This window comes from Psychrobacter sp. TAE2020 (genome assembly GCF_018919485.1).
Lineage (GTDB): Bacteria > Pseudomonadota > Gammaproteobacteria > Pseudomonadales > Moraxellaceae > Psychrobacter.
This window is the reverse complement of record NZ_JAHLMU010000001.1, coordinates 3,088,480-3,203,822: the sequence shown is the minus strand read 5'-3', so window position 1 is coordinate 3,203,822 and position 115,343 is coordinate 3,088,480. Positions and strand designations below refer to the sequence as shown.

Annotated in this window: 96 protein-coding genes and 1 pseudogene (2 of these 97 only partly in view); 48 read left to right on the top strand and 49 right to left on the bottom strand. The window is 42.0% G+C overall.

Annotated features, from left to right (window positions below; translation table 11 throughout):
• From nhaC to hppD, 4 genes are all read right to left on the bottom strand, one after another.
• Positions 1–532: the 5' portion of a Na+/H+ antiporter NhaC gene (gene nhaC / locus KPY62_RS13195; protein WP_216582949.1), read on the bottom strand. It extends 875 nt beyond the left edge of the window; only the first 532 of its 1,407 coding nucleotides appear in the window; it begins with the start codon at positions 530–532; its stop codon lies beyond the left edge, outside the window.
• A 58-nt stretch (positions 533–590) separates the two neighbouring features.
• Positions 591–932, bottom strand: coding sequence for a 4a-hydroxytetrahydrobiopterin dehydratase (locus tag KPY62_RS13190; RefSeq protein WP_216582947.1), 342 nt, complete (start codon positions 930–932; stop codon positions 591–593).
• Between the two features lie 93 nt (positions 933–1,025).
• A complete protein-coding gene (gene phhA, locus KPY62_RS13185; protein WP_216582945.1) occupies positions 1,026–1,925 on the bottom strand; it encodes a phenylalanine 4-monooxygenase in 900 nt (299 codons plus the stop codon).
• A 300-nt stretch (positions 1,926–2,225) separates the two neighbouring features.
• Positions 2,226–3,329 carry a 4-hydroxyphenylpyruvate dioxygenase gene (gene hppD, locus KPY62_RS13180; RefSeq protein WP_216582943.1) on the bottom strand — a complete coding sequence of 368 codons (1,104 nt, stop codon included), beginning with the start codon at positions 3,327–3,329 and terminating at the stop codon, positions 2,226–2,228.
• A 159-nt stretch (positions 3,330–3,488) separates the two neighbouring features.
• Here hppD and KPY62_RS13175 point away from each other — a divergent pair, with 159 nt between their 5' ends.
• The 4 genes from KPY62_RS13175 to KPY62_RS13160 all read left to right on the top strand — a co-directional run bounded on the left by KPY62_RS13175 (position 3,489) and on the right by KPY62_RS13160 (position 8,027).
• Entirely contained in the window at positions 3,489–4,418 is a 930-nt protein-coding gene (locus tag KPY62_RS13175) for a LysR family transcriptional regulator (protein ID WP_216582941.1), read from the top strand.
• Between the two features lie 145 nt (positions 4,419–4,563).
• Positions 4,564–5,760, top strand: a complete 1,197-nt coding sequence (locus tag KPY62_RS13170) for an aromatic amino acid transaminase (protein WP_216582939.1) — start codon at positions 4,564–4,566, stop codon at positions 5,758–5,760.
• 231 nt (positions 5,761–5,991) lie between these two features.
• Positions 5,992–7,281, top strand: coding sequence for a fumarylacetoacetase (gene fahA, locus KPY62_RS13165; RefSeq protein WP_216582937.1), 1,290 nt, complete (start codon positions 5,992–5,994; stop codon positions 7,279–7,281).
• Between the two features lie 170 nt (positions 7,282–7,451).
• On the top strand, positions 7,452–8,027 hold the full coding sequence (locus tag KPY62_RS13160) for a VOC family protein (RefSeq protein WP_216582935.1): 576 nt from the start codon (positions 7,452–7,454) through the stop codon (positions 8,025–8,027).
• A 58-nt stretch (positions 8,028–8,085) separates the two neighbouring features.
• On the opposite strand, the gene KPY62_RS13155 is transcribed toward KPY62_RS13160, so the two are convergent.
• Entirely contained in the window at positions 8,086–8,928 is an 843-nt protein-coding gene (locus tag KPY62_RS13155; RefSeq protein ID WP_216582933.1) for an IclR family transcriptional regulator, read from the bottom strand.
• A 253-nt stretch (positions 8,929–9,181) separates the two neighbouring features.
• Between KPY62_RS13155 and maiA the strand changes: the two genes are divergently transcribed.
• Positions 9,182–9,826 carry a maleylacetoacetate isomerase gene (gene maiA / locus KPY62_RS13150; protein WP_216583409.1) on the top strand — a complete coding sequence of 215 codons (645 nt, stop codon included), beginning with the start codon at positions 9,182–9,184 and terminating at the stop codon, positions 9,824–9,826.
• A 518-nt stretch (positions 9,827–10,344) separates the two neighbouring features.
• On the opposite strand, the gene KPY62_RS13145 is transcribed toward maiA, so the two are convergent.
• The 7 genes from KPY62_RS13145 to KPY62_RS13115 form a co-directional block, all read right to left on the bottom strand.
• Positions 10,345–11,268, bottom strand: a complete 924-nt coding sequence (locus tag KPY62_RS13145) for a LysR family transcriptional regulator (protein ID WP_216582931.1) — start codon at positions 11,266–11,268, stop codon at positions 10,345–10,347.
• A gap of 285 nt (positions 11,269–11,553) precedes the next feature.
• On the bottom strand, positions 11,554–13,221 hold the full coding sequence (locus KPY62_RS13140; RefSeq protein WP_216582929.1) for a thiamine pyrophosphate-dependent enzyme: 1,668 nt from the start codon (positions 13,219–13,221) through the stop codon (positions 11,554–11,556).
• 82 nt (positions 13,222–13,303) lie between these two features.
• A complete protein-coding gene (locus KPY62_RS13135; RefSeq protein ID WP_216582927.1) occupies positions 13,304–13,642 on the bottom strand; it encodes a RidA family protein in 339 nt (112 codons plus the stop codon).
• A 105-nt stretch (positions 13,643–13,747) separates the two neighbouring features.
• On the bottom strand, positions 13,748–14,998 hold the full coding sequence (locus KPY62_RS13130) for an NAD(P)/FAD-dependent oxidoreductase (protein WP_216582925.1): 1,251 nt from the start codon (positions 14,996–14,998) through the stop codon (positions 13,748–13,750).
• 32 nt (positions 14,999–15,030) lie between these two features.
• On the bottom strand, positions 15,031–16,122 hold the full coding sequence (locus KPY62_RS13125) for a beta-carotene 15,15'-monooxygenase (RefSeq protein WP_216582923.1): 1,092 nt from the start codon (positions 16,120–16,122) through the stop codon (positions 15,031–15,033).
• 101 nt (positions 16,123–16,223) lie between these two features.
• On the bottom strand, positions 16,224–17,255 hold the full coding sequence (locus KPY62_RS13120; protein WP_216582921.1) for a histone deacetylase family protein: 1,032 nt from the start codon (positions 17,253–17,255) through the stop codon (positions 16,224–16,226).
• 743 nt (positions 17,256–17,998) lie between these two features.
• Positions 17,999–18,169, bottom strand: a complete 171-nt coding sequence (locus KPY62_RS13115; protein WP_216582919.1) for a hypothetical protein — start codon at positions 18,167–18,169, stop codon at positions 17,999–18,001.
• A 616-nt stretch (positions 18,170–18,785) separates the two neighbouring features.
• Here KPY62_RS13115 and kdpF point away from each other — a divergent pair.
• The 10 genes from kdpF to KPY62_RS13065 all read left to right on the top strand — a co-directional run bounded on the left by kdpF (position 18,786) and on the right by KPY62_RS13065 (position 30,739).
• Positions 18,786–18,866, top strand: coding sequence for a K(+)-transporting ATPase subunit F (kdpF, locus tag KPY62_RS14055; RefSeq protein ID WP_193032053.1), 81 nt, complete (start codon positions 18,786–18,788; stop codon positions 18,864–18,866).
• Positions 18,866–20,578 (top strand): potassium-transporting ATPase subunit KdpA, encoded by a 1,713-nt coding sequence (kdpA, locus tag KPY62_RS13105; RefSeq protein WP_216582917.1) that lies wholly within the window; start codon positions 18,866–18,868, stop codon positions 20,576–20,578. The genes kdpF and kdpA overlap by 1 nt, the downstream gene beginning before the upstream one ends.
• Positions 20,579–20,677: 99 nt before the next feature.
• Entirely contained in the window at positions 20,678–22,816 is a 2,139-nt protein-coding gene (kdpB, locus tag KPY62_RS13100) for a potassium-transporting ATPase subunit KdpB (RefSeq protein ID WP_228730697.1), read from the top strand.
• 21 nt (positions 22,817–22,837) lie between these two features.
• On the top strand, positions 22,838–23,500 hold the full coding sequence (gene kdpC, locus KPY62_RS13095) for a potassium-transporting ATPase subunit KdpC (protein WP_216582915.1): 663 nt from the start codon (positions 22,838–22,840) through the stop codon (positions 23,498–23,500).
• A 216-nt stretch (positions 23,501–23,716) separates the two neighbouring features.
• A complete protein-coding gene (locus KPY62_RS13090) occupies positions 23,717–26,428 on the top strand; it encodes a DUF4118 domain-containing protein (RefSeq protein ID WP_216582913.1) in 2,712 nt (903 codons plus the stop codon).
• Positions 26,429–26,537: 109 nt separating this feature from the next.
• On the top strand, positions 26,538–27,224 hold the full coding sequence (locus tag KPY62_RS13085; protein WP_216582911.1) for a response regulator: 687 nt from the start codon (positions 26,538–26,540) through the stop codon (positions 27,222–27,224).
• 80 nt (positions 27,225–27,304) lie between these two features.
• Positions 27,305–28,561 (top strand): tetratricopeptide repeat protein, encoded by a 1,257-nt coding sequence (locus KPY62_RS13080; RefSeq protein ID WP_216582909.1) that lies wholly within the window; start codon positions 27,305–27,307, stop codon positions 28,559–28,561.
• A 143-nt stretch (positions 28,562–28,704) separates the two neighbouring features.
• The gene (locus KPY62_RS13075) at positions 28,705–29,334 is read left to right on the top strand and encodes a DedA family protein (protein WP_216582907.1); all 630 of its coding nucleotides are present in this window, start codon (positions 28,705–28,707) and stop codon (positions 29,332–29,334) included.
• 236 nt (positions 29,335–29,570) lie between these two features.
• Positions 29,571–29,720: a hypothetical protein gene (locus KPY62_RS13070; protein ID WP_216582905.1), complete on the top strand. Its 150-nt coding sequence runs from the start codon at positions 29,571–29,573 to the stop codon at positions 29,718–29,720.
• Between the two features lie 320 nt (positions 29,721–30,040).
• Positions 30,041–30,739 (top strand): VIT1/CCC1 transporter family protein, encoded by a 699-nt coding sequence (locus KPY62_RS13065; RefSeq protein ID WP_216582903.1) that lies wholly within the window; start codon positions 30,041–30,043, stop codon positions 30,737–30,739.
• 201 nt (positions 30,740–30,940) lie between these two features.
• Here KPY62_RS13065 and KPY62_RS13060 read toward each other — a convergent pair whose 3' ends face one another.
• From KPY62_RS13060 to KPY62_RS13050, 3 genes are all read right to left on the bottom strand, one after another.
• Positions 30,941–31,870 (bottom strand): bestrophin family protein, encoded by a 930-nt coding sequence (locus tag KPY62_RS13060; protein ID WP_216582901.1) that lies wholly within the window; start codon positions 31,868–31,870, stop codon positions 30,941–30,943.
• A 211-nt stretch (positions 31,871–32,081) separates the two neighbouring features.
• Complete coding sequence (locus KPY62_RS13055) at positions 32,082–33,617, bottom strand: phospholipase D family protein (protein ID WP_216582899.1); 1,536 nt, start codon at positions 33,615–33,617, stop codon at positions 32,082–32,084.
• Positions 33,618–34,135: 518 nt separating this feature from the next.
• The gene (locus tag KPY62_RS13050; RefSeq protein WP_216582897.1) at positions 34,136–34,672 is read right to left on the bottom strand and encodes a Spy/CpxP family protein refolding chaperone; all 537 of its coding nucleotides are present in this window, start codon (positions 34,670–34,672) and stop codon (positions 34,136–34,138) included.
• Positions 34,673–35,336: 664 nt separating this feature from the next.
• Between KPY62_RS13050 and KPY62_RS13045 the strand changes: the two genes are divergently transcribed.
• Positions 35,337–36,020, top strand: coding sequence for a response regulator transcription factor (locus KPY62_RS13045; protein WP_216582895.1), 684 nt, complete (start codon positions 35,337–35,339; stop codon positions 36,018–36,020).
• On the top strand, positions 36,020–37,597 hold the full coding sequence (locus tag KPY62_RS13040; protein WP_216582893.1) for a sensor histidine kinase: 1,578 nt from the start codon (positions 36,020–36,022) through the stop codon (positions 37,595–37,597). Before KPY62_RS13045 ends, KPY62_RS13040 begins: the two co-directional genes overlap by 1 nt.
• 12 nt (positions 37,598–37,609) lie before the next feature.
• Here the strand turns inward: KPY62_RS13040 and KPY62_RS13035 are convergent, their stop codons facing one another.
• From KPY62_RS13035 to KPY62_RS13000, 8 genes and pseudogenes are all read right to left on the bottom strand, one after another.
• The gene (locus KPY62_RS13035) at positions 37,610–38,344 is read right to left on the bottom strand and encodes a DarT1-associated NADAR antitoxin family protein (protein WP_216582891.1); all 735 of its coding nucleotides are present in this window, start codon (positions 38,342–38,344) and stop codon (positions 37,610–37,612) included.
• A gap of 647 nt (positions 38,345–38,991) precedes the next feature.
• Positions 38,992–39,417: a ribonuclease toxin immunity protein CdiI gene (gene cdiI, locus KPY62_RS13030; protein ID WP_216582889.1), complete on the bottom strand. Its 426-nt coding sequence runs from the start codon at positions 39,415–39,417 to the stop codon at positions 38,992–38,994.
• Positions 39,417–39,863 (bottom strand): hypothetical protein, encoded by a 447-nt coding sequence (locus KPY62_RS13025; RefSeq protein ID WP_216582887.1) that lies wholly within the window; start codon positions 39,861–39,863, stop codon positions 39,417–39,419. Before KPY62_RS13025 ends, cdiI begins: the two co-directional genes overlap by 1 nt.
• Before the next feature lies 1 nt (position 39,864).
• A pseudogene (locus tag KPY62_RS13020) lies at positions 39,865–40,167 on the bottom strand (HNH/ENDO VII family nuclease); the annotation flags it as partial.
• A gap of 154 nt (positions 40,168–40,321) precedes the next feature.
• Entirely contained in the window at positions 40,322–40,879 is a 558-nt protein-coding gene (locus tag KPY62_RS13015; protein WP_201624411.1) for a DUF6990 domain-containing protein, read from the bottom strand.
• Complete coding sequence (locus tag KPY62_RS13010; protein WP_216582884.1) at positions 40,872–45,134, bottom strand: hemagglutinin repeat-containing protein; 4,263 nt, start codon at positions 45,132–45,134, stop codon at positions 40,872–40,874. The genes KPY62_RS13015 and KPY62_RS13010 overlap by 8 nt, the downstream gene beginning before the upstream one ends.
• A 278-nt stretch (positions 45,135–45,412) precedes the next feature.
• The gene (locus KPY62_RS13005; RefSeq protein ID WP_216582882.1) at positions 45,413–45,835 is read right to left on the bottom strand and encodes a DUF677 domain-containing protein; all 423 of its coding nucleotides are present in this window, start codon (positions 45,833–45,835) and stop codon (positions 45,413–45,415) included.
• A gap of 14 nt (positions 45,836–45,849) precedes the next feature.
• Positions 45,850–46,137, bottom strand: a complete 288-nt coding sequence (locus KPY62_RS13000; protein ID WP_216582880.1) for a hypothetical protein — start codon at positions 46,135–46,137, stop codon at positions 45,850–45,852.
• Positions 46,138–46,366: 229 nt separating this feature from the next.
• Between KPY62_RS13000 and KPY62_RS12995 the strand changes: the two genes are divergently transcribed.
• The 3 genes from KPY62_RS12995 (at position 46,367) to infA (ending at position 48,792) form a co-directional block, all read left to right on the top strand.
• Complete coding sequence (locus KPY62_RS12995; protein WP_216582878.1) at positions 46,367–47,470, top strand: asparaginase; 1,104 nt, start codon at positions 46,367–46,369, stop codon at positions 47,468–47,470.
• Positions 47,471–47,581: 111 nt separating this feature from the next.
• On the top strand, positions 47,582–48,436 hold the full coding sequence (gene truA / locus KPY62_RS12990) for a tRNA pseudouridine(38-40) synthase TruA (protein WP_216582876.1): 855 nt from the start codon (positions 47,582–47,584) through the stop codon (positions 48,434–48,436).
• 131 nt (positions 48,437–48,567) lie between these two features.
• The gene (gene infA / locus KPY62_RS12985) at positions 48,568–48,792 is read left to right on the top strand and encodes a translation initiation factor IF-1 (RefSeq protein ID WP_007395612.1); all 225 of its coding nucleotides are present in this window, start codon (positions 48,568–48,570) and stop codon (positions 48,790–48,792) included.
• A gap of 361 nt (positions 48,793–49,153) precedes the next feature.
• Here infA and KPY62_RS12980 read toward each other — a convergent pair whose 3' ends face one another.
• From KPY62_RS12980 to leuC, 5 genes are all read right to left on the bottom strand, one after another.
• On the bottom strand, positions 49,154–50,242 hold the full coding sequence (locus KPY62_RS12980; protein ID WP_216582872.1) for a L,D-transpeptidase family protein: 1,089 nt from the start codon (positions 50,240–50,242) through the stop codon (positions 49,154–49,156).
• Between the two features lie 363 nt (positions 50,243–50,605).
• Positions 50,606–51,709, bottom strand: coding sequence for a 3-isopropylmalate dehydrogenase (gene leuB / locus KPY62_RS12975; protein WP_201622492.1), 1,104 nt, complete (start codon positions 51,707–51,709; stop codon positions 50,606–50,608).
• Between the two features lie 80 nt (positions 51,710–51,789).
• Complete coding sequence (locus KPY62_RS12970; protein ID WP_216582870.1) at positions 51,790–52,545, bottom strand: hypothetical protein; 756 nt, start codon at positions 52,543–52,545, stop codon at positions 51,790–51,792.
• Between the two features lie 121 nt (positions 52,546–52,666).
• Entirely contained in the window at positions 52,667–53,317 is a 651-nt protein-coding gene (gene leuD / locus KPY62_RS12965) for a 3-isopropylmalate dehydratase small subunit (protein ID WP_216582868.1), read from the bottom strand.
• A 371-nt stretch (positions 53,318–53,688) separates the two neighbouring features.
• Positions 53,689–55,107: a 3-isopropylmalate dehydratase large subunit gene (gene leuC, locus KPY62_RS12960; protein WP_216582866.1), complete on the bottom strand. Its 1,419-nt coding sequence runs from the start codon at positions 55,105–55,107 to the stop codon at positions 53,689–53,691.
• A 364-nt stretch (positions 55,108–55,471) separates the two neighbouring features.
• Here leuC and KPY62_RS12955 point away from each other — a divergent pair, with 364 nt between their 5' ends.
• Both KPY62_RS12955 and putP read left to right on the top strand, forming a co-directional pair.
• On the top strand, positions 55,472–56,344 hold the full coding sequence (locus KPY62_RS12955; RefSeq protein WP_201622487.1) for a LysR family transcriptional regulator: 873 nt from the start codon (positions 55,472–55,474) through the stop codon (positions 56,342–56,344).
• 1,203 nt (positions 56,345–57,547) lie between these two features.
• Complete coding sequence (putP, locus tag KPY62_RS12950) at positions 57,548–59,059, top strand: sodium/proline symporter PutP (RefSeq protein ID WP_216582864.1); 1,512 nt, start codon at positions 57,548–57,550, stop codon at positions 59,057–59,059.
• Positions 59,060–59,411: 352 nt separating this feature from the next.
• Here putP and KPY62_RS12945 read toward each other — a convergent pair whose 3' ends face one another.
• The 3 genes from KPY62_RS12945 to KPY62_RS12935 form a co-directional block, all read right to left on the bottom strand.
• Entirely contained in the window at positions 59,412–60,854 is a 1,443-nt protein-coding gene (locus tag KPY62_RS12945; RefSeq protein ID WP_216582862.1) for an OmpP1/FadL family transporter, read from the bottom strand.
• A 338-nt stretch (positions 60,855–61,192) separates the two neighbouring features.
• Positions 61,193–62,434 carry an OmpP1/FadL family transporter gene (locus tag KPY62_RS12940; RefSeq protein ID WP_216582860.1) on the bottom strand — a complete coding sequence of 414 codons (1,242 nt, stop codon included), beginning with the start codon at positions 62,432–62,434 and terminating at the stop codon, positions 61,193–61,195.
• A 190-nt stretch (positions 62,435–62,624) separates the two neighbouring features.
• Positions 62,625–62,879, bottom strand: coding sequence for a SlyX family protein (locus tag KPY62_RS12935; RefSeq protein ID WP_216582858.1), 255 nt, complete (start codon positions 62,877–62,879; stop codon positions 62,625–62,627).
• A gap of 211 nt (positions 62,880–63,090) precedes the next feature.
• On the opposite strand from KPY62_RS12935, the gene KPY62_RS12930 reads away from it, so the two are divergent.
• The 6 genes from KPY62_RS12930 (at position 63,091) to KPY62_RS12905 (ending at position 69,558) form a co-directional block, all read left to right on the top strand.
• The gene (locus KPY62_RS12930; protein ID WP_216582856.1) at positions 63,091–65,028 is read left to right on the top strand and encodes an ATP-binding cassette domain-containing protein; all 1,938 of its coding nucleotides are present in this window, start codon (positions 63,091–63,093) and stop codon (positions 65,026–65,028) included.
• A 584-nt stretch (positions 65,029–65,612) separates the two neighbouring features.
• Positions 65,613–66,197: a ubiquinol-cytochrome c reductase iron-sulfur subunit gene (gene petA, locus KPY62_RS12925; protein WP_216582854.1), complete on the top strand. Its 585-nt coding sequence runs from the start codon at positions 65,613–65,615 to the stop codon at positions 66,195–66,197.
• 22 nt (positions 66,198–66,219) lie between these two features.
• A complete protein-coding gene (locus KPY62_RS12920; RefSeq protein ID WP_216583405.1) occupies positions 66,220–67,425 on the top strand; it encodes a cytochrome b in 1,206 nt (401 codons plus the stop codon).
• Entirely contained in the window at positions 67,425–68,141 is a 717-nt protein-coding gene (locus tag KPY62_RS12915; protein WP_216582852.1) for a cytochrome c1, read from the top strand. Before KPY62_RS12920 ends, KPY62_RS12915 begins: the two co-directional genes overlap by 1 nt.
• Positions 68,142–68,449: 308 nt before the next feature.
• Complete coding sequence (locus KPY62_RS12910; protein WP_216582850.1) at positions 68,450–69,064, top strand: glutathione S-transferase N-terminal domain-containing protein; 615 nt, start codon at positions 68,450–68,452, stop codon at positions 69,062–69,064.
• A 59-nt stretch (positions 69,065–69,123) separates the two neighbouring features.
• Complete coding sequence (locus tag KPY62_RS12905; protein WP_216582849.1) at positions 69,124–69,558, top strand: ClpXP protease specificity-enhancing factor; 435 nt, start codon at positions 69,124–69,126, stop codon at positions 69,556–69,558.
• A gap of 103 nt (positions 69,559–69,661) precedes the next feature.
• Here the strand turns inward: KPY62_RS12905 and dcd are convergent, their stop codons facing one another.
• The 4 genes from dcd to KPY62_RS12885 form a co-directional block, all read right to left on the bottom strand.
• Positions 69,662–70,237 (bottom strand): dCTP deaminase, encoded by a 576-nt coding sequence (dcd, locus tag KPY62_RS12900; protein WP_216582847.1) that lies wholly within the window; start codon positions 70,235–70,237, stop codon positions 69,662–69,664.
• Positions 70,238–70,481: 244 nt separating this feature from the next.
• Positions 70,482–71,720, bottom strand: coding sequence for an iron-sulfur cluster carrier protein ApbC (gene apbC / locus KPY62_RS12895; protein ID WP_216582845.1), 1,239 nt, complete (start codon positions 71,718–71,720; stop codon positions 70,482–70,484).
• 230 nt (positions 71,721–71,950) lie between these two features.
• Complete coding sequence (gene mgtE, locus KPY62_RS12890; RefSeq protein WP_216582843.1) at positions 71,951–73,288, bottom strand: magnesium transporter; 1,338 nt, start codon at positions 73,286–73,288, stop codon at positions 71,951–71,953.
• Positions 73,289–73,496: 208 nt separating this feature from the next.
• Positions 73,497–74,297 (bottom strand): 3-hydroxybutyrate dehydrogenase, encoded by an 801-nt coding sequence (locus tag KPY62_RS12885; protein WP_216582842.1) that lies wholly within the window; start codon positions 74,295–74,297, stop codon positions 73,497–73,499.
• A gap of 797 nt (positions 74,298–75,094) precedes the next feature.
• Here KPY62_RS12885 and metG point away from each other — a divergent pair.
• The 5 genes from metG (at position 75,095) to KPY62_RS12860 (ending at position 81,924) form a co-directional block, all read left to right on the top strand.
• Positions 75,095–77,191 carry a methionine--tRNA ligase gene (gene metG, locus KPY62_RS12880; protein WP_216582840.1) on the top strand — a complete coding sequence of 699 codons (2,097 nt, stop codon included), beginning with the start codon at positions 75,095–75,097 and terminating at the stop codon, positions 77,189–77,191.
• 333 nt (positions 77,192–77,524) lie between these two features.
• The gene (locus tag KPY62_RS12875; RefSeq protein ID WP_216582830.1) at positions 77,525–78,589 is read left to right on the top strand and encodes an ABC transporter substrate-binding protein; all 1,065 of its coding nucleotides are present in this window, start codon (positions 77,525–77,527) and stop codon (positions 78,587–78,589) included.
• An 87-nt stretch (positions 78,590–78,676) separates the two neighbouring features.
• Positions 78,677–79,705 (top strand): ABC transporter substrate-binding protein, encoded by a 1,029-nt coding sequence (locus KPY62_RS12870; RefSeq protein WP_216582828.1) that lies wholly within the window; start codon positions 78,677–78,679, stop codon positions 79,703–79,705.
• A gap of 465 nt (positions 79,706–80,170) precedes the next feature.
• The gene (locus KPY62_RS12865) at positions 80,171–81,070 is read left to right on the top strand and encodes an ABC transporter permease (protein WP_216582826.1); all 900 of its coding nucleotides are present in this window, start codon (positions 80,171–80,173) and stop codon (positions 81,068–81,070) included.
• A 59-nt stretch (positions 81,071–81,129) separates the two neighbouring features.
• Positions 81,130–81,924: an ABC transporter ATP-binding protein gene (locus KPY62_RS12860; protein ID WP_216582824.1), complete on the top strand. Its 795-nt coding sequence runs from the start codon at positions 81,130–81,132 to the stop codon at positions 81,922–81,924.
• A gap of 148 nt (positions 81,925–82,072) precedes the next feature.
• Here KPY62_RS12860 and KPY62_RS12855 read toward each other — a convergent pair whose 3' ends face one another.
• Positions 82,073–82,729 (bottom strand): response regulator transcription factor, encoded by a 657-nt coding sequence (locus tag KPY62_RS12855; RefSeq protein WP_216582822.1) that lies wholly within the window; start codon positions 82,727–82,729, stop codon positions 82,073–82,075.
• A 94-nt stretch (positions 82,730–82,823) separates the two neighbouring features.
• The gene (locus KPY62_RS12850) at positions 82,824–84,947 is read right to left on the bottom strand and encodes a sensor histidine kinase (protein ID WP_216582820.1); all 2,124 of its coding nucleotides are present in this window, start codon (positions 84,945–84,947) and stop codon (positions 82,824–82,826) included.
• 597 nt (positions 84,948–85,544) lie between these two features.
• On the opposite strand from KPY62_RS12850, the gene KPY62_RS12845 reads away from it, so the two are divergent.
• The 3 genes from KPY62_RS12845 to KPY62_RS12835 all read left to right on the top strand — a co-directional run bounded on the left by KPY62_RS12845 (position 85,545) and on the right by KPY62_RS12835 (position 89,479).
• On the top strand, positions 85,545–86,936 hold the full coding sequence (locus tag KPY62_RS12845; protein WP_216582818.1) for a cytochrome c: 1,392 nt from the start codon (positions 85,545–85,547) through the stop codon (positions 86,934–86,936).
• Positions 86,936–87,898, top strand: a complete 963-nt coding sequence (locus tag KPY62_RS12840) for a c-type cytochrome (RefSeq protein WP_216582815.1) — start codon at positions 86,936–86,938, stop codon at positions 87,896–87,898. Before KPY62_RS12845 ends, KPY62_RS12840 begins: the two co-directional genes overlap by 1 nt.
• Positions 87,899–88,171: 273 nt before the next feature.
• Positions 88,172–89,479, top strand: coding sequence for a lytic murein transglycosylase (locus tag KPY62_RS12835; protein ID WP_216582813.1), 1,308 nt, complete (start codon positions 88,172–88,174; stop codon positions 89,477–89,479).
• A 264-nt stretch (positions 89,480–89,743) separates the two neighbouring features.
• On the opposite strand, the gene KPY62_RS12830 is transcribed toward KPY62_RS12835, so the two are convergent.
• The gene (locus KPY62_RS12830; RefSeq protein WP_228730696.1) at positions 89,744–90,526 is read right to left on the bottom strand and encodes a hypothetical protein; all 783 of its coding nucleotides are present in this window, start codon (positions 90,524–90,526) and stop codon (positions 89,744–89,746) included.
• A 240-nt stretch (positions 90,527–90,766) separates the two neighbouring features.
• Between KPY62_RS12830 and KPY62_RS12825 the strand changes: the two genes are divergently transcribed.
• The 3 genes from KPY62_RS12825 (at position 90,767) to mtnP (ending at position 92,653) form a co-directional block, all read left to right on the top strand.
• The gene (locus tag KPY62_RS12825; protein ID WP_216582811.1) at positions 90,767–91,207 is read left to right on the top strand and encodes a CopD family protein; all 441 of its coding nucleotides are present in this window, start codon (positions 90,767–90,769) and stop codon (positions 91,205–91,207) included.
• A 210-nt stretch (positions 91,208–91,417) separates the two neighbouring features.
• Complete coding sequence (locus KPY62_RS12820; RefSeq protein ID WP_216582809.1) at positions 91,418–91,687, top strand: DUF4031 domain-containing protein; 270 nt, start codon at positions 91,418–91,420, stop codon at positions 91,685–91,687.
• 69 nt (positions 91,688–91,756) lie between these two features.
• A complete protein-coding gene (gene mtnP, locus KPY62_RS12815) occupies positions 91,757–92,653 on the top strand; it encodes an S-methyl-5'-thioadenosine phosphorylase (RefSeq protein WP_216582807.1) in 897 nt (298 codons plus the stop codon).
• 146 nt (positions 92,654–92,799) lie between these two features.
• Here the strand turns inward: mtnP and KPY62_RS12810 are convergent, their stop codons facing one another.
• The 8 genes from KPY62_RS12810 to KPY62_RS12775 all read right to left on the bottom strand — a co-directional run bounded on the left by KPY62_RS12810 (position 92,800) and on the right by KPY62_RS12775 (position 101,806).
• Positions 92,800–93,885 (bottom strand): methyltransferase domain-containing protein, encoded by a 1,086-nt coding sequence (locus tag KPY62_RS12810; protein WP_216582805.1) that lies wholly within the window; start codon positions 93,883–93,885, stop codon positions 92,800–92,802.
• Positions 93,886–93,972: 87 nt separating this feature from the next.
• Entirely contained in the window at positions 93,973–94,680 is a 708-nt protein-coding gene (locus tag KPY62_RS12805; RefSeq protein WP_216582803.1) for a TIGR04282 family arsenosugar biosynthesis glycosyltransferase, read from the bottom strand.
• A 97-nt stretch (positions 94,681–94,777) separates the two neighbouring features.
• Positions 94,778–95,644, bottom strand: coding sequence for a TIGR04283 family arsenosugar biosynthesis glycosyltransferase (locus KPY62_RS12800; protein ID WP_216582801.1), 867 nt, complete (start codon positions 95,642–95,644; stop codon positions 94,778–94,780).
• Positions 95,645–95,716: 72 nt separating this feature from the next.
• Complete coding sequence (locus KPY62_RS12795) at positions 95,717–96,301, bottom strand: HAD-IB family hydrolase (RefSeq protein ID WP_216582800.1); 585 nt, start codon at positions 96,299–96,301, stop codon at positions 95,717–95,719.
• Between the two features lie 20 nt (positions 96,302–96,321).
• Positions 96,322–97,167 (bottom strand): DUF547 domain-containing protein, encoded by an 846-nt coding sequence (locus KPY62_RS12790; protein ID WP_216582798.1) that lies wholly within the window; start codon positions 97,165–97,167, stop codon positions 96,322–96,324.
• Between the two features lie 4 nt (positions 97,168–97,171).
• Positions 97,172–99,349: an FAD-dependent oxidoreductase gene (locus KPY62_RS12785; RefSeq protein WP_216582796.1), complete on the bottom strand. Its 2,178-nt coding sequence runs from the start codon at positions 99,347–99,349 to the stop codon at positions 97,172–97,174.
• 59 nt (positions 99,350–99,408) lie between these two features.
• Entirely contained in the window at positions 99,409–100,389 is a 981-nt protein-coding gene (arsS, locus tag KPY62_RS12780) for an arsenosugar biosynthesis radical SAM (seleno)protein ArsS (RefSeq protein ID WP_216582794.1), read from the bottom strand.
• A 247-nt stretch (positions 100,390–100,636) separates the two neighbouring features.
• Positions 100,637–101,806, bottom strand: coding sequence for an FAD-dependent oxidoreductase (locus KPY62_RS12775; RefSeq protein ID WP_216582792.1), 1,170 nt, complete (start codon positions 101,804–101,806; stop codon positions 100,637–100,639).
• Positions 101,807–102,136: 330 nt separating this feature from the next.
• Here KPY62_RS12775 and KPY62_RS12770 point away from each other — a divergent pair, with 330 nt between their 5' ends.
• The 7 genes from KPY62_RS12770 (at position 102,137) to KPY62_RS12740 (ending at position 110,090) form a co-directional block, all read left to right on the top strand.
• Complete coding sequence (locus KPY62_RS12770; RefSeq protein ID WP_228730695.1) at positions 102,137–103,924, top strand: amidohydrolase; 1,788 nt, start codon at positions 102,137–102,139, stop codon at positions 103,922–103,924.
• A gap of 198 nt (positions 103,925–104,122) precedes the next feature.
• Positions 104,123–105,076, top strand: a complete 954-nt coding sequence (locus tag KPY62_RS12765) for an alpha/beta fold hydrolase (RefSeq protein ID WP_216582790.1) — start codon at positions 104,123–104,125, stop codon at positions 105,074–105,076.
• Positions 105,077–105,274: 198 nt separating this feature from the next.
• Complete coding sequence (gene dapD / locus KPY62_RS12760) at positions 105,275–106,096, top strand: 2,3,4,5-tetrahydropyridine-2,6-dicarboxylate N-succinyltransferase (RefSeq protein WP_216582788.1); 822 nt, start codon at positions 105,275–105,277, stop codon at positions 106,094–106,096.
• 533 nt (positions 106,097–106,629) lie between these two features.
• The gene (gene queE / locus KPY62_RS12755; RefSeq protein ID WP_216583399.1) at positions 106,630–107,352 is read left to right on the top strand and encodes a 7-carboxy-7-deazaguanine synthase QueE; all 723 of its coding nucleotides are present in this window, start codon (positions 106,630–106,632) and stop codon (positions 107,350–107,352) included.
• A 95-nt stretch (positions 107,353–107,447) separates the two neighbouring features.
• Complete coding sequence (locus tag KPY62_RS12750; RefSeq protein ID WP_216582787.1) at positions 107,448–108,554, top strand: multidrug resistance efflux transporter family protein; 1,107 nt, start codon at positions 107,448–107,450, stop codon at positions 108,552–108,554.
• Positions 108,555–108,655: 101 nt separating this feature from the next.
• Complete coding sequence (locus tag KPY62_RS12745) at positions 108,656–109,243, top strand: trimeric intracellular cation channel family protein (RefSeq protein WP_201622522.1); 588 nt, start codon at positions 108,656–108,658, stop codon at positions 109,241–109,243.
• A 43-nt stretch (positions 109,244–109,286) separates the two neighbouring features.
• Positions 109,287–110,090, top strand: a complete 804-nt coding sequence (locus KPY62_RS12740; RefSeq protein WP_228730694.1) for a trimeric intracellular cation channel family protein — start codon at positions 109,287–109,289, stop codon at positions 110,088–110,090.
• Between the two features lie 166 nt (positions 110,091–110,256).
• Here the strand turns inward: KPY62_RS12740 and recJ are convergent, their stop codons facing one another.
• Complete coding sequence (gene recJ, locus KPY62_RS12735) at positions 110,257–112,107, bottom strand: single-stranded-DNA-specific exonuclease RecJ (RefSeq protein WP_216582785.1); 1,851 nt, start codon at positions 112,105–112,107, stop codon at positions 110,257–110,259.
• 394 nt (positions 112,108–112,501) lie between these two features.
• Between recJ and KPY62_RS12730 the strand changes: the two genes are divergently transcribed.
• On the top strand, positions 112,502–113,017 hold the full coding sequence (locus KPY62_RS12730) for a hypothetical protein (protein WP_201622448.1): 516 nt from the start codon (positions 112,502–112,504) through the stop codon (positions 113,015–113,017).
• 163 nt (positions 113,018–113,180) lie between these two features.
• Here the strand turns inward: KPY62_RS12730 and KPY62_RS12725 are convergent, their stop codons facing one another.
• A complete protein-coding gene (locus KPY62_RS12725) occupies positions 113,181–114,164 on the bottom strand; it encodes a hypothetical protein (RefSeq protein ID WP_216582783.1) in 984 nt (327 codons plus the stop codon).
• Positions 114,165–114,478: 314 nt separating this feature from the next.
• Here KPY62_RS12725 and KPY62_RS12720 point away from each other — a divergent pair, with 314 nt between their 5' ends.
• On the top strand, positions 114,479–114,865 hold the full coding sequence (locus KPY62_RS12720) for a hypothetical protein (RefSeq protein ID WP_216582781.1): 387 nt from the start codon (positions 114,479–114,481) through the stop codon (positions 114,863–114,865).
• A gap of 138 nt (positions 114,866–115,003) precedes the next feature.
• Here KPY62_RS12720 and KPY62_RS12715 read toward each other — a convergent pair whose 3' ends face one another.
• Positions 115,004–115,343: the 3' portion of a hypothetical protein gene (locus tag KPY62_RS12715; RefSeq protein WP_228730693.1), read on the bottom strand. Its footprint extends 41 nt past the window's final position; only the last 340 of its 381 coding nucleotides appear in the window; its start codon lies off the right edge, out of view; its stop codon occupies positions 115,004–115,006.

Below are 115,343 nucleotides of genomic sequence, written 5' to 3'. Positions count from 1 at the left end.
CAAGGGTACAAGTATCTGATAGTGGGGACATTTTATCAGCAAAGAATGCGCCTGAGACGATAGCACCTGCAGCAATAGCGACGTTGGCATCAAAGGCATTACTCATCCCAATAAAAGCCACACCTATCGTCGCTGCCGTGGTCAAACTACTGCCCAGCGCCACCCCAATAATCGAGGTCAAGACAAAGGCAGAGATATAATAATACTGCGGAGATATTAGCTCAAAACCATAGTACATAATGGTGGGAATAGCGCCCGACATCATAAGAGCGGCGACCAGCAAGCCAATAAAGAACAATAGATAAATCGCACCGATACCACTGGAGACGCCTGAGGACATCTGCTCCTGCATCTTCTCAAAGCTCAATCCCTTAAACATACCTAGGGCCAGCAAGACAGCAATAGCGAGCATCAATGATAGATGCGGCACCCAGCCAAAGCCGATCATGGTAACCCCCATAATCGCGATGACAACGCTAGCAACGATAAAGGCTACCTTAGGAGATAGCTCGGTAAGTACTTGTGGAGGCATAACACATCCTTATGTTGCCAATTTGATTTAGATTTTTAAAAGTTTTATTGAGTTGTTGTTATTTATCGAGCAACTTGTCGGTTTTTGCTGCCATGATAAAGTCATTACTATGTAGGCCTTTGATACTGTGCGACCACCAAGTAACGGTGACCTTGCCCCATTCCACCAAAATTCCAGGGTGATGCCCTTGCGCTTCGGCAACCTCTGCCAGTTGATTGGCAAATGCCATAGCCTTTACGAAGTTTTTAAACTTATATTCACGCTGCAATTGATTGATGCCATCAACATTGATCAATGACCAATCAGGAATCTGTTTTAACAGCTCGCTTGCCTCTGCAGCGCTGACTGTTGGTGCACCGATACGGCAGACTTCACAGCTAGATTGTGATAACTCGGTCATGGTATTCTCCTATTATTATTTTGGATTGTGCTAGATTGTTTTAATTTAACCTGATCTAATTTATTAAATGGTTTAATCCATCCAATAAACTATCTAGGCATTCTTTGTTGGGTAGGTGGGCTCAAACAGACCTAGTGATAAGGCTTTTTTGACCATACTCATGATGTCACTATCGACGATGTCAAATAAAGTGTCTAGATGATCAATAGCATAGTAAATAGGCTGAATTTGATCTATACGATAAGGGGTGCGTAAGACATCGAGCAAATCAAACTCTCGGCACTCTGGTTGATGTTGGGGCTCATCGCTTAGCGCATATATGGTCTCAGAGGGTGAGCTTAATATACCGCCGCCATAAATCCTACGCGACGCCTTACGTTGGTCACCGCTCTGCCCGACCAAGCCAAACTCAATGGTAAACCAGTACAACCGCGCCAGACACATCCGCTCTTCTTTACTAGCATTCAACCCCAGCTTGCCATAAGTCTCGTTAAAGGCAGCAAAAGCAGGATGAGTAAGCAGCGGACAGTGGCCTACAATTTCATGGAAAATATCAGGCTCTTCAATATAATTAATATCCTCAGAGCGACGGATAAAGGTGGCTACCGGAAAGCGTTTATTTGCTAAGAGTTTAAAAAACTTACCGAAGCTAATCAATGCAGGCACAGCGGCAGTCTGCCAACCTGTGGCGTCTTGTAGTACCGCGTCGATATCATAAAGTTGTGGGATTTGGGTGGTAGGGAGGTTTAGTTTGTCCAGCCCTATTAGATACTCTGAGCAGGCGCGATTGGGTATTTGCTTGGCTTGACCCTCAAGCAGTGTTTGCCATATGGCGTGCTCGTCGTCACTATAATCAATGTGACCATTGACATCAATTTGATGTGATATATAGGGTTGCTTTTCATTATTAATTTGGTCGCTGCTAGTCTTGGTGCTGTTAGTCTTGCCGCTATTAGTATTGCGGATTTGAATATTAGAAGCCGTGCATTCCATGTCTACTGTCCTTCTGAAGTCAGTTCACTATAGTTGGTACCGTGTTATTCTTGCTAGAGGTATTGATGCCAATGTCTTCACTAAAGTTATTGGTGGTAGTTTTATATTGAACTCATTATTATTTTAAATTTTTACAGTTATTTATGACTGGTTCTTTATTGGCAACACTTTATGGATGCTGTCTTATTATTGATGTTTGATTGCTGGAATATTAGTAAAGATACCTTGCTATTCATACTGGCAGGACAAAACCCTTGCTGTCCTGCTAGTTACTGACTGATCTATTTACTGTATTACTGTTTAGACCTCTGTAGTGCTTTCAACTTCACCAATAACTCCGCGGCTAATTTGATCACGTTCTATCGATTCAAATAGCGCCTTAAAGTTACCTTCACCGAAGCCGTCTTCATAATCACCTTTACGCTGAATGAATTCAAAGAATACGGGGCTACCCAAAATAGTCTCAGAGAAAATTTGTAGTAGCAGACGCGGTGTACCACCTTCTGTTGTGCCATCTAGCAAGATACCACGCATCTGTAGGTCAGAGATATTCTCACCATGACCCGGTAAACGCTCATCAAGCATTTTATAATAAGTATCCATTGGCGCAGTCATTAACGGAATACCTGCCGCTTTAAGTTTATCGATACTGGCAAATAAATCATCACTTGCTAAGGCAATATGCTGAATACCTTCACCATTAAAGTGCATTAAATACTCTTCGATTTGTCCGCCGCCTTGCTTAGATTCTTCATTTAGTGGAATACGAATCTTACCATCAGGAGCAGTCATTGCTTTACTAGTCAAGCCGGTATGTTCACCTTTGATATCAAAAAAGCGAATTTCGCGGAAATTAAATATGCGCTCATAAAAGCTTGCCCAGTAAGCCATGCGACCACGGTAAACGTTGTGCGTGAGATGATCGATAACTTTAAAACCATGACCCACGGGGTACTTGTCTACTTCTGGAAGAAACTCAAAATCGACGTCATAAATAGATTTACCGTCTTCAAAACGATCAATCAAATAGATAAGTGAGCCGCCGATACCTTTGATAGCTGGTAGTCTAAGCTCCATTACCCCAGTTGGTACGTCTACTGGCTGGGCACCGTTCTCAATCGCTAACTCATAAGCTTTCTTGGCATCTTTGACGCGAAATCCCATGCTAGTCGCCCCTGCTCCATGCTCTTCAACAAAATAGCTGGCTGGGCTCTTGGGTTCACGGTTTAGTATGAGGTTAATGTCACCTTGACGGTATAGAGCGACATCTTTAGATCTATGATTGGCAACATGAGTAAAGCCCAGCTGCTCAAAAAGGGCGGATACCGCTTCAGGTTTAGGTGAGGCGAATTCAACAAAATCAAACCCGTTTAGTCCCATTGGGTTTTCAAATAAATCTGCCATTGTCATTATCCTTAATTTCAATTGGTGGTATAAAAACGATAAAAATATAATGCTAAAAAATAGCGGTAATCAATAATTCTTATTGACGATGCATTTATATTAGATTAGCTTGATTTATAAGACTAATTGTATTTAATGATTTATTTATCAGGTTTCCTTATGAATGTGAGTATTCGTCAGTTAGATGCATTTATCAAAGTCGCTGACAACGGCAGCTTCACTCGTGCCAGTGAGCAGATGCATTTGACCCAGTCTGCGGTCAGCGGATTGATTAAAGAGTTAGAGAGCAACCTTGAAATCGTATTGTTTGATCGCACTACTCGGCAGCTGTCGTTATCTACGGTGGGGCGAAATCTGCTGCCACAAGCTCGTAGAGTCCTCAACGAAATGCACTTGTTTGTCAATGAAGCGAGCAGCTTGACCAGCCTCGCACAAGGTCAAGTACGCTTGGCGGTATCACAATTTGCGGCCTCATCCATGCCTGCAGTGGTGGCACAGTTCGCCAAACAGTATCCTGAAATTAGTGTGTCATTGTTAGATTGCTCAGCAGAGAATGTGCTGGAGTACATTCAGAACATTGAGGTAGATTTGGGCGTAGGCGTAGAGCTAAGTTATATGGAGGCGGACGATGACATCAGAGCCGACTTGTTATATCAGTTGCCTTTTTGTGTGGTGATGCCTGATGATCATGAACTGGCTAAGCAAAGCGAGATCACTTGGCAGCAGCTATTAGGTACTCCACTGATTACTCTAAATGGTCCCATTAACGAGCAAGTAACCGCTGAACTGGATGAAGCCGTTGCTAATCACATACAGCAAGCGCGCTATAAAGTGAACTTTATGTCAACGGCCCTTGAGATGACTCGCCAAGGCTTTGGCATAACCTTATGTCTACCCTATATGCCTGAAGTTATTGATTGGGTGAGCGCCAATGGGTTACAAATGCGGCCGCTATCACAACCTGTTAAAATGCGACGATTTTTTATCTATCAGCGCTCATCTCGAGGGCTATCGCCTGCTAGCATTGTTTTTAAACAGTTTTTACAAACCTATTTTGATAGCTATTTCAATACCTTACAAAGTTTTTGAGAGCGATTTAAAGCATGTTTTAAGAGCTAAGTGAACGAATTAACGGGTTATAGGGAAATCTAACGTTGAGTTAATAATCAAACTGGTCTATGCTTTTTGGCGGCTCAATTCATATTTTGTTGTATAAGAAAATAAGGGAAATAACATGTTTGAACGTATCGACTATTACGCTGGCGACCCGATTTTAGGGCTTATGGAAAAGTTTTTGGCAGATATCAATCCTAAAAAAGTAAACTTAGGGATTGGTATTTATTATGATGAAGCCGGCGAACTACCAGTACTTGACTGTGTAAAAACGGCCGAACAGCGCATTGCTGATCCTATTTCCTCTAGACCTTATCTGCCAATGGCCGGACTGCCTGGGCATCGCAAAGCCTGTCAGGAGTTATTATTTGGTAAAGACGCTCTAGTGTTGCAAGAAAATCGGGTCGCTACTATTGCAACTATTGGCGGCTCTGGGGCATTAAAAGTAGGCGCTGAGTTTATCCATCAGTGGTTCCCACAGTCCAAATGCTATGTGAGCGATCCTACTTGGGGTAATCACATCGCTATTTTTGAAGGCGCTGATGTCGAAGTAGGCATTTACCCTTACTATGACAAAGCCACGAGTAGTGTCAGATTCGATGACATGGTCAGCTTTCTTGAAAAGCTAAATAAAAATGATGTAGTGTTATTACACCCTTGCTGTCATAACCCAACTGGCATAGATTTAACCCAAACGCAATGGAATACAGTGTTAGAGGTCATTCAACAGCGTGAACTAATCCCATTTATGGACATTGCTTATCAAGGTTTTGGCAAAGATATAGACAGCGATGCTTATGCTATTCGTAAAGCCGTTGATATGGGTTTGCCAGTATTTGTCAGTAACTCATTTTCTAAAAACTTATCGCTATATGGCGAGCGTGTCGGTGGACTTTCAGTCGTTTGTCCTACCGCAGACGAAGCCGAGCGTGTCTTTGGTCAGCTCAACTTTGTAGTCCGTTGTATCTACTCAAGCCCGCCATCACATGGTGGACGTGTGGTCGATATCGTTATGAATGACGAGCAATTGTACCAGCAATGGGTTGGCGAAGTTTATGGTATGCGTGACCGTATCAAAGCCATGCGTATTAAACTCAAGTCAGTGCTAGAAGCCAAACTTCCTGAGCGCAATTTTGACTATATAACTCTTCAAAACGGCATGTTTAGCTTTACAGGACTGACCCCTGAGCAAGTCGAACGCCTACAAATAGATTTTGGTATCTACATGGTATCTAACTCACGCATGTGTGTGGCCGGCCTCAATGTCAGTAATATTGACTATGTTGCCAATGCGATGGTAAAAGTCTTAAAAGACTAATGCTCAATTGATTTAAATAAATAAGCCAAAGAAAAAACTGATTTATACGAGCCAGATAGCAAACCACACAGCAATAAGTTACCAAAACTCCTTGCAATATGGTTGGTTATAAATTACATTATTCGTAAGTAGTTAACCATATCGTAATTTATTGGGCTAATTCTCATAATACTAACTAAGCAAATATTATATTAATTAAACCACTTATACACATTTAGCAAGGAGCATTTCATGTCAACGATTGACAAAAACCTCACTTCATTTATCGATATCGCTAGCGATTCTGATTTCTCAATTCATAACCTTCCTTACGGCATCTTTAGTGAAACTGAAGACGGCAAACGCCGTGCCAGTGTGGCCATTGGCGATCAAGTATTGGACTTATCAGTTCTTGAAACTGAAGGTCTATTGACGCTAGAAGGTGGCCCCTATTTTGATCAGCCTACGCTAAACCCCTTTATTGAATCTGGTCGCGACAACTGGACGAAAGCTCGTAAAACTATCCAAACCCTACTCTGTGCCGACAGCAAAACCTTAAGTAACAATCAAGACTTAATGAGTAAGGCTCTGTTCAAGCAAGCAGACGTTACCATGCATTTGCCAGTACGCGTACCTGGCTATACTGACTTTTATTCTTCTAAAGAACACGCCACTAATGTTGGCACCATGTTCCGTGATCCTGACAATGCCTTATTGCCAAACTGGAAAGAGATGCCTGTTGCTTATAACGGTCGTGCCAGCACCGTCATCGTTAGTGGTACCGATATTGTCCGTCCGTCAGGTCAGCTAAAACTCAGTCCTGATGAGCGTCCTATCTTCTCACCTTGTAAGCGCCTTGATTTCGAACTTGAGACCGCCTTTATCGTTGGTAAGCCTAACAAAATTGGTCAACCTATCGCGATTGAAAATGCCTGGGATCATATCTTTGGCATGGTGTTATTTAACGATTGGTCAGCTCGTGACATTCAAAAATGGGAATACGTACCCTTAGGTCCGTTTAATGCCAAAACCTTTGCTTCTGAGATTTCACCTTGGATTGTCACTTTAGACGCTCTACAACCTTTTAAAACTTCAATCCCTACTCAAGATCCACAGCCGTTAGCCTATTTACGTGAGAAAGTTAGCGATAACAGCTTTGATATTAACTTATCAGTAGAGCTATTAACTGCAAACGCTGATACCGCAACCGTTATCTGTAAGAGCAACTTTAAATATATGTACTGGTCGATGACTCAACAGCTGACGCATCACACCATCTCTGGTTGTAAAGTAGAAGTTGGTGATATGATGGGTTCCGGTACGATTTCAGGGCCAACGCCAGATACTTTCGGCTCAATGCTAGAGCTGGCTTGGAACGCCACTAAACCAGTTAAGCTTAATAATGATGAGACACGTAGCTTTATCGAAGATGGCGACACCGTGATTATGAAAGGTTATGCTGAGAAAGATGGTATTCGTGTGGGCTTCGGTGAGGTGCGCGGTACTGTATTACCCGCTTTAGAGTTTAATTTTTTAGACTAAGCATGGCACTAATATAAACTTAAAGCCCTGCGCTACTTTATAAATAAATTTTTATAAATTGCAGTTCAATTCAAGCAAGTAAAGCAAAGCAGCAATTGTATTTTTATTACTATAAATCTATTGTTGCTGTAATTGCACTCTGTTAATTATTTATCAAAAGGATATTGATAATGACCTTTAAAATACAACAAATCCATCACGTTGCTTATCGTTGCAAAGACGCCAAAGAAACCGTCGAATGGTATAAAAAGCACCTAAATATGGACTTTATCTTGGCATTCGCTGAAGACCATGTGCCTTCAACCAAAGCCTTTGATCCCTATATGCATGTGTTTTTAGATGCCGGTAATGGCAATGTATTAGCATTTTTTGAAGTGCCTAATCAACCTGAGATGGGCTTTGATCCTAACACCCCAGACTGGGTGCAACATTTAGCAATGAAAGTAAAAGACCGTGATACTTTAATGACTGCTAAGAAGCACTTAGAGGACGGCGGTATTGACGTTATCGGGGTTACCAATCATGGTATCTTCCATTCTATTTATTTCTTCGATCCTAATGGTCATCGTATGGAACTGACCTACGATGATATTACTTCAGAAGAAAAAGTCTCGATGATTACTGAAGAAATCAAGCAAGATATGCTTGATGAATGGACACGGACCAAACGTGCCCCTGCCCATACGCACTTTTTGCATGCCGAAGAACTTACCGAAGCCAAAGAGCACTTTCCTGTTGGGGAATAACTGAAGGTAAAAAGCGAAAGTTAACTTTTAAATCCTTAACCTTTAAACAGAATATTCGCTAAGCAATTTGATAGCGTTTAGCTATCGCCCGTACTTTATCGGCCACTTGATGCTGCTTACTCATGGGTAGCTGCTCTGAAGTACCAATAATAGTAATGGCATAATCTAATGGCAGATCTTTGACAAGGGCATCTGTACCGCTATTCAATTGCGGCAATAGTACTGGAATAGTAATAGCGTTAATACCTATTAACATGTCACCGGTGACCGTCGCATAACCTTGTGTGCGAACATCAGCTTGTAACTGCTTAAACTGTAACCATTTAGCTAATATTTCAGCGCTGCTTACTGTAGCAGATTCCCCTTGCCACTCTGCCCTTACTAATGGTTTGATAATCGCATCTGGTTGATAGCTAGCAAACAACTGACCTGTGGCAGAAGTTGTAAGCGGCATACGTGAGCCGATACGCGTAATGATACTGATTGGGTTATCTGGTTCAACGGACTGAATAATAATAGGGCCTTCACTAAACCACTTAGCAATTTGTACCCCGCAGTTTAAAGCCTCTTTAATTTCATTGGCCACCGTAGTCAATCGCTGTAAGATGTTATTTTGGTCCAGACCTGTCTGGCCTAGAGCGTTAATCCGTTCGCCCAGCCCATAGCGTCCATCATCGAGCTGACGAGCATAACCTTTACGAATCAGGCTAACCAAATAACGATGAGATTTGGCCGGATGCATCTGCATCTCTTGAGCAATGGCTTTTAGCATCATAGGCTCGTTATAAGCGATGAGTACATCTAATATCGATAACCCAATCTCAAGAGACTGCACGCCACCTTGACTTTTGTTCGATGTTAAAGGATTACTTAAGGTTGAAGGGTTATCTGATGATGACATTATTTACTCAGTTGCCTGTTTTTTACTCAGTTAAATGAAGATACGACTTGATGCTTATATCTGACAATTGAAATAAGCCAGATTTTACTTTTCCGCTTATCAGTCTAAGCGTTCAGTCTAAACACATTGGTTTAAAAAAATCTACTTACGATGACTCATAACACCCTGTTAAGTTTAGCAGGTTTATTATTGTGACTGATTATATACATAATGATGAGCGTTTGATACCTGCCCAAAATGGAGAATAATGATGATGAAGCTTTTTAATTACTTTCGCAGTAGCACCTCTTACCGTACTCGTATTGCTATGAACCTTAAAGGTTTAGTTTATGACTATATCGCGGTTGATTTGGCCCAGGACAAACAGTTAGAAACAGCATTTAAAGCTATCAACCCACAAGGTTTAGTGCCTGTATTGCAGACAGATGATTTACTACTATATCAAAGCCCTGCTATTTTAGAGTGGTTAGAGGAGACTTATACGCAAAACCCTCTATTACCTAAAGACGCTGCAGGGCGTATGCAAATACGAGCACTTAGCGCTATGATTGGCTGTGATATCCATCCCCTTAATAATCGTCGTATCTTACAGTATCTGCGCAACGAGTTAACGGTTGATGAAGATGAGGTTATGGTCTGGTGCCAACATTGGATGACTGAGGGCTTTACTGCTTTAGAGAAACTATTAGCAGAAGACAAATCAAGTGGGAAATTTTGCTACGGCGACAGTCCAACGTTTGCAGACTGCTATTTAATACCCCAAGTCTCCTCTGCCCGCCGCTTTAAAGTAGATTTGACACCTTATCCTAACATCTTTGCTATTGATGAGCATTGCCGCTCGCTTAAAGCTTTTGATGATGCTGATCCTGTAAAGCAACCTGATGCGCCAAATCTTTGATACTGTTTTTTTGCACAAGTTTTATCATATCTTACTAAGCTGTTTATTAGTTGCTGTGCGCTCAAATACTTAACAGCTGGCATGAGTCCACTTGCCAGCCTAGTTAAGCTGTTTCTTATTCACTGTGATCTTAATGTCTTACATTGTATATATCACTAGCAACTTTTTCTGTTCAGAACTTTAATTAGGTTGGGTGGTACTGCGAGCACTGCTCTTGTCTTGCGAAGCTAAATCGATAATTAATCGATTTTTAACGCTCTCCGATATAGTCAGTGCGGTTTGGATCATCAGTATTCTATGTCTTACTATTGTTTCATACAGCTTTATTAAACAATAGGCAAATCTTGATTTAGGTTTGGCCGACTACTTTTACTCTACTCTATTTCTAAAGCGCTATTGTTAATGAAAAACTAGGCATAATAGGCGTACCAACCAATATAATTACCGACAATAAAACCCTTGTAACATGAAGCTTACAAGGGTTTTACTTAGTAAATACTATCAGTATTACAGTTGGATTAGAAAGAAATATCAAACTCTACAATTTCTTCAATAAACTTAGCTTCAATGGGTGATAAAGCACGTTGCTTGTGCCAAAAAAGATAAACCGGTATATCAGCAATACCTTCTTTTGGCGGTAGACGCCTGAGTTTAGACTCGAGATGAGTGGCAGCAATAAACTGGTCAGGTAGCGCGCCGATACCATATCCTGTGTATATCAGACGAACTGCTTCATCTAAATTGTTGGTATAAGCACTAATGCGACCAATTAAATCATGGGTTTCTTTAAATACCGTGATCGGTGAAAGCACATCGCCAATATCCTCACTACTAAAAGCTATAAAATCCTCTTTTAGTAAACTATCGACACTCAAGTCGGTCGCTGAAAATAAAGGATGATGGTACCCACAGTATAAGTAATAACGTTGAGTAAATAACAACTGCTGATTAAGGGTTTCTGGGATATGTCTAGCCAAACAAATACCAACAGCAGGAGTCTTTTGTTTGAGACTATTTAAAATATCCATGCTGGATTTCACAGTCACATCTAAGGTAATATTTGGATATTTTTTCTTGAAATATACTAAAAAATCATTGTATTTTGGGTTATGAATTCGACTAACTACCAGTAGTTTAATCTCACCTTCTAATAAGTGTGAGTTGCTACCCTTCATAGCTTCAATAGAAGTTATTTCTGTAAATATGGTTTGGGCAACTTGGATACAGTAATGGCCAATGGGAGTGAGCTGTAAAGGCTTAGTGTTACGGATGACAAGCTTACTATCGAGCTGCTCTTCGAGCTTCTTAAGATTTTGACTGACCGCTGACTGAGTGATATTTAAGCGATTAGCAGCAGCACTAATCCCTCCTTCTTCATATATAGCAATCAATACGTGAAGTAATGTCCAATTCAGGCTATCTGCTAACTTTTGTTGCATCATAGTAGTTTCAGCACTTATATTCCTAGTATATTAATCAATAGGCAACAAAAACTTGCCGAAAACCTCATCCAGTGTAGCAACTATATCTACTACACTTTATGAAATTTTCAGCTGTCTTTTATTACTGTTTTTATCCTACAGGAAAATAATACAGGCACCTAGTCCAAATGGCATATCGTTAGCAAGTCTGATAGCGTCCTCTACCTCAACCGCTTTATGTACTATAGCTCTGCCCCTAACACAGCTGGCCCTTGTTTTACAACATCAGCAAGTAGCATGCACTATTTATGGCATCAACTCTTCCGGATCAGTGATAACGTGTAGCAACACCGTTTTGCGCTCTTTAGTAACAATCATTAGCGCTTCATTAACCTTGTCTTTGATACCTTTATTATTAGCAATGGTTATACCCTTGGCGCCAAAAGCATTGGCTAGCGCCGCAAAGTCAGGGTTTTCTAGCTGAGTACCTGAGACTCTATCGGGATAATGGGCTTCTTGATGTTGACGGATAGTGCCAAACTGTTGATTGTCCATCAAAATGATTAAAACCGGAGCGTTATAACGTATCGACGTCGATAACTCTGCTTCATTCATCATAAATTCGCCATCACCAGTGACCACAATAGATAAGCGCTCAGGGGATTCTAATGCCGCCACAATACCTGCTGGTAAGCTATAACCCATAGCGCCGTTTCTGGTACTAAGCTGACTGGGGAAAGTATGAGTCGGCAGATAACGCTGTGCCCATAAACAGTGATTGCCTGCACCGAAACTATAGACAGCATCTACAGGCAGCTGCTCAGTAAGCGCTTCGACAACTTGAGTCATACTAGCGTAGCCTTCATCGTCATTTAGTGCTTCTATATTGTCATTTTCTGCTGTTTTTTGCGGAAACGCACAGTCATTTCTTTGCTGTTTATGGCAGTATTCAAACCACTTATTACGTGACTCTGAATCTACTAGTGATGATTTGCTCATAGCATCAATAAAGCTGATAGGATTGGCGGCAATATGAGCTGTGATCGAACCACTATGCCCGCGCAAACTAGTATCTAGATTGACAATGTAATTGGGCTTATCAAAAGACTGTCGTAACTTATAGCCATCACTAGCAACGTCTCCTAATACGGTGCCTATAGTGAGCAGCACATCAGCGGTTTCAATCAATACGGCACATTGATCCGAGCGCCCATAACCTAGATAACCGGCATGCGCTAGAGAATCAAAAGTAATTCTGTCTGAGGCTCGCCAATCATGGATCACAGGAATATGATTGTCCTCTGCAAACTGGGTTAACTGGGCTGAAGCTTCAGCTGTCCAGTTTTGTCCCCCTGCAAAAATCAGCGGCTTGTCAGCGGCTGATAGTGCATCTAATATAACTGTCAACTGCTCATCAGCAACACAGCCTTGAGCAATAGGGATAACGGGATGTAACTGTCCATGAAATTCCTGTTTAATAATATCTTCCGGTAGCCCTACGACTACAGGACCAGGTCTACCTTCTAAAGCAGCATGAAAGGCTTTGGCGACTATCTCGGACGCCCTCGATACTTCATCCAGTATCAGAACACGTTTGCATTGACTGGCGAACCATTGGTTAGGATCGAACTCTTGGAAAGACTCACGGTCTCTATCCGCTACAGGGATGAGGCCGACAAACAGTATTAGCGGCACACCATCTTGCCATGCAGTATGAATACCCGTATAGGCTTGCGCAGCACCAGGGCCACGTGTGACCATAGCAATGCCAGGCTGGCCAGTGAACTTACCATGAGCATCTGCCATATAAGTACAAGCGGCTTCGTGACGACAGACTATTGTCTGAATATCAGCGTTGTATAGCCCATCTAATACCGATAAATAGCTTTCGCCTGGAACGACATAGGCGCGATTAACCCCATGTAATTGCAGACTATCTACAATCGCTTGACCGCCATGAATAACATTGCTCATAGTTACTTCCTTAATTTTATTCTCTTAGTTAGCATTATGCTTTCTTATCGCTATATATAATATAGCTATATCAGCAGCAACTTTATTCAGCAGCGATTACGGTAATTTCTACTAATAAATCGGGGTGCGCTAGAACGGATTCGCCACAGGCTCGAGCGGGTGGCAAAGTATCATCAAACCACTTATCCCATACAGTGTTCATCACCGCAAAATCTTCCATACTTTTTAACCAGACGGTGGCTGATAGGATTTTTGATTTATCGCTGCCTACCTCTTCTAGCAGAGCTCTGACTTTATCCAGACAAGTTAAGGTTTGAGCAGTTACATCTTCTTCGATTGCACCGACTTGACCTGATAAGTAGATAGTTTGATTATGGATGACGATCTGGCTCATGCGCTCATTACTATGAAGTTTTTTCATTTGTATTCACCCTTATAGAGTTAAAATTTATAATATTAAAAATTACTTAAAAAGTTACTTAATTAAAAGCTAAAAATTTAAAAGCTCTAGCCTTAAAACCATGGATTAAGATTTAGAAAATCGATGAGCACTAAAAGGTTCAACAGCGACTGTTAAAGGCTTATTATGTATAAGCTCTTCAATAATACGCCCAGTGATAGGCCCTAAAGTAAAGCCTTGATGACCGTGACCAAAGGCAAACCATAAGCGATCATGCTTACCAGCTGCGCCAATCACAGGTTTCATATCAGGCATACAAGGTCTTGATCCTGCCCATACTTCCTGTTCTACTGCCTCGTTAAGAGGTAGGATCTCTTTGGCAAAATGCAGTACGGCTTGTAATTGTCCTAGATCTTTTGGGGCTTCCATTAACGTCATCTCAGCGCCAGTTGTAATGCGAATACCTTGCTGCATCGGGCCCATTACAAAACCTTTGTCTATATCTACTAAGCTATGATTGATAGTATTTCGCAGGGTGGTTTTAAAGTGCTGATGATAGCCACGCATAGGAAACAAAGGCAAATCATAGCCTAAAGGCTTTATTAATTGATTAGACCAAGGACCAGCAGCAATCACTACCTCATCACTATAAAAGCTTTGCTGATTAGTAATCACTTGCCAGCCACTACTATCCGGTCTTATTTCTTTAACTGTATCCTCGACTATTGATCCATTCATCTGTTGAAAGCTTTTTGCATACGCTTTAACTAATGCTCCCGGGTTTGATACTTGCCAAGAGCTTGACCAATGAATGGCGCCAATAAAGCCTTCGAAATTACCGTTAGGCTCTAATAGTTTTAAAGCATCAATAGTCAACACTTGGTACTCAATACCTTGTTCTCGAGATTTTTTCGCGGCTGCAACTGCTGTCTCAAATTTATCTTCAGAGCGATGCATCTCAATCCAACCATCTCGCCTTATCAAGTCTTCAGCACCAGCTGCGGTAATCATCTCCTGATGTTCGTTAGTGCAATGCTCAATTAGAATTCTCCACTCTTTTTCTATTTGTTGCACAGCAGATGGCGCCGAAAACTGCCAGTATTTTAGCAAAGCCTGATGATGACGAATCACAGCAGACCAACGGTAACGTATATCAGTCATCTGATTCGGTAATACTCTGATTAGTTCAGTAAGATGCCTAGGAAAAGGATGCACATGAATGGCTTCTCGCTGAATTAACCCAGCATTACCATATGACGTCTCTGATCCAGGTGGCTTTTTATCTAACAATAAAACCTCAGAGTTATGCTTTTGCAGATGCCAAGCAATAGATGTCCCTACCATGCCAGCACCAACCACAATCACTTTATAGCGCATACCATACCCCTATTTTTTTACTTTTCTTTATATTATAACTTTGGTCGTTCGGCCATAAATATCTGACCTTTAAAGGTTTTATACAGGGCACAGATCAGAACATACATTCCTAAAATGCCCAAAGCTGGATACAAAGTACCTACTAAGGTACTAAATGGGAACAGTGAGGCAAGTAAAGATAGCACCACGACGACGACAGTCAGTATGCGAAACTTCGACGTTTCTGTATCAGAATCAAAGAAGCGGATAACGAAGCCATAAAGGTTAGATACTGCTGTTGTGAATACAGCGACAACTAGCACGATGCTAAATAACAACCCAGTAGTTGGACCAATATTGCGTGCAATCTCTAAGAATGGAAGCTCATAGCTCATGACATTTTCGAGGTTAGATAGAAGCGCCATTATGATGAATAGTAAACAAATACCTAAAGTTAGACCACCGATTATACCGGCCATCCTGACTGTTTTTAAATTTGGCTCTTTATTACCGATTGAAGCAAAAGTAGAGACTCCTGGAATGACATTATAAGAGACATAAACTATCGCTGACGTCCACCAAAAAGGCGTGGCTGTATCAGGATTAAGGAGCTGGATAGTAGCGTCTACGGTTGCCAATTGGTCGGAGTACGTAGTAAAAGTAATGACCGAGATAACCACCACTGCCAAAATCATCAATGGAGAAATTATGCCTAAGGCCCTAACAGAAGAGGTAAAACCAAATATCACTGTTGATAATGTCATCAAAGCGATAATTATTTTGCCAGTAACTGCCGGTAAACCCCAGTATTGATGGATAGCTGCACCACCACCTGAGAACATAATACTAATCACCCCGAACATAAAAAACAAAAGGATATAATCAGCGAAAAAACCTATTTTTTTACCACATAAATAGTTGAGCACAACTCGGTGACTATTGGTCTTGAGTTGATGACCCAATTCCATAAATACGGTACCGTACCATGCCAGCATGATCATAGTAATCACCGCACCCAACATGCCGATAAACCCGTAACCTGCGAAGAATTGCAGCACCTCTTGTCCACTTGCATAGCCTGCACCTATGACTGCTCCGACATAGACCCCGGCGTAGCTGATTGCTCTTATAATTGAAACACTCATGTTAAACATCCCTGTTATGGTGACTTAGTCGCGCAATTACCTTAATAAATCCTTTACTCAGGTCACGATTAAACGTTGACTGCCGATAAGTCATGATTTTTTTATTTTGAGATAAACCCAGATATAAAAGCCTGTAGGTTTTCATTAAGCTTTTCTATGCAATACCCTCCTTCTACCAACACAATAATCGGCTTATCTAAAGCTTGTAGTTTTTCTGCTAAAGTTTTAAAACCTTCAGTACTTACCTGACATTTCGCCTGTGGATCATCTTTATAAACGTCGAACCCTAAAACATGGACGATAACCTCCGGGTTAAATAATTTTAAAGTTTCGATAGATTGATCGACATAATGAAAGAAACCTACTTCATCGGTACCATGGGGCATAGGAAAGTTGACGTTATAACCATAACCTTCACCTGTACCCCTTTCATGTTCGTGACCAGCCACTACGGGGTAGAAATTAATAGGACTGCCATGTACAGAGGTGTAAAGCACATCTTTACGGTCATAGAATATTTCTTGAATACCCTGACCATGATGCATATCAGTATCGATAATAGCGATCTTCTTAAATTTCTGACGAAGATGCTGAGCAATGATTGCCGCATTGTTTAAGTAGCAAAAGCCACCTGCTGCGTTTTTACGAGCATGATGACCTGCAGGTCTAGTCAGACATATTTGGATATTATTTTGACCATCCTCATCGTTTAACAACGAGTCCGCCGCATTGAGTGCCGTTTGAGCTGACCAGTAGATAGAAGTCCATGAGTGCTTGCCGATTGGGGCACTACCATCAGCTTGATACTTAGCCGCTTTCGCCAAAATACCAAGACCATCATTATTATTTGGCATGTAAATGGTCGTTTGAACTTCTTCTCCCATTTCTTCATCTACAGCCATCCATTGATCATAGCTATGTTTTAAGAAATCAATATAATCCAGATCATGTACCGCTAAAATCGGCTCAATCCCTATATCTTTAGCAGTAGTGACTGTTAAACCTAAAGCTTCTGGTGCTTTTAAAAGCTCAACCAAGCGCTCAGGCTTTTCTTGTGGTTCACGCATTTGCCCACGAGAGAAGTAACTTTTAGGATGATGTAGTTTTTGCTTTTCATGACTGTATATTTTCATTTCTTACATTCCCTTGTTTCTAGAAATAACTCTTAAAGACTAGTAATAATTATTAAAAATACTAATAGCTTCGCTAATAAATATCTAAATATATTTAACTGCTAATGCTCTTTACTCCATTACGTTTACTGGCTTTCCTCTAATATAGGTTGCCCAATAATATCAGTCAAACGTTATAAATTAATAAGGGTTATAAGCATAGCTAATATCTAGAGGTTTAGTTTTATTCAAAGTTGTTTAGAGCTATCTCTTAATTACAGTAAAAGGCAAAAATAATTAATAGACAGAGTCATCTCATCCTATGGCTGCCCCTTACCCTCCTGATCTGAATCCAGAACGAGGATAAGCAAAGGTGCCGTAGATACTTGCCTAAAATGCAGGACAAAAGCTATATTTGAGTATAGAAGAAGTGGGCACAGGCAAAATTCCTGCGCCGCGACTGGATAAAGAATAATTTGAAAAACTATTCGATAATATGAGAGGTATTAATGTCATTTTGGATCGACTATATATATTGTTAGTAATATATATAGCCATTACTAAATTAAAGCTATTTAGTTATTAAAGCATGAGAATTTCAAGTCTTTATCGAAATTTTTGTGTTCTTGATCAACCCATCATCACCATTACATGGAGGCATTATGAAACGGGGAAATCGCAATTTTGGCGCTTCTAGAAGATCCGTATAGCTTTACCAAAACCATGGAATAAACTAAAAAATAATAGGCTAATAAGTCGCTTAGCTAGTCTTTTTTATCTATGGTTATTTCAATAGATTTACTATTTCCAGCAAACCACTTCTGAACATATAGAGTGCCTACGATAGGTGCCGTACCTTCATCAGGCACTTCCTTGTAGCGAACACTATTCTTAGTTTCTTTCTCGTATTCAAACACTACTACTTTTTTTGACATAAAATATTCCTTATAACTATTATGAAGAAAACATGCTGCTAACACTAAAGCTCGCTGGAACCGTTTAGTAGCTTAGTGAGCGAGTGAAATCATGAAATGGTTTTTTCTATTCTTAACCTTATATAACTTACGCTCTTGAAGTCGATAAAAGCCCAAAGCACAGTAGCTAACTCTAAGCTTGCGAGTCGACCTGTCGTATTGTCAAGTATAGTCAAACCTCTCTCTTTTTATATCATCGCCTAATATATTAAAAAAAATTACTACTCGTTGCCTCTCTTATTTCGTTATAAACGCTTCTAAGCTAGGTGATAACTAGAAATATACAATTTCTTAAATATTTTTTCTCACCAATGATCTCCATTCTCATCTTTATACTTTCTTTATATCCTACCAGATCATCTTGACAACACTTTTATACCTCTGTGAGCATACTAAGCGCTTAAATTAATCAATAAGCAGCAAGGTTTTAGTGAGCTTGTAGCATATATCAGTAGGTCCTCATAAGCCGTTAATAAGTTAAGGAGTCATCTTAGTCCTTAGCCTAGTTATGACCTTGATTGTTGCTTCTTGCTAACTAGCTATTAGCTGATCTCTACTATGATTTTAGGAGTGTGCTATGGAAGTGTTTGCAGGGTTTATTGCCCTCGGTTTGTTTGTGTATTTGCTATATGTATTGATTAAACCGGAGGCCTTCTGATGACCATGTACGCCGCATCACAACTGATCATCTATCTGCTGATTTTATTCACCCTAGGATATTTTTTATCAGGGTACGTCATGCAAAGAATGCAGGCGCCTGTATCGCGTTTTGAATCGCGAATTTTTAGCGCGCTGGGTATGCTTGGGCGTAATGCTCAAGGTAACCGTGCTGAGGGTATGACTTGGAAACAGTATGCTCTCGCTATCGTACTTTTTAATATCATTGGCTTTTTGGCATTGTTTGTATTGCAGCTTATGCAAGGCAATCTACCGCTAAACCCCGCTAACATGAGCGCAGTTAGTTGGGATTTGGCTATGAACACCGCCATTAGCTTTATGACGAATACCAACTGGCAGGCTTATGGTGGTGAGAGCACGATGAGCTACTTAACCCAGATGATGGGCATGTCTCTACAAAACTTTTTATCAGCAGCCACTGGGATTGCCGTCGCTTTTGCGCTAATGCGTGGTTTGATAGCCAAAAAGAGTGCTCATATCGGTAATGCTTGGATAGATTTATGGCGTTGTAACGTCTATATCCTACTACCGATAGCCACAATTATTGCGCTGTTATTAATGAGCCAAGGGGTAGTACAAACCCTATCAGCCTACATGGATGTGCAAACCTTACAAGGTGATACTCAGACTATCGCTTTAGGACCAGTCGCGTCACAAGAAGCCATCAAGATGTTAGGTACAAATGGCGGCGGCTTCTTTAACGCTAACTCTGCGCACCCCTTTGAGAACCCCACCCCTTTTTCTAATCTAATTCAAATGTTAGCTATTTTTCTTATTCCAACTTCGCTATGTTTTTGTCTGGGTAAAATAAGCGGTAACCTCAAACAAGGTTTGGCAATATTAGCGGCTATGACCTTGTTATTCATAGGTATGTACTCGTTAACTGTGAGTAGCGAACTTGCTGGCAACCCTTGGTTAACCTCACAAGTTTCAGGCTTAACTGCTGCTGATGTCAGTGGCAATATCGAAGGCAAAGAAGTGCGCTTTGGTGTCGTGGCCTCCTCATTATTTGCCACTATTACTACTGCCGCCTCTTGTGGTGCTGTAAATGCTATGCATGATTCATTCACGCCTATGGGTAGCTTTGGATTAATGTTGCAGATGCAGTTAGGCGAAGTAGTGTTTGGAGGTGTCGGAGCAGGTCTTTACGGTATGCTTTTATTTGCCATATTGGCGGTATTTGTATCAGGACTAATGATTGGACGCACTCCAGAATATTTGGGTAAAAAGATCGAGCCATTCGAGATAAAAATGGTAGTACTAGGCTTGCTTGCAGGCCCGATGACGGTGTTATTAGGCACGGCTATTAGCGTCATGACTAGCAGCGGTCAAGCAGGAATATTCAATCCTAGTGCGCATGGCTTTAGTGAAGTGCTGTATGCCTTTAGCTCAGCGGCTAACAACAACGGCTCCGCTTTTGCAGGATTGGCGGGAGATTCAGTGTTTTATAACTCTATGCTTGGGTTGGCCATGATATTTGGACGCTTTGGGGTGATCATTCCAGTACTGGCTTTAGCAGGGTCATTGGCTAATAAGCCAAGACTTGAAGTCAACAACGGCACTTTACCAACGACGACACCGCTGTTTGTAGGCCTATTAGTGGGCACAGTGCTGATGATTGGAGCCTTGACTTTTATTCCAGCATTAGCTCTTGGACCTATCATAGAGCAAATTTGGATGTTAGGAAGCTAGTGGCTTAGTGGCTTTATTTTTAACGAGCTAGGCAAGCGAGCATTCACCTGACTAAGGGTGAATGGACCCAACTTTATGATTATGTTAGGAAAACAGACAATGAGCATTTCACTAGATTCTAATACTCAGACTATAAGTTTGCCACCGCAACAAGACCCTGATAAATCTGATTTACCAGAAAAACCGGTTCAGGGCATTCTTGATCCTGCGTTAGTAAAGCCGGCACTAAAAGATGCCTTACTTAAGCTTGATCCACGAGTGCAGTGGCGCAATCCGGTAATGTTCGTGGTCTATATTGGGTCATGGCTGACGACCATATTGGCCATCAATATGATGATTCAGGGACAATCTGGGGTTGGCTTTACTTTAGCGATTGCCTTTTGGCTTTGGTTCACCTTGCTGTTCGCTAATTTTGCCGAAGCTTTGGCAGAAGGACGCAGTAAAGCCCAAGCATCGAGCTTAAAACAGGCTCGTCAGGACGTGCAAGCCCGTAGGCTTGCTGGTAGCGATAAACTATCAGCGGCTACTATGGTTCAAGCTACTGAGCTCAATCAAGACGATATTGTTTTAGTGCAAATGGGTGAAACTATTCCAGCAGATGGCGAAGTGATAGAAGGCCTTGCTTCGGTCGATGAATCAGCCATTACTGGGGAGTCAGCGCCTGTTATTCGTGAAAGCGGTGGCGATTTTAATGCGGTCACTGGTGGTACTAAAGTGCTGTCAGACTGGTTAATAATCCGTATCACACAAGCGCCTGGTCAAGGATTTTTGGATCGGATGATTGCCTTGGTAGAAGGTGCTAAACGTACCAAAACGCCTAATGAGATTGCCCTGACTATTTTGCTAGTTGCGCTAACGCTAATATTCTTAATGGTGTGCGTAACCTTGATGCCATTCTCCCAGTTTGCGGTGCTGGTATCCAATCAGGGCGAGCCTATCTCTATAGTCATTTTAGTGGCCTTATTGGTCTGTCTGATACCTACCACCATCGGCGGCTTATTATCGGCCATAGGCGTAGCTGGCATGAGTCGGATGATGCAAGCCAATGTGATTGCAACCTCTGGGCGGGCCGTAGAAGCCGCTGGTGATGTCGATGTGCTATTGCTCGATAAGACCGGCACTATCACTTATGGCAACCGTCAAGCCTCATTGTTCCTGCCGTCTAACGGTATTAGCGAGAGCTTACTAGCGGAAGTAGCGCTTATCAGCTCATTAACTGATGAGACCCCAGAAGGTCGTAGTATCGTCAAGTTAGCCCAAAGCCGTTTTGAGATAGATGAGAATGTTTGGAAATCAAAGCCGTTCGAGACTATCGAATTTACCGCACAAACTCGGATGAGTGGCACTGATATCGATCAACGCCATATCCGCAAAGGGGCTTTTGACGCTATTGTAAAATGGGTACAACAACAAGGAGGCAGCCTCCCTAGTAATTTAGAGCGACAAGTAGAAGATGTAGCACGCCGTGGCAGTACCCCGCTTCTGGTCGCAGAAGGTCAGCAAATACTAGGCGTTATTGAGCTCAAAGACGTGGTTAAGTCAGGTATCAAGGAGCGCTTTGCTGAACTGCGTAAAATTGGCATCACCACAGTAATGATCACTGGTGACAATCCCTTGACGGCTGCCGCTATCGCTGCCGAAGCTGGGGTTGACGATTTCATGGCAGAAGCCACACCAGAACAAAAGCTTGAGCTGATCCGTAGTTACCAACGCCAAGGTAAGCTAGTTGCCATGACTGGCGATGGAACTAATGACGCACCAGCACTTGCCCAAGCTGATGTTGCAGTCGCTATGAATAGTGGCACTCAAGCGGCTAAAGAAGCGGCTAATATGGTGGACTTGGACTCCAATCCAACTAAGCTTATTGAAGTAGTGCAAACCGGTAAGCAGATGCTGATGACACGTGGTGCCCTGACCACTTTTAGTTTAGCCAATGACGTTGCTAAGTACTTCGCCATTATTCCTGCGGCCTTTGCAGGGACTTACCCTGCGCTTAACGTTCTAAATATTATGCAGTTAGGTAGTCCAAAGAGCGCTATTTTATCAGCGGTTATTTTTAATGCCTTGATCATCGTGTTCTTAATTCCATTAGCGCTACGAGGGGTCACCTATCGACCAGACTCGGCTATTAATCTATTGCGCCGAAACCTAATGATATATGGCTTAGGGGGTCTGATCCTACCCTTTATAGGTATCAAACTTATCGATATGCTCATTAATTTAATGCACTTGGCATAACCATTTCTAAGGAATATTGCTATGAAAACCCATTCTTATCTAGATAACCAACCAGCAGCAGATACTAAGTCTACAGACCCGTTAAATAATGTTGCTACTGATATGCCGATGCTTAAACCTGCTATATTATTGTTTATCCTGCTTAGCATCATTTTGGGGTTATGCTATCCCTTAGTTATGACCGCTATTGCCCAAGTGACTATGCCAAATCAGGCTAATGGTAGCTTAATAGAAAAAAATGGTACCTTGATTGGCTCTGCGCTTATCGGACAACAGTTTGATCAACCACAATATCTATGGACTCGTCCTTCTGCCGCTGGTGAAGGCTATGATGCTACTCAATCTTCAGGTAGCAATCTAGGGCCTTTAAATCCTGAGCTGGCGACTTCAGTCACGGCACAAGTACAAAAACTAAAAGCTGCTGATCCACAGAATCAAGCCCCTATTCCCCTCGACTTAGTGACTATGTCTGCCAGCGGTCTAGATCCCCATATCTCGCCTGCAGCAGCACAATGGCAAGTGAACCGAGTGGCGCGCATACGGGGACTAAGTGCTGAACAAGTACAGACCGCTATCGATGATCATACTGAAGATAAGCAGTTTAAGTTGTTTGGAGAATCACGAGTGAATGTCTTGTCGGTGAACTTAGCCTTAGATGAGATCTCGGCAGCCTCAGTTAAATAACAAGATCGACGCTAAGTAAAGTTGACACTAAGTAAAATAGATAAATCACTTTATAATGCGAGACTGGGTTAAATCTTTCTGGCTTGCTGTGCCGATGCCGACAGAGGCTACAAAAAATGGATCTTAATCTCGCTGTATAGTTTTTGCAATGAGATGACTATAGCGCATTACTAATTAGAAATTGACGTTTTAAATCCGTCATTGATGAGGGTTGCTATGCATGATATTCGGCCTACTCCAGAACAGTTATTGCAGCAAATAAAGCAGCAAGAAAATGCTCTTAGTAGAGGCAAATTAAAAATATTTTTTGGATCATCTGCTGGCGTAGGTAAGACTTATGACATGTTGTCCTCCGCGCATCAAGCGCAGGCTCATGGACTCAACGTATTGGTAGGGATTGTAGAAACTCATGGCCGTAGCGAAACAGCAGCGCTACTAGAAGGGCTTACCTCACTGCCGTTGCGGGAGATTGAGTATAGAGGCAAGACCTTAAAAGAGTTCGATATCGATGCGGCGTTGGCTATCCATCCGGACATTTTACTAGTTGACGAGTTAGCGCATAGTAACGTCTCAGGGTCTCGCCATCCCAAGCGCTGGCACGATGTGGAAGAGCTGCTAAAAGCGGGTATTACGGTCTATACCACTTTGAATGTTCAGCACCTAGAAAGCTTAAACGATGTGGTTAACCAAATTACTGGCGTAGTGGTTCAAGAAACCTTACCCGATTGGTTCTTTGATCAGGCCAACGAGGTGGTGTTAGTTGACTTGCCAGCAGAGGAGTTATTAGCTCGGCTTCACGAAGGCAAAGTATATATCCCAAGCCAAGCTAAACATGCGATCAAAAACTTCTTTCGTAAGGGCAATCTGATGGCCCTGCGTGAGCTGGCATTGCGTAGAACCGCAGACTTAGTCGACGCTGACATGCAAGATTATCGCAATCAGTCCCGCATCGCACCGATCTGGAATACAGCCGATCAGTTATTGGTTGGCATTAGCACTAGAGATCACAGTGAGCGTCTTATTCGTCATGCCGCCAGACTCGCCAGCAGCTTACATTCGCAGTGGTATGTGGTGCATGTCGAGACCCCTCGCAGTATTCATAAATTGGCGCATAGTAAGCAGCAAGTATTACAAGCACTGCGCTTGGCTGACGAGCTGGGAGCAAAAACGGCAACTATTAGTGCTATTACGGTTGCCGAAGGTTTGGCCAGCTATGCCCATCAGTTCAATATTGGCCGTATTATTATTGGTCAAAACCAGACTAAAACTTATCACTGTGGCAGATCGCTTGTAAAGCTCATCTCGCAGCAGGACGTGAACTTAGATTTAATCTTAGTCAATCAAAGCAAAAAGACCAGCAAGCGACCCGGTGAACATCGCCTGCCTTCATGGGATCTTGCTACTTTATCTTCTATAGACAATCGTAACGGTTATCTAATGGCGGCTTTAGGGTGCGGTCTAGTAACGGTTAGCCTCGTAGCGCTGACACGCTGGTTTGACTTAGCCAACGTCGTTATGCTGTATTTATTAGTGATTGTTTTTATATCAGCACGCTTTGGTCGTGCCCCTGGCATACTAGCCTCCTTTTTGAGCGTACTAAGCTTTGACTTATTCTTTGTTGAGCCTAAGCTGTCCTTTAATGTCAGCGACGTCCAATACTTAGTGACTTTTGCGGTTATGCTGTTGGTATCTTTAATCATTAATAACTTAGCAGTTGGCCTACGATTTCAGGCACAAACCGCACGCCAGCGCGAGCAGCAAGCGATCTCTATGAGTTATTTGGCCCAAAGTCTAAGCGCAGCACGTAAAAATGATGAGATCATCAACCAAGCTACCGTTTGGCTTATTAAGCATATTGCAAGCCAAGCTATCGTGGTGATGCCTAATGCTGAAAGTAAGCTAACTATCGTATCAGAGTCTACGGTCCCAGCAGAATTCAACTGGAATGTCACCCGATGGGTATTTGACCATAATGAGAGCGCCGGTCTAGCCACTAATACGCTGACCGCTAACCCTATGCACTACCGCGCGCTTTCTACCTCCAACCAAGTACTTGGTGTGCTGGCACTGATGCCAGACGAGGTCAACACCTTTAATCAGCCCGAACAACAACGAGCGCTCGATATCGCCGTTGCTCAGATCACCTTAGCATTAGAGCGCGTATATTATGCAAAAGTGGCGCAAACCGCCCTTATAAAAGCTGAGTCAGAACGGCTACGTGGTACTTTGTTATCAGCATTGTCTCATGATATCCGAACGCCTATTACCGTCCTATCCGGATTAGCCGCCTCGCTCATTAGTCAAACTTTGACCATTGATGAGCAACAGCAATTGGCCATCGATATCGAACAGCAAGCAAATGTGATTCAGCGCTTGGTTATTAACATTTTAGATTATGTCTCATTACAATCTGGCGGTATGAAGCTCAACAAGCAATGGGTGAGCTTAGAGGAGATCGTTGGCGGTAATCTTCGCCATCTTGAGCATTATCTAAAAACTCGGCAAGTGCAGATAGACATCCCTTATGATATTGAGTTTATTTATACTGATGAATTGATTCTATCGCGTATTTTAAATAACTTGCTCACCAATGCCATCAATTACACCGCCGATGACTGCAGTATTGCCATTAAAGCAACACTTAACCCGCAGCAACAGTATCAAATAACCATCACAGACACCGGAGAAGGTTTGCCTGAGGGCATGGAAGAACAAATATTTGAGCGTTTTACCCGTGGCAGCTCTGAAAGTACTACAACGGGTTTGGGGCTGGGATTAGCATTGAGTAGAGATTTAGTTGAGCACTTAGGAGGTACCCTACTCGCTAATAATGTACAGCCTCATGGCGCTCAATTTGTCATCGTACTACCTTGGCAGTCACTGCCTGACCAGCATCTATTAAGCAATAACTTAATACCTAGCCGCTGACTTGTTAACACTGCTGACTCTTTAATTGGGGTTGGGCAAATACATTCAGCAAACTTGGCACCATAACTGTTATGTTAGGGGCTCAATACCATTAGCGAACGATATATCCATGAAGACCATACTAATCATTGAAGATGAAAGCCACATTGCTCGGTTTATTAAGACCGCTATGGAGCAAGAAGGCTATCAAGTTTTTACTGCCGATAGCTCGCATAGAGGTTTAATAGAAGCTGCCTCTCGCCGTCCTGATCTGCTGGTATTAGACTTAGGGTTACCTGATGGTGATGGCTGTGACGTCATTACTGATATTAGATCTTGGTCATCGTTGCCTATTTTAGTATTGTCCGCTCGCAGTGATGAGCAGGATAAAATAAAAGCGCTAAATTTAGGGGCTGATGATTACTTAGTAAAACCTTTTAGTATGGGTGAATTAGTGGCTCGCGTTAACGCTCATATGCGGCGCTGGCAAGTAGGTTGTGAAGCGCCTATCCAGCTACAGCTTGGCAATGTCAGTATCGATCTTGTGCAACGGCAAGTGAGGAAAAATGGAGAAGATGTGCACTTGACTCCTATTGAGTATCGGCTACTCACGGTGCTCATTCGCCATGCAGAAAAAGTACTCACTCACCAGCAGTTACTTAATGAAGTCTGGGGCAAGGGTCATGCCCATCAAGAGCATTATGTGCGCATCTTTATGTCAAATTTACGACAAAAATTAGAAGACAATCCTTCTCGGCCCAATTACTTGTTAACTGAAATCGGTGTCGGCTATAAGCTACACATTCCTAAAAGCTGATGTTTAATTTTTACCGGGTAATATTATTAGATACTGATTAGTAGACTAAGAGTATTACCTATTTACTCAAAGGAATAATAATGAAATGGCAAATACCCAAACAGACTATCATTTATAAAACTTTAGCTTTAGCAAAGTCACTCAAGCTGCCTGTATCGGACAAAGCCATAGACAGTGCTTATAATAAGCTGTTGGCCGCTAAAGATAATGCTGACGCTCAGTTCAATCTTGGCATGATGTACAGTAACGGCAGTGGGGTCATTGAGGATGATAATATCGCTGTTGAATGGTTGCAAAAAGCCGCTAGTAAAGGTCATGCTATTGCTCAGTTTTATCTGGCGCAAAAGTACGATAAGGGTATAGGTGTGCTGCAAGATGATGATAAAGCCATCGAATGGTATCAAAAAGCTGCTGATCAAGGGTATAGCGAAGCTCAATTTGAGCTTGCAGTCATCTATGGTAGTGAAAGAGGAGGCGCTCAAAATGAAGCCAAAGCTTTTGCCTGCTATCAAAAAGCCGCCGCTCAAGGCCATCCCGTTGCTCAGTACATCGTTAAGCTAATTGATGAAAATGATGTTCCTGATAACGCTACTAAAGATATTCAGTGGAACCAAAACGATGCTAATCATAGAGCTCATACTATTGCTCAGTATTACCTTGAAGTATTGAGCCATGATGGCGTTTCGATGAATAATGCCGAAGCGGCACAGCGCTATCGAGAAGCCGCCAATCAAGGCGATGCCGTTGCTCAATTCAATCTTAGTGTGCTGTATAAAAAAGGTAGAGGGGTATTACAAGATAACTTTGAGGCGGCTAAATGGTTGCAAAAGTCCGCTGAGCAAAACAACAGCCATGCCCAATACAATCTAGGCATCATGTACAAAAAAGGTGAAGGGGTTGAGCAAGATTATGTCAAAGCTATTGAATGGCTGCAAAAATCTGCTTCTCAAAATAATAGCCACGCTCAATTTAATCTTGGTGCTCTATATGAGAAAGGCGAAGGAGTACTTGAGGATGATGCCAAAGCTGCTGAATGGTTCCAGAAGGCAGCTGAACAAAATAACAATCATGCTCAGTACAACCTTGGTATTCTATACATGAAAGGCGAAGGGGTCAGCCAAGACTATGTCCAAGCTGCTAAATGGCTACAAAAATCTGCCAACCAAAATAATGTTCACGCTCAGTTCAATCTTGGCTGGTTATACGAAAAAGGCCAAGGGGTTGCGCAAGAGAATGCGGCAGCGATTAAATGGTATAGTCTAGCCTGTAACAGCGGTTCATATAAGGGCTGCGAGCAGCGTGACCGATTAATATCTCTTAACAACTCTAGCCTTTAATTTTATTTAGTATAAGCCTAAACCATGTTGAACATAGGGCCATAGCCTAAATTAAATTTATCATAGCGCTCGTTTTAACCTTTTCTTAACACCCGCACTGCTAAGGTATTATCCTCCAAGCAGTCATTTAACGAGCTCATACAATGGACCAAATAAGCACTTGGGTGCTGACTATCATGGCAAAATTTGGCTACTTAGGCATTATCTTTGCCATGTTTGCCGAAAACGTTTTTCCACCTATACCTTCTGAAGTGATCATGCCAGCCGCAGGTTTTGCAGTAGCTAAAGGCGATTTAAATCTGCTGCTAGTTATCCTAGCTGGCACCTTAGGCAGTGTCCTTGGATCGTTACCTTTGTATTATTTAGGCAAATTATTCAGCGAAGAGCGTTTAATGGCTTTTACTAAAAAGTATGGTAAATATGTGTTTGTTAAGCCTGATGATATATTGTCATCAAGTGCTTGGTTTAATAAGCATGGTAAAAAAGCGGTATTTTTTGGACGTATGGTACCCGGTATCCGCTCACTAATATCTATTCCTGCTGGTATCAACAAAATGCCGATGGTCTCCTTTTTACTATTGACTGCATTAGGTTCCAGTATTTGGACTACCCTCTTAACCCTTGCCGGCTATCATTTTGGTAGAAACTATACCGTTATCGAGACCTTACTTGCCCCTTACTCCAAAATATTTTTAATAGCGGCTGTTGCTATTATTGTTGGCTGGTTTATTAAACGCCGGCTGTTTAAGCAAGTTAATAAGACTACTTCCTGATTCTACCATTTCTCGATTTAATAAAATGCTAAAAGTTAAAGATTATGGATGCTGTTGCTAGAGCTTATTATCATTTAGCGCAACTAAAAGGTAAGGGGCTAATTATAATTTTCAACTTTTATAGCTCTGTAAGAGGCTTACTTGTATCAGTACTTACACACTAGATAAATTTGTTTACTTTACAATCAATTAGGATAATCACATAATAAACAATCAGCCATAAAAGGATATTTATTATGGACGCCTCTCCTGCTATCGGTGCGACAATATTTTTCTACATTGTAGCTTTTATTGTGGTTATGATTATTGGTGCGTACCTTACCTATCAGGTTAGCCCATCCAAAAGAGAGCACCGCAAAGCCAAACGTAACAAACCTATCGATTGATTAATAGAGCTATTTAAAACCCTCCTTTTGTTCTTTGCAAAGGAGGGTTTTTAGTTTAATTTTACAGCGCGTTGAACCTTCAGAATAAGGCACTGCTGATAGCTATTAAGAGTAAAACTTACAAGCTACTTATTGGCTGCTGTACCAAATTGATGATTAGTGCTTTATATAACCCCTGTTAGTTCAGCCTATTAGTCAGACAGTTGTCCGTACTAAGGAGCTGTTGGCTAGGGAGGCTAAGATCAGCGAAATAGCTAGAAATGACATTATGGATTACACTGCCCTAGTTAAATTCAGCTTTGCAGTGTCTAAGGATATCTATGCATCACTCTATTCATGAAGAAGCACATCTTAGCAATCGTAATCATTGGTTACGAGCAGCAGTGTTGGGTGCAAATGATGGACTTATTTCAACCGCCAGTTTATTAGTCGGTGTTGCAGCGGCAAACCCTAGCAGCCAGACTTTGCTATTAACCGGACTGGCCGCATTGACAGCTGGCGCCTTATCGATGGCTGCTGGCGAGTATATTTCAGTATCCTCACAAGCTGATACTGAAAAAGCTGATTTAGAACAGGAACGCTATGAGCTGACTCATAATGCTGAACGTGAGCTGTTTGAGCTGACAAAAATTTATGTAGCTCGTGGACTTGATCATACTCTAGCGCATCAAGTTGCAGTAGCCTTGACCGAACATGATGCCCTTGAAGCACATGCTCGTGATGAGATAGGCTTGACTGATCTTAGTACAGCCAAGCCGATTCACGCCTCAGTCGCCTCGGGGTTCGCATTCATTGCTGGTGCCATACTCCCTATTATCGGTATTTTAACTTTACCTACCCAATCTCTAGTCTGGTCATTAGCCTCTGTAACTTTAGTAGGCTTAATTTTACTAGGTATAATTTCGGCGCGCTTAGGCGGCGCACCTATTATCCCTGCTACTGCTCGGGTGGTGATTTGGGGCGTATTAGCAATGCTAGCAACGTCGTTGATCGGTCGGTTATTTGGGATAGCTGTTTAGGCGTGGTTACGGTTATAAGCGCTTGACTATCCTAGCGCTTAGCAACCATTAACACTCATATAATCAAGACTTAGTAGCCACGCTTAACCCGTTTTTATTTTAAAGAAATGCTAATTAACTTTGTTTTTAAAGAAGTGATAATAAATATAAAAGCTAGAAGCCACAACAGTAGAGCCGTTGTTAAAATCTTGGCTTAACGGCTTACTGTAAGAAGTAGCCATCTTTAGCCCTTATCTCAGAGGGAAGATCGCTTTCTCCAAGTGCTTCTAGCAAGTTTATTTCTATAGTGCGTGAGATAGCTGTCAATGGCAAATGATTAGCAGCTATGCCAAAAGGATCGGTTATCTCTTCACTAAGAGCATCGAGACCAAAAAAGGTATAAGCAATGACGCCACAGACTAATGGGGTGGCCCAGCCCAAAGAAGCAGCTAAGCCAAAAGGCAACATAAAACAATACAGATAAGTAGTGCGATGTACCAATAGAATATAAGCAAAGGGTAATGGCGTGTTATGAATACGCTCGCAAGCTGCCAGAACAATAGTCATAGAAGTCAGACGCTCGTCCATATTTTGGATCATAAGGTCTGAAGTTAGTTGCTGACGTCGACTATAACCGAGCTGCCGACCAAGCTGCCGCAGTAGGTACTCAGGTAGATTGCCAGCTTGGCGCATACTGGCGTGATACTTTGGTTCCACAAAACGATCAACGTCCTGCCAAGGTGAAGTATTACGCAGTCGATGACGTAAGGCATGAGTAAAAGCAATAGTCAGGTTGATCATACGGCGCTGAGTATGGCGTCCCGTTTCAGTGTCCTCATCTATAAACGACAACACTTGGCGAGTCAGGCTACGTGCTTCATAGACTAGCTGGCCCCATATCCCCCGAGCCTCCCACCAGCGCTGATAACTGGCATTATTACGAAAGCCCAAAAACAAAGATAATGCGATACCTAATAAGGTAAAAGGGGCCACACTGTAAGAGGAAAAGTAGCTGGGAATCAAATGCTGAACAGCCGATATTAAGGTGCTAAGCAAAGTGATTAGTAACACCTGAGGATAAATATGAGGGATTACCGAGCCACGCAGAGTAAAAAGTATTTTGAAGGCATTGGGTTTTTGCCGGACAATCATGTCAGGTTCCTACTATTAATAAACTAATTTTGAAATACACGATGCTGATATTATTAAGCGAAGTAAGCTTAGCGTTCGGTAGCTATTCATCCACAAACGCACCGCAACACACCTATATCGTGCATAAAACCAATCAGGCTTACAGTGACTAAAGCGCATAACCGCTACTTTGTATAATATTGATTATTGGCTAATGGCTAGTGATTTAGCATTACAGCAGCCACTCAACGGGCAACCACCCTACTACTATTAACACCATACTACGCAGGGTACTAGTCCCAGGTTCTGAAGGGGTTATTGCTCCATCGGTAGTATCGATCCAAACCAGTTTTCCATCATGGTTTTCCACTCGCCAAGCGAGGCCGACCACCCCTTCATCGAATGCTTTATGCAGCTGTTGCGCCATTTTCTCACTATTGATTAATAAGCCCATTTCAGTATTAAGGGTAGTAGATCGAGGGTCGAAGTTGAATGATCCTACAAAAATTCGCTGTCCATCTACCGCAAAAGTTTTAGTGTGCAGACTGGCTCCCGATGCTCCAAAGGGCGCTAGGTGCTTAGCCGGTGTATGAGCTGCCGCTTTGTTACGTAGCTCAAAAAGCTCAACGCCACTTGCCAGCATACCTTTGCGCCGCTTAGCGTAACCGGCATGGACTGGCAGCACGTCCGTCGCTTCCATCGAATTGGTCAGCATTCGCACTGTGACTCCTTGTGCTTCTAATGCCGCAAAGGCTTCAACGCCAGCAGCACCAGGGACAAAGTAGGCGGAAATACCATCGAGCTTAGTGTGAATATCGCCCACCGCTTGTTTTAGACGAGAAGCTAATAGATCTTCACGCGCTACCGCTCCTTGTCCCTTTACTGGATCATCACTCACTAATAGCGCTGTAGTCCATTCTAGTTCAAGCTCGCCTGCGGCAAGAGCGGTCACGATAGTCGAGTTATCCAGAATCGTCCGATACTCCTGCATTTGCGCATCGTCCCTAAGGCTGGCCAAGCGGCTAGCAATCGGGTCACTATCTTGCTGTTTTCCGACGATTGGGCCTGCTGGATGCACTGATAGTGCTGCCCAGTAGCGATCAAAATCAGCGGCAACTTGCGCCACGATTTTACCTACTGCTAGTACATCCATATCCATGAACAGTGCCGTTGGACCAGTGCCAAAATACTCATCGCCGACATTGCGACCGCCGACTATAGTGGCACGGCCATCAACCGTAAAAGATTTGTTGTGCATTCTTCGGTTTAAACGGAAAAAATCAAAGCCATAACTGAACATTTTAAAGGTTCGAAGGTTAAAGGGATTATAGAGTCGCACCTCAACGTTAGGCCTTGTCACTAAGGCGGCTATCTCAGCATCGAGTCCCGTCGTGCCATTATCATCCAATAATAGACGAACTCGCACACCGCGATCAGCGGCTCGCATCAGAGCATCAAGCAGCAGTGTACCAGTTAGATCAGCGTTCCAAATATAATATTGAGCATCGATACTGGTAACAGCGGCATCGGCAAGCAGGATACGAGCAGCAAACGAATCAGCACCGTTACGCAAAGGGGCAATTCCCGTAAGCCCCTCATGCTTAGCTTCAAGCTCAGTTAGAGACTCCGCTAATGGGCCACACATCGATTTTGCTAATACTGTGCTATCAGTGCGCTCGGTCATCTTTGGCAAAGTAAATACCCATCGAGCGCTAATAATGGCGCTTCCGGTAACCGTTATCATAGTACCTAGGGTTTTCAATATCATAGTAAACTTTCCGTTTTATATTGGGATAATGCGGCCAACCATCTTTGATCAGCTAATGGTTCTGCTAGAGCATTGCTGACACTCCACTAAAAAACAATTAGGTGGCTTTATGCTTATCACCTTAATCATTGCTTTAATCAATGCCTCAGTCACGGCCCTACTCGTTACTTTAGATCGACGTTATAGCTAAACATACTAGCAATATTAGCCATCACTATCAAAGACTGCTGAATAAACCTAGCAGGCGCATGTCAGACTAGGCTGCTAGCATAGCTACTTATTAGCTGCGATGATCAATGCTTTGCAATAGACCCTTCAAATAAACTTATTTTAACAAAAAGCCCCTTTATTAGTAGCAAGCTTAGATCTACAAACCCAAAAAAACCCTACTATCTTGCCGACAGTAGGGCGTTCTTTATGAGTTACGCATATAGCTATAGACTTAGAACCCTGAGCTATAGATTTGCATATTGCTCAACAGACTTAAGACTTATTAATAGCATTAGCGGGTGGGCTATTTAAGCGCCTTTACGGCTGTAGCCGCCTCTAGCTTTATGACCGCCTTCTGCCATGCGTTGCGCTTTGATTTGCTCTAACTGCGTGCGCTGCTCAGCGGTTAAGATTTTAGCGAATGCCTGTTGGCTCTGCACTCTATCAATAAAGCGCTGTTTGGCTTGGGCAGCATGCTGATCTGCTAAACGATTTAATGCTGCTGTATCTAGCGTATTGGCATTGACTAAGGCTTGCGTCTGCGCGCTCATCTGTTCACGTTTGACTTTGTTTTGTGCTCTATTATTAGTATATTCAACTTTTTTAACTTCTCTCATAGCAGTCATTTGTGCTTGCTGAGCGCTAGTCAAATTAAGCTGCGACATCGCACTTTTATAGTTAGCCATGCCATCTCTGTGCTGCGGCATTTGCTTAGCGTTCGCAGTGGTACTAGAGGCAGTTACTGTGTTATTAGGCGCGGCATTGGCTGGGCTAATCACGGCTACACAAGCAGCGCTCGCTAATAGTGAGTTTAAGGCGATATTTTTTAGGGTTATATTTTTCATTATGATTTCCTGTTGAATGCAGTTTAACTAGCAATAGTTAACTGTAGATTGGCTTTAATTAAAAGCAAAGGCTAAAGGCCATAGTTAAAATCAGTGGTTACAGCTCAAAAACTGATCTCTCAAAACACTGCGATAAAGCACCGCTCTATCGATAGCTGAAATCATAAGCGATTATGATGTTACATAGATTTATGAAACTTTAAGAAAGGTAACGATTGTCACGGCTTAGCCCTAATTTCTTGTAAGCTTGTAAGCTTGTTAGCCTGATAGCGTTATTAGTGCTTCGACAGGGACAGCTTAAGCACTTAAGCGCTTTGAACGCTTTGAACGCTTTGAGCGCGTTAACTCAAAACGTGCCGCTGCCTTAAAAGACATAACGACACAGCTAATGAGCTATCCTTATTATAATCTGTCACTCTTATAGCAACCTTGACATGCCAGCGCACAGCCTCATCGCTTAGGTCATCGTTTAACACTATGAACCTTTAGTAGACTAAGAATAATATCTAATGGGCTGAAAACCACGATATTCCCTTCGTTCTTTGAATATCTATAAACAATGCGTGGATATTCTTTGCAAAAATTACTTTGATTGACCACAATATATTTCATTTTTATCCTCATCTTTTAATTGATGATATGCCCTAAAATTCAGGACTGTTTTATGACTCATATATTACTCGGTGACGATGACGAAGAGCTAACTCAATTGCTGCAAGAGTATTTGCACAATCATGAGGTTAGCTGCGACTGCGTCTATGATGGCGAGCAAGTACTAAAGCGCCTGCGCTCCCCTGACCCCGCTCATCGCTATGACTTATTAGTGCTAGATATTATGATGCCCAAAATCGATGGGCTCAATGTGCTGCGCCAATTACCGATTACTAGTCAGATTCCAGTGATCATGCTGACCGCCAAAGGTGATGAGATAGATCGTATTATTGGCTTAGAGCTTGGCGCTGATGATTATATTGCCAAGCCTTGCAATCCACGGGAGCTACTGGCTCGTATTAATGCTGTGGTCAAGCGCGCCAGCATATCAGCAGTAGAAATTACCGCGCTAGTCCATGACAGGTTACTGCTTGACCAAGTACACCGCATCTGCAAAATTGATGGTGTCGAGCTACAAGTGACGGGTACAGAGTTTGATTTGCTAGTGGCGCTGCTAAAGCAAAAAGGCGAAGTGGTTAGCAAAGAGTGGCTGTCGCAGACCGTACTACAGCGTGAACTACAACCTTTCGATCGTAGCCTTGATGTGCATGTGTCTCGATTAAGAAAAAAACTACAACCTTTCCACCATGAGCCTATCAAAGCCATTCGTGGTAAAGGCTATCAGCTGGTACTGTAATGACTATACTTTCACCACTGCGACGTATGCCCACTGTTACTGTATCGCTGTTTTGGCGACTGTTTTTAAGTTTACTACTGATGCTACTAGTGACTTCTGCTATCTCTATAAGTATGGAGAGATGGATGAACACTCGCGCTTTAGAGTCTCGTATGGCAATACAAGTTGACTATTTATTGGGTATTCGACAGGATATCGTGCAGCATTTAAAAGACGGTAACTATGATGCTATTGTCGAAACTTATCGTAAAGAGCGCGGACTAAGGGATCAGATACGTATACTCGATGAACAAGGGGCAATCGTATCGCCGCGCTTTAAATACTCAGGCAGTCGTATTCTACGCTTAGATGATAAGGAGCATAGCCCCCTCACTCGGCCCAACTTTCCAGCCAATAATTTATTCCAAAATGTAGTGGCGGACGTCAATAACTATCCAGAACTGGCAGATATATCGGTAGCTAGCACTGATGGCAAAAACTACACCGTACAATTACAACCGCGCCTACCCTTTCGAGATTTAATAACCTTACAGCGAACTTATTGGCCAGTACGAGTTGGCATTATCTTTATCTTTAGTCTACTAGCTTGCTATTGGTTGAGCCGCACTTTATCCAATCGCATACGCCGAGTTCAAGTCGCTGTGCATCGGATGAGTGACGGGGATTATTTGGCCGATGATCAATTATCTAAGTTGGGTGACGATGAGTTAGGCGCACTAGCTAAAGATGTGGCTAAGCTCTCGACTAGATTGGCCGATAGTGAGCTGTCTCGTAAGCAAATGCTCAGTGACATCTCCCATGAGCTACGCTCACCATTGGCTCGATTGGATGTTGCCACTGAACTCACTCGCGATTATGCGCCAGAGGCCACCCATTACCTTGATCGTATTCAAAAGGAATCAGGGCGCATGAATGAGTTGATCGGGCAGATTATTCATATTCAGTCGCTACAGTTACAGCGCTATAACGCGCATCCTGAAGACTACGAATCGGTAGACATGCTGGCACTACTGGATGAGATTGGTCAGGACGTTTGCTTTGAATTTCAAGATAAGCACATCGAATGGCGCTGCCAGGCGGCAAGCTATCAGCTCGACAATAAAGCGCTGACTTCTAGTATGGCTAAAGGCAGCTATAACAGTGCTTTTATGGTACTAGGTAACAGAGATCAACTGCACAGTGCTTTTGAGAACATCATTCGCAATGCCTTTATCCATTCAGCACCACAGACCTTGGTCTGTGCTGAGATCCAATGCATTAGACAGCCCAATCAAGCCCCGATTCTAAAGACTAGTATCATTGACCAAGGTGGCGGTATAGCTGAAGCTGACTTGCAGCGTATATTTCAACCTTTTGTACGCTTAGATGTGTCTAGACAACGCCCAAAGAATACCCAAGACACTGCTAACAGCAACAGCCTAGGTAAAGCTAAGACTAGCAGCCCTGTCGGCGGTTATGGTTTAGGCTTAGCTATTGCCCAAGCCATTGTGGCAGCTCATGAAGGCCAAATCGACGCTCGCAACCGTCAAGATGGCCTCAAAGGCTTAGTTATAGAAGTGAGCTTGCAGCTGCGGTAGCTGTTCGAACCATCAGAACCAACCCTCTTCCAAAAGAGGGATGGTATTGCTGAGTTGAAATTCAGTATATAAGTTAAGGAACACTTTTGGGTCTTCAATATTATCGAGCAATTCGCGCTTATTGAGTGCTACAAACATAGCCAGCGCATAAGCAGCACTATGGATAGATTTTTTGGGATTGAACTCAAGATCAGTAAAGCTTTGATATTGCATAATCTGCTCATGCAGCTGCGGATTTTGTTTTAGGGCGTTCACATATAGCCAATCATAAAACGCCGTTAATGGCTCTATGTCCCACTCTACACCGAAATAGTTATAACCAATGATTTCACCGGAAGTTATTAAGCGCTCGTCTTTTTTGGCTTGTCTGGGTGGAGCATTTAGCAAGTCGCTATAGGGGCCACCGTGCTCAAAAACCTTACTGCTTTGCAAAGCATTCTCAACACTATACTGTCGACCATCGTACTCATTGGCTAGCTGTAAGCTAAAAGGACTTAGCGCAAAACTTAATTTATTACCAGATTTGCTAGATAGCTCTAATACTTGTTTAAAGCCATACTTTTTGCGAATAACTTGATGCAGGTCATGGATGGATTTTTTCTTTTGCGCGCTTGAGAATCCCACATGCCGCTCAAACCTAACCATGTCGGTTTTTACCAAATTATCACTATTGACTTTGGGCATGAATACCGGTCTGTATTCCACCGGGTTTTGGGTTAGTTCCGCAGGGTTGTGTCTTTGTTCCATAGCGATGTGCCTTATATCGATATTATTGTATAACAGTTATTTTATGGCGGGCTTGGCATAGTTCGGCATAGATATCCTATAAATAAGCAGGTATCTACCTACCCAGTCACCTTATGATCGTCACCTTAGAAGTATTGACTAATTATAGGCTATGGTAGCCTGTCTCGCTATCCGCGCATACCTACTTAAAGTCCACTTTGACGAGATTGTACTGTGCTAAAGAGTCTATGCTGAAGAATCTGTAGCGATAAGCTCAATGGGATAACTAGCTTGAAAACTCTGGGATGAGGAGTTTACCATGATTAAGAAAATCGCAAGCTACCGTATGGCACTTAAAGTAGCCACTGTTGCAGAATACATTAGATAAAAGATAACAAGCTTGGCCTGTAGATTTGAGTGCTTTAATGGTCGTGAAATATGCGGGGCGTAGGTTATTCATCTTTAATAGTTAGCTTTGTGCCTAACTCAAGCACAGCCTTCGCCTTGCACTCGGACAAAGCATTGCTTTGTTTTCTCCTCGCTCACTCTCGGTAGGGGCAGATATGATTTTATATTTGATCAGTGCTATGCTATTTTATATATTTAAAATGCTGAGTGGCGCAAGCTTCACTCAGCTAAAAGCTAATTATTTATTTGCTAGATTTCATTTAACGGGTATTAATGTTCAAAGGCTTCCAATTATCAATTATGTTTGTTAAAAAGTCTTCATGTTCTGGGTGAAGCTCTATAAATCGTTTATAAGCTTTCTTGGCATAATCAAAACTAACCTGTTCTTTTACATAAACTTTTGTATCTAGGCTATCGAATCCTATTTCAAAACAAACTCCATAAAAAACATCGTCAGGATAAGGACTAGTTAAATCAGGATAATACCACCAACAGCCCTCTACACCTGCACTATCGTAATCGACTAAAATCGCAAAGATAGACTCTAAAAATACTCCATCAGCATAAAGTATGCTGAAACAACCTTGAATGGTTAGATCTAAACCTTTTACGATACAATGCCGCCAATCATAGAAATAATATAGGTTATGTGAATTTTTGGGTTTGTAATAAAAATTACTGGACATTAGGCCTTTTCTTCATCGGTCAAATACCAAATCATAAATTCATAGAAGCTATCCCAGTGTGGCAATGTGCCATTAGCTAGCTGCTGTTGCTGACCCATCTGGAAATCCCATACACTGTCATCTTCTATATTATATAAATAACCGCCTTCACCTTCACCTGTACTAAATAAAATGTAATTCCCAGGTATACCCCAAACTTCATGTGCGAATTTTACTCTAGGAATGAAACTTCTTGTCGGTAGAGGATCAACTATTTCATCAGCACCAGAACGGCATTTTAAAGACCTTAAAAAATATTTTGTATACAATTTAAAAAAACCACTATTTTTTTGAACGTCAAACTCTATAAGAATGGCTTTTGTTTCTTGGACACGTTCAATTTTCTTTTCTATTACAGGATAATCCTGCTTAGATAGTAACTTTTCTACTATGTTGAATGAGTTCATATTATTTTCCTTGCAATTGGTTTAAACGATCTTTCCAATACTGACCTTTATCTTTGTCAAAAGTATCGCGATTAACTGGATAATCTGGATAATCTGGATAATCTGGATAATCTGGATAATCTGGATGACTCTGAGGTGAATATGGATGCACCGCTTGTCTACCAGTTTGATTAGTGAGACTTGAATGAGTTGATTTAGAAGTTTCGAATAAAGCACCGCGACCATCTTCGCGTGAATGGTGAAGCTGAACTTGCTCATACTGACCATTTTTCAGTACATACGGTGATCCACCTTGTTTCATTAAATCAGCATTCGTAGTTAAATTATCACCATCAGTTTTGAAAGGCTAGGCTTTTAAATCAATTCAAAACTATCATCTCAAACAAGTAAGAAGGCAATAATACTTAATGTGTATTATTGCCTCTTTCAAGATCACTTCTAAGTATATTTAAGAGTATCTATTGATACTCTTTACTAGCTTCTAATGCTCGTTCAATAAAGTCTTGTTTGATATAAACAGAAAATGTCATTTTATTACCTTGCTTAAAGTTTTCTAAATATTCATCTAGCTGTGCTGTCTGCCCTGTAATGGCTAAAGCCGCTAGATGATATAGCGGATAAATTCCTTTTGTATCAAATGGAATCTCACTGTATCTCAGTAAACCTGCTTCAATATCCTGCTCCTGTGCCCACATTTCAATTTCTTTAAGATATTTTTCGATAACTTCTATTGTTGGATTGTTAGTATAGATAGATTGTTGTTTATTTCTAATAATACCAGAATGTACTATTCTTCTCGGTTTTTTATTCTCAAAAATGTATTCAACCAAAATGCTAAAGTCTTTAGTACTTACACTTGGCATCATGATTACCTGATATTTTTCTATTAATTTTTTAATACCAGGTATGACTTGAATTTGTCTATCTGGTAATTGCTTATAAGCACAGTCATCAATGCCTTTTCTTATTGTCCAGCCATTGTCTAATAAGATGTTATATAGCTCTATTTTAGTCATTGTCTAATCCTTTATATTTAATAACCTCAATAGGGATACCATTAGGGTAATCCTGATTTTTAAGTGCTATTCCAGGTATTAATCCAAGATCCCTAGCCACATCGCCACGCGGAATAGCATCACCATTTCTAATCTGTGGATAAATCTCACTTTGGCGGATAGACAAATCGGCATTCCCCGTTTTTACTTCAAATAGTACTATTTTACCGTCTGGCCCTCTGCCAATTATATCAGGTCTACAGCGCCCTTCTTTCCCACAATCATAACCAAAACTTGCCTCTTTATCACTGACATTATAGCCTCTGGCTTCCAGCTCAGATTTATATTCTGCAACCTTAGTATCATGATGAAGTTTTTGCGCTCCGATATTGCTATTATTTTCATTAGGTGAGGCAGCGGTTCGTTGAACTCCCTTATCATCAACATAAAAGTAACCATCACTGCCTCGTTGATAGATTTCATTACCACTATCATCGAACTTGCCCGTACTGGTTAATCTTCCACCACTTGGACCTGTGATACTACCATCAGGATTATCAGTGTAGCTGCCTTCCTTAGCATCACCAATGGCTAATATCGCTCCACCAGTTTCAGCTGCACCAATCTCATTACCATTAGGTCTGCCTGTGATCGTGGTTGCACCGCCTGTATTAGAAGTACCAATTACTGTAGCAGGTTTGGGTGTAAGTCTATCTAAACTATCTAGGCTATTATTTCCTAAATATTCAATTCCATCTTTTCCTACTTTAACAGCTCGGCCAGCACCACCACCCATTACAATATCTGCACCAAGTCCGCCAACTAGTTGTGCATCTGTAAATGAAATTTCATAAGGTAACTTTTGCTGGTCTTTTAGTCTACGGTAGTTCAACTCAGTAATAGCATCATCTTTAAGTTGCTCTGCATTGTTTGCTACCTTATCCCAAGCCGCTTCTGGATCACTTGCAACTTCTTTAACAGTGTTTACAATAGTTTGACTTACATCAACTGCGTCATTGAAGTGCTCCGAAGCAGATTTGTCCCATTCTCTTTTAAATAGCTCAACATTACTGTCAACAGCATCATCTATACCAGATACTGTTCCTAACGTTTGTACAGCCATATTAATAGCATGCATTTTACCAGCTTCTAGTACTCCAATATCTTGTCCATACTTCATTTCTGCTGAATCAGTGTATAGCTTAGTAGTTGCATCGTTACCATAAACGCTATTCATAAACAAAGTCTGTCTATTAAAATCATCATCTGTCGCTGTAAAGCCCTTTCCTCTATTATTTATATAATAATCAAAGCTTTGTTCATTGTCTCTAGGTGCTACAACAGTTAAATCTATTACCATTGGGCACGAGCTTCCAGTACATTCTGAGGAGTTTGGTTGAGAATCTTTTGGTGGTAGTGGTATGGTGTAATTTACATCTATTACAGTGCATGGCACACCTCTATTCATACATGGCTCTTTATTATCTTCCCACAATTGATAGTTGATATCCGAAACTGTCGTATTTTCAACTTTACCTCTCAAATAGCTATAAGCTTCTTGATATTGAAGTATTTTTTCTGGTTCATCCTTCATGTGCGTATCGATACTATCTTTCCATCCTGCATCTATATTATATAATGCCCCTCTGGTTAAGCGCTTCTCCGCTTCTTCAATACTTATTCCGTGTTTTTTAGCATATTCTAACGCAAGACTTTTGATCAACTCAGCTTCCTGCGGATGCAACTGCCTATTATTAGCATCCACATTAGTCGCTGTTACCGTACTTGAAGTGTCTAGTCCTGCTGCTGTTCCCGCGCCTAGTAGCGCCAGACTCACCACACCGCTGGCTGTCCCTTTAGCGATACTTTCACTCATACCACTGGCAATCAGTGACTCTGCCATTTTATCTTGCAAGTTATTAAGCGTTGGTGCAGCGGCCGCTACGCCACCTGTCGTCAACGCCCCTTCAACACTACCTGTGCCCAATGCGCCAAGCGCTGTGTGAGCCGCAACACGATAGATACCGCCTTCATCCCATTTCTTGATTGCTGCAAGTTTTTCTGTATCACTGAGAGTCGTGTCAGCTCTAATCGCTTTCATACGATTATTGGCAAAGTCTCCAACCGCCTTTGGCGCTTCCTTACCAAACTCTTTGGTAATACCAACCTGCGCCCCAAGCTCCTCACTAACACGATTGGCATCAAACACACTCTCAAGCTTACCCGCGAGTGCTTGGCGATTGTCGGTCGTGAAAATACCTTGCTCGTCGTTATAACCACTGACGCCCCCTTTGGTGATACTGCTGTCGCTATCACCGTCTGTGCCGTAGCCAAGACCATTCATGGTGGCTTGTGGTTTATCTTTGATCTTACCGACACTTAAACCAGCAGAGAACGCATCGCCTTCATAGCTAGTCGTGTTTACGATGTCGGTTGAGGTGACGCCTTGTTTAAAGATGATGTTACTCTTGCCATTAGCTTGTGCTTCCTCTGATGTGGTGAAGACGGCGCCTTTGAATTTACCTTTGCCTTCAACGATTAGATCGGCTTCATTGGCGAAAAGGCCTGTTTGTTGCCCGACAATTTTAGAATTCGCATTGATGTTAGTCTTAGCGCCATTGACAGAGAGGCTGGAGCCTTTACCGTTACCCATGAGGTCAACATCAAGGTTAAAGCCTGCGCTCTTCTGATTGCTGTCGTACTCGTAAGTATCTTGTGGACTCTCTAAGGTCACATTGCCGCCGATAACGCCTTGGACTTTATCCGTGTTAAAGACCACGCCTTTACCGTTGACGTCGTTACCAATGTCAAAGGTAGTGGTGCCACCGACGTTGACTTGGCTATCGGCATAAGTGACTGAGTCGCTGTTGGCATAGCCTTTGCCTTTGCTGGCACTGGCGGTGATACCGACACCGCTACCTGTTGATGCATAGCCCCCAATAGCCGCACTTGAGCTTGAGTTATCACTACGAGTATTACTGTTTTGTGCCACGGCGTTAATATTTAAGTTGTTATCCGCTTGGAACAGCGCGTCATTGGTGACGTTAAGATTACTGCCATTGATGTTGATGTTGCTATCGGTGCCACCGCCGGTTGCAATCAGTGCTAGATTGTTGGTGGTGATGTTTGAGGCTTGGTTGACCTCAGTGTCGCTTGAGCTGTTTGATTGACTCTTTTGAGTGCCTACAGTGGCTTGAATACGAGTGTTGCCCACGCCTTTGAGGTTGCCATCGAGTAGATCGTACCCCGCACTATTGGCCTCGGCAGCTAAGGCTTTTACCTTTAATAACCCAGCAGCACCTGCCATACCTTTCATACGTACGCTTTGGGTATTGCCACCAGCATCGACTAGAGCGTCAATGCTCTTAGCACTGTCAATCAGGCTGTTGGAAACCGACACCGTTAGACCGCTTTGTTTGAACTTCTGCTCGCTTTGATTGGTGTAGACATCTAGGGCGTTATCGATGTTGATCTGTTTGGCGCGTACAACGGTGTTGCCACGTTCTGTGGAATTGATGTCTTTGTCGCTATCAGCGCCCATACCTGCAATTAGGTTACTACCTGTCTGCTGGTATTTACCGCCTGCCATGATGATGACGTTGCCGTCAATTGCGCCAACATTGCTGGCAGTATGGGGCGGTATGATCTCTATATCTAATGATTTACCTATGCCTTTTTTAACAATAACAGCACCACCCGCCGCTACGATAGCAGTAACCGCTTCGAAACTAAGCTCAGTCGTGGCTTTCCCAGATTTGTAGAAATCATCATCACTATTACCAGCAAATGAGGCACCGACAATATCTGCACCTTTGTCATAATACTCTTTAGGTATACCTTTCAAGGCTTTTAAAATCTCTGCTGCAACAGCTGCAGGGTTTTCTCTAGCTGCTTCATATAGAGCTTGCATATCATCTGGTATAGAAACGATATCTTCACCTATGTCTTTTAAAGCCTTTTCTTGACCTCTTAAGAATGCCTTTTCTTGACTGGCGTCAATTTTTTCATAAGCTTGTCTGGCATCAGGGCTAAAGTAATTTAAAGCGTACTTAATATCTTGTACATAGGAAGTCTTATAATCAAAACTCTCAGGATTGTTTTCAACAGCCGTAATCAGCGTTATATCATTCTTATTAAGTAGCTCCTTATTCTCAGCTTGAGTGATTGCATCTTTGCCATTGCCTAGAGCAGGCTTATAGCTGTCTATTTTATCTTGATTGGCATCCATACTGGCTGAGACGTTTAGGTCTGCGGCAATACCTGCAAGATTGGCCAACGTCTCACTACTACCGCCTCGTACATGATCAAGCTCATGCCCCGTGGTTTTGATGACGTCTTTACGCCAGCCTTCGCCATCAATCCAGAACGGGTGTTCTTCGGTGGTGTTGAAGGTTTCTTCTAAGCCAACAAAAAAGCTAAGATAGTTTGTATCTTAGCTTTTAACCAGTTAAACAAGCTTAATATGGTTGGATTTTAAGATGTGACGTGAATTATGTTAATTTAATAGTTGAGTGTCATAAACTTTACTTAATGGGCTTTAATCTTTTTATAAAGCTACGGCTCAATGAACATATCTCTATCTCCATCATAAGCTCGATTTATTGTGCTCATAATTTCATCTAGATCCATTCTTACTGTTTCATCTGATAGTGGCGGAATACCATTACTATTGATAATTTTCTCAATAAATTTACTTGGCAAACCTACATCATATTCCTTTATGTAATAAGCTAGATCTTCTCTAAATATCCATTCTCCATCACTCCATATACATGAACCACCGCCTGGTATTATCTTCTCTCTATTTAAACAATCCCTTACAGTTTCAAGCCAATCAAATATGCCTGTTGACTGTGTTAAATAATTTAAAACTATAGGTTTTATATCTGGATCTAATTTATTTTTAAAATCATAAATTGAATCTGGAAAATCATTGAAGTCTCGACCAAGCTCTTTAAAAAATCCAACTAAGTACATTTTGTTGTCCTTATTTATTTAGGTGAAAAATATTTATATTCTCCATTCCTATCGATTACTAAGGGTGAATTACCCTTTGAACCTTTTGGAATTCCTATACGGTTTGTAGGAGCTCGTACTATAGAGCCAGTAATATTACTTAATTCTTGGGCAGTTCCGTTACAAGCTGAATGACAGCTAATTAGATTTATAATTTTCCCATTATAGAAAGGATTAGATAAAATTGCGTCAGCAATCTGCTGAGTATGAGTAGGTAAACCATTCACATACATATTATCTGTCACTCCCTTATCGGAGACCATCCCAGATTCTGTGTAACTGCCATTTAGATTAAATGCTTACTAATACGATCATCAAACATAATCATAAAGCGATTAAGGGCAGACGTCCAGTTACGGATCGGCATTGACCACTTCTTGGAATTTAGCATTTTATACTAGCGTTTTCCCTATATCATCTTTATCATCTTTATCATCTTTATCATCTTTATCATCTTTATTACTTTTATCCATTATTTATAGCGATACTCTTATGTCCCCATCCGCTACTGTCATCCAAGCTAATACTAAACCAGTACAGCTGATTTATGCTGGTGGTACTTTTGGTAGTTATGGTCGCCCGTTAGCACCACTAGCAGCCGATGAGTTTTTGCCTGCACTCCAATCCTTATTGGCGGCCCCCGAGCAAGCGAATTTTTTGCCTACTATCTCTTGGTTAGACAATAGCTTAATCAAGGATAGTAGTCAGCTGACGCCCAATGATTTTGTGCACTTTTATCAGCTGCTATTAGCCGCTTATGCTCAAGGCTCACGCCGTTTTATCTTAATTACTGGTACTGACACTTTAAGCTATTTAGGAGCTTTTTTAGCAGAAGCTTTTGCAGGCTCGGATATCTGTATCGTAGTTACCGGTAGCATGCGACCCTTACTTAATAGCGAAGTGTTAAATAGTTATCAAGTTGATGAGAACGGTGATGCTTGGGACAATCTAAAAGAATCATTAAGACTGGCTAGTGCTGGCGAATCAGGGGTGAAAATAAGCTTCGGTGGTGAATCATGGCCAGCACAAACGGTACAAAAGATTCACAGCCAAGATTTTATGGCATTTACGGGTCACACGCGAGCGGCCTACCCTGCTAACAGCTATATCAAATGGCTAGCAGATACCCGACGTCAACACTGGCTCGATGATCAGCAGTTGCTTAAGGTCGATATCGAAGGTCGTGCTCAGCAGGCGCGCGTTCATGCACTATATTGCTTACCTAACGATACTTCAGTGCTAGCCAATCAACTACAAGCGTTATTGAACGAGCCGCCTTGTGGTATTATTTTATTGGGCTTTGGTGCTGGTAATGTCCCTTATTCACCCGCACTTGCCAGCGCTCTACAAGCCGCTTATGAGCAAGGTCATATGGTCATTTGTGCTAGCCAATGTCCATTCGGTGGGGTTAGCGACAGTTATGCAGCTGGCAGCTGGCAGTATGACTATCAAGTGATTGCTGGTGGGCGCTTAACTATTGCTGCTATTTATGCGCGTTTATTATGGTTACTGCTCCGCTATGATAGTCCGGCACGACGACGCCAACGCTGGACTTACAATGTCAATCAGACTAGCACTGCTATAAAAAAACGCTAATTTTAGTTAGTCAAAGATTAGCGAAATACTAGTAAAAACTCAACCACAACAGTAGCGAGTTGACCTCGATATTGCTAACCAATCACCAATAGGACTGTACCTAAAACTCTTATGATAGAACCCAATTTTGCCACAGCGCTCGAAAATAGTAATACCGAACCCGCCACTTATACCTTAGCGATTGCTATTGAGTTTTTGGGTACCCACTATCATGGCTGGCAAAGACAAAGGGAAGTATTAGGGGTACAGCAAGCACTAGAGACCGCCATCAGCACTGTGGCCAACGAGACCGTTGAAGTAGTCGCTGCTGGGCGCACTGATGCTAGCGTTCATGCTAGCAATATGATCGCCCACTTTGTCACTCATGCTTATCGACTGCCTCATAACTGGCTACGTGGGGTCAATAGCTTACTCCCTGGTGACATTGCATTAAGGTGGGTACAGCCTATGCCTGACGATTTTCATGCACGTTTTAGCGCTATGGCTCGACGCTACCGTTATATCACCTTGAACCAGCCTCAGCGCCCAGCTATCCTTAATCATCAAGTCACTCATGTTTATGAGCCCTTAGATCTGGCAGCGATGCAACTGGCGGCTGCGGATATAGTAGGTACTCATAATTTTACTAGCTTTCGAGCGGCAGCTTGTCAGTCTAATCAGCCGGTACGTAATGTCAGTCATGCTAAACTTTTTCAACATGGTCAATTTATAGTTTTTGATATCCAAGCGGATGGATTTTTGCATCACATGGTACGTAACTTGATGGGTACTTTATATGCCATAGGCCGCCATGATTTATCGCCAGCCAGCTTTAAACAGATACTAGCAGCAGAGGATCGTACTATTGCTCCTCCTACTGCCTCAGGTGACGGGCTATACTTTATCAATGCTTATTATCCTGAACACTTCCAACAGCAATTGCCCGCTGCGCCTTTAACCCCTATTTGGCTCAATCTACCTGAGTAATGAGCTTAAATATTAAAAAACAGATATACATATCACTTACACAGTGTCAAGCAAAAATCATATGTCCGGTTGCGTTAAGGCGCTAACTTACGTATAATATGGGCTTATTTTTCATTGATTGATATAGAATTATGGCCAAAAAAGACGACATTATTGAATTTGAAGGCGAAGTCATTGACACCCTTCCTAACACTCTGTTCAAAGTTCGTTTAGAAAACGGACATGAGATCATTGCTCACATCTCAGGTAAGATGCGTAAGCATTATATTCGTATTTTGACTGGTGATAAGGTCAAGGTTGAAATGACCCCTTATGACTTGTCAAAAGGTCGCATCACTTATCGTGGTAAAACTTAATAGCTATTTTAACTTAGTGGGCGCTTTATCCAGCTAATACAGCCAGCAATCATTGATTTATAGCTGGATGGACTATAGGATACTAATAATAAATACCCGCTCACTGTAGTGACTTGAAACATTGTTAGTTAAGACATTGTTATTTAAGTTCTTTAAAATAGCTTTACTAGATATATGCAAGCTTACCCTATTGCTTAGGCCACTGCTTAAGCAATAGAATAAGCTAAAATTTAATCCTAATGCCCATAAAAATACCGCTAATATCAGCGGTATTTTTATGTCTTTTTTATAACTATTATTTCATATAGTTGCCTATAGTTACTGAGCTTCAGCCATTTTTTTCTACTTGTATTTAAACCTTCTATTTGAACTCAACTGTAGCACCATTCTCAATGGTACCTAATAGTGCCAACGCATCCCAGTTAGTCAAACGTATACAACCTGCTGAAGCCTGACGGCTGATACGAGCAGGATCTGGCGAGCCATGAATACCATAAGAAGGTTTACTCAGCCCAATCCAAACGGACCCTACAGGGTTGTTTGGCCCTGGTGGAATAATAGACTTGCTACCATCATCAGCAGTATAAGTATAGTTAGGTTCATGAACTTTGACTTTTACAGTATGACTACCAGTAGGTGAAGGCGTCGAGGTACTGCCTACTGTAGTAGGATAACTGGCAATCAACTTATTGTCTTTGTCATAAGCATATAAGGTCTGAGTGGTTTTGTCAGCGACCACTCGACTGACTGGCTTAGTATTAGGGTTACTAGGATTATAGACAATGATAGTCTCCCCTGCGCTAAACCTAGCGCTTGGATTGAGCGACTTTATATACTTCTCATTCATATGGAATTTTTCTGCCAGCCCCTCCAACACACTCTCGTAATACATGCCATCTAGTTTAGCCTTAGCCTCTGCACTAGCAGGAATCGTAGTGGTTTTTATATTAATATCATCTTCAGTTAGCTGATAATTAACTAATACTGGTTGACTAGTTAAGCGTTCACTCGCCGTTAGTGCCTGCCAAGTTTCCTCATTTAAAGTATCAGTTACGCTTAAGTTTTTAGCTTTTTGAAAGGCTTGCATAGCTTTACGAGTATTTTTACCCCAATAGCCATCGACAGCCCCAACGCCATGCTGATGCCAGTTCAATAATGCTTGCAGTTTAGTGCCTAAACTGCGATCTATTTTTACCCCTCTTGTCCATTTAGCGCTATTCACTTTTTGCGCCGTCTTTGGCAATTTATCAGTATTATATTTGATAGTAGGTAGCAGCTTATTTAACGAAACTGCTGTTTTACTATCCCCTGTTAGTTTTTGACTAACACCATTAGTGACTGGACTAATATCAGCATCAGTATTAGGCGCTGCTATAGCTGGACTCATAAATAGCATAGTAGACAAACCAATTGCTGCCATAGCACTACTAATTTTAGTTAATGAATACATGTGGTTTCCTCAAGTTGTTTTAGTATTTTTATATTGATGGTTTTTTAATTATTCATTCCAGTTATTTTTTGGCACTTATAGCACTTATAGCACTTATAGCACTTATAGCACTTATAGCACTTATAGCACTTATAGCACTTATAGCACTTATAGCACTTATAGCACTGTCAATCATGCCATAAGCTCATGTGAGCATACAATAGTATTGTGTTAATAGACGCCTACCCTTAAGGTATCTATGTTAATATCTGCCGTTTTGCCAGCAGAAAGTAACTAGCACAAAAAAACCTATAAATAGCTGAGCTACTTATAGGTTTTATGATGATTAACTAGAGGGCTAAGATAGCAACCTCAATAATAAATTTACAACAGTTTGGCCAGTACCGCTTGACCCATCTGCTTACATCCTACTTGGATCAAGCCAGCTTCGTTTTTATCCAAAATATCTATAGTACGTAGACCATCATCTAATACATCACTTACCGCTTGCTCAATCGCTAGAGCGGCCTGTTCTTGCTTAAAGGTATAACGCAGCATCATAGCCACAGACAAGATAGTCGCTAGTGGGTTGGCTTTATCTTGCCCAGCGATATCTGGCGCTGAACCATGACAAGGCTCATACATGCCTTTGCCGTCTTTATCTAGACTGGCAGAAGGCAGCATACCGATAGAGCCAGTCAACATAGCCGCTTCATCAGACAAGATGTCACCGAACATATTGCCAGTAACCATCACATCGAACTGCTTTGGATTTTTGATCAGCTGCATACAAGCATTATCAGCATACATATGCGACAAGGCCACATCGCTATAGTCGCTCTGCTGCATAGCTGTCATAGTCTGCTTCCACAGCTCCGTGACTTCTAACACATTGGCTTTATCCACTGAACACACTTTTGGTGCTAACCCTGAAGCTTTTGCTCGAGTTCTCGCCAGCTCGAAGGCTACTTTACCTATGCGCTGAATTTCACTAGTGCTATAGACCATAGTGTTATAGCCTTGCTGCTCACCATTTTCTAAAGTGCGAATACCGCGTGGCTCACCGAAATAGATGCCTCCAGTTAGCTCACGTACAATCAGTAAATCAAGCCCTTGGATAATCTCAGGTTTGATACTCGAAGCATTCACTAGCTGAGGATAGAGTTTAGCCACCCGCAAGTTAGCGAAGAGACCAAGCTCGCTACGAATCTTTAGTAGACCTCGCTCAGGACGCTTGCTACGCTCTATAGCGTCCCACTTAGGCCCTCCAACAGCTCCTAATAATACAGCGTCAGCAGCGCGCGCACGTGCCAGCGTTTCTTCTGGTAAGGGCTCACCAGTAGCATCGACTGCCACGCCACCAATCAGTCCAGACTCAAGGGTTAACTGTAAATCGAACTTATTATTAACTGCGGTTAATACATCAAGCGCCTGGGTCATGATTTCAGGACCAATACCATCGCCTGCTAAGGTTAAAATCGTTGCCATACTATTCCTTGTCACTGGTTGCTCATTAATAATCAATAACTTTGACCATAATGAGGTAAATTATCCATGCCATTATAAAGCTAGTCGCGTTTGTTATTTTTGTTAGCTTTATTTGCTAGTACTAATTCTACAAACTCGCCTTGACTTTCTGCATCTGGCTGCTTGCAAAAACGACGTTTTAAAACTTTATCTTTTAACAAATCAATACACAGTGGTGTAGGTGAAGCACTGTCTAATAAACTGTCATTATTTTCAGCGAGCTTTTGACGGTAGGCTTGTACCACATAAGTACCTTGTTCTTTAAACTCGTCAATCAGGGCAAAACGTTCAATATAATCGACATTATTCTCAGGATAAAAATTGACGTGTACCTCACGTTTGATCGGCTTAACACTAGCATAATAATTAGTCAGGTTCGGCATAGCAGAAGCGGTTAGCGGTATTATTTTTACTGACTTATCATTAGTCAACTGTGACGCCTTAGCCTGCAATTGTGCTTGCTCAGCTTTACTAAGCTTAGCATAAGGCTTGCCATTAGTCCCTGCCATAGAAACTAACAGTGCGGAATTAACAGGCTTATGAGTGTCTGTTGATATTATGGCTGTATTATCAATTCGAGTAATTTCACAATGATAAGTACCTGCGCAAGCAATGTTGACTTCATTAAGCATAGGAATGATTTCTCCTGCCCACACTTGCGCTTGCTCAGCATTTTCTATTTTTTTATAGCCTGACTGAGAGCTTAATAGGGATTGGCAGCCTGACATAGCTAACAAAGACAGCAAGCTGATTGCTACTGCTGTTTTATTGAATAAAGTATAAATTTTTTCATTCATAATGATAGCTACTGTCTAGGTTAGTAATAAGTTATCTATTATTCTAGCCACATTGTTACTATAACTCAACGCCATAGTAACAACTGTCTATCTTTATTTGTAGCAGTAGCCAAAACTATATCTAGGCATGCACTTGGTTAAATATCCAAGGCGTTTTTTGCATCATTTCTTGCTCATAAGTTTTAATAGCGTCGCTCTGCTGCAAAGTTAGACCGATATCATCAAGCCCATTCAACAAACAGTGCTTACGAAAAGCATCAATCTCAAATGGGTATTCTTCACCTGTTGGCGTAATAACCACTTGGCGCTCAAGATCAGCACTTAGCTCATAGCCTTCGTTAGCAAAAGTAGCTTGCATAAGACTATCAACGATAGCTTCATTGAGAACGATAGGTAGCATGCCGTTTTTAAAACAATTATTATAAAAAATATCAGCGAAGCTTGGGGCAATCACCGTACGAAAACCATACTCTGATAGCGCCCAAGGGGCATGTTCACGGCTAGAGCCGCAGCCAAAGTTCTTACGCGCCAATAGAATACTCGCGCCTTGATAACGCGGTTGATTCAGAATAAAGTCTGGGTTAATAGGACGATTACTGTTGTCTTGACCAGGATAGCCTTCATCTAAATAACGCCAATCGTCAAATAGATTTACCCCAAAGCCAGTGCGCTTGATAGATTTTAAAAACTGTTTGGCAATAATTTGATCGGTATCAACGTTTGAGCGATCCATCGGGCAGACAATGCCCGTTTGGGTGTTATAAGCTTGCATGATTATTCCTATTCTATTTTTAATAAAATCAATGTAATGGTAGTGGCTATAAACTTACCAAGTGTACTTAAAATGAACTTTATTCATTGAAGAAAACTCAACCACATTATTCTCTTTAAAATGAATTTTTCTAGCCAAATTATCAGTAACTATAATAGTAGCCACATGAACCTGGTTTATTTTGCATATCCAGTAAATCATAGGACTGGCAACACTAGCCAATTGATAGTCATTTAAAATCATAGTTATCAATGCTTTCAAAGGCAGTGTGGATTCTAGGCCGAGCTCAACACAATGAGGGGCGTCAATGTCATCAGCTATACCAACAGAATCTCTAGTTACTTCAAACTTAACTATGATTTTAAAAAGTCTCAGTAATCACGCACATCGACAAAGTGACCCGCTAATGCTGCTGCTGCTGCCATCGCAGGACTAACTAAATGAGTGCGTCCCCCATTACCTTGACGACCTTCAAAGTTACGGTTAGAAGTTGAAGCACAATGCTCTTGTGGTTCAAGCTTATCAGCGTTCATAGCTAAACACATCGAGCAACCGGGCTCGCGCCATTCGAAGCCAGCGTCAGTGAATAACGTATCTAAACCTTCAGCCTCAGCTTGCAGCTTCACTTGTCCAGAACCAGCAACCACGATAGCCTCTTTAATAGTACTAGCTACTTTGCGCCCTTTGATTACTGCTGCTGCATCACGTAAATCTTCGATACGTGAGTTAGTACAAGAGCCAATAAAGATACGATCAAGTTGAATATCGGTAATTTTTTGGCCGCCTTCTAGACCCATATAAGTATAAGCGCGTAACCACCCTTCCTGCTGCGACTCATCAACAGCTTGATCAACAGTCGGTATCGACTGAGTGATATCAACCACCATCTCAGGAGAAGTACCCCAAGAGACTTGCGGTGCGATTTTGCTACCATCGATTTCAATAACAGTATCAAATACTGCATCAGCATCCGAGTGTAGCGTGCGCCAATAAGTTTCCGCTTGCTGCCATTGCTCTGTTGTTGGCGCGTAAGGACGGCCTTTGACATAATCGATAGTGATATCATCAACTGCCACCATCCCTACACGAGCACCCGCTTCGATAGCCATGTTACAGACGGTCATCCGCCCTTCCATACTCATCGCTTCGAATACTTCTCCAGCAAATTCGATGGCATGTCCTGTACCGCCTGCAGTGCCAATTTGGGCAATAATAGCCAATACTACATCTTTTGAGGTCACCCCAATGCCAAGCTTACCATTGACCCGAATCTGCATATTTTTCATTTTTTTGGCAATCAAACACTGAGTGGCCAGTACATGCTCGACTTCTGAGGTGCCAATACCATGAGCCAAACAGCCTAAAGCACCATGAGTAGCCGTATGTGAATCACCACAGACTACAGTCATACCTGGTAATACTAGGCCTTGTTCAGGGCCGACGACATGCAAGATGCCTTGCCGCGCATCATTAATAGTGAACTCAGCAATATTAAACTTAGCGCAATTATCGTCTAAAGTGACTACTTGTAAGCGGGAAACTTTATCTTTGATCCCAGCTACACCTTGTAAGCGCTCTTTAGTGACTGTCGGTACGTTATGATCAGGGCTAGCAATATTGGCAGACAAGCGCCAAGGCAGTCTATTGGCTAATTCCAAGCCTTCAAATGCTTGCGGACTAGTTACCTCATGCAATAGATGGCGATCAATGTAGATTAGGCTGGAGCCATCGTCACGCTTAGTGACTTCATGGGCATGCCAAAGTTTGTCATATAAAGTTTGAGCGGCCATATTACTGTCCTTTCTTGGTGGCTAATTGCTAGCTATTCCTACGGATAGGGTACTTTGCCTATCAAATCACTATAGATACAGTATAGGAAGTAAGTATTTTAGCGTCAGCTGCCTGTTGTTATTGAGAGTATCGCAAAATCGCTAGCGATCATTAGTTACTAATATTACTTACTAAAGAGGGTTATCGAAAATATTTATCATATATAGTGTCAATAATTGTCTTGATACCTTGTGATTATAACAGCCTAATTCTATAATAATAATTGATGATTTTTATCTATTCACAAACTTTTATTTCTAAGAAGTTTTGATTGGGTAAGACAACTTTTATTTATGATTCGCTTTTATAGCTAAGGATACTAGTTTGAATACTACTAATTTGATTACATTTGTCACGGTTATGCAGATAGGCAGTATATCAGGCGCAGCAGAAAAGCTGTTTATTACTCAGCCTGCAGTAAGCAAACGTATCAAAAATTTAGAAGATGAGTTCAAAATTACTTTATTTGATACGGTAGGAAGAGGCATTGTACCGACTCAAGCAGCTAGCGAGATGCTGCCTCATGCTAAGCGGTGGCTGGATGATTATGAAAACTTTAAGATAAACTTACAGCATTCAAAACATATTATATCGGGGAAGTTAGTCATCGGCACTAGTCATCATATTGGCTTACATCATTTGGCGCCAGTATTAAAGCACTTTATTCAAAGTTATCCAGCAGTACAGCTAGATGTACGTTTTGTCGATTCAGAAGAAGCCCACAAAGCAGTGCTTGATGGCGATTTGTCATTAGCTTTCATGACCTTGCCTCCAGTCTACGACAAACGCTTAACTTATCATACTTTATGGTCAGATCCGCTGTACTTTATGACCGGCACCCTATCCCCCTTGGCTAAGAAAACCAACGTTACTTTAGAGCAGCTGGCACGTTATCCTGCTATTTTGCCTTCTGCCAACACTTTCACTAGTCAAATTACTTTAGCAGAGTTTGCCAAACATAACTTAAAACCTTATGCCACTATGAGTACCAACCCGCTTGAGTCAATCCGCATGTTAGTCTCAGTAGGTCTTGGTTGGTCAGTACTACCCCAAACTCTTATTAGCCAAGATTTAGAACGTATAAATATGGCAGATAATATAGAGCTACAACGCTATTTAGGTGTGGTGATCAATCCAAAACTAACGCCTTCTAGCAGCGTTACCGCTTTACTTGACTTACTCTCCCCTATTGATTAACTGATCAGAGCAACAGTTTAAGTCATCAAAGTAACTGGTTGTTGATTGTCGTTTATGACTCAGATAGATCTATAGTCTATATTTACTTTATTTGTTGATCGACTGTTTACTGTAATCTAAGTGCGCTGGCAGTAGCATTGAAAGACTTTATAATACTAAGCCCTGTTTAACTGTCGACCACAGCCCTTTTATATTATTAGTAGCTATATTATTGACAGCCATTATTTTTAAGGGCTATTTTCAAAGCAGTAGCCAGATAAAGCTCTGTAGACTAGTCTTAGTAAAGGCCTAGTTCTGGTAATAGCTAGTTCTGGTAATAGTAAGTACACGGCAATAATAACTCCTTTCCCAGCGGCCAGCATAGCTGTTGTCTTGCCGACGGGCGAAGCCGTACTTGGCTTACTCCGTTGGCAACACTGACGGCAAAATTGCCTGCTGCTATTAATGAAAAAGGTATGGTAAATCCAGTTAAACTAATAAGAGTCAACAAGTTGTAGAAAATACTAATACTAAAAGTTCATCTTCCATTCAAACCTTGTCCGGAATCTAGCTTGGTTTAACTAGCCTCTATCAGTAGCGTCTACTTGTAAATATTCAACACTGGTTACGGTACCGACTATTTTACAAAAAATTACATTAGTAATATTGATTAGTACTAATTGTATATCTTTAGCAATCTTTTATTGCAGGTTGGTTTTAAAACCTGTATAAACGGTTTGTTAGTTTAATTAATTAACCTCTCTAAATTAGCAGGTTTATTTTTAACCAGTAAATCAACGCAAGCTATTGAATTTAGAGATTATTAGATGACGATGGTTAATGAGGCTAGTAGTTTATTAGTGGCTACACTTCATAATAAGTCACTTATAAGATCAACAATAATACTATTAAGACAGAGCAGAAAAGACTAAATAGTAGACAGACTAACAGTTTTAGATGATTGATTTTATCTGGATAAGCTGATTGTCAGCAACATAAAGCAAGTCTGAACAAGCCGCTAAATTACTATCAATCATGTAAAAATTTTAGCAACTATTTACTTAATATCAAGTTGCTTGCCAATTATTAAATATTACTGGTATTAAGTATTTCGTACTTCTGCTTTTTTCTGCCTTTCAATACTCTCTTTCGATAGTGAATTTATAGTTGTCTGTCTTATAGTTATATCTCATTAAAGCCAAGCAGTTGGCTAAGGACAGTTATATGAACGGAGTTTCAAGTGGCGTACTGATATCGCTTGGCGCCTATTTTTTAGTGATGCTTGGGATCGGTGTTTATGCTTACTTTAAGCAATCCAATGACACAGAAGGTTATATGCTTGGTGGCCGTAGTTTAGGCCCAGCAGTAACAGCATTATCCGCCGGGGCATCAGACATGTCTGGTTGGCTATTACTAGGTCTACCTGGCTATATGTATGCCGACGGGATCGTCAGTGTCTGGATTGCACTAGGCTTAACCCTTGGTGCTTTATTAAACTACATTATCGTTGCACCTCGTCTGCGAGTTTATACTGAGGTCGCCAACAATGCTATTACCTTACCTGATTACTTCGCCAACCGATTTGAAGATAAGTCGCATATGTTGCGCGTTATCTCAGCGATAGTTATTATTTTATTCTTCACGGTTTACACTGCAGCTAGCTTAGTTGGTGGTGGTAAGCTGTTTGAAAGTTCACTAAATCTTTCTTATGCTACTGGCTTATGGGTTACCGCAGGCGTCGTTGTCGCTTATACCCTGTTCGGAGGCTTCTTAGCAGTGTCTATGACTGATTTTGTGCAGGGTATTATCATGCTATTTGCCATGATAATTGTGCCTGTTGTGGCCTTTACTGATCTTGGTGGTATCTCAGCGGCTACTACTGCTGTCAAAAACATTGATCCAAACCTACTGAACTTCACTAATGGTTTACCGGATGGTATGGCGATCTTAGGCATTATTTCCTTAATGGCATGGGGTCTGGGTTATTTCGGTCAACCGCACATTATTGTCCGCTTTATGGCGATTCGCTCGGTTAAAGATGTTCCTACCGCCCGTAACATCGGTATGAGCTGGATGGTTGTTAGCTTGATTGGTTCATTAATGACTGGTTTCGCTGGTCGGGCTTATGTACAAAAAACCGCTATGACTTTAGAAGATCCAGAAACGATCTTCTTAGTATTCACTCAGTTCTTATTCACGCCATTAGTCTCAGGTTTCTTGTTAGCAGCTATTTTAGCGGCAATTATGAGTACCATCTCATCACAGCTGTTAGTAGTATCAAGCTCGCTAACTAAAGACGTCTATAAGCTCTTCTTAGATAGAGAAGCTTCAGAGTCTCGCCAAGTAATGGTAGGACGTATCTCAGTTATAATCGTTGCTGTAGTGTCAATCATGTTAGCTTCGGATCCCAACAGCTCAGTACTAACCTTAGTATCTAACGCTTGGGCAGGATTCGGTGCCGCATTTGGACCTCTAGTTATCTTTAGTCTTGTATGGCGTGGTATGAACCGTAATGGTGCAGTTGCCGGTATGGTTGTTGGAGCGTTAACGGTTATTTTATGGATATATGGCCCATTCCAGATGAATGGTATGGCGCTCAATAGCTGGTTATATGCTATCGTTCCAGGCTTTGTGTTAAGTACTATCGCTATCTTTGTGGTGAGTATTGCAACAGGCGGTCCAAAACCTACCGTTGCTGCTACCTTTAAAGAGATGGAGCTTAATTTACACAAATAAGCTTAGCTTATTTACTATAAATCATAATTACAAACTTCGTTGCTGTTACGGTAGCGAGGTTTTTTATTGGCTATCTATACTAGTATTTAGTTTTTCCAGCTAACAGAATCTTGGTAAGTTGGTGATTTTAGCGTAATGCTTTTGCTACTATCATCAGCTATGAAGTGGACTATTCACCATTGAATCAACGGCCATTTAGACCCAAAATAATGACTACTGTTATCTATTCACTTCCATAGTATTTCACCCGCTAGTTACTTTACCTTGCGTAAATCACAGCCACAAAAAAGCGACCCTTTAGGATCGCTTTCTTATAGTAACTCTTAGAGTAGTTTTACTATGCGTTTAGCGCTTAGAAGCCTTGCTTGGCTTGATAAGAAAGCTTGGCACCTAAGATGTAACCATCATTATCTTGGAAGTCACCAACGATTTTACCCGATGGTAATCTACCTTTGGCATCACCGAACCATAAGTATTTACCACCAGCTGATACTGCCCAGTTTTCGGTAAAGTTGTACTTAGCACCAAGACCAAGGCTGTAATAGCCATCGATAGGACCAAGTGAAGTAGTTTCATCACCAGTACCACTATCCCAGCCTACTGTGCCACTAACAGCAAGTGCTGGCGCTATACGCTTGGCCACACCTAGTTCTACTTGCCACTGATCATCATCATAATCAACTAAGTTTAAACCATTAGGACCATAGCTGCGCTTACTAACCTCATTATATAGTGGTGGCGTAATGGCAAAATCGCTCCAAGGTACCCAGCGTACTTTAGCCGTAGCTAAAGTGGTTGGATTCAGGCCAGTTTGAAAATCAAAGTTAACGGATTTAGGAGTAGTAATACGATAATTACTATTCTGAGTAGCCGCAGCTGGATTACCTGCTAAGGTTCCTGCTAGAGGATAGGTTTCAGAGACATCTAAATCATGATCAATTTCAGAACGATAAGTCAACGCTGCTTTTAAAGCAATTTCAGGTTTGCTATAAGACATTCCAGCGATATAACCATAGTCCATATTAGGATTACTGTTTGAAGTATAGCCAGTAGCCGGGCCATAAGCCAATCCACGCAGTTTTACTTCCGCTTGAATACGCTGAGCAACTGGGCCACCGTAAATTTGGAATTCTTTATTAGCACCAAACTTAGCACCAAGGATAGCCGTTAAGTTTTCGCTACGTACTTCAACATTGGTATTTTGACCTGCCGTACCGAACTCTCCATTAACAATGCCAACTGCTGGAGCTAATGCTGTTAAAGCACCTTGCTCTTGCGGCGTCAAAGTGCCGCCTAGTCCTATTTTACGTTGAAGAGCATTCACTGTAGCTTGTGCTTGAGCAAAACTAGTGACACCAAGTGGTGAACTTGGACCAATAAGACCTCCAGAAATACGCGTAATAGTAGCTTCACGGGTATCGCCACTTTGAGCTACAAAGTTGCTTTCCTTATATTCAGCAGCAGCACCGAACGGCTCATCATAAATAATACCTACACTAAAAGTGTCATTGATATCCGCTTTTACCCCATAGCGAAAGAAATCGTATGATTCAGCGATATCACCAGTGTCCTGACCTTCGACATAAGTATTGCTAGTAGGAACAACGTTGGCACTGTCTTTACCACTGACATCAGCATCAATATAAGTATAGACGGTTTCAGCATAGAGTCCATCTTGGAAAAAAGCAGTGATGTCTTGACCTGAACGATCTAGGCCAGCAGCGCTAGCGGCACTAGCAACAGAAAAAGCAGCAACTGCTACCGCAAGGGTTTTTAACTGAAAAGTAGGGCGCATTATATCTCTCCAAACATCCGCATTGTTTTGCCGTTAGTACAATTAATTTGTTACTAAATATAAAAACGGCGTCCTGAATTGAATAGTAATTGCTTTCTGACACTAAAACAACAATTAAAGTACTTTATTTCTTGGATATGACTGAACAGTACAAATAGTATTTACAAAGCTGTTAGAAAGCTTGCAACTTAAATAACGCTGTATCACAGATATAAAAAAAGCGACCCTCTAAGGATCGCTCTATAAATCGATAACTATTTGAACCTTAATGATAAATCCGAAAAACTAAGGGCAAATTTTTATCAAAAACTCTAAAATATGATATTTGGCTTTATAAGCTATTGCTTAGCTTGATAAGACAGCTTAAGACCGAGTGCATAGCCATCATTGTCTTCAAACTCACCAACGATGTTCTTTGAAGGTATTTGTCCTTGTGCATCTCCGAACCACAAGTATTTACCGCCAGCTGATATCGCCCAATTTTCAGTGACATTATACTTAGCACCAAGGCCTGCGCTATAGTAACCTTCGATAGGGCCTAATGACGTTACTGGATCGCCAGCACCACTATCCCAGCCAATATTACCAGTTACGGCTAGTGCTGGTGTAAGGCGTTTAGCTAGTCCAAGCTCTACTACCCACTGATCTTTATCATAGCTCACTAATGGCAAGCCATCAGGACGATAGGCAGGATTAGCAGTGCTCACCTCATTGTATAGTGACGGCACGATGGCAAAGTCGCTCCATGGTACCCAGCGCACCTTTGCAGTGGCTAGCGTCGTTGGATTAATACCCGTTTGAAAATCAAAGTTTACTGACTTAGGGGTAGTAATCTCAATATCACTACTTCTGTTTGTTGGAAATGCAAACGGTCCACCAGCTACTGGCGGTATAGAACCACCAATTATCGTTGCCAAAGGATAGCTTTCAGATGCTTGCGAGTTATGCTCAATCTCAGAGCGATAAGTCAACGCCGCTTTTAACGCTATCTCAGGCTTACTGTAAGCAACCCCCGCTAGCCAGCCGTAATCTTGGTCAGCACTGACATGAGTAGTATAACCATTAGCTGGGCCATAACTTAAACCGCGTAACTTTACATCAGCTTGTACGCGCTGAGCAACTGGACCACCATAGAGTTGAAAATTCTTATTAGCACCAAGTTTTGCGCCAACGATACCGGTGATACTTTCAGTACGCACTTCGACATTAGTCCCTTCACCATTTCTAGGTGAGTTAGGATTTTGATCGACGAAATTATTATTGCCTCTATAGTCAGCTGATGCCCCAAAAGGCTCGTCATACAACACACCCACACTGAAAGTATCGTTAATATCAGCCTTTACTCCATAGCGGAAGAAGTCATAAGACTCAGCGATATCGTCGATGCTGTGGCCTGATGCATCAGTACCTGTTACGTCAGCATCTAGATAGGTATAGCTAACCTCAGCGTACAAGCCATCTTGTAGAAATGCAGTAATATCTTGACCCGAACGATCCAAGCCAGCAGCACTAGCAACGCTAGCGATAGAAAAAGCTGTGATAGCCACAGTAAGCTTTTTTAATTGAAAAGTGGCTTGCATAATGATCTCCAAACATCCTTATTGTTGCACTACTCCGGCTAGCTAATAGCTGGGCAGCAGTTTGAGCGAAGAATATTAATGTCTTTTGCTTAGTAAGACAACCATCAAAATGCTCTATTTGGCTATTATGACTAGGCAGTCATAAGGCGGTTATTATGATACTAACTTTACCCTGCCACTATAACAGCGATTAATAGTGGGGCGGGCGATCAGCCATGATATCGAATGGCGCAATGCCCTCCTCGCCGCTTTGACCTTCCACTTGTTTATAAACCAGTTGCAGCTGACGTTGCAAATCACGAATATTTTTGTCTTGGTGAGTAATGACTTGATCCAGACGCTCTACCGTCATCTCTAAATGAGCCATAGTCATTTGTAATTCAATCACTTGCGCAGTAAGTTCCCCATGGGCGTCAATATTAAGCGGTAATGCCGATGTAGTCATAGTTTTCTCTTTAATTGTTTTGTTGATAATATAGTAAGGTCAAGGGTTGTGTTTACAGTAAGCAGGATAAAGTTTTTTGTACACTCGCTAAAGTGGTATAGCAGCATGTTATAATGGCGGCGATTTAGTCATCGCCTTTATTCTAGTCAGAATAAGGTGTCTATCAGGCTAAAACCTATTCCACTTACTATATATAAGCTTAAGATACTTTATGGCACTGATACATTTAAAAGATATTCATCTCGCCTTTGGCGTAGCTCCCGTTCTTGACGGCGTAGATTTTAGCATTGACGCTGGTGAGCGTGTGTGTTTAATCGGTCGCAATGGCGAAGGTAAATCTACTTTGTTCAAACTGATCAGTGGTACTTTGCAGCCTGATAGTGGCGAAGTCATCACTAGCAGCAGTGTGCGTGTTGCTATGCTTGAGCAAGATGTCCCTGAAACTAGCGGTCGCATCTTAGATATCGTCATGGGTGGCAGTCGCCGCACTGCCGATCTACTCATCAGCTATAACCAGCAGACTAATCTTTGTGCGGATGGCGACATGGATGCCTGTGAGCGCATGGCCACCTTGCAGCATGATATCGATGCGGTGCATGGCTGGGATCTGGAGCGTGAAGCTACCCGATTAATCACTACTATGGGACTCGATCCTAATGATGACTTGTCCTCATTGTCTGGTGGTCGTAAGCGCCGAGTACTATTAGCCCGATCTTTAGTCACTAAGCCCGATGTACTATTACTTGATGAGCCAACCAACCATTTAGACGTTGATAGTATCGAGTGGCTGGAGCGCTTCTTGTTAGACTGGCAGGGTTTGACCTTATTATTCGTCACCCATGATAGAGCCTTTGTGAATAAACTGGCCACTCGTATCGTTGAGCTGGATCGTGGATTATTGACTAGCTATGATGTGACGCAAGGTGAAGGTGGCTACGCTCGTTATCAAGAGCTTAAAGAGCTGCAACTACTAGCTGAAGAAAAGAATAATGCCAATTTTGATAAAAAACTGGCCCAAGAAGAAGTATGGATTCGTCAAGGCATCAAGGCACGTCGTACCCGTAATGAAGGCCGTGTTCGTGAGCTAAAGGCTTTGCGTGAAGAGCGCGGTGGTCGCCGTGATCAAGTCGGTAACGTCAATATTACTATGGATGCTGGCGAGAAAAGTGGCAAGCTGGTCTGTAAAGTCAAAAACCTACACCTTGAATATGATGGTAATGTGCTAGTCGATAATTTCACTACTACTATCATGCGTGGTGACAAAATCGGTATTATTGGGCCAAACGGTGCTGGTAAGACCACTTTGATCAAAGCCTTGCTAGATATGTCTGACGATGAAGTTATCAAAACGGGTAATGTCGAATTGGGCACTAACCTCAAAATCGCCTTTTTTGATCAGTTGCGTGATCAGTTAGACCTAGAAGCTAGTGTGGCGCAAAATGTCTCGGAAGGCTCAGACTTCGTCGAAGTTGGCGGTCGAAAAACTCATATTATGAGCTATCTACAAGACTTCTTATTTGCTCCAGAGCGCGCACGTACTCCTGTCAAAGCCTTGTCAGGTGGTGAGCGTAACCGCGTACTACTAGCTAAGCAACTACTAAAGCCTGCTAATATTCTAGTGCTCGATGAGCCAACTAACGACTTGGATATGGCAACGCTTGAACTCTTAGAAGAGTCTGTAGCTAGCTTTAACGGCACTATATTGCTAATTAGTCATGATCGCTCATTTATGGATAACGTAGTCACTTCCACTTGGGTATTTGATGAAGACGCAGAGGGTAAAGGCGTTGTGCAAGAGTATGTTGGTGGCTATCAAGAATACTTAGTACAAAAAAACCGTGTCCAAGCCGCACAAGCAGCAAGATCTAACAGTGTCGCTCCTAAGAATGCGGCTAAACTTACACCAGCCGCGGTTAAGTCCAATAAAACGGCAAAAAAGCTTAACTTCAATGACCAGCGTGAGCTTGATGCTCTGCCAAAAGAAATTGCGGCTTTAGAGACTGAACAAGCTGAGCTGCAACAGAAACTAGCCGATGGTTCTTGGTTTATCAAAGAATTTGATGCGGCTACTGTGGCTAGCGAACGCCTATTAGCTATTGAAGAAGAAATGATGGGCAAACTTGAGCGTTGGGATATGCTTGAAGGTTAAGCTATATTAGCTTGAAGGCTACACTATGCTGTATAGCCGACTGAATCTCTAAGTTGACAATCAATAGCCTTAAGTAAATATAAAGTTGTTGATTGAAAACTTTTAGTTTGAAGATATGTTGATTAGAAAACATCTTCCATTGCTGTCATTTAAAAATAGGGTTATAACCACAATGACATGCAGGTGACAATAGATTACGTTTGCTATATTTTGTCTATTTACCTGACCGAAACATACTGAAAGTTAGTGAACATTGTCTTCATTTGAAGTATCATTCCCTATTGTTAAATACCCTTATAATTTATAAGGTAATCGATACCCAAACTTCGGTAATGTATATCTTGTCTCAAACAGTGATAACAAAATGGCTACAGGCATTTTTATAATGTTTACCAGTCAAGTATAGCCTATCGGGTCTGCTTTATTTTTAACACAATAATTTGTTTTATGACCAAAATAGCTTAGAATAGCAACAATTAGCAAAATTAGGCACCGCTAAAGTGGCTGGTAACTGACATTGTAAATTTCTAAGACACAAACCCAGTGTGGGATAATCCCATTTCATTCACCTGGAGGAAGTATTAATGAGCCAAGCCGAAGGCGTTAATGTACAACGTCGTAGAGTTCTTATTGCCTCAACTGCCGCAATTGGCGCCGCTGGGGTAGCTGCTGTTGCCACCCCTTTTGTGCGCTCTTGGTATCCAAGTGCCAAAGCAGAAGCTGCCGGAGCAGCAGTTACCCAAGATATTGGTTCTGTCGAAGAAGGTCAAATGATCGTCGTGAAATATCGTGGCAAACCTATCTTTGTGGTCAAACGCACGGAAGAAATGTTAGGTAACTTAAAGCCAGTAATTCCATTACTCTCTGACCCTGACTCTCTTGCGTCACTACAACCTGAATACTGTGCAAATCCTACACGTTCATTAGATCCATCAATATTGGTGGTTGAAGGCGTGTGTACACATTTAGGCTGTGCTCCAAACTACCGTCCTGATATTGGTGCAACTGACTTAGGTGGTAATGATTGGTATGGTGGATTTTTCTGTCCTTGTCATGGCTCTAAATATGACTTAGCGGGTCGTGTTTATAGTGGCGTTCCAGCACCGCTAAATTTACCTATTCCAGAATATAGTATGGATGGTACCATCTTAACGGTTGGGGAGGCTTAATATGAGTATAGGCAAAAAACTTATGCACTGGGTGGACGCGCGTTTTCCAGCGACTGAAACCTATGAATATCATATGTCAAAGTATTATGCACCAAAGAACTTTAACTTTTGGTACTTTTTTGGTGTGCTATCTATGGTGGTATTGGTTAACCAATTGGTTACCGGTATCTGGCTTACGATGATGTATAACCCAAGTGCCGAAGGGGCATTCGCTTCGGTTGAGTACATCATGCGTGACGTAAAAGGTGGCTGGCTGATTCGTTATATGCACTCGACAGGTGCTTCAGCATTCTTCGTAGTAGTATACTTGCACATGTTTAGAGCGCTACTCTATGGTTCATACCAAAAACCGCGTGAGCTTATTTGGCTTATCGGTATGGGTATTTACTTAGCATTAATGGCAGAAGGTTTCTTTGGGTATCTACTCCCCTGGGGCAACATGTCATTCTGGGGCGCACAGGTTATCTTGAATTTACCTGCCGCACTACCAGTGATTGGTGACGGTCTTGCCGAATGGGTACGTGGTGATTACATTATCTCAGGTATCACTCTAAATCGTTTCTTTGCCCTACACGTAGTCGCTATTCCATTAGTGTTAGTCGGCTTAGTATTTATGCATTTGGTAGCTCTGCATCATGTGGGTTCAAATAACCCAGATGGTATCGACATCAAAAAGCTAAAAGACAAAAACGGTGTACCTCTAGATGGTATTGAATTCCATCCGTATTACACTGTGCACGACATGATTGGTATTGTAGTGTTCTTTATCTGCTTCTTTGCAGTGATATTCTTCTTCCCAGAAGGCGGCGGTTTCTTCCTTGAGCCACCAAACTTTGAAGCGGCAAACTCACTCAAAACCCCAGCTCATATTGCACCAGTGTGGTATTACACTCCGTTCTATGCCATTTTACGAGCAATTCCTAATAAGCTTGGTGGTGTTGTAGCGATGGGTGGTGCGATTGCGGTACTGTTCTTGATACCTTGGCTAGATAGATCTCCTGTACGCTCTATGCGTTACAAAGGTATCTTATCGAAGTCTGCATTAACTATCTTCGCTATAAGTTTTGTAGCATTAGGATATTTAGGGGCAACGCCAACGACGCCAACAGCTACGGTAATGGCTAGAGTATTCACCGTATTATATTTCCTGTTCTTCTTATTGATGCCGTTTTACACTGCCATAGAGAAGTGTAAACAGCCACCAGAACGTGTCACCGGAGGTCACTAATGAGCACCTTAATCAAATATCTAACTGGTTTAGGCTTAGGCGTGGCATTGAGCTTTACTGCTGGCACTGCGCTAGCAGCAGAGGGTGGTGAATGTGGCGACTTTATCAATGCAGAAGGTTACACTGAGCATCTAGCTTGTAGTAAAGCCCCTATTGATTTTACCAATAAAGGCTCGCTACAAAACGGTGCTAAGATGTTTATGAACTACTGCGCTGGCTGTCACTCAGCCAAGTATGTTCGTCATTCTCGTATCGCCAAAGATTTAGAGATCCCGCCTGAATTGGTCGAAAAGTACTTGATGGTGACTACTGATCAGATCGGTGATCATATCAATGCCGAGATTGATCCTGAAGTTCAAGCGTCTTGGTTTGGTGCTCCTCCTCCAGACTTGTCTTTAGAGACTAGACTGCGCGGTGATGATTGGGTTTATACCTACTTATTATCATTTTATGAAGATCCAAGCCGCCCTTGGGGGGCCAATAACTTAGTTCTTAAAAACGTGGCAATGCCTCATGTGTTGAATAATCTTCAACAAGATCTAAGTGATGAAGAGTTTAAATCTGAAGTTGGTGATTTGGTTAACTATATGGCTTGGATGGCTGAACCTGTCCGTCATGATCGCCAAGTAATCGGTTTCTTTGTAATCATATTCTTGTTGGTATTACTGATTCCAGTTTGGTTATTGAATAAAGAATTCTGGAAAGACGTCAAATAATACTTTCTGTATAAACCCGCGTTAGATACTGCTAGCTTTTAGCATTGGTTTTAAAAAGGGCACTACTTCGGTAGTGCCTTTTTTTAATGACCTTTTCTAATGGCATTTCTTATGTTATTTTTAATAAACGATTGATAACTAGTGATAATGATAAAAGCTAGCAGTGTAAAAGGGATAAATACTAGTCAAATAGTAGCTAAATCTTATATGTATAGCGGTACGATAAAAGCATAGATTACGCTTACCACCTTGATAAAAGCACTAACTTTGTTTACGATGGCAGCCTTAACCACTACCTTTAGGCTGCTATGATCGATGCAAATGACATTCCAAGTAGTCAGCTAATTTTATATGCTGATGACGGCTACGATAGTCATGTGGTGCGCCTATTGCTTGAAGAAAAAAAACTTGCTTACTACTTATCACGTCTGCATTCTGAGCGTCCTGAAGACTTAACGGAACTGAACCCTTATCATACCTTGCCGGTATTGCAGCAGCGTGAAATTGCTCTTTATGAGATCAACGTAATTTTTGAGTATCTAGAAGAGCGTTATCATGCTAATAAGCTGCTGCCAGATACGCCGCAAGAGCGTGCGCAATTTCGTCAATTAGCTTGGCGTATCCAGCATGATTGGTTAGTATTGGGCAAGCGCTTATTAATGCACCCAGATAGTTTCAATAAGGCTCAGGCGCAACAAGCCAAAAAGCAGCTTACAGACTCTCTGATTACTTTATCACCACTGTTTGCGCATAAATCTTATTTTATGGCTGATGATTTTGGCTGGTGTGATGTATTATTAGCGCCACTATTATGGCGTTTGGGTGAGATGGATATCGAGCTACCAAAGGCGATCAGTCGTCCATTGCTAGACTATCAAAGTCGTTTGTTTGAGCGTGATAGCTTTAAAAAGAGCGTACGTTGAATGAGTTGAACCAACCATTAACCACAACTTTTAAGTATTATCTGTAGAGGAATTATAAAATGAGCGATGCTACTACTTCAATTACTCCTACTCGACCTTATATGGTACGTGCAATTTATCAGTGGATAGAAGACAACGATCTAACCCCTTATCTGATGGTTGACGCTACTGCTGAAAACTTGCAGATTCCTGTTGGGCATGTACAAGATGGTCGTATTGTATTGAATATAGCTAGCCGTGCTACTGGCAACATGAGCATGGAAAATGACTATGTGCATTTTAGTGCGCGCTTCGGTGGTGTATCACAAGAAATCTGGGTACCAGTGACGGCTATATTAGGCATCTATGCCAAGGAGAACTCGCAAGGTATGTTCTTTGATCCTAATGAGTATGATGACTATCAACCAGCAGAAGAAAGCATTTCGGCTACTACCCATTCAAAACCTGCCACACCCAAACGCCCTAATAAAGCCGGTTTAAAAGTCCTAAAATAAGGACTCGTTAGCTAGGTACAAAAAAGCTAGGCATAATTAATATGCCTAGCTTTTTTATATTTTAAAATGAAGAAAAATCTATGCGACTACTTACGATCACCGATTAAGTTCTAGGCAAAGTCACTCCACGTTGACCTTGATACTTACCGCCACGATCTTTATAACTAGTCTCGCAAACATCATCAGCATCGCTTTGGAAGAACAGCATTTGTGCTACCCCTTCACCAGCATAAATACGCGCTGGTAAGTTGGTGGTGTTACTAAACTCTAAAGTCACATGCCCTTCCCACTCTGGCTCTAGCGGCGTGACGTTGACAATAATACCGCAACGTGCATAAGTTGACTTACCCAAGCAAATGGTCAATACATCACGTGGAATACGGAAATATTCAACTGTGCGTGCCAGCGCGAATGAGTTAGGCGGAATAATACATTCGTCACCAACGATATCGATAAAGCTTTTTTCATCAAAATTCTTTGGATCAACGACTACGGAATGTACGTTAGTGAATACCTTAAACTCAGGAGCACAGCGCACATCATAGCCATAACTTGAAGTACCGTAGCTGATCAAGCGCTCACCAGCATCATTAAAACGTACTTGACCGGCTTCAAACGGCTCAATCATGTTATGAGCTTCAGCTTGCTCACGAATCCAGCGGTCAGACTTAATAGACATTGTTAACCCTTAGCTTATTTACTAGAACATTTAATAGCGATGATTATACGGAATTACAGACTAAATTTATAGGCAGTTAGTGGATATAAATAGAGCCTAGATTCTTTTCTAAATTAGCGCTGCTGTTAACACAAACCATAGCGCTAAACTCTATGCGTTTAATATTGGCATTGCGATTGCTATTAGCATTACTGCCATTAGCTACATTACCTTTAAAGTCGCTTAGACTTTGAGTTGATTAACCTTAAAAAATCCGCTTGTCATCGACAGGCTTAGCAAACTTATTAATATTGGCCTCGATATTTTTGGCAATGCTTATGTAGTACGGCGCATACTCATCATTAGCAGAGACGCTAGGGTTTCCAGTATCTACTTGCGCACGAATACCGCTAGCTAAAGGTAGCTGTCCTAGTAACGGCACTTGATAATGCTCAGCGAGATAGTCGCCACCACCAGCCCCAAAGATAGCTTCGGTGTTGCCACAGTTACTACAAGTATGCAGCGCCATGTTTTCTACTACCCCTAGTACTGGAATATTGGTCTTGTTAAACATCTCGATACCTTTTTGCGCATCGAGCAAGGCAATGTGCTGCGGTGTAGTGACGATAACGGCACCAGTAACTGGAATACGCTGAGCTAAAGTCAATTGTATATCGCCAGTACCTGGCGGCATGTCTATTACTAAATAATCAAGCTGTGGCCAATTGGTTTGATTATACAGCTGCATCAAGGCGCCCGTTGCTTTTGGCCCACGCCAAGCTACTGGAGTATTATCGCCATCGAGTAAGCTACCGATAGATAACATTGCCAAACCACGTGCATTGACAGGGACAAACTGCTCATTCTCCAGCTCTGGCTTGACGTCTTTGACCCCGAGCATCGTCGGCATGCTAGGACCATAAATATCAGCATCAAGTACCCCAACACGATTACCTAGCTGCTGTAGAGCTAAGGCAATATTCACGGTAGTAGTTGATTTACCAACGCCACCTTTGCCGGAGGCTACTACAATAATATGACGAATACGGGGGTGAGCAGCCAGCGATGCTTGGGTAGGTGCAGCCTTAGTAATAGGCGGCTCTGCATTGGCTTGAGTCGCCGCCGCACTCTGAGCATCAGAACTACTAGCGCTTTTACTCATAGCGTCGGTAGTTTGCGGCATAGGCTTAGGTTTTGGCAAGGTAGAACCGCCCCCTTTAACAGGGGGTGGCAGACGCACGTTCATATGAATAGTCTTAATCCCATGCAAGTGTAATAGCGAGCCGAGCTCTTGCTGCACAATCTCAGGATCGCTATCTTGTGGCAGACGTAAATCTAAAGTGAGCTCATCACCAACACGGTCCATACCAGTCACCATTTGCGCAATACTGACATTATTGACGTGATAACCGAGTAGCACTTTGTCAACAGCACTATCACGCTCGGCTTTTTGCGTAGCGGTTTCAGGTTTTTCTGGGGTTATTTTTTTTATAAAGTTAAACATAGCGGCCTTTACAGATTATGATCGATGGGGTTATAGAGTGTTTGATGCTATCAGTGTAGCCGAATTACAGCTATAAAAAAACCACAACGCCATTAGATATGACATTGTGGTTACAGAACGCTTATATCTTAACAGCAGCGTTAAACAGGCGCTACATCTAGCCCTTGATCACCAGCGGAAAATTAATGTATATTTACAGCGTACTAAATCTCAAATCATGAGACTCACTATTAAACCACTAAGAACTTTGAAGCGATAAATAGATAAATCAGAACTCCTGAGGCATCACATACCGAAGTAATTAAAGGGGCACTAGCAGTAGCCGGGTCAAAGCCAAATTTACTCAATACAAAAGGTAAACTCATACCAATCATGCAACCAATCATCACAACTGACATCATACTTAGCGCCAGCACTAGAGACAATATAGCGTCACCACGAAAATAACCGATGATAGAGATGGCAACGGCCATACTAGCGCCCAGCAACAAGGCAACCACAGATTCTCGGCCTAGTAGCGAGAACCAATCACGCATTACCACATCACCAGTCGCCAACGCTCGTACCATCAAAGTGGCGGACTGTGAGCCTGCATTGCCGCCACTATCGACTAGTAGCGGTAAGAAAAATACCAGTACTAAGTTGGCAGCAATCACCTCTTCAAAATGCGAGATACCAAAGCCAGATAATAAGTTACCGAAGACTAAAAACACCAGCCAAAAGACGCGCTTGCGATATAGCAGGGTAATACTGACATCTTTTAACCTCCCCACCATAGTCGATACCCCGCCTGACTTATGAAAATCATCGGTAGCCTCTGCACTGGCGACATCCATAGCATCATCATGGGTAACTATCCCAACTAACGCCCCACTATCATCAATAACTGGTAAGGCAATTAGATCATAACGTGCTACCATTTTTGCCACATCTTCTTGATCGTCTTTGACGTGACAAAACACCGGAGAGTTCATCATGATGTCACTGATTAACCGCTCTGGAGTAGCGAGTATCAAGGCTCTTAATGACACTACACCTAGTAGCTTACGTTGATCATCGATCACATAAGCATGATAGATAGTCTCTGCATCGGGAGCTTCTCGTCGCAAATCATCGAGTGCCTCAGCGACGTTCATCTCAATACCTAAAGCTGCATAGTCCGAGGTCATCAAAGCGCCTGCAGTCCCTTCCTCATAAGCGGATAGTAGGCGAATATCTTCACGTTTTGCATGAGCTAATGCTGGCAATAGGGCATCACGCTGATCTTGCTGTAGACTTTTATATAAGTCAGTACGTTCATCAGCAGGCATCTCACCTACTATTCTGGCTAAACTGTCTCGAGGAAAGGTTTGTGCAAGTACTACTTGAATATCAGTTTCTAGATAGGAGAATACTTTTGATCGATTAGGCAGTCGCTCTAATAGCTGGCAGGCAAATATGGGTTTGATTAGCGCCAATAGGTCAGCGATATCAATGGGGCGCAGCGCTTTAATTTGATTGATCGCTCTGTCGAATTGTTGTTGTTCGATAGCATTGCTTAAGGCTAAAGCCAGATTTTGATTTTTCATTATTTTTACTCCGTGCGCTTCTAGATCTGCGCAGCAAGCAATCACTAAAAAGAACCAATAGTATTGGCTTGAGTTGATCGAAAAGAGGATGCTAATGCATTAACTTTTTATTAGCAAGCTACAGGAGGCTAATAAAAAACCACAACGCCATTGAATGACCTTGTGGTGATGTAAATACTCTTCTAGATTTCTAATTTAATGCAAAAAACTATCTCATGCACCAGCCATGACTAGCATTAATAGACTGACCAGTGAAGACATTGCTTGGGAAGGCAGCTAAGAAAAGTGCCGTTTGTGAGACATCTTCAATAGTAGTAAATTCTTTATTAAGGGTATTAGCTAATAGAATATCGTTCACTACGGACTCTTCGCTAATACCTTTTTCGGCAGCTTGCAGTGGGATTTGCTCATTAACCATTGCGGTTCTGACAAAGCCTGGAGAAATCATATGCGAGCGGACGTTATGTGGTGCGCCTTCTTTGGCGACTGCACGGCACAAGCCCAACAGTCCGTGCTTGGCTGTAATATAAGGGGCTTTAAATAGCGACGCATCATGAGCATGAATAGAACCAATATAGATGATCGTGCCGCCTTTATTATCTTTATACATATGTTCTACAGCGGCTTTAGTAGTCAAGAACCCACCATCTAAATGGGTAGCTAGCAGATTTTTCCAGTTATCAAAGGTCATTTTATTAATAGGGTTAATAAGCTGAATACCAGCGTTAGAAACTAGAATATCAATGCCGCCAAAGGTGTCAATCAGCTGCTTAACACCGCTGTTAACGGCATCTTCAGATCGAACATCCATATTGATCGCTAACGCTTTGCCACCAGCTTTGGTGATGATATCGACGGTTTCTTGTGCGCCTTCAAAGTTAATATCAGCAATGCCGACGATAGCACCAGCTTTGGCGTATGTCTCAGCAATATCACGTCCGATACCAGCCGCTGCACCAGTGATCAAAGCTATTTTTCCAGTCAAATCTTGTTGTACTTGGGTCGCCATATATTGTCCTTATTATGGTTGATTGTCGTTGACACGTAGTAGTTGAAACGCTTTAAGAAGGTTTCTTGTGACGTGCTGCAGAGTAAATAGTAGCAATCCATTTGCTATTATTTGAGGAAATGAAAATCAATTACGAGGTGTGCTTGAGTCTTATAGTGTTTACCAGTACTTGTATTACTTATGAATAGTGCAGATAGTTTTTAATGATGATTTTTACTTAGGGTTCTATAGAGGGTTACTCTTATGCCTACAGCTAATTACCTTCCGTGTTTATACTTGAGTATTTATAGAAGCAACTAGTTGTAGCATGCCATAGCCAACAGTGTTGGATATCTATGATTATTGAGAATGATCGGTAACTATGAAACAGCGGATGATTCGAAGAAGCAATTTTTTGCATCAAAATAGATGATTAGCTGTTAATTGGTATTATAAATATTCTGTAGTAGAGCGCTGTAAAAGCAGTCTTAATAACTAAATTAACAGTGAACATCCATAGACTGGATTTAAGCGGTGATTTAATATATACCATTTATCGTACTAATGCAGATTAATTTTCGATAATTATCCCTTGGAAAAGTTACCTCTATGATAAAAAAAAGTTATCAGTAATAATTTAAATGGCGTTTAAGCAGTCTGAGAGTAGATAATTACTAAGCATTAGCACAAATCTGACTGAATTACGGTATCATAGAAAGTATTTTTAAATTTTATAACTTAGCATCGGTTAGTGACTATGTCTAAAGCTATACCACTGCTAATAACTACTGTACTTATATTAATATAAAGGTGATTTTGTGCGTGAGATTTTAGTAACCAGTGCCCTGCCCTATGCTAATGGCTACATTCATTTGGGCCATCTTGTAGAATATATTCAAACTGATATTTGGGCACGTGCCATGAAAGCGCAAGGCCATCAGGTGACTTACGTCTGTGCCGATGATGCCCATGGCACCGCTATCATGCTCAAAGCTCAAGATAATAATATTACTCCCGAAGAGCAAATCGCTACTGTGAAGGCTTCTCATGAAGCTGACTTTGCTAAATTTTTGATCGACTTTGATAATTATTATTCCACTCATTCAGAAGAGAACCAGCATTTTTCAGAATTGATTTATCGCCGCTTAAAGAGTGCTGGTCATATCAGTACTCGTGATGTCGAGCAGCTATTTGATCCTGAAAAGCAGCTGTTTTTGGCAGATCGCTTTGTAAAAGGTACTTGCCCTGAATGCGAAGCTGCCGATCAGTATGGCGATAACTGTGAAGTCTGTGGTACTACTTATGATGCTATGGAACTAAAAGATCCACGCTCAACCTTATCAAATGCTACGCCGGTATTAAAAATATCTAAGCATTATTTCTTTGACTTGCCAGAGTTTGATCAGTTTTTACAAGATTGGACACGTACCGATAAGCGCTTGCAACCGTCCGTAGCTAACAAGCTACAAGAATGGTTCGATGCTGGTCTTGCCAGTTGGGATATCTCTCGTGATGCGCCCTATTTCGGTTTTAAGATCCCTGATACGCCAGCGGGTGAGCCTGACAAATACTTTTATGTATGGCTAGATGCACCAGTTGGCTATATGGCCAGCTTTAAAAACTTGTGTGAGCAGCGAGCAGGTACAGAGAATGCTCTAGATTTTGACCGCTATTGGATGCAAGAGAACGAACACAAAACCGAGGTTTATCACTTCATCGGTAAAGACATCGTGTACTTTCATGCATTGTTTTGGCCAGCGATGCTTGCTGGTAGTGAGTTCCGTACCCCAACTGGAGTATTCGCTCATGGCTTCTTGATGGTCAATGGCGAAAAAATGAGTAAATCGCGCGGTACTTTTATCAAAGCTGAAACTTATGCTGAACACTTACATCCTGAATACCTGCGCTACTATTTTGCCAGTAAGCTGTCGGATAAAGTTGAGGATATCAACCTCGATTTAGAAGACTTTATGCAAAAAGTCAATTCTGACTTAGTCGGAAAAGTGGTCAATATTGCTAGTCGCAGTGCCGGCTTCTTAGTGAAAAAATACGATGGTAAATTATCAGATATCTGCGCAGAGCCGCGCCTATTAGAAGACATCACTAAGACCGGTGATGAGATTGCGGCAGCTTATGAAAACCGTGAATTCTCCCGAGCCATGCGCTTAATTATGCAATGTGCTGACAAAGCTAATGAATATATCGATGAGAAAAAACCTTGGTCGCTAGCGAAACAAGAAGGTGCTGAACAAGAAGTTCAAGATGTCTGCTCAGTAGCTATCAATATCTTCCGCCAATTGATGGTTTATTTGGCGCCAGTATTGCCTGAGCTTACTGCTAATGCTAAAGAATTCTTAAATATTGATGACTTGAGCTTTGCCAGTCGTAACCAATGGTTGCTAGGTCATCAGATTAATAAGTTCAAACCTTTAATGCAGCGTATCGAAGAAAAAGATATAGAGGCTATGGTAGAGGCTTCAAAAGCGTCATTAGCCCCTACCCCTGGTGCGGCAGCTGCGCTGGCTTCTACTAGTGCCACTATGACTGCTGTTAAAGCTGACGATGATGTTGATGCTGAGCAAACTGACTATATCGGTATTGATGACTTCAGCAAAGTTGAGATGAAAGTCGCCCATGTCATCGCTTGTAATCATGTCGAAGGCGCAGATAAGTTATTGCAATTTACCTTAGATGTTGGTGAAGATAAGCCGCGCAATGTATTTAGTGGTATTCGTAAATTTTATGAGCCTGAACAACTGGTGGATAAAAAAGTGATTTGCGTCACTAACTTGGCACCACGCAAGATGAAGTTCGGCATATCTGAAGGTATGGTACTGTCTACGGGTAATCCAAAGACCCAGCTAACGGTTATCACTTTACCTGATAACTGTGTCATTGGTGACCTTTTGGCCTAATAGCTTACTACTGGCTTTAAGAGCAGTTAAACAACCTAAAGACTAAATCAGATGTCCGCTGTGGCATCTTTTTTATGGCTGATAATTTGTTATAAATTAACAATTACTAGATCTACTATCATATTGGTTACAACCTTATAGCCACCTATCCGCTTCAATAAGCCATATGGCTCAATTATTTATTGCGATTAGTTACATTACTGTCATAATATAGCTATTCAGATTAACGAAACGATTATTTTGAGGGTAGCCCATCGGCAAAACTCTATATCTACTTATAGCTTTGCTAGATGACTGACTAGTACTTTCTAACTTAAGAGTTAACCTAATAAAATGACTATTGCCTCTACTCTACGCCTAAGCTTATACGGAGTTACCATCAGCGCTCTCAGCATATTTTCTGCTATTGGCTGCTCGAACTCTTCTACCGAAACTACTGTGGCTGCTGATGAAAGCAGCACTACAGCGGACAAGCCCACTAAGACCATAGCTATCACTCAGATCGTTGAGCATCCCTCTTTAGACGATATGCGTCGTGGCATTATTGATGAGCTGGCAGATAATGGCTATGTAGAAGGCAAGAATCTAAAAGTTAACTTTCAAAGTGCGCAAGGTAATACCGCCACAGCAGGACAGATCGCCAAACAATTCGTTGGCGATAACCCTGATGCTATCGTTGCTATCTCCACGCCATCAGCACAGTCTATAGTTTCGGCCACCACCACGATACCTATCGTCTATACTGCGGTTTCTGATCCGCTAGGCGCTAAACTTATCACTGCTGATGGCAAGCCATTTCAAGATAACTTAACCGGTCTATCAAGCCAGCTACCATTAGAGCCTCAATTGGATCTACTGCAACAGCTTAAGCCTGATCTTAAGACTATCGGCTACGTCTATAGCCCTGGTGAGGCCAACTCAGTTTCATTACGTGATGATCTAAAAGCAGCGCTGCCAGCACGTGGTCTGAAGTTGCTAGATATCCCGGCCAACCGTCCGACTGACATAGGGATGGCAACTCGCAGCCTACAAGGACGGGCAGAAATCATCTATACTTCATTTGATAATAATGTAGCCTCTGCTTTTGAAGCTATGACTCAAGCAGCTAATGAGCTGCGTATGCCCATCGTAGCTTCTGATGAGTTCAGCGTTCAGCGCGGTGCAACAGCAGCTCTTGGGGTTAATGATTATGACTTCGGTCGAGTCACTGGCAAGATGGTTTACCGCATATTAAATGGTGAAGCGGTCAATACTATTAAGCCACAAGTTATGAATGAGCTGACTTTATATGTCAGTCCTAAGCATGCCAAAGCACAAGGGATAAGCCTACCTGCTGACATGCTCAAAAAAGCTATCAATGTTGATACTAAAAGTAGTACTGAGACCGCTGCTAAGTAGCAGCTAGTAGTTACCGTAATCCTCTTTTAGAGTTTAGCGCTTTTTCATTTATCGTATGGATACACTATTATTTTAGGAGTAACACCCATGTTCTATCAGAATCGTTTTGCGAAAGCTTTATTATTGGGCGGTGTTTGTACTGCTATCTTGACGGGCTGCAACCAAGCACCAAAAGAGGATGCTAAGAGTGCCGATGGCGCCGCAAGTGCTGATACTAGCCTAACTATGAAAACAGTAGCTATTACTGCTATCGTTGAGCATCCAGCACTTGATGAAGTGCGCAAAGGCGTTATTGATGAGTTAAAAGAAGCTGGCTTTAAAGAGGGCGAAAACTTAAAGGTTAACTTCCAAAGTGCGCAAGGCAATACCGCCACTGCAGGTCAGATTGCTAAGCAGTTTGTCGCAGATCAGGCAGATGTTATCGTCGCTATTGGTACCCCGTCAGCACAGTCAGTAGCCGCTGCTACTAGTACCATTCCCCTAGTATTCTCAGCAGTTACCGATCCAGTAGAAGCTAAGCTAGTCTCTAAGCTTGACGGTTCTGGCACTAACGTTACTGGTGGTTCTGATGCGCTTCCTTATGAGCCACAGATCGAATTGATGCGTCAAATCATTCCTAATCTTAAAAATGTCGGCTACGTTTATAGCCCAGGCGAAGTGAACTCTACGATTATTCTAAAGAATCTTAAAGACAAACTAACCCCTTTAGGCATTAAAGTGCATGAAGCTCCAGCGCAGCGTAGTACTGATATTGCTATGGCTGCTCGTAGCTTAGAGGGTAAAGTCGATATGATTTATACTTCAACGGATAATAACGTGGTTTCTGCTTATGAGTCTTTATATCAAGTGGCTAAAGAAAGCAAAATTCCATTGATTGCTTCGGATACTAGTTCTGTTGAGCGTGGTGCTATTGCCGCTTTAGGGGTTGATTACTATGCTCTAGGTCGCGAAACAGGAAAAATCGTAGCACGTATTTTAAAGGGTGAGAAACCAGGTGAAATTGCTGTTTATACGCCACAAGCGCTTAACTTATACGTCAGTCCAAAAAATGCTACTGAGCAAGGTATTACTTTGCCACAAGCGGTCATCGACAAAGCAAAAGAAGTAGTAAAGTAGGTCACCGTTATTACTGCCTGAGTAATAATTGTCAGAAGAGGCGTGGGCCAAGTTATTATAGTAATACCCTTTAAAAGGTTACTGCTGTAAGCTTAAAGTTGGAAGATAGCTGTTTAAATGCTTTGAATCCACGCCTTGCTGTTACTAGCAGCTAATAGCTCTAGTAATAGCACTAACCAGTCATTATCGACTATTAACTGATATTTGCCCTAAAAGGGATAATATTTACTCTTATCATTATCTATTTTAGCGTTATAATATAGTTCACAAAATATAGAAGCCGCCCAGCTATCCTTTAATAGACTGGGCTTGTTTTTTAAGGTTTAAAACTGAAAATTTATGTTAATTCCTCACTGTAAACTGTTTTGGTTCACTATAACTGCAGATTGTCTGATCTGTTAAACTTACCGCTCAATCGCTACTGAGATTATTCAGTAGCTTGTAGCTATGACTTATTGATTCCTTATGTCTTTAATTGCTTTTTTTGGTGCGCTTGAAAGTGGCCTAATCTATGGTTTAGTAGCACTAGGTGTGCTGATCTCCTTTAGAACCTTAGACTTCCCCGACTTAACTGCTGATGGTAGTTTTCCATTAGGCGGCGCAGTTGCGGGTATTTCTATCGTCGCTGGGATCAATCCTTGGTTGGCTTGTGCTCTTGGCATGCTAGCTGGTTCTGTCGCTGGTATCGTCACCGCTTGGCTACATGTCAAACTGGGTATTCTACAGTTGCTAGCCAGTATCTTGGTGATGGTAGCCCTCTATTCAGTCAATCTACGTATCATGGGTGCGCCGAACTTGCCGCTATTGGGTGAGACTACGGTGTTTAGCTCGTTAGTCACTGACGGCAATGGCTATTGGATGCGCTGTGTGATTATCGGTGCAGTAGTCATCATCGCTAAGCTGTTTTTAGATTGGTTTTATAGTACAGAAACCGGTCTATCTATGCGCGCTACTGGCTCCAATTTACGCATGGCACAAGCGCAAGGTATCAATACCTCGTGGATGACTATCACTGGTATGGCAGTATCCAATGGCCTGATTGCCTTAGCGGGTGCGCTGTTTGTACAAACGCAGGGTGGTGCAGATATCTCTATAGGTATTGGTACTATTGTCATCGGCTTAGCCGCGGTTATCATTGGCGAGACTATCATTCCAGCCAAACGTATTTGGTTGATTACTTTAGCAGTCATCGTTGGCGCGATACTCTATAAGCTATTTATTCAAGTGGCGCTATCAAGCGATACTCTACGTAGTATTGGCTTTGGACCACAAGACTTAAACTTGATTACTGCGCTATTGGTGGTCATTGCTTTAGTATTACCCAAAGCTAAAAATAAATTTTTGAGTCGCAAACTTCGGGCTTAGCATCTATCCATTTTAGCCTATTAGCCATTGTATATAAGCAAGTAGAAGGAATCACGATTATGATGCAAGCTACAGATTTGCGCTTGACCTTTAATCCAGGCACACCTATTGAAAACCCTGCGCTACGCGGTATCAACTTAAATATTGCTGATGGCGAATTTGTCACCGTCATTGGAACTAATGGTGCTGGTAAATCGACGTTTTTGAATGCGGTCAGCGGTACTACACGGGTAGATAGTGGCTCCATTTTACTCAATGGCATTGATGTGACCAAAAAGAGTGCTCATCAACGTGCTCATTGGGTGGCTCGCGTGTTTCAAGACCCCATGGCTGGAACTTGTGAAGCGCTAACTATTGAAGAAAACATGGCTTTGGCCTATAAACGCGGTGGCAAACGTGGGCTAAGCTTTGCTCTTAACGCCAATAACCGTGAGCTATTTAAAGAAAAGCTCTCAGTATTGAAACTGGGACTTGAAAACCGCTTAACCGATCGTATGGGCTTACTCTCTGGTGGTCAACGTCAAGCAGTCAGCCTATTGATGGCCTCTTTACAACCCTCAAAAATTCTATTACTCGATGAGCATACCGCTGCTCTTGATCCTAAGACTGCTGCTTTTGTATTAGAGCTGACCGACAAGATCGTCACTGACAATAAGCTGACCACAATGATGGTCACCCATTCTATGCAGCAAGCCTTAGCGCATGGCACTAGAACGGTGATGCTACACCAAGGACAAGTGGTTTTGGATGTGGCAGGAGATGCTCGCCAAGGTATGACTGTTCACGATTTGCTCGATATGTTTGAGCAAACCCGTGGTGAAAAAGTAGAAGATGATAGTTTGATATTGAGCTAGGTCTAGCCCAACAATCCGCTTAAAGAAAAGCCCGTTTTTAAATTGAAAACGGGCTTTTTATTTGCCAGTTATAATAGATTATGACTATAAAAAGTATAACTATTTATATTTAGGTTTTTTTTATTCATCAGCAATCAGCAATCAGCGATTACAAATTCAACAGTACCAACTTTTGAACCAACTCACTAACATGCTGTGCTTCCATCTTTTTCATTACTTGTGAGCGATGCACTTCTACTGTGCGTACTGCTATATCTAGATGATCAGCAATTATTTTATTTAAGTTACCTTGCATAAGTTCATTGGCGACTTGTTTCTCTTTGTCAGTCAGCTGAGTGTAGAGCTTGCGAATATAGTAAAGCTTGGCACGTTTGCAGGTTAAGGCTTGCGCATTGGCCAGCGCTTCCTGCAAACGACGGCTATTAATAGGCTTTTCTAAATAATCTGCCGCCCCTTCCTTCAACATCATTACTGCATCGCTAATTTCACCATTGCCCGTTAGAGCGATCAAGGCTATAGGACTTTTTTTATTATTAAGATGAGCTTGTAGCTCCTGCCCACTCATATCAGGCAACATTAAATCACTGATAACGACCGCAGGACTATAAATATCTACTTCAGCCAAAAACGTCACTGCGCTCGCCCATAGTTGGCTCACTAACCCTAAACTGCTCAACAAAAACTCGCAAGAAGTACGCACACTCTCCTCGTCATCAATAATATGAATCAGCAGCTGCTCATCGTAAAATCTATCATCGCCCGTCAAAGGATCAGGCGGGTCGCTTGGCGTAGGCAAAGAAGTCATAGGCTACCTGTTACTTTTTATATTAATATTTTCAATAAGGGTAATGTTTTTAATAGGAGCAATTTCTTAGATAGTATTTTGTAAGTGAGTACTTTTAGTCGGTTATATTTTGATTATCTCTCACCAAATTCAATGGTAGATATATCTTAACTTGCGCCCCGACTTGGTTATTTAAGGACGAGCCATCAATCGCTTTACTCAGCTGTATTTGTCGATTTAATGAAGGGTGTTTAAGATGCAGTTGATAATGAATAGCTAATTTTTGCATATCAGCAAGTTCTTGCTGGCTATCAGTATTACTTAGCTGCATCATACCACCAAGCGACTTACATAAGCGCTGACAAATCATTAACCCTAACCCTAGACCTTCCGCTTTACTTGAGGGCGCGGCATAGTGTGGCTGCTGACTACTCATAGTAGTGGGTTGCTTAGCCGTCAAACGATCTTGGTCAAAGCCGCCACCGTCATCAGAGAGGATCAAAGCCAACCAACTTAGCTCTTTATAGACTACCTTCTGACAACGCAGCATTATATGCTTGGCCCCTTGTTGCTGCGCATTAAGCATGACATTGATCAATAGCTGATCGAGTACTAAGCTGGGCAATTGCAAATACTGATAGTTGCTAGCGTAGCCAAAGCTAATATCTATAGCCTTATCTCCCATAAGGATGATGCACTGTTGATAAGTATCAGCGATATTGACCTTGGTTTCATCAGTCGTTGAGCGCCCTGCCCAACGTCGAATATTAGTGATCACTGCGGCGATGCGCTCAGTCTCGCTGACAATCTGTTGTAAGGCTTTTTCTGACATTTGTCTTTCAGCTACCCGCTCTGCTAGTATTTGCTCTGCTGATATTTCTTGATAAGAGTTTGAGTTTTGACTACGGATTAGTAAGCCTTGTGCATAGTTTTGAATAGTGGCTAACGGCTGATTAATTTCATGAGCGATAGCCCCGCTCATCTCTCCAATAACCGCAAAACGCTCTGAGCGCCGCAGCTGCTGATCATAATCACTAATTAGACGATTTTGCTTGATTAACTGTTGCCGACGACGCCATGCCAGCCAGCTCATCCAAGCGTAATTGATCATCGATATCAAAACGATAAAAACTATAACGCTCATCCACCAACGATGCGATTGTATCCAATCCAGCACTTGTGCGCCTAGCGTCTGCTGTGAGGGATGACGACCTAACTCATATAAGATACGCTCAGCCTCGATACTAGACTCTGGTGGTAACCAACGTAATGCGCTACTCTCAGTATCAATTTGGGTATTGCCATCGGCATTAGTATTGTTATTAGCCTTGCTGGGCGGCTGTACAGCAAATAACTGCTGATTGATCTGTTCTACTAAGGACGCTGGGGCTTGCGCTGTCGCGGCTAAAGTCCAGTTGGGATAAATTTTGGTAGAAGACTGACAGTTAGAACTTGTTGCTACCGGATTAAGGAGTCGGTATTGGGCCAAATTGATTTTGCCCTGACGGTTCATCTGCTCCATCAAACATAAGGGTGCTATGGCCGCATCTACTTCGCCACTAGCAAGCCTATATAAAGTCAGCTCAATAGGATAACCAACGAACTGCACCTGATAATCATTTGCTGATAGTCCATTGTCTTGTAATAAATGGGCTATGAGTAAATAACCCCCAAAAGCATCAGCGGTGACCGCCGCTATGTTACGCTGTCGAAGATCTTTTATTTGCTCAATATTACTGTCTCTAGCCACCCATAATGCACTAGCGATTTGCTCAGTGGCGCTGGCCTCATTGACTATTTGTTCAGCTTCAAGTCCTTCGCTTAGTGCCAACTCAGCTTGCAGCTGCTTATATAACTTATATTGTTCATCAGTCTGAAAATCAGACTGTTTGACGTCAGCCATCTTAAATATTGTTGGCTTAGCAGTTGCACTATAGTTTTGCAAAGTAGCTAGCCAACGCCACCCTAAGGTATCCATTTTTATTAACTGTACTTGTGGGCCTAATACCATAGCGAATTGCTGCGCTTCTATTTGCTGCTGCCAATTCTCAAGCGCTAATGGTACTAATACTAAAGTGTCAGCTGCTAAGTTATCATTAATACTGTCCAACCAAGGCTGCCAACGCTGTTGAGCGGCCGCTTCTCCTTGCGGTGCTAATACTCCTAGGTAATAAGTCTGAGCATTGGCCTTATGCGCAGGCATTAGCGCTAAAACAGCAAGCGTTGACATAATTAACATAGCAGTCATTAAAAAAGTAATTACTGAAAAACTAATCGCCAATAACGACAGCATAGGGCTCACGACACTTACGGCACACACATCAATAGCCGAAGCAGAGGTTACCCTAAAGACCTTCACTTTGCTTGATAAATTGGGCAGTTGCCCGTAGTCCTCAATATGCATTATTACTCACTATTCCAAAACATTACTTATTCAATGGACTACAAATATTAGCGTTACAAACAACAGCTAAGTCATTTTTCTTTACCATTTTTTGGCGCTGTTTTTCACTGTTTGTCGCTATTTGTCACTCTTTATTACTGGTCTTTATAGACAGTTTCGGGGCAAACCTAAAGAAAATTCCTTATGAAAATATAGCCCTACAAACAATGTGGTTTTCCACAATATCACTCTTCTGTTAGCTAATCTATACTAAATAGCAGCAGTGCATGTTTTATTTAGCAAAGCTAAAGTATAAAAAGTATTGATTAGATTTTGACTAGAAAATATTTGCAGTAAACCGCTCTAACAACCCGTATCACATCCAGTATGGTGATCGTTAACTAGTAAGCGATTATCATGCTAGAAAAACATATTATTACAGAGGATTGGCTTATGAGACAGGGGCTGGCGAAGAAATGGCCATTCATTATCCTGATGATCGCAATTATCGGCTTGGCAGTAGCGTTTATTATTGGACAGCTTTTACCAAACATGCGTACTACAAGCAATAATATCGCTGTCGATGTAAAGAATCCGGCATTGATTAAGCAGGGTGAATACGTGGCACGTACGGCTGATTGTGTCGCTTGTCATACTACGCTAGGTGGTAAAGACTACGCTGGTGGCTTGCCTATGCTAACGCCACTTGGGGCAATTTATTCGACTAATATTACTCCAGATAAAGACACTGGTATCGGTAATTATAGCCTTGTTGACTTTACTAATGCCGTCAGACATGGTGTGGCCCCTGGTAATAAAGCTTTATATCCTGCCATGCCTTATCCTTCTTATCAAATTATGCCTGATGAAGACATGGCAGCGATGTATGCCTACTTTATGTCCGAAGTCAAAGCCGTAAATGAGCCAAATATCAAAAGTGAACTACCACCAGTTGCCAATTGGCGCTGGCCTTTGGCTTATTGGCAACTGTTGTTTGACCCTAAGCGTAACTTCGTTGCTGAAACTGATGACGCCGTCTTAGCCCGTGGTCAATACTTAGTTGAAGGTCCTGGTCACTGCGGCTCTTGCCATACTGAACGTGGTATTGGCTTCCAAGAGATTGCCTTGACCAACACCGACTCTGCCGAGTACTTAAGTGGAGCCGTCATCGATGGCTGGCGTGCAAAAAGCATTCGTGGTGAGCATCGCGGCCTAGGTACTTGGAATGTCGCTGATTTAAGTCTATTTTTCAAAACCGGTCGTACCGATACTACAGCCGCCTTTGGCGCTATGGCTGAAGTGGTTGAACACAGTACTCAATACATGACTGATAATGATTTGAATGCTATGTCATCGTATCTGAAGACCTTGTCCCCTGCTCCTAATAAGGAAGTAACGCTACCTATCAAAAAGGACGTTACTACCGAAAAGCTATTAGCTGGTAACTACGACTCACGTGGCGCCCTACTCTATGTTGAGTATTGTACTGTCTGTCACCGTGCTGACGGTAAAGGTGTACCACGCATCTTTCCGGCACTCGATGGCAATAGTGCGGTATTCGCTAGAAATGCTGACTCTGTACTGCAAATAACTCTAGGTGGTGGCCGCATGCCAGATACACCGCATGACCGTATGGCATTTACTATGCCGGAGTTCACTAATTTAGCCGATGCTGATATCGCAGAAGTGGTTAACTATGTCCGTAATAGTTGGAGCAACCAAGCGCCAGACATCAGCGTTACTGATGTAGTAAAAATGCGAGCTTTCCTTGCCAAAAAGCCAAAAACTGGTACAGACATTGCCCCAGATCTAAGCCTTGATGCTGCCGAAAAAGGAGCAAAATAATGAAAAAGCACTCACTTAACTTGCCTAATATTGCTGGCACTGACTGTAGTAAATCTTCCCTCCGTCATTTGAATACTAGCCTATTAGCTGCTGCTCTTGTGGCCATGGCCGTTAGCGCTTGCTCGCAGCCTGAACCTGCCGAGCGTAACCCAGTTGAATACAAGCTAGTGACCGCCGACGATGCTAACCAAGATATTGGTACTTATGTATTACCCCAAGATACTTCTATTGCCGATGAACCTAACGCTCAGCAGATTATCTATGGTAAACGCTTATTAAACGAAACTAAGCGCCTGTTGCCTGATCACGTTGGCGCTGAAATGAACTGTAATAGCTGCCATATTGCGCAAGGTAAAATTCCTCTTGGTGACCCTTATATTAATAGTGCCAACTTCTATCCGCGTGTGATGCCGCGGGCTGGTAAAGAGATCGATTTAACCAAACGCATCAATGGCTGCTTCCAGCGTTCAATGAATGGTAAGCCTCTACAACCTGAATCAGAGGAGATGCTTGCTATCTTGGCTTATATGGAATGGTTAGCGCAGAAAACGCCCAAGGCGCAAAAGGTTGATATTAATAATGCTGGTAAGGTAGATGAGTCATTGATTCCAGACCCTATCCATGGTGAGAAGATCTATCATGCTCAGTGTGCCACTTGTCATGGTGACAACGGTGAAGGCATCAAAGATAGCCGTGGCGATATTGTCTTCCCACCACTATGGGGTGACGAATCCTTTAATATTGGTGCCGGTATGGCGCGTACTTATAAGGCTGCTGCCTTCGTTAAGTACAACATGCCAATGGGTATCCAAACCAAAGGCTTATGGGGTCATGGTAATGTATTAACGGATCAAGATGCAGTCGACGTAGCTGAATTTTTTACTCATAAGCCACGTCCTGACTTCGCTAAAAAAGACGGCGACTGGCCTACTGCCAAAAGACCAAAAGATGCTCGTTACTGATAGCTAAATGCCAGTTAGTGTCCTTATCTACTAAAACCTCAAGCGCTTAAAAGCCTTGAGGTTTTTTGGATTTAGAGGTTTACCCTCGTAAGTATGTCTATCGCAACTTTAGTTAGTTATCGACTTTAAGGATATTTATTGCTAAAGTAATTTCGATCTTAGTGAATATACACTTTTCCTATAAGCTCTCTTTAGTTTTTATTTTGTATTAAATTTGACCTATTTGTATAGCGCTTGGCCTATAGCCTCCTATCAATACACGAGACTCCTGTTATGTTAAACAAGCATTATATCGCTCTTCTTCCTATTCTATTTGCGGCTGGTTGTACTAGCCAGCAAGCACTGCAGCAGCAAAGCAAACCTGTACGTCAGGGCACGGTTGAAGTGACTCAAACGCAGACCATCAAGCCTAGTCCTGTCATTGTGAAGCCTACAGTGGTAAAGCCAATACCAGCTCCACAGCCTAGTTATCGTAGCTTTGCAGATTGGAAGTCAGACTTTTCAATGCGTGCTATCGCCGCTGGTCAAAGTCCTTCAGATGTGCAACGCTTGCTCGCTTCTACTTATTTGAATCAACAAGTTATTTCTTTGGATTCGAGCCAGCCAGAATTTTCTAAGATGCCTTGGGACTATGCTGACTCTGCGGTATCTAGTGGCAGAGTAAGCAGTGGCAAAAGTAAGTTTTCACAGCAGCGCTCATACCTCTCAAGCTTAGAGTCACAATACGGGGTTAGTAGCGAAATAGTAGCAGCGATTTGGGGTATGGAGTCTTCATTTGGGGCGGTAACTGGCAACAGTCATATCCCAAGTTCGCTGGCAAGCTTAGCTTATGATGGTCGTCGTCAAGAGTTTGCTGAGGCTCAACTGTTAGCATTGATGACTCTATTACGACGTGGTGATGTGTCTTGGTCTCAGCTCGATGGCTCTTGGGCGGGTGGCATGGGACAGACTCAGTTTATCCCGGATACGTGGCTCAAGCACGGGGTAGATGGGGATAGAGACGGACATCGTAATCCATGGGCCACTGCTGATGCCCTCGCCTCTACTGCCAACTATCTGAGCAATTCCGGTTGGGTACGTGGCCTTGCTCCGTTTTATGAGGCATCTTTGCCCGCCTCGTTTGACTACAGTACTGTTGGTAGTAAACAAACTGCCGCTAGATGGGCAGCACTCGGTGTCGACACTATAGATAACGTATCTTTAGATGCCAATACTCAGATGGAGCTATGGCTACCCGCTGGTAAAGATGGCCCTGTGCTACTACTAAGCCCTAACTTCGACGTAATAAAAGTCTATAATAACTCTTCAAATTATGCGCTCGGCGTAAGCTTACTGGGCAAAGCTATTGCTGGTCAAAGCGGTCTGCGTAAATCATGGCCACGCTATGAGCGTCCACTATCTACCTCACAAGTTATGCGCTTGCAGCAACGTTTGACTAGCTCAGGTTTCGATACTAAAGGTGCAGATGGGGTTATCGGTACTAACACCCGCAAAGCTTTTCAAAGTTGGCAAGCCGTTAATGGGCAAACGCCAGATGGCTTTATTACTCAAAACAGCGCCTCATCTTTAACTTCATGGTGAAGCCAGTGGTTAGTATGGTTGTTTAAAAATGATTATTGGCAGAATTTAGCTTTAAGATTTAACTTCCCCTCAAAATAATAGACCTGAGGTAGTAAAAGCTAACTGATTAACGCTAAGTAATGAGCGCTAAATAATAAAATTTCATTACTTAGCGCTCATTACTAAAACTTAACTACTTAGCGTTAAGCAATATTGTGAAAACTGCCCCTAAAAAAGCACTCAATATTGAGTGCTTTTTTTATGCTAACTGCGCCGAAGATAGACTTAATTGGCAACAGCACCTAAAATCTGGAACGGTAGAGTTATGACGTCAAAGGCCAATGCAAACGGTAGTAGTACTAGTTTTTGCCCCGTGTTAGCCCCGCTACTAGTAGCTTGAGTCTGCTGAGTTTGACCATAAAAAGTCACCGTATAAGGTTTACTTAATGGCTGATACTTTGACTGAATCATACTCAAGTTACTAACTTGTGGATAGATAGCGCCTTGCACCGGAACCATGAAGCAAAAGCGTTGGGCATTGATACGCAAGTCACTAGCTGAAGTACAATCTTGGCCTCCATTCTGTAAGAAGAACTGATAATCGGAGCGTGCAAACTCATCCTTGAGCTTAGCATAGGACATTTTCATTTGCCCTTGAAAATAACCATCATTCTTTGGCACGTTAAAAGTCATATCATTTTCGACTTGAATGTTTTTCGCTGACAAATTGGTTAACAGATTGATCATTTCTGTACCACCTTGGGTCAACACATAACTGTTCTTGGCACCGACGATCACCATACTTGCCATGGGCATATTAGGTAAGGCCGTTGCTGGGCGGCCAAAAGCGATAATCTGATCTTGAGATATGATGTTGTTAACGGTTTTGCTACTGACTCTAGTACCACTTTCTAATAATTCGTTAGTAGCACAGCCTGAACTCGCTAGTAGCGCGGTAAGAGCTGCGCCACCTACCATTAGCTTGATAGTAGAAAAAGCAGGTCGTTGTTGGCTAGATTTGATATTTTTGCCATTATTAGTATGGTTAGCCGAGCTATAGTTAGTCATAATAGTCATCCTTGTTAATATTATGTTTGCACTGTTATTTATAAATACACTAGATCGGTATTCTTAATAGTGTCCTACAAAGTTGCTATTTAGTCTATCTATTTATCAGGTTGGCTTAGCACTGCAATGAATACATCTTATCAGCCAAGATAGTGCAGGTAGGATAAAGGCTGTAATTGCTTAGTAGGTTTTATAACTCGCTTTTTTATTGATAACCTCCAATTTTAGGAATTTGTAGCTATGCTCAACTATATATTAATTGCGCATTTATTAGGGGCTACCATTTGGACTGGTGGTCATCTGATTTTATCACTAGCCATTTTACCTAAAGTCCTAGCTAACCGTGATCTGGCAATGTTGCTACAATTCGAGCAGCAGTTCGAAAAAGTAGGTCTGCCAGCTTTAGTAGTACAAATAGTTACTGGTCTGTGGATGGCACATCAGATAATGCCTACTTTTAGCGCTTGGTTCACTTTAGATAATGACTTGAGCATTCTAATTAGTCTTAAATTATCGTTGTTATTAGCAACTATTCTAGTAGCGCTACATGCCCGCTTTTGGGTGATTCCAACCCTATCTACTAATACGCTAAGGGCTTTTTCTGTTAATATTATTTTGATTACTCTTCTATCAGTGAGCTTGCTGATTGTCGGTAGCTTATTTCGTACAGGATTGAGTTAGTTTTGTAGTAAGTTAGATAGGATCTAATAAAAAATCCGCTCAGACTGATCGTTTTCGCCACTAAATTACCGCTTTGCTATGACAACAGGTCGGCACTTTGATTGAATTATTTTACTTAATATTTCTTAAGAGTTAGACCTTAGTTAAATAGGCTTACACTTTGATCACTTTGATCATGAATAAGCTGGTAATCATATAGGAAATAAGCAAATGGCCATCTATGTAGATTTTGTCAGTATAGAATTCAAGGGTTATAAGTGGTGTCATATGCTAGCGGACAGTCTGCAAGAATTGCATGATTTTGCTGAGCTTATTGAAGTAGATAAGCGCTTGTTCCATGGTAACGCTAGTTATCCTCATTATGATATCACCCTGCAGATGCGACTAACCGCCATCGAAAACGGTGCCTTTGCTGCCGATAGAAAAAAGATAATTGAATGCGCTAAAAAGCTGAAAGTGGAATTAAAGGCTCTATGTTAAATAACATCTTTTTTTTGTCTGTTCTGTGCGAGAATGAGCGGTAATTTATTCATCCTTAGGAAAACCTTCATGACCATTCCATTAATCGACGACCCAGCACCACATACTGCTACGATAGCCATCATTGGTGGTAGCGGCTTGTATCAAATGAAGGATCTAACCAATAAACGTAGCGTTAGTATAGCGACGCCTTATGGTAAGCCATCAGACGATATCGTCCTTGGCGAACTAAATGGGGTTACCGTCGCTTTTTTGACTCGCCACGGTCAAGGGCATAGATTCACTCCTTCTAAGGTTCCTTATCGTGCCAACATCTACGCCCTTAAAACCTTAGGGGTGCGCTATATTATCTCAGTGTCAGCGGTTGGCTCATTGAGAGAACCGCTAAAGCCTCTAGATATGGTAGTACCTGATCAAATGATCGATCTGACTAAGCACCGTGCTAGTACGTTTTTTGGTACTGGTGCAGTAGCTCATGTGTCGATGGCAGATCCACTATGCCCTGCGGTAGCCGATATTTTGCAACGGGCTTATGCGCAAGCCAAAATCAACGACGGTCAGTGCCATGCAAAAGCCACTTATGTCTGTATCGAAGGCCCGCAGTTTTCTACCCGTGCTGAGTCGCACTGGTATCGCCAGATGCAAGCAGATATTATCGGTATGACTAATATGCCCGAGGCCAAGTTAGCACGCGAAGCTAGCATCGCTTATGCTACCTTGGCTTTAGTCACCGACTTCGACTGTTGGCATCCTACTGAGCAAGCAGTCAGTGCTGATTACGCTATTCAAAATCTTGTGAAAAATGCTGACAATGCTCAGCATGTGATCAAACAAGCAGTAGCATTACTAGCCGCTGAACAGCCTGAATCCATTGCTCATAATGCTCTAGCACAAGCTTTAGTCACTCCTGTTCAGGATATGGATGAAGCCATTAAAGCTAAGCTCATTGCCCTATTACCTGAGTAATCTAACTTCTACTATGTAGTAAAAAAGGCCATCAAATTAATCGATGGCCTTTTTCATTGTGCACTATCCAATTTTTAGCTAACCATCAATGCACAAAAACAGCATAAGTAATAAGCTTTTTAAAATAGACAGTTAACCATAAACAATTAACAACAGCTGCTTGACGTATTCGACTTACTAGAGATGCTAAGTGCTGGTGCTATGTTTGATTGCTCAATGGCTGCTTGCTGAACAAAAGGTAATTCCTCACCGCAACCGGCAAAAATTCCATAATGATGGCTAGTATCACCAATAAACTCAAAATGTGGCGCAAAACGTGATTCTTTGAGCATATTATAAGTATTGGCACAAACAGGAAACACCCGACCAGTTTCAATACGATGATGCTTGTCGAGATCAAAGCGCTGAGCTAGCTGATCGATACTACCTTTATAGATGACCGCTTGTCCGTAATCCTCACAAGCATTCTCTATCGCAAGGCTCTTAAATAGACGATAAGTCGCTGAAAAGAACTGAATATTGCCTATTTTAGCCGCTAGTGCGGGATCAGTAATTTCTAAGGGGCGATCTTCAACCAGCCTAGGGTCTAAGAATTGCGCATTAGCAGCTAAACGTTCGAAGTCCTTCCAGTATAATGCACCACTGAGACATTCGCCATAAAGCACAGGGTCGTCTATTAGTTGCTGCGGAATGCGTCGATCGGCATAGACATCAGAGAAATAGAACTCGCCGCCAGGCTTAAGTAAACGCTGGACACTAGCCATCACCGCTGCTTTATTAGGCGATAGGTTAATCACACAGTTAGAAACGATAATATCGAAGCTATTAGCTTCTAAGCCTAGCTCATCTAACTTTTCAATATAACCTTCTAAGAAGGTCACATTATCATAGCCAAATTTGTCACTGTGATAGTGCTGATACTGCTTAGCGATCGCTAACTGCTCAGCGGTCATATCGACACCCACTACTTGCCCAGTCGCACCCACTAATTGGGCTAGGGCATAAACGTCACGTCCTGAGCCACAGCCTAAATCTAAGATTCGACATCCTTGTAGCAGCGCTGGGCATACTAAACCACAGCCATAATAGCGACTTAGTACTTCGGGGTGAATATTAGCTAATAGCGGCTTGAGCCAACTGGGCATATTGCTGACATCACAGCAAGCCGAGGTTTTTAAATCATCAGTGCTCTGTAGCTGTTTGCCATAATAATCTTGCACAACATCATACATATTGCATTGCCTTTTAAGGGGTATTGATTTCAGTTAGTGAAATACTTTATTCATCCAGACGATAAGGTCAAATTACTTCCTTCATTATCAATGAACAGGGGCACTAACTTCACTATGGTTATTAACCTTGATCTCGCTATCGAGCCAGCCTAGTGGTAAATATTTTAGATCGGTAGGCTCATCGATATCAGCCAAAGGCTCTAATAGCGCTAATGTCAAATGCAGCGCCGCAATACGCTGCTGAGTTATCTTAGCGACGCTACTGGTACTCCAAATGATATCCGAGAATAAGCTAGCAGCGACTTGCTTAAAGCCAAGTAACACATAACCTCCATCGAACGCTGGAATCATTACCGTATCATGCTGCTGTAGTTGTTGCACTGATTTTTGCAATCGTTCGGCTGTCAAATCAGGACAATCGCTACCTATTAGCAAGACTTTATCAAAGCTCTTTAAGACATTCTCACTAGCAGTTAGCATACGTAATCCTAAGTCACCTGATGCTTGTGCTGACCAGCGTAAGCTTGTCGGCAAATCAAGGTCTTGCCAGCAGCGATCTGTTGGCGCTGGACTGACACATAACTCTACGCTAAATCCGCTAGCTACTGCTTGCTCGATACTATGTAATAATAACTGCCGTGCCATCTTTGCTGCACCGTCGATACCTAACGCTGGTTGTAGACGGGTCTTAGCCTTATCTTTAGCTGGATATTTAGCGAAGATAATGATGCAAGTTCGGTTATTTATTTGCTGCGCCTTAGTTTGCGTTATTGCTGTTGCGGCTGGTTTTACCATAGCTATCCTGTTGCCTGTTTTTCTCTGCTCGCTACTACTATTGACCTCGATATAAGCACTATGCTGTTTATAGGCTGAGCATTAAAATTTCTAATTATTAGTTTTTATAGTAGCGCTGTTTTATCTCTTCGGCTGACACGCCACGCCAGTAGTCAAAGCGCAGGTGCCACATGAGCAGTATCGTTCGCCAAGTACCGTGTTGCTGCCAACGCCTAGCTGAGGTAGTCACTCTACTGGTTAGGCAAGCAGGCTTAGCTATGCCTTTTAAATTTTTGCATAGCTGTATGTCTTCCATTAAAGGCTGCTGAGGATAGCCACCGATTTGCCCAAATAGCGATTTTGTTATAAAAATAGCCTGATCGCCTGTAGCAATTCCAGTCAACCGTGAACGAGCATTCATCATAGCACTGACTAGCCACAGCACCGGCTGGTCACTGTTTAGACGCACATCAAAACGCCCCCACTTATAATTACTATTAGCTTGATCCAGTACTTGCTTGATATGACTAATAGCGTCTTCTGGCAGCTGCGTATCAGCATGCAGGAACAATAATATATTGCCTGTAGCTTGTTCAGCCCCAGTATTCATTTGCATAGCACGACCAGCAGCAGAATCGATAATTTGCCACTCAGTAGTAGAGTCTTTATTAGCTAGTTGCTGGTTGTGCTGCTTAATGAAGCGCTCAGCAACGCTAAGCGATTGGTCTGTAGAACCGCCATCGACTAGTAGCACTTGCTGCGCTAATGGCTTGAGGCTAGTTATATTATTAAACAATCGAGGCAAATTATCTGCTTCATTAAGTATGGGGATAATGATTGATACCCAGCTTGCTTCTACTGCGCTGCTGTTAATTTGACTACTGCTACCTTGTGCAGTTACCGAATTTTTATTAACCCTCGCTATCCCTTTAGCCACTGAGGGCGGTAATACTGCAAAACAGCGCCAGCTTTTTTTTATCAGCATAATGCCCATTCTATATTTAACAACAGCATAGCCTGCAATCCTCGGTAAAAGTAGTGCTCTAAAAGTAATGCTCTAAAAATAACGATAGAAAGCATAATCCGCTAGTTCTAGCAACGCTCTATCCTCAGAAGTATCGCCATAAGCATAAATCTTCGCGTAAGCGTCTAGCTCATAAGCGCTTTCAACTCGGCGTCTTTTTTCCTCAGCACTGCAATCATTACCGATAAAATTACCGGTTAGTTTGCCGTTGATTACTTCAACTTGATTGCAGGATAAGGCGATATTATGTTGCGCACACCAAGGCGCCAGGTACAACTCTAGCGAGGCGGAGACTACTCTGACCTCATCTCCTCTATCTTTATGCCAATGGATTCTATCTAATGCTTCTGGGCGTACTAAATCTGGCAAGATTTCTGCGGCAAAATACTCAGCTTGCGCCGCTATATTCACTGCAAAGATATCTTTAAAGCCATGGCTAAATATCTTGTGCCGAATACGTTTACCAGTCGTCAGCCGAGCTTTATAAGCAATGATTTCTGGTAATAGCAACAGCTTACCGGTAGCTATGCGCTGTTTACCAGCAGCAAAAAATACAAATTTTGTGAAAGCATCGCTATCAGTAATAGTGCCATCAAAGTCAAATAACGCTAAATCCATAGTAATTTTACTTTTATAAATTATTTTTTATTTAAGTTCCAGTTATAACTACTATAGCCAATTTTTATTTTGCCGTTTCTTAGCTGCGCTGCTTGGCCGTTATTAAGCCCTAAAGAAGTGCTATAACGAGCCAAAAACCCTGCTAGATCATAGGTGCCACGCCAGCTAGTAGCAAAATCTTCTTTATACCATTTAAAAATTGGCGACACCTCTAAAGTATTACCTTTGAGACGGTTACGGCTAGTATCTGCTAAGAAACTACTAGTCACTTGCTCTAGCTGCTTGTCCAGTTTGCTGGCGGTAAAAGCATCGTTTAATAGCGCCGGACAGCCAATACTAGCGCAGTTTACTGCAAAGTGAATACGTGGTTCGTTATAGCGTTTAGAGCCGCGAATGAGGTTGTGCTCGATATCATCAAGTGAACGCGTTTTCCCTAATAGGGAGATAAAGTTCTGCTTCCATGGGGAGCCAAACACCCCACCGATGTCTTTGATAGACTTAATATTGGGATATTTAGTTAACACTAGCTCTACGGTGCCCGCATTATAGACGTTAATCAAAAATGCCAACTGCTCATCTTTGCTCCAAGCATTAAATTCTGACTGGCTGACTTTGCTAGTGGCATCCATATAGCTGTCAAGCTTGCTTTTATCGGCTTTCATACTCGCATAATTGACTACTGAGGCTTTGCCACTATTGGTCATAGTAACGTTTTTATTTAACAAGCTATCCCAACTGCTATGATTAAAGTCAGCATAAGCGGTGGCACTCGCTAGCAGTATAGCAGTGGCCATAGCCGTTTTTACTATCATGCTACTCACTAAAAGCGGGGTTGAACGACTAACCAGATGAGTAACTGATAACATATATTTAACTCCGTTTAAATCGATGATATTTCTCTACCCAGGCTAATAGCTTCTGCGGTGCATGATTACGTTTCCACTCACCTGCTGCGTATTTGTTCGCTTCACTCATAGTAGGATAAGTGTGGATAGTCCCTAGGATTTTGTTCAGTCCAAGACCATATTTCATGGCCAGTACATACTCAGCGAGCAACTCACCAGCATGATTACCGACGATCGTCACGCCTAAGATTTTGTCTTTATTGGGTACTGTCAACACTTTGACCCAACCACTAGCTTGCGTGTCAGTGATAGCTCTATCTAGATCGCTAATATCGTAACGAGTCACTTCAAACTTGATATTCTTTTCGTTAGCTTCGTATTCATTAAGACCCACCCGAGCAATTTCAGGATCGATAAAGGTCACCCAAGGAATAACTCGATAATCAACTTTAAACTTTTTAAAACTACCAAACAAAGCATTAACTGCCGCATACCAAGCTTGATGCGAGGCGACATGAGTGAACTGATAAGGGCCCGCCACATCACCTGCCGCTAAAATATTAGGGAACTTAGTCTCGAGATAGTCATTAGTGACGACGGTGTTTTCAATATCAATGCCTAAGCTTTCAAGCCCATAACCACTCATACGGGCACTACGGCCGACAGCAATAATCATCGCATCGAACTCAAGTGCGATCTCAGTGTCGTTATCAGCAATACTGTCAGCGGCGCTAGTATCTTTGACTATCAAATACTGCCTACCATCGACTCGCTCGCAGCGCAGCGTATCATGCTGTAATAGTACTTGTACGCCATCCGCTTCTAGACAACTCTTGGCATAATCCGCAACTTCCCTGTCTTCTTTATTCAGTAGCTGCGTACCCCGTTGTACTTGTGACACTTTAGAGCCTAAACGGGCAAAAGCTTGCGCCAGCTCACAGCCAATCGGACCGCCACCAACGATGATTAAGCGCTTAGGAGGCGCTGATTGATGACTAAGTGCTTCCCATAGCGTATCGCTGGTCAAATAATCAACATTCTCAAGCCCTACAATCGGTGGTATAAAGGGTTGGCTGCCAGCAGCGATAACGATACTACGAGCGCTCAGGCGTTGCTTAGTACCATCTTCTTTAGCAATCTCTACTGTCCAAGGATCAATAATCGTTGCATAGCCTTTGACTACATTGACACCAAGGTTGGCGTAACGTTCGATACTATCATGCGGCTCAATAGTCGCGATAATACGCTGTATCCGTGCCATCACTGACTTAAAATCGTATTCCACGGCTACATTCTGCAGACCATAATCAGTAGCATGACGCATGTCATGAGCCACTTTAGCGCTCTTAATCAGCGACTTGCTAGGTACACAACCGTAATTTAGACAATCGCCGCCCATTTTATGCGCTTCGACTAAAGTAACTTTAGCTTTTACGGTAGCGGCAATATACGACGATACTAATCCGGCCGCACCGGCACCGATAACGACCATATTACGATCAAAAGATTTTGGCTTATTCCAGCCTTTATAGACTTGCCGAGCTTTGTACCAATCTAGACCTTTTTTGGCGAGTAATGGAAACACTGCTAATAAGGCAAAGGAAGCCAGTAACGTCGGCGATATGATGTCTTTAAGACTATCAATTTGTGCCAACTGCACTCCAGCATTGACGTAGACAAAAGTGCCTGCAATCATCCCTATTTGACTGACCCAATAGTAAGTCCAAGTCTTAATGTTGGTTAGACCCATCAAAATATTTACTAAGAAAAATGGGAATAAAGGTAGGAGACGTAAAGTAAATAAATAAAAGCCACCGTCTTTTTCTATGCCTTGGTTGATACTATCTAGTTTGCTAGCGAACTTCGTTTGAAAGCTGTCACGTAACAGATAACGTGAGGCTAAAAATGCAAACAGCGCCCCAATACTAGAAGCGAATGAGGCTAATAACAGACCCCACCACAAGCCAAACAATGCCCCAGCCAGCAACGTCATTAGCGCAGCGCCTGGTAATGAAAAGGAGGCAATGAGTACATAAGCTAAGAAGAATAGGCCACCGACAAGCAGTGGGGCGTCGTCACGCCATTGATAGAACTGACTTAAGCGCGCTTGGATACCCTCTAAGGTTAACAAATCATTGAAGCCAAATAAAAAGAATCCGGCGATAACCAAAATAACCACTAGGACAATCAATAGCTTTTTCATAGGTTGTCCTTTATATATCAAATACTATTAGGGCTAGATTATTGCTATAAAACATTAAACTAGGCTTGAGCTTTCTCTGCTTCCTCATCTAGAGCACCGCCACAGCTACTGCCTTGCCCAGCGGTACAGCCATAGCAGTGATCAGCAATAGCGATGTCATCACCGCTAGGGTTCTGAGTCAGTAAATCGGCTAAATGTCGGCGCAATTTATTAGCTACTGGAATTTCTAATTGCTGATTAAAATCACAATCGAACAGCTCACCTAGCCAATTAACACTGATAGTCTCACGGCACATCACATCTTTTAGGTTGTCAGCAGCATAATTGTCTTTGAGTAAGTTCATATAAGGATGGAACTCGTTCTTAGCCAATAACACAGCGCCAAAACGCTGAATAGGCATATTGGTTAACGCAAATAATTGATTAAACTCAATATCTAAATGTTGCTTTAGCTCATGCTTATAATCATCTTCTAACTGTTGCTGATTGGGTGGTAACGTAGCCCCTTGTGGATTATAAACTAAGTTCAAGATGAGCTTAGAGTCCGCTTTTGCATAACCCAAAGCGTTAAGCTTATGTAAGCCCAAAATACTGCCATCAAAGGCCCCTTTGCCACGCTGTTTATCGACGTTTTCTAGCGAATAACAAGGTAGCGAGGCCACTACTTCCACTTGATTATCGGCTAAAAACTCTGCCATATCTTCATAACCTTCTTCCATCAAAATAGTCAGGTTACAACGGTCAATTACTTTTACCCCTAGGGCTCGGGCGGCTTTGACTAGATATTTAAAATCTTGGTGCATTTCAGGTGCACCGCCGGTTAAGTCTAACGTATTGATATTCTGCGCTTGTAGTACTTGGGGTATCAGCTCCACTAATGCCCGTGACATCATTTCAGTACGATAAGGGCTAGCTGCCACATGACAATGCACGCAAGACATATTGCATAAATACCCCATATTAACTTGCAGGATCTTTAACTCTCGACGTTTAATAGCAGGGAAATCAGTATGCTCTAGTAACTTTATGGTAGATTTCATAATGGTATAAAACCTTATTAATAATATATTTAATGATAACAGGATAGCCTTTTAGCCGCTGCTATTAATAATTAGTTATAACCAGTAGCTTACAAGGTTTATTAGTACAAAGCTAAAACGTACAAAAAAACCAGTAAAAAGCGCTAAAGATCTTAACTAATATATAGTTTATCTAATCAATAATAGCTTATTGTTAATGACAACTTATGTCTAATAACGTTATCTTTTCTATCTAGCTAACCACCCTTTAGTTAAATCCTGACTTTATGAAGCGCTTATCAATACATTTTTTTAGCTGCCAAACCCAACGGCCTTGTAAGCTATAACGGCCCCAACTGGCGATGGCATATTTATCACCACAAGATAATAAGTACAAAGTACGTAGCCTTGGATCATAGCTATGTAAAGGCTGATCCGCTAAATAAGCGAGCAAGTTGTCCGCCTCTACTGCCCCGCCACGTACCGCATGCACCCCTGAGTGCGCCATCTTTTGGTCCACTCGAGTAGCCACATCGCCCACCGCAAATACATTCGGGTGCGAGATACTTTGCTGCACCTCATTGACGGCGATAAAGCCATGATCGACAGTATGAAGATCAGTATGTTTCGTCCAAGCAGAACCAGTGACTCCCGTAGCAGCTATCAGCGCATCGATAACTAATGGATGACGGCTCGTATGCAACTGACCCTCGCTATAGCCCAAAGCACGCTCATAAACTATCTGCACTTTATGTCTATGTAGCTGCTTGATAACTTGTTTTTTAAAGCGTTGATTAAAGCCCGATAATAGCTCATCTCCACAGACCAAATAAGCTTGGTGATTAGAATTGATACACCGCAAAGCATACTGTGCTGCTAGCACCAACTCTGTAGCAGCAGCCCCAGCACCGACTACAGCCAGCTGGTACTGTGCAGACTGTTTAGCCTCTTCGATAATCTGCTGCCAACGCTCGATAAACAACGATATAGGACGCACAGCAACCACTTGTGCAGGAAGTTGTATAGGAAGTACGGCTGTTTCAGTATTAGCTGGCAGCTGATCTTGCCCTTTATTTAGCCATCGCAAATCTGTATTGGCACCGGTGTTTAAGGACAAAACATCATAATCCAATTGCTGATTATCAGCAGTCCTTGCTATGCTAGAGGCAGCATCTACTTTGGCTAGTGACTGCTGGATAAAAATCACCCCTGCCTGCTCACATAGTGCTTGTGCATCAATACTGATATCAGCAAGGTTATAGTGCCCCGCCATCCAACCCGGCAACATCCCTGAATAGATAGTCTGTGGCTGCTCAGTAACTAAAGTAATTTGCAAATGTTTCGGTGGCTCACTACTGTTAATAATACTGCGCAGTAGATCAATATGAGCATGACCTGCTCCAACCAACAGCAGTTTTTTCGTTGCTAAAGCGTTCATAAGCATGACTAGAGTTAATAGCTAAGAGAGAGTGAATTAGAACATAAATCTTAATCTCTTTAGTCACTCTCTTGTAATATAACAGCAGATAATGAGTTGATATCTAACCGGTTCGACTATGACATCATTCATATATTAGACGATTACATTTTGTACCCTATCTATCTTTTAAGGGCGCTTAGATGAGCGCTATCGAATTTAGGGGTTGTCATTACCTACTGCCATGACCGAAAATATCAAGCACATTTGTCTACAAAAATACGCTATGCTAATAAATCTTGGAAAACAATAACCTCCTAACACTTTAGCTGAACCATTAAGGATAGCGTAATGACCAAAGCGATAAACAGTGAGCAAATAATGAATAAGACAATCAACTTGAAGACTTTGATCAAACCGACGTTACTTAGTGTAGCGCTACTGAGCATTATGGGTTGTACCGCGATGCAGAATACTAGCGCCGATCCTGTCAGCACTGAGCTTAATGCTGCCACTGTATACTACAACGGTAACATCATCACTATGGAAGGCGATCAGCCACAAATGGTGCAAGCCTTAGTAACGCAAGCAGGCAAAATTGCTTACGTCGGTAATTTGTCTAACGCCCAGTCAAAATATACTAATGCGGCGCAAGTCGATCTAAAAAACCAAACTCTATTACCAGGGTTTATCGATCCGCATAGCCATTTCGATATGGTGTCGAACACTATGGGGCAAGTCAATCTTAACCCGTCACCTGTCGGCAAAGTAGCTAGCATCGATGACATACTGCAAGCGCTCAAAGCTTATAAAAAAGACAATAATATTGCTGATGGTGAGTGGATCTATGGTTGGGGTTATGATGAAACTCAGTTGAGCGAGGATCGACATCCTACTAAAGATGAGATCGATACGGTACTGCCTAATAACCCAGTCTATCTACAACATACTAGTGGTCATATGGGCGTAGCAAATAGCAAGGCTCTGGCAGCATTGAATATAACGGCTAATAGCAAAGCCCCTGACGGCGGTAATATTGCACGAGTCAAAGGCTCAAACGAGCCTAATGGCCTAGTACAAGAAACCGCGATGTATCCCTTCGTGCGCAAGATGCTAGAAGTGTTAGAGCCCAATCAAGCTAAATTCTTTGAGTCTACGCAAGATTATTATGCCGAAAATGGTCTGACTACCGCCCAAAACGGTTCGACGACTCGTGATACTATTGCTTTCTTCCAACAGCAGGCAAATGCCGGTAAGCTCAAAATCGATTTAGTGGCGCTGGCAGGGGTTAGTGACTTAGATGAAAACCTAGCCGATAAAAACTTTAGCTGGAAGACTTATAACAATGGCTTTAAAGTTCAAGGCACTAAGATCGTCGCCGATGGCTCGCCACAAGGTAAAACGGCTTATTTCAGTCAGCCTTACCTAACGCCAGTACCAGATTGTCAAAAGGACTGTCGTGGCTTGCCTAGTGTCAGCCAAGACCAGCTCAATGAGATGTTTGCCAAAGCTTATGCCCGTGACAATCAGCTATTTATTCATAATAATGGCGATGGGGCCACTGATATGGTGATCAAAGCGCATGAGTATGCGGTAAAAAAGACTGGGCAAGCAGCCGATAAAGATCGTCGTACAATCCCTATCCATGCGCAATTTGCTCGTCCTGATCAACTACAAGCCTTTAAAAAGTATAATATGTTGCCGTCATTCTTTACTAATCACGCTTACTTTTGGGGTGATGTCCATGTCAAAAACTTAGGTGAAAAACGAGCTAATTTTTCTAGTCCGATAGCTACTGCTGATAAAATGGGCCTAAGATATACTAACCATTCTGATGATACGGTAACCCCAGTCAGTCCGTTATTTACGGTTTGGTCAGCAGTGAATCGCACTTCACGCTCCGGTCAGATCATTGGTAAGGATGAACGTGCCAGCCCTTATCAAGCCCTAAAAGCCATTACTATTAACCCAGCTTATGAGTATTATGAAGAAGACAGCAAAGGGTCTCTAACCCCAGGTAAACTGGCTGATTTAGTGATCTTAGATAGCAACCCTTTGACTATTAATGCTAGTAAGATAAAGGACATTAAGGTGATGACTACTATTAAAGCAGGTAAAACTATTTATCAGCGTCGCTAGTTTTATTAGTAGATGAGTAGTGCTTACCTGATGCTAGATAAATTTTTTAACATTGCTGGCTAGTATTAGCAGTCGGATTTTTTAGTTATTCGACTGTTTTACTTTTTTCTGTCTTCATAATTACCAACTTTTTTACCTTTTTAATTTTGAACCCTTTAAACTGTCAACTGCTTAACCTATCCCTTTAAAGAGAGGCCTATGAGTACCTACGAGCAAATCACTTCCTCTGACAATAGCCATTATCTGCACCATAATTTTTTTGAACCAACCGTCTCTGATAGTGAGCCTGATAGCGTCAAAGCCGTTAAAGCCACGTTATTAATTGTTCACGGTATGGCGGAGCATAGTGGTCGTTATGCCAGCTTTGCGCAGTTCTTGGCGGATAACGGTATTGCAGTAGTAACTTATGATCAGCTCGGTCATGGTCAGACTATTAAGTCGCCTGACGAGTTAGGGTTTTTTGGTAGCGAGCATCCTATGCAGTCGTTATTGAAAGATGTCATTATTATGGCGGACAGCATAAAGTCTCGCTATCCTGATGTGCCCCACTTCATCATGGGTCATTCGATGGGATCATTTATCGTGCGTACGGTGCTCAAGCATCATACTCATAACTTTGCAGGGGCTATTCTAATGGGTACTGCCGATGCCAATCCATTAATAAAGGTTTTGCTACCTATCAATAAGATCTTGGCAAAAGCGGCGGCTAAAAAGCCCAATAGCATATTTTCTGATTTGATGAATAAGCTGCTAAATAGCAAGCTTGCTACTGATTCTTCCTCTTCTGAATTTGCTTGGCTGAGCGAAAGTAAGGCTAATATCGCCGCCTACGAAGCCGACCCATTAGCAGGTTTTGTATTTACCAATAATGGCTTTTATACCCTATTTGCACTTATGCAGGCAGGACTGGATAAAGGCTGGGCTGGAACGATTGCTAAAGACTTCCCTATGCTGTTTATCAGCGGTAAAGATGATCCTATCGGCAATATGGGTCGTGGTATTCGTGCTATCGACAATAGATTACAGAAACAAGGCTTCGCTAACATAAGCACCAAACTCTATCCCAATATGCGTCACGAGCCTTTACATGAGCAAGACAGTAACTTGGTATATGATTATATTCTGAACTGGATAGATGATTTATCTATTTAGCTTAGCCAGGCATTTGCTAAAGGGGCATAAATTAGCGACAATAAAAGCCGCTGTCTTTAGCATATCTATTTAAACTAACTTAGTGTTAATTGATGCTAGTTAGTCAGGCTCGCTATAATTGAAAGGCTAGCTGGATGCTAATGACAACTACGAGCAAAACCCTCTATTATTTTATCTTTAATCTTTTTAGGAATTTTTATGTCATTACAGCAAACGATTGAACAAGCTTTTGAAAACCGCAATAATTACAATCCAACTAATATGCCGCAAGATATCCGAGAGGCTATCGAACAAGTGCTTGAGCAACTTGATAACGGTACTTTACGTGTCGCTGAAAAGAAAGATGGCGAATGGGTAGTTAATCAGTGGGCGAAAAAAGCGGTGCTTTTATCATTCCGCCTCAATGACAACTACGTCATGGCTGCTGGTGAGCATGTACAGTTTTATGACAAAGTACCGACTAAATTTGCTGATTGGACTGAAGCACAGTTTAAAGAAGCTGGCGTACGTGTAGTACCACCAGCTGTCGCTCGTAAAGGATCATATATCGCACCGGGTGCCATCTTGATGCCTTCTTACGTCAATATCGGCGCTTATGTCGATCAAGGCGCAATGGTCGATACTTGGGCTACTGTTGGTTCATGTGCTCAAATCGGTAAAAACGTCCATCTCTCTGGTGGCGTAGGTATCGGTGGTGTATTAGAGCCATTGCAAGCTAACCCTACTATCATTGAAGACAACTGCTTTATCGGCGCCCGCTCTGAGATCGTTGAAGGCGTTATCGTTGAAGAAGGTGCAGTAATCTCTATGGGAGTCTACATCGGTCAATCAACTCGTATCTATGATCGTGAAACTGGTGAGATTCATCGTGGTCGCGTACCAGCCGGTTCAGTGGTAGTACCTGGCTCTTTACCTTCTGAAGATGGTACTCATAGCTTATATGCCGCTATTATCGTGAAAAAAGTTGATGCGCAAACTCGGGCTAAGACTGCCGTTAATGAGCTATTGCGCTTAGATTAATTGCCAGCAAAGCTTAGTCAGTGACAGCTTACTCAAAGGTGCTTAGATATTCTAAGCACCTTTTTTATCGCTAAATTAAACGCTTACAGCGGATAAAAGACAGCTATTACAGCAGACCCTACGCTGTGCGCTATTGAAATACAGCAACTAAATACAGCAACTAAATACGGCAATCAAAATACGGCAATCAAAATACGGCAATCAAAATACAGCAACCAAAATACAGCAACCAAAATACAGCAACCAAAATACAGCAACCAAAATACTGAGCTAAAAACCTTAGCCTATAACGGCTTATAGTAAGTTAGCCGTCTTATAAATATGCTGCTACTAGCTAAAGCGCTAATGCAATTACGCCAAGATTTTTACAGCTTAATGCAGCCGCTTACGTTATAATTTGGTTTAATAAAAAAACCTTATCTAATACCGCTCCTATTGCGGTATTTTTATTGTTTTCTGTTACGAAAAAAATGTTAATTTTTAATCTTTCTGTCGAGGTAGATGATCGACACCTTACCTTATTTGAAATTGTTATGACTGAGCTATCGCTACGCACATCCGCTATTCCTGTCACTGACCCTGAAGCGGGGTTACGTATTACTGAGATTTTTTATTCTTTACAAGGGGAAGCGCTAACTTCAGGCTTGCCGACGATATTCGTACGCTTGACTGGTTGTCCCCTACGCTGCGTCTATTGCGATACTGAATACGCCTTTAGTGGCGGCGAGCGTCAGTCTCTAGAGACTATCGTAGCGACTATCAAAAGCTTCCCTTGTCAGCGTATTTGTATTACTGGTGGCGAGCCTTTAGCCCAGCCGAATGCCATTGAGCTAATTAAACGTTTGCTTGCCGATGGTTGTGAGATATCGCTTGAAACTGCAGGGGCGTTATCGGTACAAAAGGTACCGCCAGCAGTAAGCAAAGTTATGGATCTTAAAACCCCAAGCTCAGGGGAAGTCGATAAAAACTTATGGTCAAATTTGGCTTATCTAACCCAGCACGATCAGTTAAAGTTCGTGATCATGAATCGCACTGATTACGACTGGGCTAAAGCCAAACTAGTTGAGCACCAGCTAGACAAGCTGGTCGGTACATTATGGTTTTCGCCGATGTTCACTGTTGAGGAAAATGACAGTAGTCCTGAGGTGCCAGTATTGGCTCGCCAATTGGCTGAATGGATACTGGCTGATGCGCTGCCGGTTCGCTTCCAATTGCAGTTGCACAAGATCATCTGGGCTGATGCCAAAGGCAAATAAAATATACCGTCAATATTAATATAAACCTATAAATAGCTGATTATTTATAGGTTTATATCATGATTGTCAAAGCTAAAAAGTGCAAGGATGCGGGGATGATTAAGTTAATATTATTAGGCTTATTAGCAGGAGCGCTATTTAGCTCAACCTTTATCTTAAACGAATTTATGAGCAGCGCTGGTGGCCATTGGTTTTGGTCAGCCAGCCTACGTTATTTGTTTATGTGGTTGTTGCTCACGGTTATTATCAGCATGCAACATGGCTTTGGCCGCATCAAAGAGCTGACGGCTATTTTTTGTGCGCATTGGCGCTTTTGGTGTATTACTGGCAGTATCGGCTTTGGAGTCTTCTATACCGGTATTTGCTACGCTGGGGATCACGTTGCTGGCTGGGTGGTGGCGGCGACCTTTATGTTTACGGTGGTCACGAGCTTACTAGTACTAATAGCTTTTGGTCAGCGCTTTGATAAGAAGTTTATTTTTTATGCCTTACTAGTATTTATTGGGGTATTGCTAGTTAACGTTAGCGAAGGCTTAACTGCCTCTGAGGTTGCTTCTACGCCGATGCTAGAAATGCTTCTTTATGGCGCATTGCCGGCATTATTGGCCGCTTTCTGTTATCCCATCGGCAATCAGTTAGTTTGGCAAGTATCTTATAATACCCGCATGCAAAATGCTGAGCGACGTAAGTCACAAGAAAGCTCCAGCGATCAAAACAGTAATATCAGCTCAGTCAACCAAAGCTACACGCCTCGCAATAGCGCTAATAGCAATCCATTACCTGTTACTCAAGCAGCACAATCTGCGCTACAGAAGCTAATTAGCCGTATTCCAGCTATTGAAACTGAGCTGCTACAAAACGCTTTTAATAAAGTGTGGCTCATGACCCTTGGTAGTTTGCCATTTTGGCTAATTTTAGGCATCATAGTGCATCCTGAGGCGCCCAGCTCATCACAGCTTTTTAATACCTTGCTAGTAGCTTTACTCGCAGGCGTTGGGGCGACGAGTATCTTCTTATATGCCCGTGAGCGCGCTGAGACTTCCAGCGAGGTTGCTGGCGTTGACTCCACTCAAGCTAGTGAAGTAATATTTGCCTTAATTGGTGGCATATTATTGTTAAATAATGCTTTACCATCAGCAATGGGCCTAATGGGTATTGGATTAATTATGTTAGGATTAGTACTGTTTGCTAAGGATGGCTAATAGCGCTGTTTATAAAAACTATTATTTATAATACAGCTACAGGACAAACCGTTGTGACCAATAATTTGATTTTTCCTGATATTCTGCTGTATTTATTAGATATGATTGGGATAGTCGCTTGTGCTATCGCTGGGACTTTACTAGCGCAACACAAAGGTTTTGATATTGCTGGCTGCATTTTAGTAGCTATGGTTAATGCTATTGGTGGTGGCACTTTACGTGACATGGCATTAGATCGACACCCCTTGTTTTGGATGACCGATCTCAATTACGTACTAGTAATCACTGCTACTTCACTAATATTGCAAATATTCTTTCATCTTTATCCCAAAATTGATAATGCCCTCAAACTGTTCGATGCGATTGGGCTGGCCGCTTTTAGCGTCATTGGTTTTAAGGTGGCTTTAGATCAAGACTTATCACCGATGATTGCAGTAATGATGGGAGTTTGGACAGCTATTATTGGTGGCTTACTACGCGATATTATCTGCAATGAAATACCCCTGCTCCTTCAGCGTGAAATCTATATCTCTGCTAGTATCGCCGGTTCAGTGACTTACTTGCTACTGGAATACTGGGGCTTTAATTCAAGCTTCAATGAATTTATTATGCTTGGCGTCATCTTTGCGGTGCGAATGTTAGCACTGCGCTTCGATTGGCATCTTCCCTCTATTCGCTTGGTCAACTGACCTTCATTCTGTTGGCTTGCGTGAATTCTTTATATGAGTCCTTATGATCAGTATTATTAGTGTCAACCTTTATGCTGTGCTCAACACTTACTGTATGGCAATATTTGGCAAATCTTTCGATATGCTATTGGCTCCTGCTATTGCTGTAACCGCACCTACAGCCCTTTTAACCGATAATCGTTCTACTCTTACCCCAGAATTTGTCACCCGCTTCGAGCCAACCTCGTTTATGTTTTGGTTAGAGATGTTTGGTATTTTTGCTTGTAGTGTCTCAGGAACTATCCTAGCTAAATATAAAAAATTCGATGTTTTTGGCTGTATTTTAGTGGCGATGATTGCTGCTATTAGCGGCCCTACTGCACGTGATATCATCTTGGATCGCTATCCATTGTTTTGGATGGTCAACATGAACTATCTGGTTATTATTACCGTCACTTCCGTCGGTTTTCAGATGTTTTTTAATCCAAAAGCACGCCATGTAGATGGTCTATTAAAGCTGTTCGATGGCTTAGCACTAGCGATTTTTACTTTGATTGGTATTCAAGTAGTGCAAGAAATGGGCGCCAATATTCCCATCTGTATCTTGCTTGGGGTATTGAATATTTTGTTTGGTACAGTCATTCGCGATATGCTGTGTAATGAGATTCCTTTAGTATTGCAGCGTGAGATTTACGTTACCGCAGCGATCATTGGTGGTATTCTCTATTTTGTGATGGATGGTATGGGCGTTACTCCTTGGATTACCGAATCTTGTACTATGATTACTATCTTTGTTATTCGTATGCTGGCTGTGCACTATGATTGGCACTTTCCAGATATTGGACTGATAAAAAGGCCTAATATCTAACCTTATATTGCCATAAAACAAATACATAAATCTTGATAAAAAATAAGGGCGCTTGAATAATCAAAGCGCCCTTATTTTATGACTGATTAACACCGATTCTCTGATATACAAACAATTTATTTATCGGTAGTATCTATTGGTAAGTGCTGCATGCACTTTAGTAAAGCTAAGCGCTAATAACCGCTAAATCCTTAACCATTAACTGCAAGCTCTGTTTACCATTCCACTCGTTGATATCCAGCTCAAATAAGATGTGCACTTGCTCAGCTCGGTAGTCCCAAGCGGCACTATCATAATTAAAATAAATAGCATCGATAGGATACTGTACATCGGGATAACATAGCGACAGCTTTAGGTGCTTATCCTTGAGTATCTTAAAGCTTAGTACTTCAAATACCCCATCAAATATTGGCGGCGCAAAACCATGTCCCCAAATGCTAGCATCAGCTAAGTTATCCGCAAAATATAAGCTAAAGTCATGAGCTTGTAACGCTCCATCAGTGAATTTTTGCTCAGCGAACACTTCATCGTCTAGATGCGCCATTACTTCATTAAAGGCCTCAACGAAGCTGTCAAAATTACTACGTTTCAAGGTCAAACCTGCCGCCATAGCATGGCCACCAAAATGGCTGATCAACGCAGGGTTTTTCTCAGCAACTTGCTCAATAGCATCGCGAATATGCACGCCAGCGATCGAACGTGCCGAGCCTTTGATAGCATCATCACCACCAGTGTTTTGAGTGTCAGCAGGGGCAAATACTATACTAGGCCGATAATGGCTTTCTTTTAAGCGTCCAGCGACAATACCGATAACTCCTTGATGCCAGTTATCTTGATAAAGCACAATACTGCGCTGACTATTAAGCTGATCATTAGCAGCCACTGACTGACTGGTAGTTTTATCCACTAAGATTAAGTCGTTACTGTCATCGACTTTATTACTGCCATCAACAGCATTATTGTCAGACTCATTGCTGCCAGCTAGCTGCTCGACAATGCTATCAGCTTGATTACGCATCTCGCCTTCAACTTGCCGGCGATTACGATTAAGCTGCTCTAACTCATGGGCTAAACGTTGGGCGCTGCCCCAATCATCAGTCAATAAGCACTCAATACCGATACGCATATTATCCATACGCCCAGCGGCGTTAATACGTGGGCCTAGTACAAAACCAAAGTCTTGCGCATGCAACTGCTTAGGATCACGACCAGCCTGCTCGAGCAATGCTAAGATACCTATACAGCACCGCCCTTGACGGATAGCATTCAGTCCATGATGAACTAAGATGCGGTTGTTTTTATCCAAAACCCCCACATCGGCAATAGTTCCTAAGGCCACTAAGTCTAAATATTGACTCACTTGTACGGTTGACTTACCTGCCTCGCGGCGCAATTTCGCCAGACGACCGAGCACATAGAAAGCGACCCCGACTCCGACTAAAGCTTTACTACTAAAATCACAGTCTATCTGATTGGGATTGACTACCGCTTCTGCTGGTGGCACTTGCTTAGTAGTCAAATGATGGTCAGTAATAATAACGATAATACCTTCAGCTTGGGCACGTGCTACACCCTCATGGCTAGAGATGCCATTATCGACAGTGACGATCATTTGCGGCTGATAAGTTTCAATACCTAATTCGACGATTTCAGGGGTGAGACCATAACCGTACTTAAAGCGATCTGGCACTAAGAAATTAACGTTTGCGCCCATCTTAGTCAGCGCTCGCATCATCAGCGCGGTACTAGTCGCCCCATCACAGTCAAAGTCGCCAACGATCAAAATACGTTGCTCTTGGTCAATCGCCACATCTAGCAGGCGCACCGCTTCAGTGACGCCATGGAGCATTTCGGCTGGCAACAGACCTGCTAAGCCCGTTTCGAGCTCATCAGGCTGCACGATACCACGACCGGCATAGAGGCGAGCTAGAGTGAAAGATTGGGCGGCTAGTGGTTGTAGCGCAGTGGGCAGCTCATCGATGCGAGTGCCAGTATATCGGGGAGTTAAATTTAGCATAGGGCTATTCTACTGGCTTTGATCTTAGGTCACAATGTGAATTTATAGGCAATTCGTTTAGCGATGATTGCTAGACTGTTGACGATAGTACTTGTAATTAGAGTTTACTATTTTCGACACTGACAACCCTGTACAGCTTAGTGGCTTTAGCCAGTATTATTTACAAAAACCGTATAAAGATAAGCTGTTTCTTATTATTTTGATACAAAGCTATGATTGTATAGCGCGCATAAATCCCTAAAATGATAACTAACTTTAATAGTGATGATACGAGCTTTGATCTTCTATTACGGCTTGTTTCAACTATGCTTATTAAATCAAAAATCACTAAACTTAATATACTGAACTAAAAGCTACTAACTCAAAATTATTGAATGACCTTAAGGATAATTATATGAAAACTACCCCAGCTGTTGAAAAGCTACCAAACACTATTGATCCCAATTTAGATCTTGAACAAGTTAGAAAGCAATGTATCGCCTTAGTCAAAAAACGTGCTAGATACTCTGCTGGTGTAGCGGTTGTTCCTGTACCTTTCTTTGATGTGGCCGTCGATGCCGGGATGTTAACTCAACTGCTACCTGATATTAGTGAACGTTTTGGCTTGCTCGAAAACCGTCAGGGCGCTGTCGACTTAGAGTCACGTGAAATACATTGGAATGAGCTTAAAAATCGTACGGTTGATTTCGCAGGCTTAATGGCTACTCGTGGCATTGTCAAAAAGACAGTGCAAGGCTTTGGTGGTCGTATCGCCGCTAAGCAAGTCACTAAATTTATCCCACTTGGTGGGCAATTGGTCGCTGCTACTATGGGCTATATGATTTTCAAAAAAATCGCTGTCGATCATATTAATCAGTGCTATGAATTGGCAAAAGATATTCAAACTAAGCAACATAGTAAAAATGTCTAACTTTTAGCAGCTTATTTAAAAGCTCTTTACGATTTAGAAGTATAAAGCCAGCTAAGATTATTTATCTTAGCTGGCTTTTTATTTGCTTTAACAGTTGCAAGTAGGACAAAAGCAGTAATGGCTAGAGCAACTCATTTTAGCCCTAGCTTTTTAAATCGTTACGCTACTCAATTTGTTCAATAATAATACGTATATTTGCTATCTTATCCTTTCTATCAACAAACACATAACCTTGCCAGCCTTTGTATAAAGGCACTTTTTCAGCGAATTTAAGTTCTGATCTTTGCTCTAGCTTTTGTAGAGTTTTTAGCGGCTTACTATTATGCGCTACAGGTACTAATATTTTTAAAACTTCTGATAATACTGGCAATGAGTGTCCCTGTTGCGCAGTGATGACGTATGTCACGCTAGATAAATCACAGCCAGATAAAGTGGCTTCAATATCCAAGCCTTTTACTTGAACCGTTTCCGTAACCACTTGGGTATACTCATGCATATCGATATCAACATGACTGGCGCCACCTAAGCTGAGGTCTAATAAGCCCTTATCTTTACTATTAGCTAGTCGGCAATGATCTCGATAATAACTACTTATAGGGTTATCGCCCTGCCAATTGACAGTGAACTTAAGAGCCGGATCTATCAGCTCACCATCCTCATAAGCTTCAGGATGCGAGCGAAAATTGGGCACAGCGCTATACTTAATCTGCTTGCCTAGCACTTTGTAAGTTACGATGTGCTCACTAAAGGGCGCATAAAGCAATATCTCGTGGCTGCCAACGATTTGTTTTTTACTATCCAAAAGTAGATATTCTACCGTACTGTTACTAAATACACTGCCGCCTAGTGGTCCCATAGACTCAACCTCAATAGCTAAGTCTTCTATACTATCTTGATTAAAATCCATAGCTAGTAAAGGATGTAAGCGTAAACTATAATTCATGCTCTGCTGCTCGCCATCATCATCTTCATACTTCTCTGAGCAGTCGTATTCTAATGCTGCTGTCTTGCGAGGATTAGGATCAGGGTTATCACAGCGACTCTCGATCAAATCGATGATAATAGATTTTGGGATTTTTACCTCAGCAGTAGCACTCAAGCTAGTCGCCATTAATACAGCTAATAACAGAAGATTATGTCGTTGCATACTTGCCTCCAATACTAATAGCGGATTATGATTAGTATAGTATGGCTTTAGTTTTCGCTAAAAGCGATATAAACAAAATAACGGACTCTACTGTAGAGAGCTATAGCGAAACTTATCACTGTCAAAACAGGCGCTTTGCTGTGACTATATCGATTGCTTGCTTATTAACGGTTTGTGATTAGGCTGATATAAGTGAACCCCTATAAGCTATAAAAAGGTATTATAATCGCACATTATTGTCAGTGAATTAGATTGGGCAATATGCAAAATCTTTAAAAGCTACTACTTACTCAACCCCCTTAAAGGATAAACCAATGAAAAAACTCTTAGCCTCAACTGTAGTGCTGGCTACTGTTGCTTTAGCTGGCTGCGCGACCACTGGAGCCAACAATAATGCAGGCACAGCTATCGGTACTGCAAACGAAATCGGCATGAACGTCTTCAAAGCGGCTATCGATAACCAATGCCGTAGCCAAATTCAACAACAGCCAGCTTGGCGCATTGCTAGTGTGGCTATGACGGAAAGTCAAAAAGAAGCCGTACAGAGCAAGGTTTGTGGCTGTGTAAGCGAACAAGCACCGCAGCAAGTGACTCTCATTGAATTAGGTAATGCTGCTATAGATGCCAATTACCGAGGTCAATTAGTGACTAAAGTTGTCGCCAAATCGCTACAAAGTTGTTACGCGAACTTCACTAAGTAAACTGCTAATTGATAATTAATAATTGCCAGTTATTGAAAAATGGTCGATAAAAAAGGCTGCGTTAATTATAACGCAGCCTTTTTTATGATTAAAACTATGGCTTTACTAACTATAAAAAAGCTATCTTAAGCCGATAATCTAATACTTATCTGCTTCTGTGATAACAGCTTGGCTACCTAAGGCAGCCGCCATTGGCAATATTTTACTCATACGAAAATACTTAGAATGACTTTTAAGAATATCATTGACACCATCGACCAAATCTTCGATAACATCGTCATAAATACCATGATGCAATTCAGTATCGAAAGCGGTAAAAGGATGCTTACGAGCGGCTGCTCTTACATCAGTAATTCCATCTTTAGTGTAAAAGATATTAACACTGCCATCACTATTGAGCACACAGCTTAGATCACCTTGATCAATAACCATGTCTATACGTTCAGGCTTAAAAATATAGTCATCGACATCAAGTAAT

Coding starts and splice junctions, on each gene's coding strand:
- KPY62_RS12840 (WP_216582815.1), top strand. CDS start 86,936: ATGAAAAAGCACTCACTTAACTTGCCTAATATTGCTGGCACTGACTGT.
- KPY62_RS12935 (WP_216582858.1), bottom strand. CDS start 62,879: ATGACTACATCGGCATTACCGCTTAATATTGACGCCCATGGGGAACTT.
- KPY62_RS12750 (WP_216582787.1), top strand. CDS start 107,448: ATGATTAAGTTAATATTATTAGGCTTATTAGCAGGAGCGCTATTTAGC.
- KPY62_RS12790 (WP_216582798.1), bottom strand. CDS start 97,167: ATGTTATCAGTTACTCATCTGGTTAGTCGTTCAACCCCGCTTTTAGTG.
- kdpF (WP_193032053.1), top strand. CDS start 18,786: ATGGAAGTGTTTGCAGGGTTTATTGCCCTCGGTTTGTTTGTGTATTTG.
- KPY62_RS13075 (WP_216582907.1), top strand. CDS start 28,705: ATGGACCAAATAAGCACTTGGGTGCTGACTATCATGGCAAAATTTGGC.
- mgtE (WP_216582843.1), bottom strand. CDS start 73,288: ATGAAAAATCAAAATCTGGCTTTAGCCTTAAGCAATGCTATCGAACAA.
- KPY62_RS12870 (WP_216582828.1), top strand. CDS start 78,677: ATGTTCTATCAGAATCGTTTTGCGAAAGCTTTATTATTGGGCGGTGTT.
- KPY62_RS12945 (WP_216582862.1), bottom strand. CDS start 60,854: ATGCGCCCTACTTTTCAGTTAAAAACCCTTGCGGTAGCAGTTGCTGCT.
- KPY62_RS12980 (WP_216582872.1), bottom strand. CDS start 50,242: ATGTATTCATTAACTAAAATTAGTAGTGCTATGGCAGCAATTGGTTTG.
- kdpC (WP_216582915.1), top strand. CDS start 22,838: ATGAAAACCCATTCTTATCTAGATAACCAACCAGCAGCAGATACTAAG.
- KPY62_RS13090 (WP_216582913.1), top strand. CDS start 23,717: ATGCATGATATTCGGCCTACTCCAGAACAGTTATTGCAGCAAATAAAG.
- KPY62_RS13120 (WP_216582921.1), bottom strand. CDS start 17,255: ATGAAAATATACAGTCATGAAAAGCAAAAACTACATCATCCTAAAAGT.
- KPY62_RS12835 (WP_216582813.1), top strand. CDS start 88,172: ATGTTAAACAAGCATTATATCGCTCTTCTTCCTATTCTATTTGCGGCT.
- KPY62_RS13065 (WP_216582903.1), top strand. CDS start 30,041: ATGCATCACTCTATTCATGAAGAAGCACATCTTAGCAATCGTAATCAT.
- KPY62_RS12865 (WP_216582826.1), top strand. CDS start 80,171: ATGTCTTTAATTGCTTTTTTTGGTGCGCTTGAAAGTGGCCTAATCTAT.
- KPY62_RS13130 (WP_216582925.1), bottom strand. CDS start 14,998: ATGCGCTATAAAGTGATTGTGGTTGGTGCTGGCATGGTAGGGACATCT.
- KPY62_RS12800 (WP_216582801.1), bottom strand. CDS start 95,644: ATGCTGATAAAAAAAAGCTGGCGCTGTTTTGCAGTATTACCGCCCTCA.
- KPY62_RS13070 (WP_216582905.1), top strand. CDS start 29,571: ATGGACGCCTCTCCTGCTATCGGTGCGACAATATTTTTCTACATTGTA.
- KPY62_RS12885 (WP_216582842.1), bottom strand. CDS start 74,297: ATGGCGACCCAAGTACAACAAGATTTGACTGGAAAAATAGCTTTGATC.
- apbC (WP_216582845.1), bottom strand. CDS start 71,720: ATGTTTAACTTTATAAAAAAAATAACCCCAGAAAAACCTGAAACCGCT.
- KPY62_RS12930 (WP_216582856.1), top strand. CDS start 63,091: ATGGCACTGATACATTTAAAAGATATTCATCTCGCCTTTGGCGTAGCT.
- KPY62_RS12850 (WP_216582820.1), bottom strand. CDS start 84,947: ATGTTAATTATGTCAACGCTTGCTGTTTTAGCGCTAATGCCTGCGCAT.
- arsS (WP_216582794.1), bottom strand. CDS start 100,389: ATGAAATCTACCATAAAGTTACTAGAGCATACTGATTTCCCTGCTATT.
- kdpB (WP_228730697.1), top strand. CDS start 20,678: ATGAGCATTTCACTAGATTCTAATACTCAGACTATAAGTTTGCCACCG.
- KPY62_RS12830 (WP_228730696.1), bottom strand. CDS start 90,526: ATGACTAACTATAGCTCGGCTAACCATACTAATAATGGCAAAAATATC.
- hppD (WP_216582943.1), bottom strand. CDS start 3,329: ATGGCAGATTTATTTGAAAACCCAATGGGACTAAACGGGTTTGATTTT.
- KPY62_RS12970 (WP_216582870.1), bottom strand. CDS start 52,545: ATGAATGAAAAAATTTATACTTTATTCAATAAAACAGCAGTAGCAATC.
- KPY62_RS12855 (WP_216582822.1), bottom strand. CDS start 82,729: ATGACTTCTTTGCCTACGCCAAGCGACCCGCCTGATCCTTTGACGGGC.
- KPY62_RS12940 (WP_216582860.1), bottom strand. CDS start 62,434: ATGCAAGCCACTTTTCAATTAAAAAAGCTTACTGTGGCTATCACAGCT.
- KPY62_RS12765 (WP_216582790.1), top strand. CDS start 104,123: ATGAGTACCTACGAGCAAATCACTTCCTCTGACAATAGCCATTATCTG.
- KPY62_RS13025 (WP_216582887.1), bottom strand. CDS start 39,863: ATGAACTCATTCAACATAGTAGAAAAGTTACTATCTAAGCAGGATTAT.
- mtnP (WP_216582807.1), top strand. CDS start 91,757: ATGACCATTCCATTAATCGACGACCCAGCACCACATACTGCTACGATA.
- KPY62_RS13160 (WP_216582935.1), top strand. CDS start 7,452: ATGACCTTTAAAATACAACAAATCCATCACGTTGCTTATCGTTGCAAA.
- KPY62_RS12795 (WP_216582800.1), bottom strand. CDS start 96,301: ATGGATTTAGCGTTATTTGACTTTGATGGCACTATTACTGATAGCGAT.
- KPY62_RS13170 (WP_216582939.1), top strand. CDS start 4,564: ATGTTTGAACGTATCGACTATTACGCTGGCGACCCGATTTTAGGGCTT.
- KPY62_RS12845 (WP_216582818.1), top strand. CDS start 85,545: ATGAGACAGGGGCTGGCGAAGAAATGGCCATTCATTATCCTGATGATC.
- KPY62_RS12995 (WP_216582878.1), top strand. CDS start 46,367: ATGTCCCCATCCGCTACTGTCATCCAAGCTAATACTAAACCAGTACAG.
- phhA (WP_216582945.1), bottom strand. CDS start 1,925: ATGGAATGCACGGCTTCTAATATTCAAATCCGCAATACTAATAGCGGC.
- KPY62_RS12775 (WP_216582792.1), bottom strand. CDS start 101,806: ATGAACGCTTTAGCAACGAAAAAACTGCTGTTGGTTGGAGCAGGTCAT.
- KPY62_RS12920 (WP_216583405.1), top strand. CDS start 66,220: ATGCACTGGGTGGACGCGCGTTTTCCAGCGACTGAAACCTATGAATAT.
- KPY62_RS12860 (WP_216582824.1), top strand. CDS start 81,130: ATGATGCAAGCTACAGATTTGCGCTTGACCTTTAATCCAGGCACACCT.
- KPY62_RS12770 (WP_228730695.1), top strand. CDS start 102,137: ATGACCAAAGCGATAAACAGTGAGCAAATAATGAATAAGACAATCAAC.
- dcd (WP_216582847.1), bottom strand. CDS start 70,237: ATGTCTATTAAGTCTGACCGCTGGATTCGTGAGCAAGCTGAAGCTCAT.
- KPY62_RS13125 (WP_216582923.1), bottom strand. CDS start 16,122: ATGAGTGTTTCAATTATAAGAGCAATCAGCTACGCCGGGGTCTATGTC.
- dapD (WP_216582788.1), top strand. CDS start 105,275: ATGTCATTACAGCAAACGATTGAACAAGCTTTTGAAAACCGCAATAAT.
- KPY62_RS12785 (WP_216582796.1), bottom strand. CDS start 99,349: ATGAAAAAGCTATTGATTGTCCTAGTGGTTATTTTGGTTATCGCCGGA.
- petA (WP_216582854.1), top strand. CDS start 65,613: ATGAGCCAAGCCGAAGGCGTTAATGTACAACGTCGTAGAGTTCTTATT.
- KPY62_RS12905 (WP_216582849.1), top strand. CDS start 69,124: ATGAGCGATGCTACTACTTCAATTACTCCTACTCGACCTTATATGGTA.
- KPY62_RS13155 (WP_216582933.1), bottom strand. CDS start 8,928: ATGTCATCATCAGATAACCCTTCAACCTTAAGTAATCCTTTAACATCG.
- KPY62_RS12825 (WP_216582811.1), top strand. CDS start 90,767: ATGCTCAACTATATATTAATTGCGCATTTATTAGGGGCTACCATTTGG.
- KPY62_RS13035 (WP_216582891.1), bottom strand. CDS start 38,344: ATGGAACAAAGACACAACCCTGCGGAACTAACCCAAAACCCGGTGGAA.
- KPY62_RS13045 (WP_216582895.1), top strand. CDS start 35,337: ATGACTCATATATTACTCGGTGACGATGACGAAGAGCTAACTCAATTG.
- recJ (WP_216582785.1), bottom strand. CDS start 112,107: ATGCTAAATTTAACTCCCCGATATACTGGCACTCGCATCGATGAGCTG.
- KPY62_RS13175 (WP_216582941.1), top strand. CDS start 3,489: ATGAATGTGAGTATTCGTCAGTTAGATGCATTTATCAAAGTCGCTGAC.
- KPY62_RS12810 (WP_216582805.1), bottom strand. CDS start 93,885: ATGTATGATGTTGTGCAAGATTATTATGGCAAACAGCTACAGAGCACT.
- leuB (WP_201622492.1), bottom strand. CDS start 51,709: ATGGCAACGATTTTAACCTTAGCAGGCGATGGTATTGGTCCTGAAATC.
- KPY62_RS13140 (WP_216582929.1), bottom strand. CDS start 13,221: ATGAGCAATGTTATTCATGGCGGTCAAGCGATTGTAGATAGTCTGCAA.
- KPY62_RS13080 (WP_216582909.1), top strand. CDS start 27,305: ATGAAATGGCAAATACCCAAACAGACTATCATTTATAAAACTTTAGCT.
- KPY62_RS13145 (WP_216582931.1), bottom strand. CDS start 11,268: ATGATGCAACAAAAGTTAGCAGATAGCCTGAATTGGACATTACTTCAC.
- KPY62_RS12910 (WP_216582850.1), top strand. CDS start 68,450: ATGATCGATGCAAATGACATTCCAAGTAGTCAGCTAATTTTATATGCT.
- KPY62_RS13000 (WP_216582880.1), bottom strand. CDS start 46,137: ATGGTCTCCGATAAGGGAGTGACAGATAATATGTATGTGAATGGTTTA.
- KPY62_RS12720 (WP_216582781.1), top strand. CDS start 114,479: ATGAAAAAACTCTTAGCCTCAACTGTAGTGCTGGCTACTGTTGCTTTA.
- KPY62_RS12875 (WP_216582830.1), top strand. CDS start 77,525: ATGACTATTGCCTCTACTCTACGCCTAAGCTTATACGGAGTTACCATC.
- cdiI (WP_216582889.1), bottom strand. CDS start 39,417: ATGTCCAGTAATTTTTATTACAAACCCAAAAATTCACATAACCTATAT.
- KPY62_RS13135 (WP_216582927.1), bottom strand. CDS start 13,642: ATGAAAAAACTTCATAGTAATGAGCGCATGAGCCAGATCGTCATCCAT.
- KPY62_RS13190 (WP_216582947.1), bottom strand. CDS start 932: ATGACCGAGTTATCACAATCTAGCTGTGAAGTCTGCCGTATCGGTGCA.
- KPY62_RS13040 (WP_216582893.1), top strand. CDS start 36,020: ATGACTATACTTTCACCACTGCGACGTATGCCCACTGTTACTGTATCG.
- putP (WP_216582864.1), top strand. CDS start 57,548: ATGAACGGAGTTTCAAGTGGCGTACTGATATCGCTTGGCGCCTATTTT.
- queE (WP_216583399.1), top strand. CDS start 106,630: ATGACTGAGCTATCGCTACGCACATCCGCTATTCCTGTCACTGACCCT.
- KPY62_RS12730 (WP_201622448.1), top strand. CDS start 112,502: ATGAAAACTACCCCAGCTGTTGAAAAGCTACCAAACACTATTGATCCC.
- leuC (WP_216582866.1), bottom strand. CDS start 55,107: ATGGCCGCTCAAACTTTATATGACAAACTTTGGCATGCCCATGAAGTC.
- leuD (WP_216582868.1), bottom strand. CDS start 53,317: ATGCAAGCTTATAACACCCAAACGGGCATTGTCTGCCCGATGGATCGC.
- infA (WP_007395612.1), top strand. CDS start 48,568: ATGGCCAAAAAAGACGACATTATTGAATTTGAAGGCGAAGTCATTGAC.
- KPY62_RS13085 (WP_216582911.1), top strand. CDS start 26,538: ATGAAGACCATACTAATCATTGAAGATGAAAGCCACATTGCTCGGTTT.
- KPY62_RS12740 (WP_228730694.1), top strand. CDS start 109,287: ATGATCAGTATTATTAGTGTCAACCTTTATGCTGTGCTCAACACTTAC.
- KPY62_RS13060 (WP_216582901.1), bottom strand. CDS start 31,870: ATGATTGTCCGGCAAAAACCCAATGCCTTCAAAATACTTTTTACTCTG.
- KPY62_RS13015 (WP_201624411.1), bottom strand. CDS start 40,879: ATGACTAAAATAGAGCTATATAACATCTTATTAGACAATGGCTGGACA.
- KPY62_RS13055 (WP_216582899.1), bottom strand. CDS start 33,617: ATGATATTGAAAACCCTAGGTACTATGATAACGGTTACCGGAAGCGCC.
- KPY62_RS13005 (WP_216582882.1), bottom strand. CDS start 45,835: ATGTACTTAGTTGGATTTTTTAAAGAGCTTGGTCGAGACTTCAATGAT.
- KPY62_RS13050 (WP_216582897.1), bottom strand. CDS start 34,672: ATGAAAAATATAACCCTAAAAAATATCGCCTTAAACTCACTATTAGCG.
- KPY62_RS12820 (WP_216582809.1), top strand. CDS start 91,418: ATGGCCATCTATGTAGATTTTGTCAGTATAGAATTCAAGGGTTATAAG.
- kdpA (WP_216582917.1), top strand. CDS start 18,866: ATGACCATGTACGCCGCATCACAACTGATCATCTATCTGCTGATTTTA.
- KPY62_RS13115 (WP_216582919.1), bottom strand. CDS start 18,169: ATGTCAAAAAAAGTAGTAGTGTTTGAATACGAGAAAGAAACTAAGAAT.
- truA (WP_216582876.1), top strand. CDS start 47,582: ATGATAGAACCCAATTTTGCCACAGCGCTCGAAAATAGTAATACCGAA.
- KPY62_RS12725 (WP_216582783.1), bottom strand. CDS start 114,164: ATGCAACGACATAATCTTCTGTTATTAGCTGTATTAATGGCGACTAGC.
- KPY62_RS12915 (WP_216582852.1), top strand. CDS start 67,425: ATGAGCACCTTAATCAAATATCTAACTGGTTTAGGCTTAGGCGTGGCA.
- KPY62_RS12745 (WP_201622522.1), top strand. CDS start 108,656: ATGATTGGGATAGTCGCTTGTGCTATCGCTGGGACTTTACTAGCGCAA.
- fahA (WP_216582937.1), top strand. CDS start 5,992: ATGTCAACGATTGACAAAAACCTCACTTCATTTATCGATATCGCTAGC.
- KPY62_RS12805 (WP_216582803.1), bottom strand. CDS start 94,680: ATGGTAAAACCAGCCGCAACAGCAATAACGCAAACTAAGGCGCAGCAA.
- maiA (WP_216583409.1), top strand. CDS start 9,182: ATGAAGCTTTTTAATTACTTTCGCAGTAGCACCTCTTACCGTACTCGT.